The sequence below is a fragment of the Marinobacterium halophilum genome (genome assembly GCF_003014615.1).
In the GTDB taxonomy this organism is placed as follows: Bacteria; Pseudomonadota; Gammaproteobacteria; order Pseudomonadales; family Balneatricaceae; genus Marinobacterium; species Marinobacterium halophilum.
Map to the genome: position 1 here is coordinate 172,477 of NZ_PYGI01000002.1, position 93,041 is coordinate 265,517.

Genomic DNA, 93,041 nt, shown 5'->3' on the forward strand with positions numbered 1-93,041 from the left:
CCGCCGTCATGGAGAGTACCGGCACCGCAACCCTGATTGCTGAGTTCATGATGCAGCATGTGGCTCAAGGCAGTGGCCTGATCGCGATCGGTCTGATTCTGACGCTGACCATGCTGATTTCAAGCGTGGTCAACAATGCCGCGACCGCCGCCGCCATGTGCCCGATCGCGCTGGGGACCGCCGCAGCGCTGGGCGCTCAGCCCGATGCCTTCCTGATGGCGGTTGCCATCGGCTCATCCTGCGCTTTCCTGACCCCGATCGGGCATCAGAACAATACGCTGATACTGGGGCCTGGCGGCTTCAACTTCGGCGATTACTGGCGTTTGGGATTGCCGATTTCGGTGCTCGTGGTCGTCATCAGCATTCCGCTGCTGCTGCTGGTATGGCCACTCTAAATTAACGATTTGCCGTTTGCAGCCCTGACATTGAGCGTCTATGTTTCCATACATTGTAAATAAAATGGGGAGAGTGCCATGTCCTCCCAGCTTGTGGACCGATTCGGCCGTCATGTCAGTTATCTGCGCCTCTCTGTCACCGACCGGTGTGACTTCCGTTGCGTGTACTGCATGGCAGAAAAAATGCAGTTCCTCCCCCACGACCAAGTGCTTTCACTCGAAGAACTCTACGATGTTGCCCATGCCTTCAACCAACTGGGCGTCAACCGGATTCGTTTGACCGGCGGCGAACCACTGGTGCGCCGAGGGGTCATGAGCCTGATCGAGCGTCTGGGCCAGCTGCCGGTCGAGCTGGTGCTCACCACCAACGGTTCGCAACTGCACAAAATGGCCATGGATCTGGCCCGCTGCGGCGTCGAGCGTCTCAATATCAGTCTGGACTCGCTACAGCCGGAGCGCTTCAAAACCCTGACCCGCAACGGCCGTCTCGATCAGGTGCTCACCGGCATTGAAGCGGCCCGCTCGGCCGGATTCAAACGCATCAAGCTCAATACCGTCATGCTCAAGGGGCGCAATGATGACGAGGTGCTGGACCTGGTCGACTTTGCCCGCCGTGCGGGCCTCGATATCAGCTTTATCGAAGAGATGCCGTTGGGCCAGATCACCGAACATGAACGCGCAGAGTGTTTCTGCTCCAGTGATGAGCTGCGTGAGCGTATCAGCAGCCGCTATGCACTCACCCCATCCACCGAACGCACCGGTGGCCCGTCGCGTTATTTCCGCATGGCAGATAGCGATATCCGCGTCGGCTTCATCTCGCCACACAGTCACAACTTTTGCGGCGACTGTAACCGCGTCCGCGTCACTGTTGAAGGCCGTTTGCTGTTGTGCCTGGGCAATGAGCATTCCGTCGATCTGCGTGAGGTGCTGCGCAGCTATCCCGATGACGCAGAACGATTGCAACAAACGCTGATAAACGCCATGGCGATCAAGCCGGAGAAACATGAATTCAACCTGGAAGAACAGCCGCAGATTTTGCGTTTCATGAACATGACCGGCGGCTGATCCTGCCACTTGGTACCGGAGTCGATATGTCCAAAACCCCAGCTGCTCAGTTCGTTCCGCTCAGTATTGCGGTACTGACCGTTTCCGATACCCGCACCACGGCCAACGACACCTCCGGTGACCTGCTGGCCGATCGCCTGATCAGCGCAGGACATGCCTTGGCGGCTCGCGGTATCGTCCGCGATGATATCTACCAAATGCGTGCCCGTGTATCCGCATTGATCGCCGACACCGAGACTCAGGTGATCTTGATCACCGGCGGTACCGGCTTCTCGCACCGGCCCTGCAACTTTGTCGGCACGTTGCAACGCGCGCTGGACACCCGCCGGGCGGAATCGCACGATGAACCGGCCTGAACCGTTTTTGTCTTATCGCCCCCACCTGTAAAACGTCTTTAGACTGGCGAATTACGGGAAAATGATCTAGATCAATAGAACGATTGTTTGAATCTGAAGATCTGCTGAATTTCGGCCCCCTCGCAAACGGACTGCTACTGTTTGATTAAAAAGTGACCAACCGACCGACCCATTAAGGGGACAGGGCCGGTCGCCGAAGAGGGCACGAACATGCATATGTGGAAACTCAAGCGCCGTAACTTTCTCCAAGGGCTGAGCCTTACCACGGCCGGAGTGATGATCAGCGGCAAGGGCTGGGCGCTCAACCGCCTGGAACCGATCCAGAACACACTGGCCAGCGAATATCCTTACCGCGGCTGGGAAGATCTGTACCGCAACGAATGGGACTGGGATCATGTTGGTCACGCCGCCCACTGTATCAACTGTATGGGCAACTGCGCCTGGAACGTCTATGTCAAAGACGGCCTGGTGATCCGCGAAGAGCAGATTGCCAAATATCCCCAGGTCAATCCGAACGTTCCTGATGCCAACCCGCGTGGTTGCCAGAAAGGCGCCATCCATTCCACCGCCATGTACGAAGCCGACCGCCTGCGTTACCCGCTAAAGCGCGCCGGTGAGCGCGGCGAAGGCAAGTGGCAGCGCATCTCCTGGGATCAGGCCACCGAAGAGATCGCCGACAAGGTGATCGATATCTTCGTCAAATACGGCCCCGGCAAACTTAAAACTCACCAGGGCTCCGGCAACCAGACCATGGTGCGCCATTCCGGCCCCAGCCGTTTTGCCTCACTGGTGGGCGGCATCCAGCTGGATGGTTTTACCGTGGTCGGCGACCTCAATACCGGTGCCCATCTGGCCTACGGCAACCCGCTGGAGAGCTTTACCTCCGATGCCTGGTTCGATGCCGATTACATTATGCTCGGCATGATCAATCCCAATGCCACCCGTATCCCTGATGCGCACTACATCTGGGAAGCCAAGTACAACGGTGCCCGCATCACCAGCACCGCGCCGGACTACAACCCAAGCTCCATCCATACCGATCTGTGGATGCCGATTGAGCAGGGTTCGGACCCTTTCCTGGCGATGTCGTTCGTCAACGTCATCATCGAGGAAAAACTGTACCAGCCCGCGTTCATGAAGGAACAAACCGACCTGCCGATGCTGGTCCGCACCGACAACGGCAAGCTGCTGCGTGAGAGCGACCTGGTCGACGGCGGCTCCGATGAGGTGTTCTACCACTGGGACCTGAACACCAACCAGGCGGTCATGGCCAAGGGCTCCATGGGCAGTGACAACAAGGACTTGAAACTCGGCAACGTGGACCCGGCGCTGGAAGGCGAATTCGAGGTCAACGGTATCGATGTCACTACCGTGTTCGAGCAGGTGAAGAAAGAAGCCGCCAAATATCCGCCGGAAAAAACCCGCAAGCAGACCGGCCTGCATGCCGACGTGGTGCGCAATGAAGCCCGCCATCTGGCCAAAGCAAAAAAAGCGATCATCATGCTGGGCTATATCACTTCCAGCTACTCCAACTGCCTTTATATCGGCTGGGGTTATGCGCTGGCCCTGGCGCTGACCGGCCACGGCGGCCGTACCGGCGGTCTGGACACCTCCTGGGTGGTGTGGAATCACCCGAAATGGACCGAGCTGTCCACCTTCGACGGCAAGAAGTCGGCCCGCTACGAGCCCGGTGGGCTGGGCGAAGTACTGCGTGGCGACATGATGAGTGGCATCCGCCGCCACTTCGACAACAAGAAGCTCAAGGAGCGTGTCGGCTTTGACGTCGACGAGATGGAAGCGATGATGCAGGAGTCCATCGACAAGGGCTGGATGCCCTACTACGGCGAGATCAAGGGCATGATCTCCATTGCCGACAACACTTTCCGCCGTAACAAACTGGCAGAACATTACCGCGACGAGCATCTGCGCCAGGCCAGTGAACTGTACGTCAACGTCAACGTGCGCATGGACTCCACCGCCGAATGGGCCGACTACATATTGCCTGCGGCCAGCCACTACGAAGCCTGGGATCTGCGTACCCAGGGCTATCACCGTTTCTGTAATGTGTTCACCGAATCGGTGCCGCCGGTGGGCGAATCCAAGCCCGACTGGGACATCATGGCACTGCTCACCAAGAAGATTCAGGAACGTGCCATCGCGCGAGGTATCGGCCCGATTCCGGATGGCGAGGTCACCCGAGACCTGCACACCATCCATGACGACTACACCATGAACGGCAAGCTCAATACCGCATTGGATGCGACCCGTTACATTGTGGATAACTCACCGGAGTTCGGCGGCGTCACCCTGGAAGAAGCGGCGGAAAAAGGCTTTATCGTCATGAACGAGCATGCCGGCCTGAACCAGCCGTTACAGAAAGACCAGCCCTATAACCCGTTCACCGCCCAGACCGATGGTAAAAAGCCCTATGAAACCCTGACCGGACGCATCACCTTCTACTGCGACCACCCGCGTTTCGTACAGCTTAAATCCACCGTGCCCACGGCGCGTCTGTACGCCGGCCCGGAAGCCTCGAACTACCCGCTGCACTTCTACTCGCCGCACGCCCGCTGGGGCATTCACTCCAACTGGCGCAGCAACAAGTACCTGCTGCGACTGCAGCGCGGTGAGCCCAACATCTACATCAATCCCCAGCTGGCTGAACAACGCGGCATCAAGGATGGTGACCGGGTGAAACTGTTCAACAGCAACGGCGAGTTCTTCGCTCAGGCCAAGTTCTACCCCAGCATCCCGGTCAACTCGATCATGATGGAACACGGGTGGGAGCCACACCAGTACATCCACCGCAAGCCGATGAACAACTCCCATGTCACCCTGCTGCAGCCTCTGGAGCTGGTCGGTGGTTGGGGCCACCTCCAGTTCATCTATGCCAAATGGAACGCCAATCAGGTCATCCATGAAAGCAGCTACGACATCGCGCTGGCCACGGCGGATGAAATCAGCGACCCACGGGCCGTATAAGAGGAGACTGTCATGGCTGTCAAACGTCAACTGAGCATGGTCCTGGACCTGAACAAATGTATCGGCTGCCAGACCTGCACCGCGGCCTGCAAACTGATGTGGACCAACCGTAACGGCCGAGAGTTCATGTACTGGAACAACGTGGAAACCCAGCCTGGCAAGGGCTACCCGCGTGACTACCAGAACATGGGCGGCGGCTTCGATGAAAACGGCGGCTTGCGTCTGGGCCGCCAGCCTAGCCAGGAAGACTACGGTATTCCCTGGGAGTACAACTACGAAGAAGCGCTGATGACCGGTACCGACCCCTGGCTGAGGCCCAACGTCAAACCCACCTGGGGCGCGAACTGGGACGAGGATGAAGGGCTGGGCGAATACCCCAACAGCTACTACTTCTACCTGCCACGGCTGTGTAATCACTGCGCCAACCCCGCGTGCCTTGCGGCCTGTACCCGCAACGCCATTTACAAGCGTCAGGAAGACGGCATCGTACTGGTAGACCAGGAACGCTGCCGCGGCTACCGCTATTGCGTCAACGCCTGCCCGTACAAAAAGATCTACTTCAACGAACAGATCTCCAAGTCCGAGAAGTGCATCTTCTGTTACCCGCGTATCGAGAAAGGCCTGCCAACCGCCTGCGCCCAGCAGTGTGTCGGCCGTATCCGCTGGATCGGCTACCGCGATGACGAGGAAGGCCCCATTCACCTGCTGGTGGAAAAATACAAGGTGGCACTGCCACTGCACCCGGAATGGGGCACCCAGCCCAACGTCTTCTACGTGCCGCCGCTGTCACCGCCCAAGTATGGCCCTGATGGCCAGGCGCTGGATGAGTCGAGGATTCCGCTGGAGTACCTGGAAAGCCTGTTCGGTAATCGGGTCGGAGAGGTCATGGCCACCCTGCAAACCGAGCGTCAGGCCAAGGCCGAAGGGCGCGACAGCGAATTGATGGACACGCTGATCGGTTACAAGCATGCCGAAATGTTCAAACTCAGCTAAGCGGGAGACAAACGGATGAACGGACTGCCGAGCACGCCATACGGACCCGAATACGTCCACGCACGTGGCGTGGTGTTTCGCCTCGCGGCGGCACTGCTGGATTACCCGCTGGCGGAAACCCAGCAGGCGATTGAGGAAGGCCAGGCGGGACAGATTCTGGATACCGCAATGCAGCAGCTGGGGGCTGCGCCCTGGCCCCTGCTGCCCCCCAGCCGGGATCTGATTCAGCTTGAAGTCGGCTACATGGCCACCTTCGTGCATGGCCGCCGCGGCAAGCCTCGGGTGCCACTGGTCGCCAGTGCTTACGAGCGCCTGCTGGCCGGTGACACCCAGGGCAGCTTCCTGCTCAATGTGCAGGCGTTCTATACCCACTTCGGGCTCAAGGCCGCCACCGAAGACGAAGGCCATATCGACGAACCGGACCACTTGGTCGCCATGCTCGAATTTTGCGCCCTGCTCTGCCATCTGGAAGAACAGGCGCTGACCCAAAGGCGGGATGCCAGCCCCTACCAGCGTGCCCTGCGCGATTTCATGGCCCGCTACCTGATACCGCTGACGAACACGATCCGCAGTCGCTACGCCCATGAAAACGACTATGGTTTGGACCCCACACTGGCGCATCTGTTACAGGTACTGCCGGACTGGGCTGACAGCCAGCAAGCGGTACTGGAACACCAGGCCGGTCCTTACCCCGCGCCGGGCAGCCGTCGGATTCCCACGACATCGCTGCCTCAAGGGCTTTGGGACTAGGCACGACTCAAGCGAGGAACCTGTCATGATATTCAACGCCTCCTTTCACCACGCCGTCCTGCTGGGGCTGGCGATTGCCGTGAGCAACACGGCTCACGCGGACCATAGCGAACTCAACCCCAACGCCACCGACATCAAACCGGGGGATACGGTAAAGGTTTCGACCGTCCCCGGCACCATCTACCTGCGCACGCAGAATGATCCGGATGACCTGCTCTGGGACCGCCTGCCCCTGTACCGCATCGAATTGATGCCCGCACCGCCGGTACACACCTCGGTGATCCTGCGCATGGACCCGACTGCGACCACACCCAAGCATCTGTACTTTCAGGTCGCCCGCTCCGATGAACGCTTTTATATGCGCTTGCGCTGGAAAGATGCCACCGAAAACCGTGCCACTACCGTGGACCAGTTCCGTGATGGTGCCGCTGTGCAGTACGCCCTCAAGGGAGCCGAGACTTCGTTCATGATGGGCACCGGGCCGGATAACCCGGTCAATATCTGGTATTGGCGTGCGGACCGGGACGATGCGGAAAGCCTCGCTGCCGGTGGTTTCGGCAGTACCACCCACCTGCCCGAGCAGACCGTATCCGGGGCCAGTGCCTACATTCGCGAAGAGATCGCACAAGACAGCGAATGGCATGTCGTCATGTCCCGTCCACTTAAGGTCGAGGGCGAACATCAGGTTGATCTCAACCGTGCCGCCGTTCCCGTGATCTTTGCCCTGTGGCAGGGCGCGGATGAGCAGCGCGATGGCGACAAGCGGATCAGCCAAAACTGGATTATGCTGGATAACAGCAGCGGCCAATGAACCGGCCTCGGGAGGCGCAATCGATGTCAGTATCCCACTTTTCACCTGATCAGCAGGACCCACTTGCACTGCGACCGGAAGACTGTAACCGAGGACATGCCTGTCAGTTCTGTCCCCAGGAAGACAGCTGCCTGCTGGACAAATCACACCACGAAAAACGCCTGCTGGAGCAACGGCTGGACGGGATTGGCCAGATCATTCTGGTGATGGCCAACAAGGGCGGCGTCGGCAAAAGTACCGTTACCGCCAACCTTGCGGCCGGACTGGCCCAACGCGGCTACCGCGTGGGCGTGGCCGATGCCGATATTCACGGCCCCAACCAGAGCCGCTTTTTCAACCTGGTGGGGCAACGCGTCCACCTGACACCGGCCGGACTGGGCACCCGAACCTGCGCCCACCCGGCATTGGCCCATCCGATCAGGGTCGGATCGCTTGCCTTCCTCATGGACCGTGACGACACCCCGATCGTCTGGCGTGATGCCTACAAGCACGATTTCATGCACCACCTGATCGGCAGTTTTGACTGGGGAGAGCTGGATGTTCTGCTGATCGACATGCCACCCGGTACCGGCAATGAACTGATCACCCTCGCTGACCTGCTGGAACATCAGGCGGTCGCGGCACTGATCGCCACGACGCCACAGGAGGTTGCACTGATGGACAGCCTCAAGGCGATCCGCTTCTGCCAGGAACGCGGACTGCCGCTGATCGGGGTGGTCGAAAACATGGCCGGCGTCACCTGTCCCAATTGTGGTGAAGAGTTCCACCTCTTCCCCCGCGCCCACCTGGCCGACGCGCTGGCCCAACTGGAGGTCAACTCCATCGCCCAGATCCCGCTGTCGCCACAACTGGCGCTCGCCTCGGATACTGGGCACCCGATGCTGCTGGAACACCCTGACAGCACTGAGGCCCGCGCCTTTGCACCCGCCATCGACGCCTGCATCCAGCATGCCCATGCTGCCAGCATGGAAGCCGCCGCACAGGCACTGGAAGGAGTGATGGATGCGGCCGGAGCCGAATTCATGGCCGCAATGGGCACCCTGCCCGACACCACCCGTGACGAGTTGACCGAACTGCTCGCCCGCGAACATGACCGTTTACACAAGACACCCGGACAACCCTGACCCGTGCGCACCCTCGCCACTGAATGCCATTGGACACAAGGAGCCGCCCATGAACGCCCCGACCAATCCCTCGCGCCGGAATTTTTTCCGTCAGATGGCCAGTCGTTTCGACCCCAATGCCCCTGCCGTTGCACCCTGGAGCCTTGTCCCCGAGGTTAATGCCGGTGACGGCGATGTGCTCTGGTCAGGGTGGACCGGCCAGGGCCAGGTATTTGTCGTCGGCGATGAAGGCCGAGTACTGCATTTCGACAGCCACCCGGAGACACAGCGCCTCGGCTGGCAGCTGATGGATGTCCCCATTCGCCAACCCCTGCACGGTATCTGGGGCCGGTCCCCCAACGACTTGCATGCAGTGGGCTGGATGGGCTGTATCCTTCACTTTGACGGTAAGCAGTGGCAATCGGTACAGGGCGGCGTGGTCGATAATGACCAGGGCCGCTTCACCGCCTGCACCGAGAATACACCGCTGTTTGCCATCGACGGCAATGCTGCCGGTGAAGCCTGGGCCGTAGGCGATAATGGTTGCGTATTGCACTTCGACGGCACGCACTGGCAACCGGAAACATCCGGTATCACCACCAACCTGCGCGCGGTTACCTGCACACCCGGCGGCCATGTCTACGCTGCGGGCAATGATGGCAGCGTCATTCGCCGCGATGAGCACGGCCAATGGCAGGTGCTCGACTGTCCACACAGCTCCGGCTTGCACGCATTGCTGGTATTGGGAGAAGACGAACTATTGCTGGCCGGAGGTCGCTATTTTGTCGACCAGGGCGGGTTTCGGGGCGAACTGCTGCGGTATGCCGACGGCTGCTTTACCCCGCTCACCTTCGACACGCCTCTACCTCGGCTCAGAGCCTTGAGGGCCTATAAAGACGGCGTGCTCATTGTGGGCGATCAGGGCCGCTTGTTTTACCTCAAGGACAACCAGCTGAAACAGCTTGAGTGCAATACGCACCACGACCTGATGGATATCATCCCCCTGGCCTCAGGCGAAGCGCTGGTTGTCGGCGATTTCGGGACGGTCATGACCGCTGCGCCCGAGTTTGTACACGCACTGGCTCCGGCCGCTACGGACGAGACTACCTCCCACTGGCAGATCATGCCCTCGGCCACCGAGCGCCAGCTGTGGGGCATTACCCAAACACACGACGGTACCTGTTATGCCTGCGGAGATGCCGGCACGGTCTTACGTCTGCACCATGACGTTTGGGAGCCGCTGCCCGCCCCCAGCGAACTGCCCGTGCACTGCCTGTGGAGCTGCCCCGGCAGCGGCCTGTTTGCGGCGGGTCAGGAAGGGCGGATCTTCCGCTTCGACGGCCAACATTGGCAGCTCCATTTCGACCTGCATCTGGATCTGACCATTCTCGCTCTGTGGGGTACAGCCCCCGATTCCATCTACGCGGTAGGGGATGAAGGCCTGATTCTGCATTTCGACGGCTTGCGCTGGCAGCGCATGCCCAGCGGCACCACCTCTGCCCTGTATAGCCTGTGGGGACTCGATGACGCCCATCTGCTGGCGGTAGGAGATTTCGGTCTCGTCATGCGCTACAACGGTGACAACTGGAAGGATTTCAATGCCGGAACCGAACAGTTCATCTACGGCATCTGGGGTGCGGCTCTGGACGACATCCATGCCGTGGGTCTCTCCGGCACCCTGACCCACTTCGATGGCCAACGCTGGCACGCCGTCCCGGCCCGAGTGCAGGATGACCTGCTCGCCATCTCCGGTTCAACATCTGGCGTATTTGCCGTTGGCACTCGCGGCTGTGCCCTGCATCTGGAGCACGGCAGCTGGCAACGGGAAACTACGCCCACCTCAGAAGGCCTGAGGGCGGTGTGTGCAACGGCTGAAGGAACGGTATATGCGGTGGGTGATCGTGGCGTGATCCTGCGACGCAGGGCACCATAATAAGGATGCAGGCCTCGGGGGCATGCTCAAGGGCGTACCCTGAGGCCTGCATGATAGCGTTACGCCTGCGCCAGCAGTGCTCTTAATGCCTGCATATCGGCGTTGTCGTACATTTCAGCCGCAAGCTCGCGCTGCTCCTCAATGACTTCACGCAGCACCTCATCCGTCGTCAACGGGTTGGCCAGTACCACCCGGAAGACCGTAATCGCCTGCTGGTCATAGCACTCCGGCGTCAGCCGAGTACGCGAGACAAAGGCCTTGCCACGTTCACGCTGCTCTTTCTGCAGGGTCTGAGTAATGCGGCTCAATACCTCATTGATCTGATGACGCAGTCCTGCATCGGCCTCACGCAGCCGTGCCTGCACCTCGGCGGGTACCCAGCGGTAGGTGAAGATATTGAGCTCCGGCTCAGACACCAGCTCAAAATCGTCCAGCGTGGCGATGCGGTCGGCAAAGCGCCGCGCCAGCTCGATGCCATTTTCGATCAACATGGCATAGCCACGACGGCTGATGATTTTCAGACCGGCATGTACCAACATTGCCATGCCGGGGCGCGAGCCTTCCAGCGTTGTGCTGCCAAGATCCTTGGAGCCCTGACGGATAATGTACTGGGCATGATGCTCGATACTTTCCAGCATCGACGGATCACGGAACAGCACCAACCCCACGCCCATGGGCACATACAACTGCTTGTGCGCGTCGATGGTGACCGAGTCGGCACGCTCGATCCCCTTCAGCAGCGGCCGATAGCGATTGGAAAACAGAGTTGGTCCGCCCCAGGCTGCATCCACATGAAAATGCAGGCCATGAGCTTCGGCAATGTCGGCCATTTTGTCCAACGGGTCGATATTGCCGGTTTCAGTGGTGCCCGCGATACCGACCAGTGCAAAGGGACGTATCCGCTGCTGCTTCAGCTCTTCGATTTTCCGTTCCAGCGCATCCAGACAAATACGGTTGCAGCTGTCCGTTTCAATAGCGATCAGGTTTTCACGCCCGATGCCCAGCACATCCGCCGACTTCGACAACGAGTAGTGGCCACGGTCCGATACCAGCACGGCCGCACCTTCACAGCCGTAATGACGCATGGCACCGAAGATGCCGCTGTGATTAATGCCGGGGAAGTCCCCATCCGGCCCAAACGCCCGGTTGCGCGCGGTCCATAGTGCGGTGATATTGGCAACGGTACCGCCGGAACAGAACGCGCCCAGGCGCTTGCGCCCATGGTGCAGCCAGGTGTCGTAAAACTCGGTGGATTCCCCGTAAGTCAGACGGTGCAGCATGCCCAGAACCTGACGTTCAAGCGGCGTAAACGCCTTCGACGTTTCGGTCTTCACCAGATTCTGATTCAAGGCGATCATGATTTTCGACAGCGGAATCATGAAATAGGGCAAGGCCGAAGTCATATGACCGACAAAGCTCGGCGACGAGGTATGCACCGATTGCGCCACCACCTTGTCGAGCAGGAACTCGGTATGCTCGGAGACAAAAACAGGGTCTTCAGGTACCCGGGTATCGTTGAAGTCCTGCTCAATCTTGACCAGATCCGCCTCTTCCGCAACGATATGCTCCTGCAGGAAACCGGCAAGGTTGGCTGATATATCAGTATCCAGGCGGTTCAGCGTAGAGCCGGGCGCTTCCGGAACGGTGAAAATCCTCAGTAGGTTTTCCATGCTGATTTCAGCCATGCTGTTTTTTTTATGCACTTCTACCATGAACCTGTAGTCAGTCTGGACAACCGCAAAGGCACTGTCGCCGCCTCGCCTCTGTCAGACTCAACATCCTCTCTCGTTACTTCACAAAGCGGCTGTCGATGTAAACAAAACCGCTGCCGAAGTCGGCACTTAGCCTGCCAACCTGATCATTCTACGTTAAGCCACCCAAGCCTCGCATCATGTATTAGTGCTTGATTTTTTGATCAGTGGTCGAGATGAGGGCCTGTTTGCCCCGCGAAAACATCTGACACATATAAAGTTGCCGTACAATTGCCCCATGAATATTACTGCCCTCGCCTCAGCCCCACTGGATGATCCACTGTATTACCTGCGTAATGCCCGGCAGGTGATTCAGCTCTGCCTGAGCCAATACGCCGACCTGCTGCTGTCTGAAGAGGCCGCTTTATTGGAGCAACTGCTGTCACTCGACGTTTCCGCACAGGCGCTGCTGCTGCGTATGGTCATGCGTAAGGGTACGCGGTTTCGCAGCGACAACGTGAGCTACAACGAAGTGCCGGATCAGGCCCATGCACTTCGGCAGTTGGTGGAGGCCCGGCTGGTGGATGACCAGCCTGAGGTCTCCATCGCCGCGCTCGGTGACCTGTGCCGCCGCGAGGAGTGCCGAGTACTGGCTCAACACCTGCTGCCCGAGGTGCATTTCACCGCGTCCGCACGCAAGTCGGACCTCGTTGCCCGCCTGACGGCAGATTTCCCCAGTGAGCAGACCCGGCCGGTTGATGACTGGTGGCCCGAAATACCCTTTCAGCTGATTGAGTTACGCTGCAACGCCCTTTTTGACCGCTTGCGGCTGATGTTCTTTGGCAACCTGTATCAGAATTGGTCCGAGTTTGTACTCACTGAATTGGGCCTGCAGCAGTTTGAACCTGTTCAGCTGACGGCAGAGTCGCGTCCATTTCAAAGCCGGGCGGAGGTAGACCTGTACCTACAGTTGCACCGGTTGCAGGAGCGGGTGGCCGCTGGCGAGTCGATAGAGTCCGTATGCGCGGAGTTGCCGTCACCGGTAGCCTGTGACTGGATCGATTATCGTCGCCAGAAGGTGCTGTTCCAGCTGGGGCGTGAAGCCGAGCGCCAGCAGCAAATTGAGCTGGCATTAGCCCTGTATCAACAGAGCCAACACCGTGAAGCCCAGTTACGATCCCTGCGGCTGCTGGAGAAACGCGAATCACCTGAGCAGGTATTCAACTGGGCCTATGCCGCTCATGCCCGTATTGTGCAACCCGAGACTCGGTTAGGACTTCGCCGGATACAGCAGCGCTGCGCCCGCAAGGCGGGCCTGGATTACGTCGCTCCCAAAAACAGGCCCGTGCCGGTTGAATCGACAGTTTTGCCCAAACCCGAACAGGGGCGTGTCGAACAAGCTGTAATCGAGTCGCTGTCGGACACAGACACGCAGTTGTTTCATGTCGAGAACCGACTCTTCACCGGTCTTTTTGCGCTGCTGTTTTGGCCGGCGTTATATGCACCGATACGCGGCGCATTCTTCAACCCTTTCCAGTCCGGGCCCGCCGATCTGTATCGGCCGGGTTTCAGTGATGCGCGCGCCGAGTGGCTGGACGAAGGCTTTGCTCAGCTCGCATCGGGAGCTTACCGCACGACCATTGTGCAGCGGCTGGCACAGAAACAGGGGATCAGTTGTTCACTGATCCATTGGCCAAGCCTGTCAGCACCGCTGGTCGAAGCCGCATTAGCACTGATCCCCGCCTCTCACCTGGAAGCGATATTCCGCCACCTCCTGCTGGACGTGCGCCACCATCGCCGGGGCCTGATGACCCTGGCCTTTCCCTTTGCAGATTTTCGTCAGCACCAGCGCTTGCTCAGTGAAACCGTCTATAAGGGTATCAGCACTGAGCATACGCTGTTGCTGGAAGCACCCACCGGGATCGGCAAGACACTCGGGGTCACCTACCCCGCCCTGATGGCCATGCCCCGACGCCAGCTGGACCGTCTGTTTGTATTGACCGCACGCACCACCGGGCGCCAACTGGTTCTGGATAGCTTGAGCATGCTCAGACCTGTTGCCGCAACCGATGCCTCCCTGCCGATCAGGGTGCTGGAGCTCACCGCACGCGATAAGGTCTGACCCGACAGAATGACTGGCGAGTGGTGCCCTTGATCGATGAAGCCCACAACCTGATCGATCGCGCCCGAGGCATGCACTCGGCTCAACTGAGTCAGGCACAGTTTCAACAGGTGGCCCGCAACGCACCTGAAACACTGACCAACACCTTTCGCACCGTGCAACGGGCCTGGCGTACACTGATCGCCAGCCACATCGAAACACACGCGCTACCGGATCAGCATGACGTTAACCAGCACCTGAGTGACGTCCCCACTGAATTGAACCATGCTCTGCAACGTCTGGTGGGTGATCTGACCGAATACATGACCGAGCACCCCGTCATACCGGAACTGCAATCCATCCTGTTCGACACGCTCAGCTTCATGAAACTGGCCGAGCGCTTTGGCGACCACTCCCTGTGTACCCTGACTATCAGCAGGGCCACCGGCAAGGCAAAACGGGCGCACTTCAAAGCCAAGCTGTCGTTCCGCCCCCGGCAACTATCTGGTCTACCTCAGCAGCTTCGCCTATCTCGCACAACTGCAACAGCGCTTTGAGCAACACTGCCCGGAGATACCCGTGATCGCTCAAACCGCAGGCATGACTGAACAGGCTCGGCATGAGTTTATTGAACAGTTCCGTAACCAGCGCGGTGTTATCGGTTTTGCCGTGCTCGGTGGCGTGTTTTCAGAACGGATCGACCTGCCCGGACAGGCGCTGGTCGGTGTCTTTATTGCCACCCCAGGGCTGCCCCCGTTTGACCAGTATCACGCGCAACTGGCTCAGCGGCTACAAGGCGTAGTGGAGCTGATTGATGATCGCTTTGCGCAACCCGCAATACAGCAGCTGTTGCCGCCGTGGTGGTTTAGGCCAGACGGGTAAAGGGTTCTGAACAAACCAGCGCCGAATGCTATGTTAAAAAAGAAGCCAGGCAAGACCGCTCAACTGCATCGTGGAGATCCAACATGAACCGATGATCCCGTTGGGGGTTTTCTTGCCAAGCCCCGTGCAGAACCGGATACTTCACGTTTTTGCAATTGGCGCACGAGGTGCTCGCGTTGACACAGATTACCGACAATACCGTGGTTCAGTTCTTCTACACGCTGACCGATACCGACGATACCCAGATCGAAACCAATCAGGGCACCGACCCTGTCGCTTATCTTCACGGCCATGGCGGTATGATTCCGGCCATAGCGGCAGCATTGGAAGGTAAAACCACCGGAGATACGCTGCACCTGACGTTGACGCCGGAACAGGCTTACGGTGAGCGTCAGGAAGGCCAGGAGCAGCGCGTGCCGATCAAACACCTGCAGGGTTTGCCTAAAGGCGTACGCAACTGGAAACCAGGCATGGTTGCAGTGGTCCAAACCGATCAGGGCATGCGTCAGGTGACCGTGATCAAACCGGGCCTGAAAATGGTGCTGGTCGATACCAACCATCCGCTGGCCGGTAAAACGCTGACCTACGATATTGAAGTAGCCGATGTTCGCGCCGCCACGGATGAAGAGATCGCCCACGGCCACGCCCATGGTGTTGGCGGTCATCACCACTGATGTGGCACTGATGCTAATCGCTTAATCAATAGTACGACTATGTTCAAATTGATATCCCAACTGTTACGGAGAAAACCTATGGCACGCGCAAGCGCACGTCACATCCTTGTCAGCACTGAAGCCGAATGTCAGGCCCTGAAAGATCAAATCGCAGGCGGTGCCGATTTCGCCGCACTGGCCAAAGAGCACTCCCAGTGCCCGTCAGGCCAGCAAGGCGGTGAACTGGGCAGCTTCGGCCCCGGCCAGATGGTTAAAGCGTTCGATACTGTCGTCTTCAGCGCACCGATCAAGGAAGTCCAGGGCCCGGTCAAAACCGACTTTGGTTTCCACCTACTGGAAGTCACCAGCCGCGAAGACTGATCTTTGCACACCGCGGCCCGGGTTTGGCTTGGCACCCTGCTGAGCCAGGGCCGTATTTGTATACAGCTGAAATACGACAACCGTTAAAACTCGCAGGAAACTCCATGGCTGATTTTGAACAACTGGTGATTGAAGACCTGGTCGAAGGCACCGGCACTGAGGTGAAAAAAGGCGGCGCGTTAGTCACCGCCCACTATCGCGGCTTTCTGGAAGATGGCACTGAATTTGATTCCTCCTACGACAAGGGCCAGCCGTTTCAGACCGTACTGAGCCGTAAAAAGATCATCGCCGCCTGGGTCGAAGGACTTAAAGGCATGAAGGTGGGTGGCACGCGCAAACTGCGAGTGCCTGCAGAGATGGGATACGGCGAACGCGGCTTTGGTGAAACGATTCCGCCCAACGCGAACCTGATTTTTGAAATTGAACTGCTGGAAGTACTGAATCGGGAGTAGTTTCCCGCTCATCCTGATTGAGCTCGGGTGCTCTGGTCGAGTTCATATCTAGAGGGTTCTTCACTCTGAACTGGGCATTAGTTTCCGAGCCTGAGTCGAAATTTGCCATCGGTGAATGAGCCCGGTTCGGGCCACAAATCCCAGAAACGAAAAAATCGCCAGAAGGCGATTAATGTAACTCTTTGAGTTAAATGGTCGGGACGGAGTGATTCGAACACTCGACCCCTTGCACCCCATGCAAGTGCGCTACCAGGCTGCGCTACGCCCCGACTAGGCGGGAACCAAAAGATCAGTTCCGAAGAGGCTGCGAATATTACCCTAAGGTTTTGAAAAATGGAAGCTTAGGGTATGCAGTTTTTTATTTTCATCCCTTAAGACTTCTTTAAGTTTTCAAGACCAGACTGTGTGGCTATGAAGAGGAGCCACGCCATGAGTCTTAATCCTCCACGGATCAGCCACCCGACCCACCTGAGTCTGCATCAGCAGGATTGTAGCGCACGCGCCGATATCGAAACCTTTATCCGCGCACGCTTCCAGGCCGTGCATGATGCCGATATACATGATTTTCTGCAGACACTGGTCAGTTACCGCAACACTCGCGGGGAGTTGCTCGCGGCGGCCGGCTTTCAGTTGGCCAGTGCAACCTCTCTGTTTCTGGAGGCCTATCTGGATGCACCGGTAGAACATTACCTTCCACAAGAGGCAACGCTTACACCGGCACGCAGCCAAATTGTTGAAGTCGGCAATCTGGCAACCCTGCGGCCGGGCCATGCCCGCCTTTTGATCATGACGCTGGCAGCCTGGTTCGACCGTCGTCAGCTGCAGTGGGCCGTACTGACCTTGACGCCCACGCTGATCAACAGTTTTCGTCGCCTGGGGCTGGCGTTACACCCCTTGGCACCGGCGCAACGTGAGCGGCTCCAGCACAGCGGCAGCGACTGGGGACACTACTACGATCAGAAGCCTCAGGTCGTTGCCGTCTCCATTGCGGCCAGCGCCGCCTGTCTGCGCCGTCAGGCGATGGTACGACCGCTGTTAACGGCCTGCGATGACATTCCCTTCACCCCAGCCGAGAATGCCCATGCCCTGCCACCTGTTTGCTGAACTGACACGCTTGGCACAGTGCCAGCCGGATGCGCCCGCACTGCGCGATGCTTATGGAACCCTGCACTGGGGCGAACTGCCCGCCGCCATCGACGCAATAGCACTGCGTTTGCGTGAGCATGGCGGTGAACGGTTTGCTCTGCTTGCCGACAACAGTCGCCATTGGGTACTGACCGATCTGGCGGCGCTGAAGCTGGGTCGAGTACTGGTGCCGATGCCCCTGTTCTTCTCTGACACTCAACGTGCCCACCTGCTTGAACGAGCCGGTATCGATACGTTGATCACCGGTGAACAGGACGAACTGCGCTTTCATCCGTTGAACAATCCGACTACCTGTCTGCAGGCGGGCACCGCCAAAATCACCTTCACCTCGGGTACCACCGGTGCGCCCAAAGGCGTTTGCCTGAGTGCCGAGCAGCAGCTGAACGTTGCATACACGCTGGCGGCACAATTGGCCCCGTTGGCCATCCGTCGACACCTGTGTCTGTTGCCGTTGGCCACGCTGCTGGAGAACATCGCCGGTGTCTACACCGCCCTGCTGATGGGTGCCTGCGTCGACGTGCCGTCGCTGCAGAGTCTGGGCTGGCAAGGCTCAAGCGGGCTCGACACCTCAAGCCTGCTCGATGCCCTGAACCGGCACCAGCCCGACTCGCTGATCACCCTGCCACAGGTGTTGTCCGCCCTGACCGGTGCGATTGAGCAAGGCGCTGCGCTACCCACGCTCAGGTTTATCGCCGTCGGTGGTGCCCGCGTAGGGGCCGATTTGATCCGCCGCGCACGGGCTGCAGGGTTACCTGCCTACGAAGGCTATGGTCTGTCTGAGTGCGCATCGGTGGTCAGCCTGAACACACCGGCACAGGACTGTATCGGCAGTGCCGGTATGCCACTGGCCCACAACACCCTGACCGTAAGTCCTTGCGGCGAGTTGCTGATTGCAGGCAACCGGATGTTGGGCTATCTCGGCGAGCCGCCGCTTGATGGCCCCTACCCAACCGGTGACCGTGTGCGTCTGAATGAACAAGGCTTTGTACATATCGAAGGCCGTGCGCGCAACGTCATCATCAACAGTTTCGGGCGCAATATCAGCCCTGAATGGGTGGAATCTGAGCTGCTGTCGCAGCCGGGCATCGAACAGGCCGTGCTGTTTGGTGAAGCCCGTGCGTTCAACATGGCCTTGATCCATGCGCCCACGCTGGATGATGCCGTCGTGCAGCACAGTATCAATCAAGTAAACGAGCGCCTGCCCGATTACGCCCGCGCCCTGCGCTGGGTGCGGATACCGCATGGCATGAGCAGTACCGAAGGGCTGTACACCTTGAATGGACGCCCGCGCCGTGACGCCATCAGTACTCGCTTTACCGACCTTATCGAATCCGTCTATCAACCCGACCATTAACAAGGATGCCGCCATGCCCTTCTACGACCGACTGCAACATGAAACCGCCGATGCACGCCAGTACCTGCTGGAGGCCCCCATTCTGGTAGCCTGCCAACGCGGCGAGATCAGCCATCAGCAGTACACCGCCTTTTTGACCCAAGCGTACCATCACGTCAAACACACCCTGCCCCTGCTGATGACCTGCGGCAGCCGCCTGCCAGAACGCCATGAATGGCTGCGCGAAGCGGTGGCAGAATATATCGAGGAAGAAACCGGGCATCAGGAGTGGATCCTCAACGATCTGGCAGCCTGCGATGTAGACAAGGAAGCCGTGCGCCGAGGACAACCGGCAGTCGCAACCGAGCTGATGGTGGCATACGCCTACGACCTGATCCAGCGCGTTAATCCGGTTGGCTTCTTTGGCATGGTTCAGGTCCTTGAAGGCACCAGTGTTGCGCTGGCCACACCGCTGGCACAGATCATTCAGAACCGGCTGGAACTGCCCGACAGCGCGTTCAGTTATCTGCGCTCCCATGGCTCGCTGGATCAGGATCACATCAAGTTCTTCGAGGGTTTGATGAACCGTATCAACAACCCCGACGAGCAGGCACTAATTATCCACAGCGCCCAGGTGTTCTACCGTCTTTACGCCGAGATCTTCCGCAGCCTGCCCGCGGCCTGAGAGGTGCTCATGCAATTTGACCGTCGACACATTCTTATCACCGGTGCCAGTGGCGGTATCGGCTCGGCACTGGCCCACGCACTCGCCGCCGAAAAAGCATCTTTGCTGCTGCATGGCCGAAATGCACAGGCGCTGACGGCACTGGCCGATGAATGCCGCCAACTTGGCGCAGGCAATGTCCAGACCTGCATCGCCGATCTGACCACAGCCGAGGGCCGGGGCGCACTGGTCAGCCACGTTCAGCGCGACTTTCTCCGTCTGGACACGCTGATCAATAACGCCGGGATCAGCCGCTTCCAGCTGTTTAATCAACAAACACCCGGGCAGATCGAACAACTGCTGGCCAGCAACATCAACGCGCCTGTTCTATTGACCCATGCACTGATCACATCATTACTGGAAACCCAAGGCGAGCCGCCGGTGATCCTCAATATCGGCTCTGCTTTCGGGGCCATCGGCTTCCCCGGCTACAGCACCTACTGCGCCAGCAAAGGAGCCTTGCGTCTGTTCACCGAGGCGCTGGCGCGCGAATACAGCGATACCGCGCTACGCGTGCAATATCTGGCGCCACGCGCCACCCGCACGAGAATCAACAGCGACCGCGCCAACGCCATGACTGCCGCCACCGGCAGCAGCATCGACAGCCCTGAGTGCGTGGCCCAAGCCGCGCTACAACTGCTGCGCTCGGGCCATGCCCAGGCCGCGATCGGCTGGCCCGAAAAATTGCTGGTCCGTCTCAATGGTCTGCGGCCCGAATTGATCAGCCGTGTGTTGCGCAAGCAGCTGGCCAAGATCAAGACCTTTGCCAACCAACCAGACACCGGAGCCTGACCATGAAAACTACCGTATTAGTACGTGCTGGCCTGCTGACCCTGACACTGGGTTGTGCCACTATTGGACACGCCGCCGCGCCGATGCCGGTCGCCGCGAAGAGATCCAGGCGCTGCTGCAACAACTGAAACAAGGATAGGTGAATGCGCATATTGATCGTCGAAGATGATCGTCTGCTCGGTGACGGCATCACCCGTGCCCTGACCAAGATGGGTGATAGTGCCGATTGGTTGACCACGGGCGAAGAAGCTTGGCATGCACTGCAGCTTGAGCATTTCGACTGCCTGGTTCTTGATCTGGGCCTGCCCGGCATGGACGGCCTCAGTTTGCTGCGTCAGCTGCGCAAGACTGGCAGCGCGCTGCCGGTGCTGATCCTGACCGCCCGTGATGCCATCGAAGACCGCATCGCTGGACTGGATGCCGGGGCTGACGACTACCTGCTCAAGCCCTTTGACTTGGCCGAACTACGGGCGCGCCTGCGTGCCGTCACCCGTCGCTACAAGGGCTACAGTGACACGCTGCTGGAATTGGGTGACATCAGCATCGACACCCAGTCACAGGGCGTCAGTTATCAGGGGCAACCGGTCAGCCTGTCACGACGTGAATACGGCCTGTTGCTGGCTTTGGCCGAAAACGCCGGCAAAGTGCTCAGCCGCAGTCGGCTGGAAGAATCTCTGTACGGCTGGGGTAACGAAGTCGAGAGCAATTCACTTGAGGTCCACGTTCATCACCTGCGCAAAAAGCTGAACAACTCGCTCATCCGCACCGTCCGTGGCGTTGGCTACATGATGGACAAACCCACACTATGACCTCCATCCGTCGCGCCCTCAGCATCAGCCTGCTCAGCATTGGCCTCGGCACGGGTTTGCTGACCGCTTCACTGGCATTCTTCGCCGCCACCGACGAAGCGGAAGAGCTGTTCGATGCACAAATGGCACAGATGGCTCGGCTGACCGGGCAGCTCGCCCCCGCAGGCAAGATTGATCACACTCAACTGTCCAACGACACCACTTGGGCACCGGCTCACCCCTATGAAAAGCAGTTGTCTTACCGAATCATCGATGCCGCAGGCAATGTGCTGATCGCCTCTCCGAGCTTCCCCGAACACATCGATGCCACGCCCGTCAGCGGCTACCGCAATCTTGACATGGACGGTATCCGCTGGCGTTTATTTACCCTGCCCGGGCCTGCAAACCAACGCTATATTCAGGTGGCACAGGACGATCATATCCGGCGTGAACTGGCGCTCAAAATCGCCCTGACCAACACCCTGCCCATTCTTGTCTTTCTGCCGTTGTTCGGGTTTACCATCTGGTGGCTGATCGGACGTAACTTGCTACCCCTGGTCACCATCAGCCGTGAAGTCACGACCCGCAGCTCAGATCATCTGGAACCGCTGGCGCTGCAGCAGATACCGGATGAGATTGATGGATTGGTCAGAGCACTCAACGCACTGCTCGCCCGCCTGCAACAGAGTTTCGAGCGCGAGCGCCGCTTTACTGCCGATGCGGCACATGAGTTGCGCACGCCGCTGGCAGCCTTGCAGATTCATTGCGAAAACCTGTATCAGGATCTCAACACTGGTGATAGCCGTACCAGTTGTGCACAGATGCTGACAGGGATCGCATGGATGAATCGGATGGTCGAACAGCTGCTGCAACTGAGCCGTCTTGACCCGCAAGCCAGCCTGCCCGAAACCGCACCGGTCAACCTCAACGAACTGTGCCGGGAACTGATCAGCGACCAGATCGGCTTTGCCATCGCCCGCCACATTGACTTGGGGCTCGATGCCCCCGAACAGTCTCTGTATGTACGGGGTAACGCTTTCTACCTGCGGTTGATGCTGCGCAATCTGATCGATAATGCCCTGCGTTATACACCGCCGAGCGGGGAAGTCACGCTGTTGCTGGAGTCGAGTGAGGAGGACGTTGCACTGAGCGTGGTTGACTCTGGCCCCGGCCTTGATGCCGAGCAGAAACAACGGGTATTTGAACGCTTCTATCGCCAGGGCGAGAACGGTACCGGCAGTGGATTGGGGCTTTCAATTGTCCGCCTGATTGCCGACTTGCACCAGGCCAGTATCACTCTGCTGGAACGCGACGATGACCAATCCGGGCTGGTAGCACGAGTTACATTTGGCAAGGATAATACAGCGCATAAACCGGTCATATGAACGATCACACTGATTTCAGCAACGTCCTTATCTCTTCCAGTTCGGTAATGGTCTGACGCAACAGCTGACGATAACGGGCGGCATCGTCACCGGCACTGTCACCGGCCAACCACTGACGCGCACCGGCAATGGTATAACCCTGTTCATGCAGCAGGCTACGAACCTGGCGTAACAGCAACAGGTCGTTATGTTGATAGTAGCGGCGATTGTTGCGTTTGACGGGCTTGATCTGCGCAAACTCCTGCTCCCAGTACCGCAGTACATGGGGTTTGAGCTGACACAGCTCGGCGGCTTCGCCGATGGTGAAATAGCGCTTGGAGGGAATGGGGCCCAGTTCAGACGCTGTCTGGCTGGTTTCCGGCATGAATCTCCACACGCTCCTTGAGTTTCTGCCCGGGCCGGAAGGTCACGACGCGGCGGGCGGAGATAGGGACCTCCTCCCCGGTTTTGGGATTTCGACCCGGACGCTCACGCTTGTCACGCAGGTCGAAATTGCCGAAACCGGAGAGTTTCACTTGCTCGTTGTGGGCCAGACTGGTGCGGATTTCATCAAAGAAGGAATCCACCATATCCTTGGCTTCACGCTTGTTCAGGCCCAGCTCTTCATAAAGGCGTTCAGCCATGTCAGCTTTGGTCAACGAGCTCATGTCGGTCACCCTGTCTGTGTTTACTCTCGTAACGTTGCACCACAACGCTCGCGGAGTGCAGATACAACGGCACTCACGGCACTGTTGATCTCATCTTCATTAAGAGTGCGCGATGGGTGCTGCCAGGTCAAGCCCAGCGCCAGACTTTTTCGTCCCGGTTCAATGCCTTGGCCCTGGTAAACGTCAAACAGAGTAACCTGTTTGAGGAATTCGCCAGCGGTCTCGGCAACAACCGAACGGATATCATCGAATGCAGTTGCCTGGTCAGCAACCACCGCCAGATCCCGACGTGACTCAGGGAACTTGGACAGTGAACTGAAGCGCGGCAGCTTGCCACCGGTCACGGCATCCAGTGTCACCTCGAACAGGTAAACCGGGCCGTTCAGGTCCAGCTGTTTCACCAGCGACGGGTGCAGTGCGCCGATGTACCCGACGGTTTCACCATTACGCTCGATGCGAGCGGTCTGGCCCGGATGCAGCGCTACATGACGACCAACCGCGAAGCTGAACTGCGCACCACAGCCGCCCAGTGCCAGCAGGGATTCCAGATCGCCCTTGGCATCAAAGAAATCGACCTTGTCATTGCCGGCAGACCAGCCTTCAGCATCACGACCACCGGCGATGATACCCGCGATGACATTTTCCTGAATCAGTTCGTCAGCGGTCGGCACAAAGCGCTGACCGGTTTCGAACAGACGTACACGGCTCTGCTGACGGTGCTGGTTGTACTGCAGCGCCTTGGCCAGGCCAGGCCACAGTGTTGTCCGCATCACCGCCATCTCGGCCGAGATCGGATTGGCCAGTGCAATTGCGTCATGCTGGTCATCAAACGACTTCTGCAGCTCGGCTTCGATGAAGCTGTAGGTGATCGCTTCCTGATAGCCACGGGCTACCAGATGACGGCGCAGTGACTGCAGGGTCAAACGCGCTTCAGCAATCGGCGGGATCGGCAGCTTGGCGGTCGGGGTGTGGACCGGCAGGTTGTTGTAGCCATATACGCGGGCGATCTCTTCGATCAGATCCACTTCGATGCTGATGTCGAAACGGTAGCTCGGTACTGTTACCTGCCAACCCGCCTCAACTGCATCCAGCTGCATACCCAAACGGGTCAGAATCTCTTCGATCTCGGCTGCCGGAATCTCCAGCGCCAGTACCGCGGTAACCTTGGCGTGACGCAGCAGAACCTGCTGTACGGCAGGTAGCTCGGCTGCGTTGACGGCCTCGATCACCGGACCGGCTTCACCGCCGACAATATCCAACAGCAACGCTGTGGCGCGCTCGATCGCCTTGCGCTGCAACTGCCAGTCGACACCACGCTCGAAGCGGTGTGACGAATCGGTGTGCAACCCGTAGTTACGTGCACGACCAGCAATCGCCAGCGGATTAAAGAAGGCACTTTCAAGGAAGATATCACGGGTTGCAGTGGTCACCGACGTCGGCTCGCCACCCATGATACCGGCCATGGCCACCGCGCCTTTGGCGTCGGCAATCACCAGCGTATCGGCATTGAGCTCGACCTCTTGACCGTCAAGCAACACCAGCTTTTCGCCCTGCTCGGCCAGACGTACACGAATGCCGCTGTCGAGTTTGCTCAAGTCGAAGGCATGCATCGGCTGACCCAGTTCGAGCAGCACGTAGTTGGTGACATCAACCACCGGATCAATGCTGCGCACACCCGAGCGGCGCAGTTTTTCCTGCATCCACTGCGGCGTCGCCACTCCCGGATTGATGTTGCGAATCACACGGCCCAGGTAACGCGGGCAGGCGTGGGCATCGACCAGTTCAACATCGAAACGATCATCAATGACCGGCGCTATCGCCGGTGCGTCGACCTCGGCCACGGCCGCCTTGTTCAGCACGCCCACTTCACGAGCCATACCGGCAATGCTCAAGCAGTCGCCACGGTTCGGCGTCAGGTCGACATCAATGATCTTGTCGTCCAGGTTGAGGAAGTCACGGATATCCGTGCCCACCGGCGCACCGGCCGCCAGCTCCATAATGCCGCCATGATCTTCAGACAGACCCAGCTCATCTTCGGCGCACAGCATGCCGAAGGACTCGACCTGACGCAGCTTGGCTTTCTTGATCTTGAAGTTGCCCGGCAATACGGCACCCACACGGGCAAACGCGGTTTTCAGACCGGCACGGGCGTTGGGCGCACCGCACACGACCTGAATCGTCTGTTCACCGTCATTGACCTGACAGACCTGCAACTTGTCGGCATTGGGATGCTGCTCGGCACTCAGAATCTCGCCGATTACGACACCGGTAAAGTCGCCGGCAACGCCTTCCACATCATCTACTTCGAGGCCGGACAGGCTCAACTGGTCAGCCAGCGCCTGCGTTCCGATCTGCGGCTGAACCAGCTCGCGTAACCACTGTTCACTGAATTTCATGCTGCTTTCCTGAAAAATCTGTTTGTTTGCGTTAACGACTTACTTGAACTGGCCAAGGAAGCGCAGGTCGTTTTCGAAGAACAGACGCAGGTCGTCTACGCCGTAGCGGAGCATCGCCAGACGCTCAACGCCCATGCCGAACGCAAAACCGGTATATTCTTCCGGGTCAATGCCGGAGCATTCGAAGACTTTCGGGTGCACCATGCCGCAACCCAGCACTTCAAGCCACTTGCCATCGCCACGGTCGATATCGACCTCGATGGAGGGCTCGGTAAACGGGAAGTAAGACGGGCGGAAACGAACCTTCACGTCCTCTTCAAAGAACTCACGCAGGAACTGCTCCAGCGTGCCCTTGAGGTCGGCAAAGGTAATGTTGCGGTCAACCAGCAGACCTTCCACCTGGTGGAACATCGGCGAGTGCGTCTGGTCGTAATCGCAGCGGTAAACACGACCCGGGCAGATAATGCGGATCGGCGGTTCTTGAGACTCCATGGTACGCACCTGCACCGGTGAGGTGTGGGTACGCAGCAGGCGGTGGGCATCGAAGTAGAAGGTATCATGCATCGCCCGCGCCGGATGGTGAGCCGGAATGTTCAGCGCTTCAAAATTATGATAATCGTCTTCAATCTCGGGACCCTCGGCAACACTGTAGCCGATGCTGCCAAAGAACGCTTCGATGCGCTCCAGAGTACGGGTAACCGGGTGCAGACCGCCCACCGGCTGGCCACGACCGGGCAAGCTGACGTCAACGGTTTCGGCCGCCAGCTTGGCTTCCAGTGCCGCCGATTCCAGCGCGTCACGACGGGTATTGATATCCGTCTGCAGTGCAGCCTTGGCTTCGTTAATGAGCGCACCCGCTGCCGGACGTTCGTCGGCAGACAGCTTGCCCAGGCCTTTCAGCAGCTGGGTCAATTCACCTTTTTTACCCAGATACTGCACTCGGATTTCGTCCAGTGCAGGCAGCGTATCAGTATCAGCAACAGCCTGTTTGCCTTGTGCCAACAGGGTCTCAAGATTTTCCATTTCCGGCTCCAGACAAAAACAGGGGAAGAGTTTGCACCCTTCCCCTGTTTGATTCGATCATGTGTGGATGCCATCACGATTCGCCTTAGCAAAGCCCTGACGCCATCCATCCCTCACCAATCGGCGGGGTTACGCCAGTGCAGCTTTAGCTTTCTCGACAACCGCAGTAAAGGCAGCCTGCTCGTATACAGCCAGGTCAGCCAGGACTTTACGGTCGATTTCGATTTCGGCTTTCTTCAGACCAGCGATAAAGCGGCTGTAGGACAGACCGTTGATACGTGCAGCAGCGTTGATACGTGCAATCCACAGTGCGCGGAACTGACGCTTACGCTGACGACGGTCACGGTACGCATACTGACCAGCTTTGATAACAGCCTGTTTGGCTACACGGAATACACGGCTACGAGCACCGTAGTAACCTTTGGCCAGTTTCAGGATTTTCTTGTGACGGGCGCGAGCCTGAACACCACGTTTTACGCGAGGCATAGCATTTCCTTCTTAATAAAAACGAATAATGACCGAAAAAACTCAGAGATAAGGCAGCATACGCTTGACCAGAGCCTGGTCAGCAGCGTGAACCTGCAGCATCGGGCGCAGCTGACGCTTACGCTTGGTTGTTTTCTTGGTCAGAATGTGGCTTTTGAAGGCTTGCTTGTGCTTCACGCCATTAGCAGTTTTCTTGAAACGCTTTGCCGCACCGCGGACAGTTTTAATCTTAGGCATTAACTTTCTCCACGCATTCGTTTGTTAATCAGCCACTCCTGACAAACAACAAAACCCGGCGCCTGACTCACAGGGAGTGGCGTCGGGCCGTGCAGTCGGGTGACTATTTCTTTTTCGGAGCGATGACCATGATCATCTGACGGCCTTCCATTTTCGGACGCTGTTCTACAGTGCCCAGCTCAACGAGATCTTTCTCGATGCGCTGCATCAACTGCATGCCCAGCTCCTGGTGAGCCATCTCACGACCGCGGAACCTCAGGGTTACCTTGGCCTTGTCTCCACTTTCAAGGAAACGTATCAGGTTGCGTAGTTTTACCTGATAATCCCCTTCTTCCGTACCCGGACGGAATTTCACTTCCTTGACCTGCATTTGAGACTGCTTTTTCTTCGCCTCATTTGCTTTTTTCTTCAGCTCGTACTGATGCTTACCATAGTCCATGATCTTGCAGACAATGGGATCAGAATCAGAAATCTGAACCAGGTCAAGTTCGGCTGCCTGAGCATGCTCAAGAGCCTCTGCAATCTGAACAACGCCAACCTGACTACCATCCGCGGCGATAAGACGACATTCGGTCGCACGGATGTTTTCATTGATCGGCGGTAGTGGCGCACGGCCACCACGTCTGTTATCACGCCTGATAGCTATATCTCCTGACGATTTTATTATGCCTGACGGCCCTTGCGCTCAGTTTCCTGAACAAGCAGTTCCAGCAGCGCATCGACGGTCATCGTACCCAAGTCTTCACCGGAGCGCGTACGCACTGCAACGGTTCCAGACTCGACTTCTTTATCACCGACTACCAATAGGTAAGGTACTTTCTGTAGAGTACGCTCACGAATTTTAAAGCCGATCTTCTCGTTTCTCAAGTCCGCAAACGCTCTAAGACCTGTTTTTTCCAACTTTTCTGCCAGATCCGTGCAATACGCGGCCTGATTATCGGTGATATTCATCACGACAGCCTGCACCGGTGCCAGCCAAACCGGCAATGCACCTGCATAGTGCTCGATCAGTATACCGATAAAACGCTCAAAAGATCCCAAAATCGCACGATGTAGCATAACCGGTGTTTCACGGTCGCCCTGTTCGTTAACGAACTGGGCACCCAAACGGCCCGGCATGGAGAAATCTACCTGGATCGTACCGCACTGCCAGACACGGCCCAGGCAGTCACGCAGGGAGAATTCGATCTTGGGTCCGTAGAACGCACCTTCGCCCGGCAGCTCATCCCAATCCAGTTCGGCCGTGTTCAATGCATCAGCCAATGCCTTCTCGGCCTTGTCCCAGCTTTCGTCGGAACCGACACGCTCTTCCGGACGGGTCGACAGCTTGTAGATGATGTCGCTGAAACCGAAGTCGGCATAGACTTCATGCAGGAAGTCGATGAAGGACGCCACTTCGGTCTGGATCGAATTTTCGGCACAGAAGATGTGTGCATCATCCTGTACAAACCCACGTACACGCATGATGCCATGCAGTGCGCCGGACGGCTCGTTACGGTGGCAGGAACCGAACTCGGCCAAGCGTAGCGGCAAGTCACGATAAGAGCGCAAACCCTGATTGAACACCTGCACGTGACACGGGCAGTTCATCGGCTTGATGGCGAAGTCGCGGCTTTCGGAGTGGGTGGTGAACATCTGCTCCTGGAACTTGCCCCAGTGGCCGGATTTTTCCCACAGCGTACGTTCGACGACCTGCGGAGTCTTGATCTCCTGATAGCCGTGGCGGCGCTGCTTGGTGCGCATGTACTGTTCGATCTGCTGATACAGGGTCCAGCCATGCGGATGCCAGAACACCATGCCCGGCGCTTCTTCCTGCATATGGAACAGGTTCAGCTGCTTGCCCAGCTTGCGGTGGTCACGCTTCTCGGCTTCTTCCAGACGGTGCAGATACGCCTTGAGCGCCTTCTTGTCACTCCAGGCCGTGCCATAGACACGCTGCAGCATTTCGTTCTTGGCATCACCCCGCCAGAATGCACCGGCCACCTTCATCAGTTTGAAGGCTTTGATGTGTCCTGTAGACGGCACGTGCGGGCCACGGCACAGATCGATGAATTCACCCTGTTTGTAGAACGACAGCGGCTCGTCACCCGGAATGGATTCGATGATCTCGACTTTGTACTTCTCGCCCATCTGCTCGAACATCTTGACCGCATCGCTGCGTTCCATGATGGAGCGGGACACCGGCAGGTTCTCTTTCACCAGCTGGTTCATGCGCGCTTCGATTTTTTCCAGATCATCCGGGGTAAACGGACGCTCATAGGCGAAATCGTAATAGAAGCCATCGGTAATGGTCGGGCCAATCGTGACCTGAGCGCCTGGAAACAGCTCCTGCACGGCCATCGCCATCATGTGGGCACAGGAGTGACGAATCACTTCCAGACCGTCATCGTCACGCGCGGTTACGATGGCAAGATCCACATCTTCTTCGATCAGGTAGCTGGTATCGACCAGTTCACCATTGACCTTGCCGGCCAGTGCGGCCTTGGCCAGGCCAGTACCGATATCGGCAGCGACATCGTGAACGGTGACGGGATGATTAAAGGTGCGAGTACTCGCATCCGGCAGGGTAATAACGGGCATATTCAGGTCCTTGGCTGGCAAGTGTCACCCCTACGACAGGTCACACCGCTCTACGGTTGATTCTGAAGCTTATGGCTGCGACCGGTACGATGGGTCGGCCTCGCTCAGAGCTGCGATTATAACGACACATACCGCAAAGCGCGATGGGCGCAACTGCCCTTATTAGCGACACTGCTTGAGCAGGTCATAGGTGTACAGGATATGCGCGCGAGCCCGTTCACGGGCCGCATCGGCGTCGCGTGCCTGCAACGCACGGTGAATGCCGTCATGCTGTCGAGCGATACCATCCGGGTAACGGCCAAAACGACCCAACGTTCGCGACAGCACGCTGTAGATAGCATTGAAGTAACGGTTGTAGAACAGCTGGCTGAATGAACAGAGTAGCAGGTGATGGCTGGATTCAGCGATCAGCATATGAAATTGCAGGTCTGCCTTGGCTTTCTCCAGAGTGTTATCGCCATGGGATGCCGAGGATCGGTTGCGCGCGCACATCTGCTCATACTCCTGTGCCAGCCGTGCCAATTCGGCATCACTGGCACGCTGAGCGGCAAACCAGGCCGCCTCGCCTTCCAGTACGGCCCGTGCTTCAAGAATCTGCAGCTGAAAATCGATATCATCGCCGCGCCCTTCCAGCGGCAACTGCAGATGCTGTTCCAGCAGATTGCTGCAGCGGCTGCGCCCACCCTGGCGGGTATCGATCATGCCGGTGGCGCGCAGCCCTGCCAAGGCCTCACGCACACTGCCACGCGAGGCATGATAACGCTGCATGAGCGTACGCTCCGAAGGTACTGGCTGACCGGGTACCCAGTCGCCATCGAGCAGTAACCGCTCCAATTCTGCTTGCAGATTCACGACACGACCTGCCTATTGTCATCAATTTGGTAAGACCAGTTGGCAGTATAGCATTCACGCCCTCGGTCTCATCGCCTATCTTGAAGGGACAATTGCCACGATACACGCACCGATAATAAGCAGAGGCTGCAGACACCATGCCCGATACCCACACTCCGCCGATCAAGGTCGGCCTGTTCGTGACCTGCCTGGCTGACATGTTCAGACCTGAGGTCGCTTTCGCCACCGTCAAACTGCTGGAACAGGCGGGCTGTGAAGTTGACGTACCCAGCGCCCAAACCTGCTGCGGCCAGCCGGCGTTCAACTCCGGCGACAATCACAACAGCCGCATGATCGCCCGCCAAACCATCGCAGCCTTCGACGGCTATCGGTATGTGGTCGGCCCCTCCGGCTCCTGTATCGGCATGCTGCATCATTATCCCGAACTGTTCGATGACGGTGATCCCTGGAAAGCCCGCGCCGAAGAACTCAAGGCCCGCGCATTCGAGATCACCTCATTCCTGGTGGACGAGCTGAACTTCAGCGGCATCCACAGCACCTTTACCGGCAAGATTACCTATCACGACTCCTGTTCCGGACTGCGCGAGCTGGGCATCAAGCAGCAGCCTCGCCAACTGCTCAGTGAAGTCGAGGGTGTCACCCTCAGCGAGATGCAGGAAGCGGAAACCTGCTGCGGCTTCGGTGGTACCTTCTGCGTCAAGTATCCGGAAATCTCCAACCGCATGGTCAGCAACAAGACCGGCTTTGCGGCCGACAGCGGTGCCGAAATGCTGGTCGGTGGCGACCTTGGCTGTCTGCTCAATATGGCAGGCAAACTCAAGCGTGAAGGCCGCGAGATGCAGGTCCGTCATGTGGTCGAGTTGCTGGCCGACATGACCCAATCCCCCGCGATCGGCGATGCCGATTACGACCTTGGCCAAGAACTCTGAGCGGAGCACGACATGCAGATCAAAAGCCCCGAATTCAAACAAAGTGCCCGTATCGCACTGCAGGATGTCAATCTGCAGAAAGCTCTGGGCAACCTCAAGGCCGGTTTCCCCGGCAAACGCGCTTCCGCCGTTGCCCGCATGCCGGAGTTCGATCAGCTGCGTGACCAGGCCCGCGACCTGAAGAATCATATTCTGGAACATCTGGATCTGTATCTGGACGAGTTCGAGGCGCGCGTGGTCGAGAATGGCGGCCAGGTGCATTGGTGCCGTACCGCCGACGATGCACGCCAGACCATCCTCCAGCTCTGCCGCGAACAGGACGCCAAAACCGTCACCAAAGGCAAATCGATGGTGACCGAGGAGATCAACCTCAACGAGTATCTGGAGGAAAACGGCATTCGCCCGGTGGAAACCGATTTGGGTGAATACATCCTGCAGCTGCGCGGCGACCATCCAAGCCACATTATCGCACCGGCCATTCACCTCAACCTGGAAGATGTGTCCGAGACTTTCCACCAGCATCACCACCGACCCAAATCGGATGATCCGGCCGTGTTGATGGCCGAAGCCCGCGAAATGCTGCGCAAGGAGTTCGTGGCCGCCGATGTCGGCATCACCGGTGCCAACTTCCTGATTGCTGAAACCGGCTCCACCATGATCGTAACCAATGAGGGTAACGGCGACCTGACCCAGACACTGCCGAAAACTCACATTGTGGTGTCATCGATCGAGAAGGTCGTCCCTACACTGGAAGACGCGAGTCTGTTCCTGCGCCTGCTGGCCCGCTCCGCCACGGGACAGGAGTTCACTGTCTATAACACCCTCTCCTCCGGCAACCGCCGCCCTGATGATCAGGACGGCCCGGAAAATTTCCACGTCGTGCTGGTGGATAACGGCCGTAGCGACATGGTCGGCACCCAGTTGCAGGATATGCTGCGCTGTATCCGCTGTTCCGCCTGCATGAACCACTGTCCCGTCTACGGGGCCGTAGGCGGCCACAGTTACGGCTGGGTCTACCCCGGTCCGATGGGCTCGGTACTGACACCGCAAATGATCGGTATCGAAAAGGCGGGACTGCTGCCCAACGCCTCCACGTTCTGTGGCAAGTGCGAAGAGGTTTGTCCGGTCCGCATCCCGCTACCCAAACTGATGCGTCACTGGCGTGAAAAGGAGTTCGAGAAACACCTGAGCCCGAAAGCGGTGCGCTGGGGACTGGGCAGCTGGGCCTTTTTCGCCACCCGCCCCACGCTCTACCGCATGTTCACTGCCGGCGCGTCCCGGTTCATGCGTATCCTCGGGGGCAAGAAAGGCACCATCAAGAAACTGCCGCTGGCCGCAGGCTGGACCGACCACCGCGATATGCCGACGCCGACCGGCAAGACCTTCATGCAGCAGTGGCAAGCGCGCCAGCAACAGGAGAAACGCTAATGAACAGCCGTGCCGACATTTTTGCCAATATCCGCCGTGGCCTGCGCCGCAGCCAGCCGACCGAAGCGCAACAGGAAGCGGTTCGCCAGCGCCTGCAGCAACATCCGCGCAACCTGATCCCGTCGCGCAGCCAGCACGAGCACGAAGCCCTGGTAGAACTGTTCGTGCGCATGGCGCAGGAGGCATCTGCGGAGGTGGTTGAACTGGACGCCCTGGAGCTGCTGCCGGAGGCCGTTGCCAAAAACCTGGAAGAGAAAGGTCAGAACGAGCTGATCATGGCATCCGATGCAGCACTCACCAGCCTCGGCTGGGCCGCAGTGCATGAACGCATCGAATGCCATCAACGCGCAGGACAGGTCGGTGATGAGGCCAGCCTGACAATGGCGCTCGCCGGTATCGCCGAAACCGGAACCCTGATGCTGTATTCGCGCCCGGACAGCCCGACCACACTGAACTTCCTGCCCGACACTCACCTGGTCGTCCTGCGCAAGCAGGATATTGTCGGCCCCTACGAAGATGCCTGGGACCGCCTGAGAACGCTGTCACCCGGCCGTTTGCCGCGCACCGTGAACCTGATCACCGGGCCTTCACGCAGTGCCGATATCGAGCAGAAGCTGCAGATGGGAGCCCATGGGCCGCGGCAGCTGGTAATTTTTCTGCTCCCCTGAGAACAGAAACCCCAAACAAAAACAGACGCTCTCGGGCGTCTGTTTCGTATCGACAGGCGGTACATCAGCACTGAAAGGGATACACCGAACCCAGCTGCAGAATACGGCTCAGCTCATCCAGTGCGGTAAAGGACTCATCCATCAACTGAGGGTCGGCGAGATCCGCCGGCAGCAGTCGATCACGGTAGTGACACCGAACCCAGTCCACCAGCCGTGGATACAGGGTATCGCTCATCCGTGTGCCCTGATTGAAGGCCACCTGCTCATCCGCATTCATCACCACCCGTAAACGCAGGCAGGCAGGACCGCCCCCGTTATGCATGCTCTGGCGCAGATCAAATACCTGCACCGCATCAATGATCGGTGAATGCGACACCAGCGACTGCAGATACTGCCATACCGGTGCCACCTGCTCGCATTCGGCTGGCACAACCAGCAGAGTACGCCCATCCGGCACACGCAGCAGCTGGCTGTTAAACAGATAGCTGCGCACCGCATCGGCCAGGGCCACCTCGTTTTCCGCCACCTGAATCAGCTGCAGACGACCATCAAGACGGGCATCCAGGTCAGCCAATACCTGTGACTGGTTGAAGAAGGCACGCTCGTGGCAGAACAGCGTATCCAGATTGCCGACTGCAATCACATCATTGTGGAACACGCCCTGATCAATCGCATCAGGATGCTGTTGAGCAAACACCACCCGGTCCGGATCCAGCCGGTGCTGACGCGCAACGGCTCGGGAGGCTTCCAGCGCCTGCCGACCCGGATAGCGGCTCGGCTCAGGCCCAGGGCCACCACTGCCATAAGCAAAGAGCGCCACACCGGGCTCTCCGTAGCTGTGTCCCAGGCGAGTGTGGTTGGCGGCCCCCTCATCGCCCAGTGTCGCTACCGCAGGTAACGCCGGATGATGCACGAAGTGGCGGCTGTCATTGAACGTTGCCTGCAGAATACGAGCGGTATGCTCGGTTTCCAGTGCGCGATGCAGCTGGCTTGCCAGGTTGGCCGGGGTGAAGTGGATGCGCCGGTCGGCCGCATCGGCGCTGGGTGTAACCGTCGCCGCATTGGCCACCCACATGCTGGAGGCCGAACAGCAGGCGGCCAGCAGGCGTGGTGACGCCTTGGCCGCTGCCGTAACCACCTCGGCATCGCTACCGACAAATCCCAGGCACCGCAGGGTTTTCAGATCCGGTCGCGCCAAGGGCGCCAAGACCCCCTGCACCAGACCCAGATCATGCAGGGCCTTCATTTTGGCCAGTCCCTGCAAGGCTGCTTCGCGTGGGTTGGAGGCCTGAGCCTGGTGGCTTTGCGAGGCCAGATTGCCCACCGCCAGACCCGCATAATTGTGGGTCGGACCGACCAGACCATCAAAGTTCGCTTCGGTTGCCAGCATCAGAACCTCCTGCAGTGGTTATTTCAATGTCAGGCCCGGTGACAGGGCCTGCGGCAGCGCCAGCCGATCCGCTTCGATACCCGCTACCGGGTAAGAGCAGTAATCTGCCGCGTAATAGGCACTTGCGCGGTGATTGCCACTGGCACCGATGCCACCGAAAGGTGCGGCGCTGGATGCACCGGTCAGCTGCTTGTTCCAGTTTACAATACCGGCACGAATGCGATCGTAGAAATAGTTGAACTGCGTCTCGGAGTCGCTGAACAAGCCGGCCGACAGACCGAATTGGGTATTGTTGGCCTCGGCGATGGCAGCATCAAAATCGGCCACACGGATCACCTGCAGCAACGGGCCGAAGATCTCTTCGTCCTCACGATCCGCAACCGCAGTCACGTCGATCAGTCCCGGAGAGATCAGGCCGGTACCCGGCTTGAGCTTCTCGCTGCGTACCAGCGAGGTTGCACCCTGCGCCAGCAGTGCATCCTGAGCGTTCAGCACGCCATCAGCGGCAGCCTCGGAAATCAGACTGCCCATGAACGGTGCCGGTTCGGCGAAGGCATCCCCGACCTGAATGGCACGCACGGCCTCCGCCAGAGCCTCCAGGAAGCGGTCGCCCCACTCACCCTGGGGCACAATCAGGCGACGGGCACAGGTGCAACGCTGACCGGCCGTGATGTAGGAAGACTGGAGGGTTTCATGCACGGCAGCACGCAGATCACTCACTTCATCGACGATCAGCGGGTTGTTGCCGCCCATCTCCAGCGCCAGGATCTTGCCCGGATGACCGGCGAACTGCTGATGCAGGATGTGGCCGGTGTTGGAACTGCCGGTAAAGAACAGACCGTCGATATCCGCATGGGAAGCCAGCGCGATGCCGGTCTCTTTTTCACCCTGCACCAGGTTGAGCACACCGGCGGGCAAACCTGCTTCCAGCCAGAGTTTCACCATCTCGCCGGCCACGGCGGGGGTCAGTTCGCTGGGCTTGAGGACCACGGTGTTACCGGCAATCAGAGCCGGCACGATGTGGCCGTTGGGCAGGTGACCCGGGAAATTGTACGGACCAAAGACCGCCACCACGCCGTGAGGCTTGTGACGCAGCACCGCCCGAGCACCGGCCATGTCGCTTTCACGCTCACCGGTACGCTCGTTGTACGCCTTGACCGAAATTTCGACCTTGCCGATCATCGCGCCCACTTCGGTACGCGCTTCCCACAACGGCTTGCCGGTTTCGCTGGCGATGGCTACCGCCAGCGCTTCCTTGTTCTCGCCCAGCAGCTCGGCAAAACGACGCGCGATGGCCACGCGCGCCTCAAAACCGGTCAGCGCCCAGTCAGTTGCAGCCGCACGTGCTGCCTTGACCGCCGCGTCCACCTGCTCTGTCGAGGCCGCCAAACCCTGCCAATACACGTCGCCATTGGCCGGGTTCAACGAGGTAAAGTCACGCCCCTGTCCGTCCAGCCAAGCGCCATTGATCATTACGGATGCAGTCATGTCAGATTCTCCTGCCAGATGAGAGAGGCACCACACGCACGGTGCTGCCTTCGGTGATTTTGAGCGCATCGGCCACGTCCTGCGGCAGACCGACAACGTGCTTGCCGACTCCGTTAAGCGGCGTCATGCAGCAGCGGAACTCGTCGAAGCTGGTCGAACTGACCAGATACAGCTCGCCTTCCGGCTGCTCCGTGGTGATGTGTGCCCGCGAATAGCAGCTTTCATTGATGGCGCGGATATCTTCCATCCGCGCCACCAGCGTAGGACCACCATCAAAAATATCGATGTAACCGGTAAAGCGCAGACCTTCGGCTTCCAGCAGCTTGCGCGCCGGGGTCGTTGCCGGGTGCGTCTTGCCAATCGCAGCCTGGGCATCTTCCGGCAGCAGATTGATGTAGATCGGATTCTTCGGCATCAGCTCGGCGATGAACACCTTATCCATTGAGGACAGCTTGTCCGCCTCGCCAAAGTCGAGCGAGAAGAAGTGACGACCCACGCCTTCCCAGAATGGCGGTATCCCCTTGTCATCAGAATAGCCGCGCATCTCGGCCAGCATGTATTCATTGAAACGCTGCGGAAACTCCGCCATGAACATGAAGCGCGACTTGGACAATAGCGAGCCATGCTTGCTGTGGCGGGCATCCGGAGCCAGGAACAGCGTACAGAGTTCAGAATAGCCGGTGTGGTCGTTGCTCAGCGTCAGCGTATTAATCAGGTTACGCACGCCCAGTTCACGCGATGCATGCAACAGTGTCCCCATATGGTAGTTGTACCAGGGTTCACTCAGACCCACCGCGGACTCGATACCGCTGATACCGACAACTTCACCCGTGGTGGTATCTTCCATCACGAACAGGTACAGGGCTTCTTCCGGAATGCCGTCGTCACCCCAGGCTGCCAGCGCCGTTTCCAGCTTGCGCGCCACCTGCTCGTCATTGTCCTGCAGGGAGGTAAACCCCTGACCCGTTTTGCGGGCCAGTTCCCGCAATGCTTCATGGTCTGCTGCCGTAATCGGGCGAACTACCATCATGATCGATACCCCAGTCGTGATCGTCGCTGAATCACCCGGTGCCTGCTTGCGCACCGGGGTTCATCTTGAGAGTTTGATAAATGAGCCACTTATCAGTGGCGAAATACGGCTTGTGCCCGAGACGCAACCCGGTTGCTAGAGCCAGACCAGCTGGACGCAGTCGCCATTGCTCACATTGAGCACCTCGGCCTGCGCCGGCGTCAGCTCAGGCTGTTGCGCATCCACTTCGGCCAGCAGACAGCGGAAGTTTTCCAGCTGACCGTGGGCCACCAGCGCCAGCGCCTTGTCGCCTTCTTCATCGTCCGCATTCACCGTGATGGTGACCGAGCGTGATTCAACCAGACTCCGCAGGCGGTCGGTTTGGGCTTCAAGGGTCGGGCCTGCGTCAAAAATGTCCACATACCCGCGATAGCCAAAGCCTTCATCTTCCAGCAGCGCCTTGACCCTGGCCGCATCGGTGCGTGGCTGGCCAAGGGACTCGCGCGCAGCCTCGCTGAGCAGCGGCAAATACACAGGATGATGTGGCAGCAACTCGGCAATGAAGCCCTTGGAGTCGATGCCGGTGAGATAGTTGGCCTTGGCAAAATCCATGTTGAAGAAATGCTGCCCCAGGCTTTCCCAGAACGGTGATTGGCCGTTCGCGTCTACCACGCCCTGCAGCTCTGCGATAATGCGGCTGTCAAAACGCTCGCGGTGGGCCGCAATAAACAGCAGACGCGCGCGCGACAGCAGGTGCAGGTTGCTGCGCTGACGGTGCTCGCTATCCAGAAACAGCGTGCAGAGCCGTGAGGCACCGGTAAAGTCCTGACACAGGTGCAGCGCCGGAATGCGGTTATGGATCTGCAGCTCACTGGAGGCGTGGACCACCTCATTGATGCGATAACTGTAGAACGGCGATGCGATTCCCACCGCCGCTTCGATGCCGGATACCCCTACGATTTCACCACTGTGGCTGTCTTCCAACACGAAGTGGTAGCTCTCCTGCTCGGGACGGTTTACCGCCTTGCGCAGAGACTTCAGGGTACGGTCGATCAGCTCGTTCAGGTGATCCCGGTTGGCCGGCAGGGTGGTCAGGCTGCCGCCGGAATCTACCGCCAGCCGCTCCAGCCCCTGAAGGTCACGAAATTCAACCGGTCGCAATAACAGCATCAGTTCACTCCCAGCCAGCGACGGTCGTCACTGGTCGCCAGCTTCATCAGTATCAGCGCGCTCAGTTTGGCCCTTTCGGTCAGGCTGCTGACATACATGTATTCTTCGGCCGAATGGATCTTGCCACCGCGCACGCCCAGCGTGTCAATATTGGGAATTCCGGCGGCCGCCAGATTGTTGCCGTCACAGCAGCCACCGGTTGGCAGCCAACCAATGCTCATGCCCAGTTCGCTGCCGCAGTCACGTGCCAGTTCGAACAGTTTCTGATTGGCACCGCTGAGTTTTTTCGGTTTGCGCCCAAAACCGCCGTGCAGTTCGATCTGGATGCCATCGCGGGCATTGATATCGGCCAGCAGGCGGTCCAGCTGCTGCTGGCACCAGGCTTCATCATCTACCTGTTCCAGGCGAATATTGAAGCGTGAGACGCACAGGTCAGGCACGATATTGACTGCGCCGCCGCCCTCAATGAAGCCGGGGTTGATGGTGACGCCCTCGCGCTGACCGTTAAGATCATCCAGCGCCGTAATGAAGTCAGCCATGGCCCGGATCGCATTGCGTCCCAGGTGGTGCTCACGACCGGCGTGGGCCGCCTTGCCGCGGACAACAACGCTGAAATTGCCACTGCCCTTGCGCTCTCCGGCCAGATTGCCGTCCGGAAAGCTGGGCTCGTAGATCAGCCCCAGATGCACGCGTTCGGCGGCATCGGCAATCAGCGTCGCCGATGAGGGTGAGCCGATCTCTTCATCCGGGTTAAACAGAATTTCCCAGCCGATCTGATCGGCCCAGGGCGTGCGCTCCAGTGCCATCAAGGCATTGATCATCACCATCAACCCGCCCTTGAGGTCGGCGACGCCGGGACCGTTCAGGGTGTCTTCATCAAGCCAGCGCAGTTCCTGGAACGGATGGTCGACGGCAAACACCGTATCCATATGTCCACACAGGAACACCTGCAGCGGCGCGTCCGGGCGCTTGCGGATACGCACGGCATCCCCCAACGGAAAGGCTTCAAGCTCGCCCTGTGCATTGAGGTGTTGATAAGGTGCGACCGGGATGACTTCGACGTCGCCGCCCAGCGGTTGGCATAGCCGGATCAACATTTCACCCACTCGATTAACGCCGGCATGGTTCATCGTGCCGGAGTTGATTTCGGCCAGCGCTCGGGTGTTATCAAGCATCGGTTGGTGTTGTTCGTCCAGCCATGTCAGCCAGGAGGTAAAATCGTGGGTCATGCCTGCGTCCTGATAGTGGATGTCTTACGATTATGTCGCCTGAACGCAAGCAGGTCTGTCGAAAATGCGACCCCTTTTTTAACTTAAGGGGTCGCTACGGCCAGAACGGCCAGTCAGGAGAACGGAGGGATTAGCTGGCTTCAGCCGTGTTCAGCAGTTGAGCAACGGCCTGTTCCAGCTTGGCCATACCCGCATGAATGTCTTCATCAGGGATGATCAGTGACGGTGCAAAACGCAGCACGTTCGGGCCCGCCATCAGGATCATCAGCCCCTGTTCCCGCGCCGCTGCCAGGAACTGACCCGCCTGACCAGCCCACTCGTCGACCAGTTCAGCACCGATCAACAGACCCTTGCCACGAATCTCCTTGAAGATGTTGTGACGGGCATTGATCGCTTCCAGCGCTTCAACAAACAGCGCATTTTTCTGCTGCACACCGGCAAGCACTTCGGGACGATTCACCTGACGCAACACCTCGCCGGCAACAGCACAGGCCAGCGGGTTGCCACCATAAGTGGTGCCATGAGTACCCACGGAGAAGCTCGGCGCGACCTTGTCGGTCACCAGCATGGCACCCACCGGGAAGCCACCGCCCAGCCCCTTGGCAGAGGTCAGGATATCAGGGGTAACGCCGGTATCCATATAGGCGTACAGCGCGCCGGTACGGCCCATGCCGGTCTGAACTTCATCCAAAATCAGCAGTGCATTGAACTGGTCACACAGCTCGCGCGCACCACGGATAAACTCCGGATCAGCCGGGATGATACCGCCTTCGCCCTGAATCGGTTCCATGACGATGGCGCAGGTCTTGTCGGAAACCAGCTGTTTCAGTGCTTCAAGATCATTGAACGGCGTATGGTGGATACCGCCCGGCACCGGCTCGAAACCCTGGCAGTACTTGGGCTGGCCACCGACAGTCACGGTAAACAGGGTACGACCATGGAAAGACTGAACAAAGGAGATGATCTCGTTCTTGTCTGCGCCAAAGTGATCGCTGGCGTATTTACGCGCCAGCTTGAAAGCGGCCTCATTGGCTTCAGCACCGGAGTTGCAGAAGAACACCTTGTCGGCAAAGGTCTCGCGCGTCAGGTCCTGCGCCAGACGCAGCGCCGGTTCATTCGTGTAGACGTTGCTCAGGTGCCAAACCTTGTCGGCCTGCTCCTTGAGTACCTTGACCAGCGCCGGGTGACAATGTCCCAGACTGGTCACTGCAATACCGCTGGTCAGATCGATATATTCGTTGTCGTCCTGATCCCAGACACGACTGCCCTGGCCCCGCACCGGCACCATCTGCTGGGGGTTATAGTTGGGTACCATGACCTCGTTAAAAAGCGCGCGGGTAACCTGTGAAGTGCTCATATTGCTGCCTTACCTCGTGTGATCGCTCGACCTTGGCCCAGCGAACGGCTGTTTCTATCCAGCACTGCTCGACCACCTTGTCTGTGACCTCTGTGCCGAAACCAAATAACCATTATCAGCAAAAGTACGGAGAGATAACAGTCGGCAAATTTACATGGCGCGACATCCAGTTGCGCTATATTGACATTATTTACAATCAGGACTGAACAGATGCCAGCAAAACGATTACTCTCTGCCAACTGTCATGTTTCACGATCAACCGAGCGATAAGTGTGCTGTCCGAACCCCATACCACCTCTCCCGTCCGCATCGGCTTTTTGTTAATGCCCAACTTTTCCTTGATTGCATTTTCATCTGCAATCGAGCCGCTACGCATGGCCAACTGGGTATCCGGACAGACACATTACGAAACGCTGCTGGTCAGCCATGACGGCTTGGCCGTGCCCAGCAGTGCGGGCGTGCAAACCCTGGTCGATTACAGCCTCGAACAGATTCCAACCCTGGATGCGCTGTTTGTCTGCGGCGCCAGCCCCATTGCCCGCACCGGCAATGAGGAGGTCATTGCCTGGTTGCGCCGCCCCCGCAGCGGCCGGATGGCAATGGGCGGCATCGGCACGGGGTCGTATCTGCTGGCCTGCGCCGGACTGCTCAATGACTGCCGCGCCACCATCCACTGGTGGGATCTGGATAGCCTGCGCGAGGAGTTCCCGCAGACGCGCATGACCAACAATCTGTTCGAACTCGACAACAAGCGCTATACCTGCAGCGGCGGCACCGCCGCCATGGACATGATGCTGTCGCTGATTGGCCAGTTTCACGGCATGGAACTGGCCGCCGCAATCTCCGAACAGTTTGTCCATGAGCGCATCCGCTCCAGCGAGGATCCCCAGCGGGTTCCTCTGCGCACTCGACTGGGCATCAGCCAACCCAAGCTGGTAGAAGCGGTGCAGCTGATTGAAGCCAACATCGAAGAGCCACTGAGCACCGACGATCTGGCCCACCATGTCGGCATCTCGCGCCGCCATCTGGAACGGCTGTTCAAGCGCCACCTGAATACCATGCCATCCAAGTACTATCTCGAAATTCGTCTGGAAAAGGCACGACAACTCTTGCGCCGCAGCGACAAGCCGATTCTGCAGGTGGGCCTCGATTGCGGCTTTGCCAGCGCGTCCTATTTCAGTACGGCCTACCGCAATCACTACGGCCTTACCCCGCGTGAAGAACGCAAGCAGTTGGCAGAACAGGAGCCGGAACTGCCCGCCAACAGCGGCCTGAGCCGGTCAGTGCTCATGCCCGGCGGCTGATTGCCCCATCACTCTCAGGCGCGGGTCTTGGCCACGTAGGGTGATGTCATCGCCTGCAACAGCACCGGATAACTGACCCGAAACGCAACAATATCCCCGACCCGAACCGCATCAGAACCCACGTCCAGAATCATATGATCACTGCTGCCGCCCAGGATTCTGACATTGTCATCCAACGGCACCAGCTCCTCGATGGGAACATCCTGTTTGCCAATGGCCAGTATCGCACGGGTGTGATCGCCAATATCCTCGAATTCGGGCGTTTTACCGAACGCATCCATGCCGCGCTCACCCTCGGGCACAGATCCTTTGACCTGCACCTCAATCACTTCCGCTTCCAGCGTGAATATGTCGCCGTGCATGCCGGCAATCTGACCTCCCTGTGCGGTTTCACGCCCCAGCAACAGCGCTTCACCCAAGCGCAGATGACTGATACCCGCCGGCATATTGCCGTCCAGCAGCAACGACAACGAACTGGAGTTCCCACCTGATACAACGTCCACGACATGGCCCAGCTCGCGCGCGATACTGGCCTTGAGGTCGAGCAGCTGAGTCATCTTCTCTCGGGTCGGCAGAATGCCACCGTAGCAAGTGAGGTTGGTGCCAATACCGCACCAATCGATATTTTCCTGCTGCAGAATAAAGCGCCCACGCTCAAGCACATGCTGCGGCAACACGCCTTCGCGCAAATCACCCAGCTCCACCATCAGAATGATGCGGTGACGAACCCCGGCGGCCTTGGCCGCGTCTGACAACCTTGCGATGGTCGTCTGTTCGGACACCAGACTGGTATCCGCGTACTGAATAACGTCGGTGATTTCGTGCAATCCGGGAAGGCGCAGCAACAGTGTGCGACAGGCACTCGACAGGGATTTGACCTGTTTCAGATTCTCAATGCGGGAATCTGCAATTTCCGCGACCCCTTCACTGAGCAGAACCTTGACAATATCCGGGTGCGCACAGGTCGCCTTGGTGACCGGCGTCCAGGCGATCGGCCAGGCGCAGGAGCTAAAGAGGTTGTTCAGATAGCGCATATTGTCCCTGAGTTTCGATTCACTCCAGAGCAATCGGGGGAACTTGGCCACAGTCAGCTTCCTAATGGTTCACGAATAGTAGCAAATGAATATAAAAAAACCCGCTCAGGGCGCGAACCCTGAACAGGCTTGTAAGGTCGATCAGGGATCAGAACGGCGAGTGGGGTTTCAGATCACGCTCTTCGTCAATCACCGGCACGTCATCATCTTCACCCGGCTTGAGTTTCACAATCGAAAAGCCCGTGATCGCGTACATGATCGAGATGATCGGCACCGCAAAGTTCAGAATGGCGTAGGGCGCGTACTCCCAGGCGCTAACCCCCAGCGTTGCCAGAATAAAGACACCGCAGGTATTCCATGGAATGAACACGGAGGTAAGCGTACCGCCATCTTCCAGTGCGCGTGACAGGTTTTTGGAATGCAGACCCCGCTCACGGTACAGGCCGGAGAACATGCGTGCTGGCACTACGACAGAGATGTATTGCTCGGAGCACGTTGCATTGGTCAGGAAGCAGGAACCGATCGTGGTCGGTATCAGGGCTCGGGCCGACTTGGTCATGCCTTTCATCTTGTTTACGATCGCCTGCAACATGCCGGTATTCTCCAGCACACCACCGAAGGTCATCGCCACAATGGTCATCGACACCGTATACATCATCGAATCAATGCCACCGCGGTTGAACAGGGAGTCAATGACTTCGTTGCCTGATTCAATCACATACCCGTTCTGCAGGGCACTCATGGCGGTAGCGAGGCTGTCGCCCTGAATGAATATCTGGCACAGGAAACCGAGCACGACACCTACAACCAGCGCGGGCAAGGCCGGTACCTTCTTGGCCACCAGCAGGATAACTGTCAGCGGCACCAACAGCAGCCACGGGGAGATGAGAAAGCTTGCATCCAGCACGGTCAGCGTGGTGTTGATACGTGCCAGCTCGGCATCACCGGCGGTGAATCCGGTGCTGATATACCAGTACACGCCCAGCGCAATCAGCAGGCCGGGAATGGTGGTGTAGAGCATGTGCTGAATATGCACAAAGAGGTCAGTACCCGTCAGGCCTGATGCCAGGTTGGTCGTATCGGACAGCGGCGACATCTTGTCACCGAAGTAGGCACCGGTAATGACGGCACCGGCCACCATCGGCGCAGGAATACCCATGCTGATGCCAATACCCATACCCGCAATACCAATGGTCCCCATAGTGGACCAGGAACTGCCGATGGCGATGGACACCACAGCACACATCAGTGCGATTGAAACCAGAAACATCTCCGGACTCATCAACTGAAGACCGTAATAGATCATGGTGGCAACAACACCACCGCCCATCCATGAGCCGATCGCTAACCCTACAAGAATAATGATGACAACGGCCGGCAACGCCAGACGGATGCCCTTGTAGATGCTTTCTTCAATCTCCTCCCAGCTGTATCCCTGTTTTACAGCAACCAGTGCAGCAACGACGGTACCAAAGGCCAACGGAATATGGGGGGCGCCTTCAAGCACAACAATGGTGATCAGCATCACGATCACCATTAGAACAATCGGTGTGATTGCCAATAAAAATGGCATGGATCGGTTGTTTTGTGTCATGGATGTTCAACCTGTTTATTGTGATAATTTTCTGAAAATTCGCACATACATGTGCATTACATAAGCTTGACAGACCCGTTTTGTCGCAAGTGCGAAAAAGCATGTCGCATAGGAAAAACAAATTCGGCGGCGAATTCTATATCAGACACACATGAAGTGCTTGTCCGGAAGCAAGACAACTGATCGTAAAACCCCCGTCAGCGGATTCAAATCGTGATCAGCCCCTGCTGACCGCCACTGCACGCCCCCCTCGATAGCCCTTTCCGCAACTGACCTGCCAATCGGTGTTTTTTCAAAATATTGCGTCGTATCCAGACAATATTTTTTTGCCATCCTCCCCTACAGTAAGCCTGTGCCCAGAATCGTTCGGGGCTTTCCATATCGTTGCCTAACGGGAGTCGCGCATCATCATGAACGCCGGTCTGAAAACAGATATACACCAGGCTTTGTCACCCTTGGCCGAACATATAGCCAGCACCTTCTCTGCTGCTGAAGCCGAGGCGATCGAGCATTTCGCCCAGTATTTCTTCCAAGTCGCATCTGCCGATGACTTGAGCCAGAAAAGTACCGAGCGCCTGCTCGGGCCGCTGCTCTCCAGCTGGGAATTTGTGCAGCAGTATGATCGTAGTGCTCCCAAGGTACGGCTGTTCAATCCGGATCTGGAACAGCACGGCTGGCACAGCAGCCATACAGTCATCCAGCTGCTGTTCCCCGACATGCCCTTTCTGGTCGACTCGGTGCGCATGGCGCTTAACCACGAACAGATCGGTATCCACAGCATTTTCAACAGCGTGCTGCCCAGCCGCCGCAGCGGGCAGCAACTGGAACAGTTGTCGGCCGGTGGCGAAAGCGAGTCCTTCATCTATCTGGAAGTAGACCGCCAGACCGACACCGAGCGCCTGCGCCAGTTGCGCCACACTCTCAGCGAACTGCATACCCAAGTCGCTGCAGCCGTGCATGATTATGATGCCATGCGTAACCGCGCCGCAGAACTGGCCACCCAACTGCGCACCCGTGATGATGCAGACGCCCGTGAAGCGGCCGACTTTATCGACTGGCTCCAGGCCGACAACTTTACCTTTATCGCCTGCGACCAGCTTGATTTCGGCACCGAGGACGGCCGCTTTGTCGCCCAGCGCCAGCCCGGACAGGAACTGGGCACCTTACGTCTGGAGTCCGATGCAGAACGCACACGACGGTTCAACAGCCTGAGCGACGACGAGCAGCGCGCCATGCAGGACAGTGCTCCGCTGCAACTGGCCCGTTACAGCCGCCGCTCTCGCATCCACCGCCCCGCCTATCTGGACCTGGTGGTGGTCAAGCGCTTTGATGTTGACGGCCAGGTCTGCGGCGAACACCGTTTCTATGGTCTGTACACCTTGCCGGTCTACCGTGAGCGCCTTGAGCGCATTCCGCTGCTGCGCTGCAAGCTGTCGCGTCTGCTCGCGAACAGCGGCTTCAGCCCCAACGGGCACAGCGGCAAGGCACTGGTACAGATTCTGCACGAACTGCCCCGCGATGAAGTGCTGCTGGCCTCGGATGCAGAATTGCTGCAACTGTCGCGGGGCGTGTTTGACCTGCAGGAGCGCCGCCGTACCCGCCTGCTGATGCGCCGCGATACCTGTGGCAAATTCGCGACCTTCCTCTACTTCGTCCCACGGGACAGCTTCAACACGGAACTGCGCAGCCAGGTGCAGGACCTGCTGGCACGCGCCCTGAACACCACTGAAATCGATTTCACCACCTACTACAGCGAATCGATTCTGGCCCGCGTTCACTTTGTCGCCCGCATCCAGCCGGAAGCCCTGAACGAGCTAGACTTTGCCGCCATCGAGGCCGAAGTGGTCGCCATCTCCCGTTCCTGGAGTGATGACCTGCATCAGGCGCTGATCGATGAATACGGCGAAGCCCGCGGCAACCGCCTGTCCAACCAGTTCAGATCAGCCTGCCCGCCCGCCTACCGTCAGCACTTCAGCCCCGCCAAGGCCGTGTTCGACCTGGGGCACCTGGAAAGCCTGAGCAACGAGCGCACGATCGCCATGAGCTTCTACCGCCAGCTGGAGCAGAGCCGTGATGAGCTGCGCTTCAAGCTGTTTCTGCGCGACACGCCGCTGGTGCTCTCCGACGCCATTCCGGTGCTGGAAAATCTGGGCATGCGGGTACTGGGTGAACACCCGTACCGGTTGGATGCCGCCGACGGCAGCCGCTTCTGGATCCATGACTTTACCCTCAGTTGCCCTCAGGCCAACGCTATCGACCTGGATGAGGTACGCGACATCTTCCAGGAGGCCTTTGCTGCTATCTGGTCAGGCCTGGCCGAAAATGACGCCTTTAACCAGCTGGTCATCAGCGCAGGTTTGAACTGGCGTGAAGTCGCCATGCTGCGTGCCTATGCACGTTACAATCAGCAGACCCGTTTCGGTTTCAGTCAGAGCTACATGGCGGCCACACTCGTACGTCACTCACACCTGACCCGCCTGCTGGTTGCCTTCTTCCGTGCCCGCTTCGAGCCGCAACGTCAGACTCACGAGCGCAGCAGCGCCCTGACCGAGCGCATCCACCATAGCCTCTTGGACGCTCTGGAACAGATCGAAAACCTGAGTGACGACCAGATCCTGCGCCGCTACCTGGAGCTGATGCAGGCCACCCTGCGCACCAACTATTTCCAGCTGGACAACGCCGGTATGCCGCGCGAGTACCTGGCATTCAAGCTCAGCCCTGCTGAAATCAGCAACATGCCCAAACCCCGACCGGTGTTTGAAGTGTTCGTCTACTCCCCTCGCATTGAAGGCGTACATCTGCGCGGCGGCAAGGTTGCCCGTGGTGGCCTGCGCTGGTCAGACCGACTGGAAGACTACCGCACCGAAGTGCTGGGACTGGTCAAGGCGCAACAGGTTAAAAACGCCGTGATCGTCCCGATGGGTGCCAAAGGCGGCTTCGTGGCCAAACAGCTGCCCACCGGTGGCAGCCGCGAAGAGATGCAGGCCGAGGGCATCGCCTGCTACCGCATATTCATCAGTGCGCTGCTGGATATCACGGATAATCTGGAATCCGGCAGCCTGGTACCACCCGTGGACGTTGTACGTCATGACGACGATGACCCCTATCTGGTGGTTGCCGCCGACAAGGGTACCGCCACCTTCTCCGACATCGCCAACGCCATCGCCGCCGAGCGCAGCTTCTGGCTGGGCGACGCCTTCGCATCCGGCGGTTCTCAGGGCTACGATCACAAAGGCATGGGCATCACCGCCCGTGGTGCCTGGGAATCGGTCAAGCTGCATTTCAGCGAACAGGGGCTGGATACTCAGCGGGATGACTTTACCGTGATCGGCATCGGTGACATGGCAGGTGACGTCTTTGGTAATGGCATGCTGCTGTCGGAGCATATCCGTCTGGTGGCGGCGTTCAACCACATGCATATCTTCCTTGATCCCAACCCGGATGCGGCGACCAGTTACACCGAGCGTCAACGCCTGTTCAACCTGCCCCGCTCCAGCTGGGAGGATTACGACACGGCATTGATCTCCAATGGTGGCGGCGTTTTCTCGCGCAGCGCCAAATGGATTCCGCTCAGCCCCGAACTGCGTGAACGCCTGCAGATCGATGCCGAACGCCTGTCACCCAACGATCTGATTCGCGCCCTGCTCAAGGCACCAGTGGACCTGATCTGGAACGGCGGTATCGGCACCTACATCAAGGCCAGCCATGAAAGCCACGCCGATGCCGGCGACAAGGCCAGTGATCCCCTGCGTGTAGACGGGTGCGAACTGCGCTGCAAGGTACTCGGTGAAGGCGGCAACCTCGGAGCCACCCAGCTGGGGCGGATCGAATTCTGCCGTCACGGCGGCCGCGCCAATACCGACTTTATCGATAACGCCGGGGGCGTGGACTGCTCCGACCACGAGGTCAACATCAAGATCCTGCTGAACGAGCAGGTCGCCGCCGGTGATCTGACGCTGAAGCAGCGCAACAGCCTGCTGCGGGAAATGACCGATGAAGTGGCAACGCTGGTACTGCAGAACAACCGCGACCAGGCGCTGGCGATCAGCAATGCCGAACACCATGCCCGCCAGGCACCTGATGCCTACATACGCCTGATCCGTACACTGGAGCAGAGCGGCCGCCTGGACCGCGCGCTGGAGTTTCTGCCCGACGACGCGGAACTGGAAGCACGCAAGGCGCAGGGCGAACTGCTGACCCGGCCCGAGCTGTCTGTGCTGATTTCCTACAGCAAGTCCAGACTGAAAGAGGCCCTGATCGATTCGACGTTGATCGAGGATGCTCATATTCGCGCCACCCTGCTGACAGCCTTCCCGCCGAAGCTGCGCACAGCCTACCCGGAAGCCCTGTATAGCCACCGCCTGTGTCGTGAGATTTTGGCGACTCAGTTGGCCAATGCGCTGGTCAACCAGATGGGCATCACCTTTATTGACGAGCTGCAGCAGAGTACCGGCGCTGCCGCCGCCGATATCGTGCGCGCCTGGATCTGTGCACGCGACAGCCTGGGCGTCCCAGCCATCTGGCTGCAGATCCACGCGCTGGATAACCGGATTTCACCCGAGCTGCAGCAACAGCTGCGCACCAGCACCGTACAACTGTTGCGACGCACCACGCGCGGGTTCCTGCGCCAGAGCAGCACCGGCCTCAACACCGCCGAGCTGGTAGAGGAATATGGCACGGGCATGAACACCCTGCGGGACTTGCTGCCGCAACTGCGCGACCAGCTGCCCGGCCTTGAGGACAGCGCTCGACTCGAGCAGCTACTACAGGCAGGGGTTGATGAACAGTTATCTATCCAGCTGACCGCCATCGACCTGCTGGACCAGCTGTTGGGGGTTGTGATCGTGGCCAGCAGTAATCGCCAGAATCTTGAACTGGCTGCACGGATCTACTTTGACCTGACGCAACGGCTGGAACTGCCGGGCTTTGCCGCCACTCTGGCGCGGTTCAAGGCCGGCACACATTGGCAGACGCTGGCCATTGAAGGTCTGGAAGACCTGCTGACCAGCAGCCCGTTGAACATTTGCCGCCACCTGCTGACCCGCAGCGAAACGGTTGATGCTGACGCCCTGGCCGACTGGCAAAACCGCAATACCGCAGCACTGGAGCGCTGGCAGCAACTCTGCCGTGAAGCCCGCGGGCACGATGACGACATCGCCCTGCTCAGTGTCGCCGCGGGTGAACTCAAGGAACTCTCCACCTGCATGTAACGTTCAGGCCGCAGCCACCGTGCTGCGGCCCTTATCTGCCCTGACGACAACACCCGCACGAGATAATGCGATGACTTTATATCAGGACCTTGTTCACGCCGACCATCAACTGACCTTAAAACAGCTGGGCGAGCGCAGCTGGTGGGTTTTACGTACCGATCTGATCGCCGGTACACGACGCAGCAGCCAGCCACGAATCGTTTTTTTTGCGGACAGCGAATCCCGAGCCAGAGACTGGCTGGCGTCACGCAAACAACCTTTTTTCATGCACACCGAGTACCTTGCTGCACGGTGAGATGATAATTCACTGCACCGACCGAGCCGATATGAATTACGCACCATAATAGTGCATGATTTATATCGGCTGATCGGTGAACGTTTAACTGTCGCTAACTTCAAGGTTAATACCGGAAAATTCGGAAAAATAACCAAAAGATCATCTGTAAGCATTTGGTATAAATGCACCAGAAAAGCGCATTGGACTATTGCAGATTTAAGCCTTTGGCTATAAATTAGCCACCTGAATTCAGACCTCCCATTGAGCACACGAGATCCCATGACCGCTTACCATAACCTCGCCCAAGCCGATCACTGTTTTACCGTCAAACACGTCGCCGCTGACAGCTGGTGGATTCTGCGCACCGACCTGCCGACTCACGGCCGTCGCAGCAGCATCCCGCGCGTCGTGTTCTTCGGCACCAGCGAGGAACAGGTCAAGGCATGGCTCAGTACCCGTACCGAGCCGCACTTCCTGCAGCACTGAGTCTGAGATCTCCTGCGCTCAACGCCGAGCGCAGGAGATCTGATCAGCGTCCTGGCACACTGAGAGTCAGCTGTCCGTCTCGCTGCACCAGCTCCAGGTGCTGCATGAAGCTCATGCCCAACAATACAGTGTCATCCGGCATGAACGGACTGATGCTGGCCGGAACATCGCGCAACTCAATCCCTCCCAGCTGCACACTGTCCAACCGTGTCGCATACACACTGATGACGCCGTTGGCGGTCATTGTTTTCTGCTCAACACCCCGCGCCAAACCCAAGCGGGATGCCAGATGCTCAGGTACACTGACCCGTGTGGCACCGGTATCCAGCAGGAATGTCACCGGCTGACCGTTGATCCGGCCGGGAGCCACATAATGACCGGCACGGTTACGGTTCAGTACAACCTCACCACTGCCGCCTTCGACCAGGCTCAGGTGCTGATTGGGGTTACGCCGTTCACCGACAAAGCCGTTGAAATAGGTCGTCAACAATACCAGCAGCACCACCCACGTCATGTAGTGCATGCCTTTTGCCAGCGTGCGGCGTGTCTTGTCAGGGTCTTGATAATCCGACATCTCTGTATTCCTGTCCTCTGTATCCTTGAGACCGCACAATCTGCCGCTTTGCTCCCGCCGATCAGAAAAGATCGATCTGCGGTGCAACCAGCTGGGCAAAGGATTCACCGATAAAGGGTAAGATGGTATCGGCGACCGGCAGCAGCTGCTTATCCATATAGTGCTGGTAGTCGATGGGTGAACGCAACAACTCCACCGGCTCAGGCCCGCTCACCGTCATCACGTAAGCGACACTGTCGCCCACCGCATAGTACGCGGGCAAGCCCTGTGCGCTGCGCTGCAACTCCAGTTGCATGGCGGCGCGCACATGGGGCGGACGGTTGCGGATATAATCGGTCAGCGGCTGGCGAATACGGCGACGATAGACCAGCGCGGTATCGCATTCGCCGGATCGTAGCTGGTGAACCTGCTGCTGCAGCATTTGCTGCCACGGCTTTTCGTGGAAGATACAGGCATACAAGGCCTGCTGAAATTCACGCGCCAGCGGCGTCCAGTCGGTGCGTACCGACTCCAGACCACGGAACACCATGCTCTCGTGACCATCCGCCTGCCGCTTGAGCCCGGCATAGCGTTTCTTGCTGCCCTTTTCCGAATGCCGCATGCGCGGCATCAGAAAGCGACTGTAATGTGCTTCATATTGCAGTTCCAGCGCGCTGTCGATATCGAAGCGCATACGCAGCTGGTCGCACCACCAGCGGTTGAGTTCAGTGGCCAGACGCTCGCCGTGGGCATCGGTATCCACATCCGCCCAGTCATCTCCAAGCCAGACAAACACCGAGTCGGTATCGCCGTAGATCACGGTATGGCCGTAGGTGGCTTCGATATGTTCGGCGGTTTGCTGCAGAATCTGGTGGCCGCGCAGGGTAATCGAGCCGGACAGGCGCTGGTCGAAGAAACGGCACACCTTCGACCCCAACACGCCGTAGCAGGCATTCATCTGGATCTTGATCGCCTGCGACAGCGCCGAGTTGCCGTCACGCTTGGCGGCATCACGTGCCCGCCAAAGGCGCTCGATGATGGCGGGCAGCAGTGTGTGACGGCGGTCAAAGATGGCGTGGTGAAACCCCGGTACCAGCGCCTCCGGCGGTGCGCCTTCACGCGTGCCCATGGCCAGCCCCAGCGGGTCGATCTGGAAGCTGCGGATGATGCTCGGATACAGGCTTTTGAAATCCAGCACCAGCACGTGACGGTAGAGGCCGGGGCGGGAATCCATGACAAAACCGCCCGGCACTTCCAGATCACCCTGCCCCGAAGCGTACTCCGGCGCGACAAAACCGGCACGGTGCAGACGTGGCAGGTAGAGATTGTCGAACGCCTGTGATGAACCACCCACCTTGTCCAGCGCCAGCCCGGTCAATCGTGCCCGTTCCAGCAGATAAGGCACCAGCTCGGCCTTGGCAAAGATATCGGTCACCAGCCGACAGTCTTCCAGGTTGTAGCGCACCAGGGCAGCAGGGTCTTCCGCGTAGAGTCGCTGGATCTCCTGCCCACGGTCATCCGGCGTATCGATCAGCTTGCCACGGCCCAGCAGTTCTCGGGCCACATACTCAAGGCCGTAACGTTCAAAGTGCCAGGTCGCCCCCTTGAGCGTATCGATGCCATCCAGCACCACACGACCATTGAGACGGGCAAACCAGCGTCCGGTCTGCGACTGCTCCACCCGCAGCGGCTGCTCGTCCCGTCCAAGACACAGGCGCACGCCCAACGCCTTGGCGCGCTGATCCAGCACCCTCAGATCAAAGCCGATGACGTTCCAGCCGATCAGCAGATCCGGGTCCAGTCGACGTATCTGTTCCATCAATGCGACCAACAGCGCACGCTCGCCACAGCACGGGACCAGACCTGGGGCCGGCGCAATATCACCGTTGAACAGGACAACTTCCTGATCGCCACACTGCAACGCGATCGACAGGATGCGGTCGGCCCGCAGGGTCGTTTCTATATCCAGTGACAGTTGGGTCAGGCTGGGAATAAAGGAGTCCCGGACCAGCGCTGGACGCTGGCGCTTTGGGGCCATATTGATATCGGGGTCGGTTTTATCAACCACTCGGGCACCGGCAAAAATGCCACGCTCGATCAGGTAACGGTCAACCGGACGGACATCCTCTTCCATCAGCCCGATAGCGGCCTGCTGCAGACGCTTCAGCGCTTCATGCCAATCCGCCAGGTTGTCGGCATAGAGGCCGCAGACCGACTCATGAGCCAAGGAGTGCAGTGCCAGTGGTCGCAAGCTACAGCCGCGCAAGCCGGACAATAAAGCGGTCGCTTTCGCCTGGTCAGATGCCCGCATGAAGGCAACAGCCGACTCGCCCTCGATCACCACCTCTTCAGCGCCGGTCGCCGTGCGCAGCCAGTAGCTCAGTTGCAGACGTCCACGGTGGTCCCGCTGGCGACGGGTCAGCGGAAACCCGACCTTTGCGTCCATCAGCAGCCGAAAGGTTCCACCGTTTCCAGGTTGGGGAAGTGTTGCAGCAGGGTTGCACGGTCTGCGCGCTGGAACAGCAGCTTGAGGTTGGGACCGGCATCCATGGTGAAGTAGACCTGTAGCCCTTGGCTACGCAGCTGCCAGACCTTCTGCATTGCCGCCACCGACTCCGGTTGCCAATACAGTAGCGGCGGCCAGGAAGCGATCATAGTCGCGTGCATCGACAGTGCGTTCTGCTCGGCCGTCTGGCCCAACAGTTCGAAGTCTCGCTCGGCGATGGCCTGTTGCAGTTTGCCCAGATCAACCGCCGCCTGCAGCGGCCAGCTTTGGTACAGATGTGCGGTTTCAACCGTGCGCTGCATGCCGGAGCGGGAATCGGTGGCCTTTTCACCGGCATCAATTTCGACCAGACCGATACAGAAACCCGGCCACTGCTGCTCCAACTGAACACCATGGCTGTCCAGCCCGTCTTTACGCTGCCCCATGCGCCACTCGACAAAACCGGTGAACAGCGAACGGCAGGCGCTGCCGCTGCCCATGCGCGCCATGATGGACAGGTGTTCCGGCGGCAAGTCCAGTGCCAGCGCATCGTTCAGCGCCAGCGTGAGCGCGGCAAAGCCCGATGCCGAAGACGCCAGCCCTGCGGCGGTGGGAATGTTATTACGGGTTTCTACCTTGAAGTACAGGTTCTGATCGCGGCGGAACAGGTCGATGAATTCACTCACTTTCTGACTGAAACGCGCGCCTGGCTGCAACTGCTGGCCATTGAGCCACACGTCATCCACCTGCCCTTCGGTCGGAATCAGCCGGGTATGGCTGCCCAGATAATCCAGCGACACCGACAGCGATGCATTGATCGGCAAGTTGAGTTCACGGTCACGTTTACCCCAATATTTGCACAGGGCAATATTGCTGGGGGCAAACTGCTCGACCGATGCCGAGGCCTTGACCACTTTCGGCAACAGCCGATCAACCACGTCAGTTCGTTTCATAGCGGATCTCCACGCCCGTGGCTGCCACGGAGACCGGTATCGACTCCCAGGGCAGTTCGGATTCAACATGGCCCAGGGCCAATACACAGTCGCCCAGCCCGGAACCGGATATTTTCGCGCCCAGTACGCCGGGTTCGGCGCGCAAACGGTAAATCATTTCGGCCAGAGTTGTATCGCAGACGCCCAGAGCGTCCATCAGTCCCTGGTAAAGATTCATCAACTCGCCCAGCGCCGTCCAGTCCTGCTCGCATACGGCTCGCTCGGCCGCCTGGGTTGTCTGCCCCATCAGACGATACACACCGCTGTATAGCGCGGGCTGACGTGCGGCTTTCTGCTCCACCAACGCCAGTACATCCGGCGTTTTCATTTTATAGCCACAATAATAGAGCACGATCGGCGGCAACCCCGACAGCGGACGTATTTCACAGGGCGCAAGGCTGTAACCGATTACGCCGCCGTACAGACTGGCAGCCAGATCGGTGCCCGAGCCGCGACCGTTCTGTACCTGATGAACCGCCGCCAGCGCGATGCTGAACAGGTCTTCAGGAGCAGTGCTGTGACCGGCATGAGCGGCCAAGGCCGCCGTGGTTGCCGCCGTCACCGCCGCTGATGATCCCAGACCGACGGTATGGGAAAATCCGGCGCGGATACTCAGTTCGAAGCCCTGCTCCAGCTGCGCGGCATACTGTTCGATAACCGCCAGCACAAATGCCAATGCGGGCATCGGCACCAAATTATCCAGCGAGCCCTGGTACTGGCCCAGTGCACTGTCAATCAGCACTTGGCGGTCCGGGCGTGGCCGCAACGTCACCACCAGCCGCACATCCACGGCACAGGCCAGCGCCGGTTCGCCGAACAGCACGGCATGTTCGCCCATGAGCATGATGCTGCCGGGGGCGCTGACCTCAATCTTCGAGTATGCGGACACCTTCGCGATCCTCCTTCAACACGCCCCAGTGCCATTCCGGCTGCAGGGGCAGCTGCGCCGGGGTCATGCCCGTCGGCAACAGCAGCAACATGAGTCCACCCTGATCACCGGATACGGCACCGGCACCGCAGACCTTGGCGGCACCTCCGGCCTGCTCTACCTGTTCGGCCAACCGCTGCAGCGGTGCCGGCACGACCCCGATACGGGTCAGCAGGCGGTGATTACGGCGGATCGGTTCAAGCAGGCTGTCACCGGCGGCCAGGGCGCGTTCAAACTGGACAGTGGTTTCCGTGAATTCATCCCAGATGGCCGCGCCGGCAAAGTTGCGCCGCACCTGATCGACACAGGCACCGGTACTGCACGCAGGCGTACCGGTAAACAGCCAGAAAAAGCCTTCGCCCAGCCCCTGTGGCGGCAACGGCAGGCGCTCAACCTGATCACCCTGCACCCGTACCAGCCCACCGGAGCACACGGCGGCGGCATCAATGATACTGCCCCGACCATGCTGTAAACGTTCACAATGACGCACCTGCCGGATCAACTCATCAAGGTCGTCAACATGGCCAAAGAGCTTGAGCAGAGCCGCAATCAGTGCCGCCGAGGAGCCCATACCCGCACCGATGGGGATGTCGGAGTCGATACTCAGGCTTCCCTGGGGACGGATATCCAGACCGGATAGCACGCGCGCCATGTCGACGGCATAAAACGCCAGCTCGGCCGGTTTCTGCAGAATACGGGTAATGGGGAGTTCGCCGCGCAGGTAGCGCTCGAAGTGGCTATCCAGACGGCGGCGCAGGCTGGCCAGTTTGTCCAGACCGAGCACATGGGTCCGCTCCTGCGCATGCCAACTCAGCCGTGGCAGCTGATCAGGACGGTAATGGATGCGCATGTGCCGGTCCACCGCCAGCGCCAGTGCCGGTGCACCGTAGACAACGGCGTGTTCACCGCTGAGGATGATTTTCCCCGGCGCGCAGGCGGTGGGCATTAGCGAGGAATATATTCGCGTTTGTGGTGGCTGATACCGGCCAGACGGAAATGGCCAGTGGTGCCTTCCTCAAAACGATGCTCACCGCCATCGGTCGGCACCGGATGGCGGTACAGCTGCAGATATTCGTCATGGCTGATTTCACGGCGTGCAGCCAGCAGGTCGCGGTGACGCTGCAAATGCAGTGCCTCACGGTAACCGGCCACCACGGTGCCAGAGAAGAATTCGCCCACGCAACCGGAACCATAGCTGAAGAAGCCGATACGCTGACCGGACAGGTCTTCAATGGTATTTTCCAGCAGCGAGGTCAGACCGATGTACATCGAGGCGGTGTAACTGTTACCGATGATGCGGTTATACAACAAGGTGTCGCTGATCTGGGCCTCCTGCTCATCGGCAGAGAGTCCGGCCTTGGTGTGGCGCACCAGCTGCTGATGGGCTTTCTGCGCCATGCGGCTGAACGGCAGGTGATAACAGAAACGGCTGAAATCGCCAAAACCATAACCACTGACTGTGCTGAAGTTATCCCAGGCCTTTTTCAGTGCCTTGAGATAGATCTTGGTGGAATACTTGCCATCAACCAATGCCGTCGAGCGGTAGTTGGGACGCCAGAAGTCCATCACGTCTTCAGTGTAGTTGCCGACTTCAGGATCGATGCTGACCAGACGCGGATTGGCACTGACCAGCATGGCGACGGCACCGCACCCCTGCGTCGCTTCACCCGGTGTATCCAGATCATAACGGGCGATGTCGGAGGCGATCACCAGTACCTTGGTATCCGGCTTGCGAGCCACCAGCGCACAGGCCATCTGCAAGGCAGCGGTGGCGCTGTAGCACGCCTGCTTCAGCTCGACCACGCGACAATTGGCGTTAAGCCCGAGCAGCCGGTGGACATAGATACCGGCCGCCTTGGACTGGTCGATACCGGTCTCGGTGGCGAACATCAAGGTGCTGACCGCATCGGGACCTGCCCGTTCGATCAACGGTAATGCTGCACTGGCCGCCATGGTGACGATATCCTCGTCAGGCGCTGCCATGCCCATCTTCTCCTGACCGATGCCGGTGTAATACTTCTCGGGATCCGTGCCCTGAACCTCTGCCAGCGTCTTCAGATCGAGAAAGTAGTTGGAGGTGTAAAAGCTGATTTCGTCAATACCAACAGACATACTTGACCAGGGTCCTCAACGCTCGTGGACAATAAGCGCCCTGTTTCGGAACAGCGCCGCCATATCCGGCGTACCGAGCAGAAACATCGCAGTGATAAATTCCCGTCGCAGCCGTTCAATAACGGTTACAACGGCTTCGGCAGACTCCATCGCCGGCTGCAGCAAGGGGGCTGCCATACCGCACAACGAGGCGCCGAGTATAACAGATTTGGCCATATCAATCCCATCTCTGAGACCACCGCTGGCGATCAGCGTTGCACGGTCAAGGAATGGCTCCGCCTGTTGCAGTGCCAGAGGCGTCGGTAGCCCCCAGTCCTGAAAGCGCAGGCCGATCTCGTCACCGTCGTGACGGCGATGATGTTCGATCCGGCTCCATGAAGTGCCGCCACTGCCGGCCACATCAAAATGGCTGATACCCTGCGCCAGCCCCAATGCGATATCGGCCGCCGACAACCCGGCCCCCACTTCCTTGAGCATGACCGGGACGCTGAGGTGCCGGCTGATAGCGCCCATTTTTTCGGCCACGCCACGGAAATCGGTATCCCCTTCCGGCTGTACCGCTTCCTGGAGTGGATTGAGATGGAAATAGAGTGCATCCGCTGCCAGCACATCCACGGCACGCTGACACTTGTCCAGATCAAAGCCGTAGTTGAGCTGCACACCGCCCACGTTACCGATCAGTACTGTGGTGGGCGCATGTTCACGCAGGGCAAAACTGGCCTCGGCAGACGGGTGGGTAAACATCACACGCTGCGAACCAACTGCCATCGCTACGCCGCATCGCTCGGCCGCAATGGCAAGATTGGTGTTGATGGTCCGCACCAGCTCATGGTCGCCACCGGTCATCGACGAGATCAGCAACGGAAAGCTGAGGCGCTTACCGAGGAACTCGGTACTCGGATCGATCTGGTCCAGCGCCACTTCGGGCAGGGCCCGGTGGGTCAGCAGGATCCGATCGAACCAGCGGCCATCACGATCCGTCGCCGGATCATGTTCGATGGCACGTATGTGTTCGATCTTGCGCTCGTTGGTCGGGTCGGTCATGACCGCTCCATTTTGATATGGGCTTCCATCAATTCACCCGGGTTGGTCTGCGCCGCCAACAGCGACAGCTCACCACAAAGCACGGTTGCCGCACAGATTGCGGCCAGACGGCGGGCATTGGCCCCCGGTTCGCGCTCTTCACGGCACCCCAGCTGACGCAGATTGTCTTCAACAAAATCGATGCCCTTGCCGTTACCTACCGAACCGACAATCAGGTTGGGCAGAGTGCAGGAGAAATAGAGGTCGCCATTGCGCACTTCGGCATGAACAACCCCCTGAGACCCCTCAATGATATTGGCGGCATCCTGGCCGGTGGCCAGATAGAACGCCAGCAACATGTTGGCATAGTGCGCGTTGGCGCTGCGCAGGCCTCCGGCGATCAAAGTACCTATAAGGTTTTTCTTGATGTTCAGATCAACTACTTTTTCCGGCGTGGTTTTTAAGCGGCGCTCGCAGACATCACGCGGGATCAGAATTTCACTTACCACGTACTTGCCACGTCCCAGAATACCGTTGACCGCAGTGGCTTTTTTATCGGAGCAGTAGTTGGCCGAGATGGAGCTGTAACGCAGTTGCGGATATTCGGCAAGAATCCAGGGAATCAGTTTGTCGGCAGCGTTGGTCACCATGTTGTGTCCGGACGCGTCACCGGTGGTGAACTCAAGGCGCAGGTAGATCAGGTTACCAACTACCTGGCTGTGCATATCGATCAGTTTGGCAAAGCGACTGCTGGTTGCGACCACTGTGTTGAGGTCGTCCTTGCGCGCCTGTAGTGACTGTATCGCTTGATGTGCCGCAAAGGCATCATCCGCTTCCAGCAGGATTGAACGGGTCATGCGTTCATCGATCACACTGGTGACGATGCCCTTTTCGGTCAGATTGGACACCCGTGCACCACGGCCCACCGATGGCCAGAGCGGTGTCTCGTAGGTGGCCAGGGGCACGCTGAGTTTTTCGTCAACCACATGTCCGCTGATCTTGATCGGCCCGACCCAACGCATCGGGATCGGGGCTTCCAGTATTTTGTGTGACTTCATGCTCGGCGCATCCTTTGAATAAAAAAGGGCTGCCATACGGGCAACCCTTCAAAAAGACCTCAGGCTGCGCGGGATTTTAAGCCACCCGCGCCGAGGGATGCAATTATTGCCCGTTCTGGGCAACCTCGACCTGCTGCTCAGGTGCCTGTTCTGCCACCGGCGGCAGTGTCACCCCCAGCGCTTCAAGCAGCTCACCGGTGCCGGTCAGGATACGCAGCTTGGCCACCTGACTATCGACACGGGCTTCAGCCAGCTGATTTTTCGCAGAGAACACCTCGTTTTCGGTATCCAGCAAGTCAAGCAACGAGCGCTGGCCGATGTCGAACTGCTTCTTGTAGGAGTTACGGGTATCTTCACTGGAGCGTACATGTTTTTCCAGATGCTGGAGCTGACGCTGCAGGATCTCATGCGCATTCCAGGACAGCTCGACGCTCTCGCGAATCTGACGCTGGGCATCACGCTGAATCGCCTGAGCTTCACCGATCTGGTGTTCGGTCTGACGGATACGGGCCTTGTCCGCGCCACCGTTGAACAGGTTATAGCGCATGCGCAGCATGGCGGTCAGGTCTTCATCATCACCTTCGACACCGTCGATATTTTCATCCCAGCGCCGTTCCACTTCGAAATCCAGACGCGGGTACATGCGACTCTTGGCAGCGTCTCGCTGGGCCATGGCCGCTTCCACATCTGCCTGCGCCAGACTCGCGACCGGCTGGTTGGCCAGCCCCTTGGCCACGGCTTCATCCAGAGACGTCGGTAGGGTCAGCGTCTCGCTGTCGAATGTATCCATGCTGTCCGGCACCGGCTGACCGACGATGCGCCGGTAGTTGGCCTGGGCATCACGCAGGTTATTCTCGGCCGCCAACATGTTGACTTCGGACAACGCCAAACGCCCCTCGGCCTGCTGCAGCGAGGCCAGAGTGCCCATACCGGACTCGGAACGACGGCGGATCTGGTCATACAGAGTGACATGGTTGTACAGGCTTTCCTTGGCCAAGGTCAGCAACTGCTGACGGCGCATCACTTCCAGGTAGGCACGACTGGACGACAGCACATAGCGCTGAGCCGTGTCCTTGTAATTGCTTGCACGGGAAGCAGCACGGGCCTGCTGGCGTTTAACTTCACTGCTGGTAGCAAAACCGTCGAAGATCATCTGGTTCAAATTGAGTCGCGCTTCACGGCGGTTCAGCTCTACATCGTCATTACTGCCTTTCTCCGTCCACTCATAGCCGTAACCCAAGGTAGCATCCAGAGTCGGATAGTAACCGGCCTGAGCCTGGCGAATTTCCTGAATGACCGCAGCGTAGTTCTGTAACGCCTGCTGTACCTCGGGGCTTTGCCCGATATTGTCCACGACAACATCCTGTAATGTGGCGGCGGACGCCAAATTTGAAATGCCCACGCTCAAGGCCAGAGCCAGCACCGAGTGTTTAAATTTCATATCCCTGCTCCTGCGTTGTGATCGTTGAGGGCGCTTGGCCGCTCAACGTTAAAATTAGCTCAATCCGGTCACGCACGCCGGATTTTTCCAGAATGGAGCTGACATGAGCCTTGACCGTGCGTTCGGTAATATCCAGCTGTCGTGCAATCTTCTTGTTGCTGTCGCCCCGTACCAACTCACCCAGCACCTGCTGCTCACGGGCACTCAGGTTCCACTCCGCCGCGTGGCTGATCACCGGCGACTGCCGAGCCAGCAGGCGTTTGAGCAGCCCCTGCATCAATTCAGGGCCGGTCCAGATGTCACCTCGTGCAACGGTTTCAACAACCTGCGGCAACAGTTCCGGCTGGATATAGGTATTGGCATACCCACCGACACCTCGGCTCAGCAATGCTTCGCCCTCTTCCGCCGTGGGATGATCCACAAGCGCAATCAACGCCGCATCGTTTTGCAACAGCCGGTCACGCTGCTCCGGCTGCAAGGCGCTCCAATGCACAACCAATAAGGCTCCAGGATCATGCGTTTTGGCGCTGATAGCAGCAAAGCTGTCACAGCTTCGAACCGTTATTGATAACGCCGTTTGCCAACGCTTGATCAGCTCTGCATTCGGTGCATACAGGTATACATGCATGTCTAACGCTCCGTCAGTGCGCGTTCCGTCGCACGATTGATCGGTTTTAAAATGTACTGCATGACGGTTTTCTTACCGGTGAGGATATCCACCCCTACCGTCATACCCGCCATCAGTGGCAACGGTGCCGCTGCAGTGCCCAGATAAGGAGCCGCAGTTTCCAGACGCACGAGGTAATAGGGTAGCTTGGCTTCGGGATCCATAATGGTACCCGGCGAAATAAACACCACCTTGGCATCCAGGCCGCCATAGATGGCAAAGTCATAGGCACTGACTTTGACCACAGCAGCCTGACCCAAACGGATATTGGCAATATCAGACGGTTTAAGTCGTGCCTCAACCAGCAGCTTGTCCTCGAACGGCACAATACTGAGCAGCGGGTCACCCGGTTTGACCACCCCGTCAATGGTATTGATCATCAACTGCTTGACTGTTCCCTTAATCGGCGCACGCACCTCGGTACGGCTGATCCGGTCCTGCATTCCCGACAGCGCCTGTTCCAGACGGACCTGCTCGGCCACAATCTCATTCAGCTCTCCACGCGCCACATTGCGGAACTGCAACTCCATTTCCTCCTGGCGCTGACCGATCTCGCTGATCGTGGACTGGATGCGTGGAATGCTCAGTTCAATACTGGATATTTCACCGCGCAGGTCATTGACCTGACGCCGCAAGCGCAGATATTCCACTTCAGAGATCACGCCCTCTTTCATCAGCGGTTCACTGATGCGTAATTCACGCAGTAATAGACCGTAACTGCGACGCAGTTGATCGATGCGAGATTGCGCTTCAATCAACTCCTGTTCACGCTGCTGACGCTGCTGATCCAGCACCGACAAGTTGCTTTTCAGCTCGTTCTGCCGCGAACGGTGCAGGCTTAGCTCCTGGTCCAACAGATTGCGGTACTCGGGACTGAAATCGGCCGGTATCTGAAAATCCTCGCCATTGGCTTCGGCTGACAACCGGGCTGCACGTGCCTGTAGTTCCACCGCCCGCACCTGATTTTCGCGGAATGAGCTGGTGAAACGCTTGTCCTTGATCTTCAGCAACACCTCATCGCGTTCGACCAGCTGGCCTTCACGCACCAGAATCTCGGCCACTATTCCGCCTTCCAGATTTTGCACGACCTGCAACTGGTGAGAAGGAATAATCTCGCCATCACCACGGGCAATTTCATCCAGTTCAGCCCAATTGGCCCAGACCAGTGCCAAGATGATGAACACGGCTCCCGTCCATAGCAGCAAGCTGGCCCCTCGGGGAGCTTGCTCCAACATCGCTTCACTGATGCTGCTGGTATAACGGATATCGCCCGCCAGGGGCCTGACCTTACGTCCCATTAGCGTTTCACCTGCAATCGACCCTGCTTCAGTGCTTCAAGCACGCTCTCCTTGGGCCCGTCCGCGACCACCTTGCCCCCATCAATTACGATCAGACGGTCCACCAGATCCAGTAACGACATCTTGTGAGTCACCATCACCAGCGTTTTATCCTGTGCATAAGTCTTGAGCTGGCGGCGCAGATATTCCTCGGACGCGTTGTCCATCGAATTGCTGGGCTCATCCATAATCATGATCGACGGTTCATGTAGCAACGCCCGCGCCAGTGCCACTGCCTGACGCTGACCACCGGACAGCGCGCTGCCGCGCTCGCCTACCGGCATGTCAAACCCTAACGGGTGCTGATTCACGAAGGTCTCCACACCGCTCAGACGCGCCGCCTGCAGAATTTGGACATCACTGGCTTGAGGCAAACCGATGGTGATGTTGTCCCGCACAGTTCCGGCAAACAGCATCACGTCCTGGGGTACATACCCCACACAACGGCGCAGATCCGAAGGCTCGATCTGATTGAGGTCGATGCCATCAATGGCGATCGCCCCCTGGGTCGGGGAATACAACCCCAGCAGCAGTTTCTGGATACTGCTCTTGCCTGAACCGATCCGTCCGATCAACGCCACCTTTTCCCCCGGCTTGATACGGAAACTGATCGCCTTGAGGGCACCGTATTCGGTACCGGGGTAGGTAAAATCGACCTCCTGAAACTCAATGCCGCCACTCAGTTCAGGTCGGTGCAGATAACGGCGTTCGGCCTCATGCTCATCCGGCAGTGCCATGATTTCATCCAGCGTCTTCAACGCCTTGAGCGACTGTTCATAATTGGCAACCAGGCTCGCCACCTGCGACAGCGGTGCGATGGCACGCCCACTCAGAATAACGCAGGCAATCAGTCCCCCCATGGACAGGCTCTGTTCCATGATCATGTACACACCGCCCACCACGATCAGGACCGATGCCAACTGCTGGATAAAGGCTGCAAAGTTGACCACCGAGGCTGACAGCATTCTGGATTTCAGCCCCCAACGTGCGATGTAGCCAACCGCTTCTTCCCAGCGTGCCTGCATCGGACTGGCGGCACGCTGGGTTTTCAGTGTTTCCATCGCCGTCAGCGCTTCAACCAGCGTACCGTTCTTTTGTGCCGTGGAGCTGAAAGTACGCTCAATGGATTGACGCAGGCGCGGACGCACCGACAGGGTGTAAATCAATATCAGCGGTACCGCCAATGCCGGTACGATAACCAGTGGCCCACCAATCAAACCGATCACCACCAGAAACAGCAGCATAAAAGGGATATCGATCAGAACGGTATTGGTGGTTGAGCTAAGGAAGTTACGGATACTCTCGAATTCGCGCAAATTACTGGCAAACGCCCCAACGGAAGCGGGCATCGCGTCGTACCGCACTCCCATGACCTTCTCAAACAGCCGGGCCGAGAGCAGCACGTCCGACTTTTTGCCTGCCACCTCAATGAAATAGGCACGCAACATTTTCAGACCGAAGTCGAACAGATAAACCACCAGGACACCGATCGCCAGCACCCATAGTGTTTCTACCGCATGGTTGGGCACGACCCGGTCATAGACATTCATCACGAACAGGGGGTTGGCCAATACAAACAGATTGATCAGCACCGATGCTACCAGCACATCACGGTAGATACGCGCCGAACGCCAGAGGGTACTCCAGAACCAGTGCCCTTCACGGTCGTCGAGTGCACGACTGCTGCGCTCTCCAAACTGATACTCGGGGCGCATGAAAATGACGTATCCGGTATAGGCCTGATCCAGCTCTTCCAGTACGAGCCGACTGACCCCGCCACTTTCCGGCTGAAGAATTTCGGCTTCGCCCTGCTCAAGATCCAGTGACTGCAGAATACAGGCACCTTCATTCTCCAGCAGCAGTACCGCCGGCAGCAACAGGCTGGATAATTGATTCAGCGGCCGCTGAACCAGTTTCGCCGCAAAGCCTCCCCGTGCCGCGGCGCGAAGAAACAATTTAGGGGTCAATCGACCATCAACCAATGGCAAGCCCGAGGTCAATACCTGAGCGGAGCACGGCCGACGGTTATGTTCTGTCAGTAATACCAGACATTGTAAAAGAGGATCCCGCTCAACATCCATGCATATGGCGTCCCAAAAGAATTCTGAACTACTCTAACAAGTGTTTTAATACAGTAAAAGCATTGATTTGAAGTTACAGCCAACCCAAGTGCGCTACACTGGCAATTACTAAACAGCATAGCTCAGGATCTGCTAAATGCTTTATGCCCTGCGAGATGATGCCGGCAAAATCACGGCACTGACTGACCGCCCACTACCCGATGCACAGACGGTACAGGCGTCCGACCCCGACGTAATGGCATTTCTGTCACTGGATGGGGCAGATTTTACGGCATCCGACTTTCTGGATGGCTCCGACCTTTCCACCATTCGAATCCTGGAAGATTTGATCAACACCCTGATCGATCGCCAGATCATTCGCTTTACCGACCTGCCGGTGGCTGCTCAGCACAAGCTGTTGAGTCGAAAAGTGGCGCGTACGCTGGCCAATCCGGATACTGCTGAAAGTGATAGCGAAAACGTACACCAGAATAGCTGGTTTCTACGTGAAGATGATCAGTTGTTCTGATCCGGTAAGGGCGGCATAAGCCGGGTTCGGACCTGCAATGCAAGCCGCTCGGCCAACGTCTGATAGCGTTGCTGCTGACGTTGCGTCAACGCAGCATATTGCAGCCCATGCAAAATATCGTCACACCGCCGAATCCCTTCAACCGGTTGCCCTGCCGATGATTGCCGGAGCAGCTCCAACTCCGTCTGCACCAGATTAAGCCCGACACTCGGGTTTCCAGGCTGAGCCTGGTAGGCCGCTATGAAATTATCTCGTGCCGGCGTCAATGCTGCCTTACGAAACTGTTTCATGCCACGGATATTGGCACTGGCCCAATCGATGCCCGCCATTTTCGGCGTCAACGCATGACGTACCGCCAATGCGTGCGACGCAGATTCACTCTGCTCAAGGCCATCAGTCAGTTGATCCAGCCACTGCGCCCGACGCTCCAGCGGCAGCTCTTCAAACAGACCCAACGCCGCACGTCCGGCCTGCTCGGCTCGCACCCGATCACCGCACTGACGCAGCAGATCAGCCAACAGCAGGCGTGACCTGAACTGCGCTACCGGATCATGATCAAAATCTTCAACGACCTGTTCCAGTACCTGTATGGCTTCACGCTCGGCCTCTTCCGCCGGTGGCCCCTGCAAATTGTCCATGCGTGCCTTCAGTGCCTGCGCCAGAGCGAAGTAGTTCTCGGGGCTCTGGAAAGCGGAATAACGCCCGAACCGTACTGCCGCACGGAACGAATCCACGGCCAGACGCCAATCCTTCACCTGCGCAGCCGCATGGCCCTGTGCAGACTGCAGAAAAGCCACCGATGGCTGTAACAGAACCGACTTGCGCAACAGGATGACCGACTGCTGCAGATCGCCTTTCAACCGATGCAGACGCGCCAGCCAGTTGAAGGCATCCACACACACCTGCTGCTGCCTAATCACCCAGGCCAGAGAATCTTCCGCCTGAACCAGGTCGCCCTGATGATAGGCAGCCACGCCGACCCCCACGCGCATCCAGTGCTGATCACGCTCGCTCAGCAACCTGTCGAATAAGGTCCGCGCCTGTACGTAACGCCCAAGCTTCAACAGAATAATGCCCTGAAGGCGTTGCAGGAAAATTCTCAGTGCCGGAAATTGCTCAAGCTTTTGCTCACACAGGGACAACGCTTCCACCCAGTGCGCCTTGTCCATGCATACGTCCAAAGGGCTGAGCGCCAGCTTGAGGCGTAACAGCCGTTCCAGCGACAGGCGTACTTGTGCTTCATTGTAAGGTTTATCAATGCAAAGATCGGGCGAGGATTCGAGTGAGCCGAACATCAGTGCAGCAGCATCCGTGTCTGCAACCAGAATGTAACTGGTTCCATACCGGTATAACCCTTCTGCCTGCGCTTCATACATCAGCTGCAGCCCGCTCTTTTCTCCCTTGCCCAGGTCATAGACCATAAAGCACAGGTCTACGGACTCTTCTCTCAGGATAGACAGCGCCATGTTGACTGAAGAGGCAACCATTACCTGGCCGACACCCAGACGCAACAGCAGCTCACGTAATGTGCGCAGGTCGTCGTGGCGCTTATCCAGTATGAGCGCTTTCTTGGCAGAGAAAATAGTATCCATAGACCTACACTATCAGGGGCTTATGGAAAAATAGCATGCAGTTACACATGGAGCAAAGTTTCATATCCGCCTATAACTTAGCGCATCCATGCATGAAAAAGGCCATGCCGGTACTACCGACATGGCCTCGAAGGATCAATCAACCGCGTGATTAATCGTCAAGCAGGTTACGACCCTTGCTCGCAGCAATACGCATGCGCAGGGCGTTCAGCTTGATGAAGCCTTCAGCATCTTTCTGATCGTAAGAACCTGCATCGTCTTCAAATGTCGCAATGCTTTCATCGAACAGGCTATCTTCAGAACGACGACCGACCGCACTGACGCTGCCCTTGTACAGTTTCACACGCACATCGCCATTCACATTGCGCTGGCTGAAGTCGATCATCTGCTGCAGCATCTTGCGTTCTTCAGACCACCAGAAGCCGTTATAGATGACCTTGGCGTAACGCGGCATCAGCTCGTCTTTCAGGTGCGCAGCTTCACGGTCCAGTGTCAGCGACTCGATGGCACGGTGCGCCTTGAGCATGATGGTGCCCCCCGGCGTTTCATAGCAGCCGCGGGATTTCATGCCAACAAAGCGGTTTTCAACGATATCCAGACGACCTACACCGTTGGCACCGCCAACCTTGTTCAGGTATTCCAGAACCGTCGCCGGAGACATCTCCTGACCGTCGATGGCCACGATATCGCCCTTGCTGTAGGTCAGCGTCAGGTAAGTCGCTTCATCCGGAGCCTGCTCAGGGCTGACACTCCAGCGCCACATGTCGTCTTCCGCTTCCGCCCACGGATCTTCCAGAATGCCGCCTTCGTAGGAGATGTGCAGCAGGTTGGCATCCATGGAGTACGGGGACTTCTTCTTGCTGGAACTGAAGTCGACCGGAATGTTGCGCTCTTCGCAGTACTTCATCAGCGTTTCACGGGACGTCAGATCCCATTCACGCCAGGGCGCAATCACTTTTACGCCCGGCTTCAGCGCATACGCACCCAGCTCAAAGCGGACCTGGTCATTACCCTTGCCGGTCGCGCCGTGAGAGATGGCGTCAGCACCGGTCTCGTTGGCAATTTCGATCAGACGCTTGGCGATCAGCGGACGAGCGATAGAGGTACCGAGCAGGTATTCACCTTCGTAGATGGTGTTGGCGCGGAACATCGGGAAGACGAAGTCACGGACGAACTCTTCACGCAAATCTTCGATGTAGATCTCTTTCACGCCCAGGGCTTCAGCCTTGGCGCGTGCAGGTTCAACTTCTTCACCCTGACCCAGATCGGCAGTAAACGTCACTACTTCACAGTTGTAGGTGTCCTGCAACCAGCGCACGATTACAGAGGTATCCAGACCGCCTGAATACGCCAGGACGACCTTTTTAATGTCGGACATGTTGCTGCTCCAGAAACAATTGCCGAATGCCCACCATGGACATCCGGCCGCTAAAATTCACTCGGTACTATGTCACTAATATATCAGAAAGCGTCTGACCTCTGAACCGTCGTAAACACTACTCACGCTCAAGGCGTACGGCAACACGGCGGTTGCGCGCACGGTTATCCGCCGAAGTGTTGGCCACCACCGGATAACGTTCACCGTGATAGCGTGTCGTGATCATATCGTCCGGCACGCCCTGGCTGATCAGATAACGGGTGACTTCTTCGGCCCGCTTTTTAGACAGGTCTCGGTTAAGCAGTCGGCGACCGTAATTGTCCGAATGCCCATCAACATAGATCGACTTCACGCTGTCGTCCGTTTTCACATACAGAACGATCAAGTCCAGTCGTTCACGGGTCGCATCCGACAAGCGCCAGGTCGCCGACGGAAACAACACCGCCGTACGCGCCACCTGGCGATAGTTCACCGGCAGCAATGTCGTCAGACAATTCAGATAGTCGTCATAGGCAGACTGGAAATTGGCTGCAGATATACCGATCTCAACCGGCTCGCCACTTTGAAACCACTGATCGCTGGAAAAGGTCGGCGTCATGCCCCGGTGCAGCGCCACCAGCATCTTGTTGGCCGCATCGCTTTCCAACTGCACGCCTCCGTGCCGTTCATCAACAGCCACGCGGGCAATGCGGAACGGTGCCATGCCGGGCTGCCAGGGCGATGCCCGCGCCACCAGCAACGCGTCCCCGTCCAACTGATCAATCTGCGTCGGCCGCAGTTGAAAGCGCAAGGATTCGCCAGCTTCATGCTCGAACAGGGCACGACCGAACGAAGGCACTACCTGACTCAGGCGGCAAAAGAAACGCGACGTTTCCATCTCCCATACCGACTCATCAATCGAGGCCCGAAACACAACCGCCTGCGCCAACCCCGGCAACAACAGCATCAGCAGTAAGGCAAAACCACGGACTTTCAACTTGGCCGTCTCCACATGATCATATCCTTGCACTATAGCGGCAGCAAAGTCCGCGGGTTAAGCCTATTTTGACGCTGCAAGCCAGGCTGTTAGAATGCCTGCGGCCTCTCCCAACTTGCAAGTAAGGATTTTCGTGACCCATCGCAACGCCACACCTCATCCGATGGCAGACCGCTTTCGCGGCTTTTTGCCTGTTGTTGTCGACGTCGAAACGGCCGGCTTCAACCCACGTACCGATGCTCTACTTGAAATTGCCGCTGTTACGCTCACCATGGATGAAAATGGCTACCTGATGATCGATCAGAGTTACGCTGCCAATGTCATCCCGTTTCCGGGTGCCAATCTTGAGCCCTCGGCACTGGAATTCACTGGCATCAACCCTGACGACCCGGCACGCAACGCCATTGCCGAACAGGATGCACTGGAAAAGATTTTCAAGCCGATCCGCAAATCAATCAAGTCCCACGGCTGCACACGGGCCGTACTGGTTGGCCATAATGCCTCGTTCGACCACAGTTTTGTCACCAACGCGTCCGAACGTTGCGACATCAAGCGCAACCCGTTCCATCCCTTCTCGACCTTTGACACCGTATCGCTGGCAGGACTGGCCTATGGTCAGACCGTACTGGCCAAAGCCTGCGACATGGCCGGCATCGACTTTGATGGCAAACAGGCCCATTCAGCGCTGTACGATACCGTCAAAACAGCCGAGCTGTTCTGCACCATCATCAATCACTGGAAGGATCTGGGTGGCTGGGACATGGTACTGGACACCCGGGACTGAATTACAGAGCCATCCACAGATGTGAGACACAAAAAATCCGGAGCCCGATAACAGGGACTCCGGATTTTTTTATCCGTGCTCAGGGCGCAACCGGCACCGAGAGCACGTCATGAAGCGACTGGATCAGACTTCGAACGGGTGGCGCAGTACGATGGTTTCGTTACGCTCAGGACCGGTAGAAACAATATCGATCGGCGCTTCAACCAGCTCTTCCAAGCGGCTGATGTACGCACGCGCGCTCGCCGGCAGCTCGTCCAGGCTTTTCACACCAACGGTGGACTCGCTCCAGCCTGCAACCTGCTCGTAGATCGGCTCAACACGATCGTAGTCTTCACTGCCACTCAGCGAGCTGACCGCGTTGCCATCCGCATCCTTGTAACCGACACAGATGTTGATATGCTCCAGACCATCCAGTACATCCAGCTTGGTCAGACAGATGCCGGACACGGAGTTGATCTGGATTGCATGACGCAGCGCAACCGCATCGAACCAGCCACAACGACGTGCGCGGCCCGTGGTCGCACCAAACTCGTGACCCCGTTCAGCCAGACGCTGACCCACACCGCAATGCAGTTCGGTCGGGAAAGGACCGCCGCCAACGCGGGTGGTGTACGCCTTGGTGATACCGAGAATGTAATCCAGATACAGCGGACCGAAACCACTGCCAGTCGAGGTGCCGCCAGCAGTCGTGTTGGAAGAGGTCACATACGGGTAGGTACCGTGATCGATATCCAGCAGCGAACCCTGAGCACCTTCAAACATGATGCTCGCGCCCTGCTTGCGCAGCTCGTGCAGCTTGGCGGTCACGTCAGTGATCATCGGCAGCAGTGTTTTCGCCATTTCCATGCAAGTGTCGAACGTCTGCTGGAAATCAACCGGCTCTACCTTGTAGTAGTGCTGCAATGAGAAGTTGTGGTACTCCAGCACTTCCTTCAGCTTCTCGGCAAAACGCTCCGGATGCGCCATATCGCCCAGACGCAGGCCACGACGTGCCACCTTGTCTTCATATGCAGGACCAATACCGCGACCGGTCGTGCCGATTTTGGCATTGCCACGCGCCAGTTCACGCGCCTGATCAAGAGCGACATGATACGGCAGAATCAGCGGACAGGCCGGACTCAGCTGCAGGCGCTCACGCACAGGCACACCGCGACCTTCCAGTTCAGCGATCTCTTTCAGCAGTGCTTCCGGCGACAGGACAACGCCGTTGCCGATCAGGCAGAGCACATTCTGACGCAGAATACCGGAGGGGATCAGGTGGAGAACGGTTTTCTCACCATCGATGACCAGCGTATGCCCCGCATTATGTCCGCCTTGAAAGCGTACAACGGCAGCTACCTGCTCGGTCAACAGATCAACGATCTTACCTTTGCCTTCATCACCCCACTGGGTGCCCAGAACAACGACGTTTTTACCCATTGCTGTCTCGAATACTCGTTAATTATCAAAAAATTTTGCGATCAAAGACCAATCAGGACCCAGTCGCTACCTTCACGCACCAACTGCTGACGGTAACGGTCATCACAATCGACCTCGCCTTCCAGTCGCTGCACGACGCGCTTTCCAGACTGACGCAGCTGAGCAATAGCGGCCTGTAGACCTTCTTCAGCTTCTCCTGCGGGAGCCAGAATCACGTCTTCCGCCTGATCAGCCAGTTGGCCTGACAGGTCCATCAAAGTCTTCAGATCGGCACTAAAGCCGGTCGCCGGGCGCGCACGCCCGAAATCACGTCCAATATTGTCGTAACGCCCACCTTTCGCCAAAGCCTGGCCAAAGCGTGGGGTGTACGCGGCAAATACGATACCGGTGTGGTAGTGATAGCCGCGCAGTTCACTGAGGTCGAAATAGGTATCCACATCGGCACAGCGTGCGCCGATACGCGCCGCCAGGTCCGCCAGATAGTCAACCGCCGCCAACAGCTCGGTGTCTGCCGCAAACAGCGCACGCGCACGATCCAGCACTGCAGCACCGCCGTTAAGGCGCGGCAAGGCACTCAACCACTCGCATGCCTGGGCATCCAGAGTGGACAGTCCAGCGACAAAACGATCGATTTCCGGCAATGCCTTACGCTGCAGCATGTCCTGATAGTCAGCCTGCTGCTGCGGCTCAAGGCCACACAGCTCCATCAAGCGACTGAACACGCCTACATGACCCAGGTCGAGACTGATACGGTCTTGTACACCCACTTCAGTCAGGGTGGCCAGCATCAGCGCGATCACCTCGACATCACTGTCGGGGCCCGCGTGGCCGTAGAGTTCCGCACCCAACTGCAACGGGTTGCGTGATGCCAACATGTTGGCGGGGTGGGTATGCAGCACGGAGCCACAGTAGCACAAGCGACTGGCTCCCTCGGTACGCAGACGGTGTGCATCGATGCGTGCAACCTGAGGCGTCATATCTGCACGTACGCCCAGAGTGTGGCCACTGATACGGTCGGTGACCTTGAAGGTGTTGAGGTCAAGGTCATGACCAACACCGGTAAGCAAGGATTCAAGGTGTTCCGCGATCGGCGGCATCACCAACTCGTATCCCCAGCGGTGATAGAGGTCCAGCACCTTGCGGCGCATCAGTTCAACTTGCCGCGCCTGCGGCGGCAGCAGCTCCATTATTCCGTCGGGCAGCAACCAGCGATCTGCCAAGGCCATGCGTTACTCCGCTGTCATCAGGTGGTCTGAGTCACAAAAAAACCGGGCACAGACCCGGTTTGATTAACTATATCATGAAACCGGGCACCAAAGGCACCCGGTTTTCACTGTACTATTGCGCCGCGGACGCCCCGGTTGAGCTGTTCAGATAACGGAAGAACTCGCTCTTCGGATCCAGCACAAACAGGTCGCCATCACCGGAGAAAGACTCCTTGTATGCCGTCAAGCTGCGGTAGAACGCGTAGAACTCGGGATCACGCTGAAAGGCTTCGGCATAAATACCGGCCGCCAGAGCATCACCCTCACCACGCAGAGTCTCCGCTTCACGGAACGCATCAGCCAGGATGACGGTGCGCTGACGATCGGCATCGGCACGAATACCTTCAGCCAATTCACGACCACGGGCACGCAGTTCACGCGCCAGACGCAAACGCTCGGTACGCATACGCTCGTACACCGAAGATGAAACTTCCTGCGGCAGATCAATACGCTTGACGCGCACATCAATGACCTCAACCCCCAGCTCGGACTGCGCCAGATCGCTCAGGGCACGAATGACGTCGCCCATCACCTCTTCACGCTTACCGGATACCAGCTCAGTCAGCGTACGCTCACCGAACTGGTTACGCAGACTCGTTTCGATACGGCTCGACAACAGGTCAGCAGCTCGGAACTCATCACCCGACGTGGCGGTATAGTACTTTTCGACATTGTCGATCCGCCACTTGATGAAGGAGTCCACGATCAGACGCTTCTTTTCCAAAGTCAGGAACGCCTGCGGACGCGCATCCAGGGTCATGATCCGACCTTCGAACTTGCGAATGGTGTTCACAAACGGAATCTTGAAATGCAGACCCGGCTGAATGTTGGCTTCGACAACTTCACCAAAGCGCAGCTTGATGGCACGCTCGGTTTCTTTGACGATATAGACGGATTTTGAACCGACCATCACGACCAGCAGCAGGGCAATCAAGCCAAACATGGATGTAGGTTTCATTAACGTCCCTCCCTCAGGCCTGAAGTGGTCTGCGAACGCTGGCGCGTTTCTTCGATGACCTGATCGGCAATCTGACGCATGGTGTCTTCATCCAGACGCATACCCCGTGCAGATCCATCACTCACCGGCTGCTTTGCAGTCAGACGATCCAGCGGCAGATACATCATATTGTTGCCACCGTCGACATCAACAATCACCTTGCCTGTACGTCCCAGCACGTCCTGCAGAGTGTCGATGTACAGACGCTCACGCGTGACGACAGGTGCCTTCTGGTACTCGGTCAGCAGTGCCTTGAAACGGCTTGCTTCACCGGTTGCCTTGGCCACAACCTCTTCACGATAGGCGTTGGATTCTTCCTGCAAACGCTGCGCACGACCACGCGCTTCCGGCACGATGCCATTGGCATAGGCTTCCGCTTCATTCTTGGCACGCTGCTCATCTTCACGCGCCTTGATCACATCATCAAACGCATCCTGCACCTGACGTGGTGCCTGGGCGTTCTTGATGTTGACCTTGGAGATACTGATACCGGTGGTGTAGCTCTCCATGTAGCGCTGCAGACGCGCCTGCACTTCCAGTGCCAGCGTGTCACGCCCTTCAGTCAGGATACTATGCATTTCGGACGTGCCGACCACGTGACGCAGTGCCGACTCGGACGACTGGGCCAGACTGTCACTGGGGTCACGTACCTTGAGTGCAAACATCATCGGATCCGACACCACGTACTGCACCGTCATATCCACATCGACAATATTTTCGTCGGCGGTCAGCATCAGTGAGCGGTGATCATACGAACGAATCCGTGTGGTGTTGACCTTGGTGACATCATCAACCAACGGCGGATTCCACTGCAGACCCGGCTGTACGGTGTCATGATATTTACCCAAACGCAGTACGATGCCACGCTCCTGCTGGTCGATGGTATAGAAACCCATACCTGCCCAGAAGAGTGCTGCCAGCACAATCAGTACGACAATAAAGCCACTGCCGCCACCTGCACTGCTGCCACCGCCACCCGATCCGCCACGCTTCTTGCCGCCGCCAAAGATACCGCCAAGGCGGTCTTGCAGCTTGCGCATTGCTTCATCAAGATCCGGTGGTCCCTGGTCGTTACCGCCACCGCGTTTACCGCGGTTATCGCCGCCGCCACTCCAGGGGTCATGGTTGTTACCATTACCGCCAGGCTCATTCCAGGCCATAGTGCTCTCCGTTATAAACCGCTTAATTAACTGGATTGTAAATTCTGCACGTTTTGTTACGCCAGTCCCGCTTCATCGACAAGCTCCGGCAGGTATTGTTCCTGCGCGATACCCAGACGACTCAGAATACGCTTGAAATCCTTCATCTGCAGACGCACGTCCAACAGCATATGCCCATTCTCATCGACCGTTTCGTTAATGACCGCGCCCTGCGCATACAATTGTGCCCGCAGGTTACCATCCGCCGGGGTCAGTTTCAGCTGATCATGAAAGATCTCTTCGCCCAGACGCTCACTGATCGCTGCCAACAACAGCTCGATGCCTTCACCACTGACGGCAGATACCCAAACACGCCAAGGCACACCGTTTTCATCACGATCGACACGTGGCTCGGTACCCGGCATACAGTCAATCTTGTTATATACCTGTAGTACGGGCACTTCCGCAGCGCCGATCTCTTCCAGCACATGCTCGACCTGCTCAATGTGACCGAGACGTTCCTCGTCATAACTGTCGATCACATGCAACAGCAGACCCGCATCCGTCGTTTCCTGCAGCGTAGCACGAAAGGCTTCAACGAGCTTGTGCGGCAGATGACGGATAAAACCGACCGTGTCCGCCAGAATTGCGGCCCCCACATCGGCCAGTTCAATTTTGCGCAGTGTCGGATCAAGTGTTGCAAACAACTGGTCGGCCGCATACACATTGGCCGTGGTCAACCGGTTGAACAGGGTTGATTTGCCCGCGTTGGTGTAACCGACCAGCGATACCGTTGGCACCTCGGCACGCTGACGCGCACGTCGTCCCTGGTCGCGCTGTTTACGCACTCTCTCAAGCCGTTTGAGAATGGATTTGATGCGCACGCGCAGCAGACGTCGATCGGTCTCCAACTGGGTTTCACCCGGACCGCGCAAGCCAATCCCGCCTTTCTGACGCTCAAGGTGGGTCCAGCCGCGTACCAGCCGCGTTGACATGTGCTCCAGCTGTGCCAGCTCAACCTGCAGCTTACCTTCATGTGTACGGGCACGCTGGGCAAAGATATCCAGGATCAGACCGGTACGGTCCAGCACACGGCACTGCAGTTCGCGTTCGAGATTGCGCTCCTGCGCCGGTCTCAGTGAATGGTTGAAGATCACCAACTCGGCCTCATGCTCATGCACCAAGTCACGCAGCTCTTCAATTTTGCCCTTGCCCAGGAAAAACTTTGGGCTGGGCTCCGCGCGAGACCCGGTCAAAAACGCGACCGGATCGGCACCGGCTGAAAGTGCCAGCTCTTCAAGCTCACGTGGATTTTCGCGATCGGCCTCTCGGGCCAGTTCTACATGGACGAGGATCGCGCGCTCGCCGGATTCGGGACGTTCGAAAAACAATTAATACCTCAATCCGCAGGATTATCGTCGGCCACAGGCAGCTTGACCGGACGGGCAGGCACTACTGTAGAGATCGCATGCTTGTACACCATCTGGCTGACAGTGTTTTTCAGCAGGATCACGAACTGATCGAAGGATTCGATCTGGCCCTGCAATTTGATACCGTTAACAAGGAAGATCGATACCGGAACTCGCTCCTTGCGCAGCACGTTAAGGTAAGGGTCTTGTAGTGATTGCCCTTTTGACATTGCAAACTCCTTCCAGAATTGGAAATCAATTTATAGTGTAGTTATAAGATTCGGATTAAACAGACTCGGAGCATACACCTGCATGAACAGAGTTTGCGCGCGATGATACCGGATTTCATTATATAACGGCAGCATCCGACAGTTTCAATACGTCGGCAACTAAATTCGATGACTCGCTTTCCAGCCAATGTACGCCGTCCCAGCCCCGCAGCCAGGTCAGCTGTCGCTTGGCCAGCTGTCGCGTCGCCACGATCGCCTTATATCGCATCATCTCGCGATCATATTCGTCATTGAAATAGGACCACATCTGCCGATAGCCGACACAACGGATCGACGGCATGTTCGCCTGCAGGTCGCCACGCTCCCAGAGTGCGCGGACCTCATCTTCAAAACCGGCCTGCAACATGATATCGAAACGCTGCTCGATGCGTTGATGCAGACGCGAACGCTCCCCCGGCGACAAGGCAATGGGAATGATATCGAACGGTAAGGCGGCATCGCCCTGCTCGCGCCAATGTTCGCTGATCGGCTTACCGGTCAATTCAACCACTTCCAGTGCTCGCTGCAGCCGCTGGGCATCATTGGGCTTGAGCCGCCGAGCGCCTTCCGGGTCCAGCTCAGCCAGGCGGGCATGAATCGCGGGCCAACCGCGCTCGGCGGCCTCTGCCTCGATACGGGCACGAATAATCGGATCAGCCTCAGGCAGATCAGCCAGCCCCTGCTGCAACGCATTGAAATAGAGCATGGTGCCGCCCACCAGCACCGGCACTCGGCCGGCCTGCTGGATCTCCGTAATCGCCTGCAGTGCATCTGCCCGAAACTGTGCCGCCGAGTAGGCCTCAACCGGATCCAGAATATCGACCAACCGGTGCGGATAGGCGCGCAGCACCTCCCGTTCGGGTTTCGCGGTGCCAATATCCATGCCCCGATAGATCATCGCGGAGTCGACACTGATCAGTTCGCAGGGTAACCGGTCACACAGCTGCATCGCCAGATCGGTTTTGCCGGAGGCAGTTGGCCCCATTACACATATGACACTGGGCTTTTTAGCCGCCGAATGCTGCATTACTGTCCCCGCAAAAAGAGTTTATCCAACTGGGCCAGTGACAACTGGGTCCAGGTCGGGCGTCCATGGTTACATTGCCCACTGCGCTCAGTCTGTTCCATATCCCGCAACAGTGCATTCATCTCCGGCACGGTCAGCTGACGATTGGCGCGCACGGCGCCATGGCACGCCATGGTTGCCAACAGCTCGTTCAGGTGTGCCTGGATACGATCACTGGTACCCACTTGCAACATGTCCGCCAACACATCGCGCACCAGCTGTTCCACATTCGCCCGCGCCAGTGCCACCGGTACCTCACGGATAACCAGCGACTCCTCAGCCATCCGCTCAAGACGGAAGCCGAGTCGATGAAACTCATCCGGGCACTCTTCGGCAATATCCCCCTCACGGGCGCTGACCGCCAAATTGACCGGCACCAGCAGCGGCTGGCTGCGGATGCGATCCTGCTCAAATGCCACTTTCATGCGCTCATAGACAATGCGCTCATGGGCGGCATGCATATCCACCAGCACCATACCCTCGGCATTCTGCGCCAGAATGTAGATACCGTGGAGCTGTGCCAGCGCATATCCAAGCGGAGGCATCTCCTGCTGTTCATACGACGTCCCTGTTACCTGTGGTGCCACACCGGCGGGCTGATGGAGAGCGGCATAGCCCTGGATCTGCTCCTGCACTTGCCGTGGCGAACCCGCACTGCCGGCATAACCCAGCCCCATCGGCCGCTGACGCAAACTGGACAGATCCGCCGACGGCGCACTCATCGGCGCTTGCGCTCCGCCCAATGAAGGTTGCGACGACATCGGCTCCTCTGGTGCGCCATGTACCGGGGCAACATCCTGTGGCCGCAGGTCAGCGATCACTCGATAGAGCGTCCGGAAAACAAAGTCATGCACCAGCCGGCTCTCACGAAAGCGGACTTCATGCTTGGTCGGATGTACGTTGACATCGACCAGCGCCGGGTCCAGCTCGAGATACAGCACATATGCCGGATGCCGACCATGAAACAGTACATCCTGGTAGGCTTGGCGCACGGCATGAGTCACCACACGGTCACGAATGACGCGGCCATTAACGAAAAAATACTGCTGATCGGCATGCGCGCGCGAGAAGGTTGGCAAGCCCATCCACCCCCACAGCCGAAGCCCTGACGCCTCCGCCGCGATGTCCAGCGCCACTGACTCGCCCACAAACGCCTTGCCCAACAACTGTGCCAGCCGCTGCTCACGTGCCTGCTCCGTGTCAGCAGGGCGTAACTGGTGCACCACCTTACCATTGTGGCGCAGTGTAAAGCCGACGTCATAACAGCTGAGCGCCAGACGCTTGACCACCTCTTCCAGATGGCGGAATTCGGTTTTCTCGGTTTTGAGAAACTTGCGCCGCGCCGGGGTATTGAAGAATAGATCCCGAACTTCAACGGTCGTACCCGGCGGGTGCGCCGCCGGTACAACATCAGCCGTCATGTCTCGCCCCTGTGCCGACACCGCCCAGGCATTGGCCTGCTCAAGCGGTCGAGAAGTCAGCGTCAGCCGCGAAACCGAGCTGATACTGGCCAACGCCTCGCCACGAAAACCAAGACTGCCCACGGCCTCCAGGTCCTCCAGCGCCGTAATCTTGGAGGTGGCATGACGGCTCAGTGCTAACGGCAAATCATGGGTATCGATACCACGGCCATTGTCACGCAGCCGGATCAGTTTGATGCCGCCCTGCTCGACATCCAACTCAATCCGGTCGGCACCCGAGTCCAGACTGTTTTCCAACAGTTCCTTGACCACCGACGCGGGCCGTTCGACAACCTCGCCAGCCGCAATCTGGTTCGCCAGTTGCGGTGATAACAAATGAATACGTGACATAAAACCCTAATGATTAACCGGCAGGAATACGCAGCATCTGGCCGACACGGATACGATCACCGTTGAGCTTATTGGCACGGCGCAGCACCTGCAGCGAAACACCATTGCGCTGAGCAATGACGGACAAGGTATCACCGGAGACAACCCGGTACATTTTTTCGCCACCGGCAACCATATTGCCGGATTGTTTGGCCCAGGCGATATAGGTCGCTGCAGGCGGCTTTTCCTGAAAGTGATCGATTATGCCACGGTAAACCGCTTCCGCCATCTGCCGCTGATAGCTTGAGGTACGCAGCTTGCGCGCCTCACCCGGGTTGGAAATAAAACCGGTCTCAACCAGGATAGACGGAATATCCGGCGACTTGAGGACCACAAACCCGGCTTGCTCCACATGTTTTTTATGCATGTGCGCAAAGCTGTCCATATTACCGTGAATCCGTGAAGCCACCTGATGACTGTCTTTGCGGCTGGCATTCATTGACATGTCCAGCAATACACTGGCCAGAACATCATCCTTGTCATCCAGACTGAGGCTTCCGACCCCGCCGATAAGGTCAGCACTGTTCTCACGCCGCGCCAGCCAGCGCCCCATCTCGGAACTGGCCCCGCGCCCGGACAGCACCCACACCGAAGCCCCACGCGCACGCGCATCCTTGAAGGCGTCCGCATGAATGGAAACAAACAGGTCAGCATTGCCTTGACGCGCCTTGGTGGTCCGCCCCCGCAGGCTGATGTAGTAGTCACCGGTACGGGTCAGCACGGCTCGATAGCCCGTGCGCGCATCAATCAACTGCTTGATCTTCTTGGCAATCGCCAGTACCACGTCCTTTTCACGCACGCCGCCCGGGCCGATGGCCCCCGGATCTTCGCCCCCGTGACCCGCATCGATCATGACAACAATATCGCGCTTTCCGCTTACGCCCGGCACCGGCACCACCGTTTTGGTGACCATCGCCTGCTCACCCATATCCAGATCGACGACAAGGCGATGCCCGTACTGCTCATTCGGCTTGAGATCAAAACTCTTGGGCCGCACTTTCTGTTTCAGGTCGAGCACGATGCGCAAGCCATCGCCACGCGTGCTGTGACGGATCTCACCGACCGGGCTTTTATCCAGCCCAAGATTGGTCAGCGAAGCCTTCAATTGCGCCTGTTCGACGTCAATCACCACACGGTCCGGGTTCGACAATGTAAACAGCTTGTGTTCAACCGGTCCGGACAGGTCAAACACCAGACGAGTGTTGTCCGGTGCCAACCAGGCCCGCACATTGCGAATTTCTTCTGCTGCCTGCAGCGTCATGGCCGTCAGGCACAACAATGCAGCACCCAGTAGTTGTCCGAATGTTTTCATTGGCCCCCACATGCTTGATCAGTCCGCTTGGTCAGGTTATCGACCAGCTGCTGCCCTTTTTGAGTGTTGGTCAGCAGTGCCAGCTGACGCCCTTCCCCGGACAGGCTCAGCCGGATTTCAAGATCAGGCACGGGCAACATGCCCTGACCCTTTTCCGGCCACTCCACCAGACAGAGCGCATCATCAGTAAAATAATCACGAATGCCGAGGTATTCCAGCTCTTCAGGGTCTGCCAGCCGATATAAATCAAAGTGGTACACCGTACCGGCCGGCGTCTCGTATGGCTCAACCAGTGTATAGGTCGGGCTTTTCACCGAACCGGTATGGCCGCAGCCGCGCAGTACACCACGGCTCAGGGTTGTCTTCCCCATCCCCAGATCACCCAGCAGAAAAATCACGGCACCGGCGTCAATCGCCTGTGCCAATTGGCCACCGAAATCGGTCATCGCCTGCTCATCGGGGAGATAGAGTTTCATCGCCTGTTTCCTTTATTCAATACCACTGAGTACCCGGCGCACTCGGCCAATCAAGTCGGTCGCCAACAAACCACGCTCACCCTGGTCGGCCACACAAAGATCAGCCGCTCGAGCATGAGCATACACACCGGCTCGTGCCGCATCCACGGCACTCAGCCGCTGCGCGCGCAGCGCACCGATGATACCGGAGAGCACATCCCCCATGCCACCACAGGCCATGCCGGGATTACCCGCATTGCACAAATGCATGGCATCGCCATCAAAACTGAGACTGCCCGCGCCTTTGAGCACGACGGTTCCACCCAGTTGAGCCTGCAGCTCACGCACCGCACGGAAACGGTCCTGCTGCACATCTGCCGCTTCCCAACCCAACAGCCGTGCAGCCTCCCCTGGATGTGGCGTCAACACCCAGTCATGTCGACCGGTATCATTCTGCAATTTACGCGGCAACAAATTCAATGCATCGGCATCCAGCACCAGCGGACGGCCGGAATTCAGCGCCTGCTGCAACAGCTGATCAGCCCAGGCGGACTGGCCCAGCCCCGGCCCTACCACCAGTACATCGGGGCGTTCCAATAACGGCTGCAGATCCTGTCCCGAGTTGACCCCGGTCACCATCACCTCCGGTGCTCGGGTCAGTGCCGCCGTCACATGCTCAGGGCGGGTCGCCAACGATACCAGCCCGGCACCGCTACGAGCGGCAGCCTCGGCCGCCATTAAAGCTGCACCGCCCATGCCGTGATCCCCGCCGATCACCATGACATGACCGAACAGCCCCTTGTGCGACGAACGCCGACGCGGCGGCAACAGATTGGCCAGATCATCGCGATCGGTACGAAAGGCACTGAGCGGCACTTCTTCATACACTTCATCCGGCAACATCAGGCCGTCAAACAGAACCTGACCACAATGGTCTACCCCTTCGTGGGTCAACAGCCCCTGCTTGAGCGCAATAAAACTCAAGGTCAGGTCGGCCCGGACCGCAACCCCGAGCACACGCCCCGTGTCGCTGCACAGGCCCGAAGGAATATCTACCGCCATGACCGGTCGAGGTGAACGATTGAACTGACGAATCAGTTCGGCCACTTCACCCCGGACCGGGCCATCAAGCCCAGTGCCCAACAAGGCATCGACCAACACTTCACCCTGCAGTTCCGTACCCGACTGCCAAGGCGTCAACTCGACACCCACAGCCTGCGCCCATTGCCAGGCCGCCAGTGCTTCTCCCTGCAACCGCTCGGCAAACGCAGAATTGAGCACCAGCACCTGCACGTCGATACCATGCTGCTGAGCCAGCCCCGCCATGATCAGGCCATCGCCGCCATTATTACCGCTACCACAGGCGACCGTGAGCCGCCGTACCGAAGGCCAGTGCGCCAACAACTCCACAAATGCGGCGTGACCGGCACGCTGCATCAACCGAAAACCGGGAATACCGAACTGTTCGATGGCGCTACGATCCAGGGCACGGCTCTGTTCAGCCGTGTATAATGCCCCTGGCAGCTCTGCTCTGCTCGTCATGGCTTTCTCCTTTCGTATCAGTTCATTATAGAGGATGGACTGAGCAGGACACACCCGGTTCCGTTTATGTCCCAATTCAGCACCGAACAGCTCGACGCCCTGGCCCGGGCACTCAAACTACAGGCTCGCACCCTGGGCTTTCAGGACTGTGCCATTACCCTGCCGGATGCCCACCAAGAGGCTGAAGCCATACAGCACTGGCTGGACAAGGGCTATCAGGGCAGCATGGACTACCTGACCCAGAACGTCGAGAAGCGGCTGGACCCGACCCTGCTGGTGCCCGGCACCCAGCGCATCATCATGCTGCGCATGGATTACCTGCCCGCCGGGGCTCCGATCACTGGCATCCTGCGCAACCCGGACAAGGCCTACGTTGCCCGCTACACCCTGGGGCGCGATTATCACAAACTGATTCGCAAGCGCCTCAAACAGTTAGGACAGTGGTTGGATGCACAAGTGGAGGGAGCTGAGGTACGTTTTCGCCCGTTCGTCGACAGCGCACCGGTATTGGAACGACCACTGGCACGCAATGCGGGTCTTGGCTGGATCGGCAAACATACGCTACTGCTCAATCGTCAGGCAGGATCATGGTTTCTGCTGGGCGAACTGTTCATCGACCTGCCGCTGCCGATTGACCCACCGGAAACCGAATCACACTGCGGCCGCTGCAGCGCCTGCATCGACATCTGTCCCACCCAGGCCTTCCCGGAACCGGGCGTACTCGATGCGCGCCGCTGCATTTCCTACCTGACCATCGAACACCGAGGCAGCATTCCGCCGGAACTGCGGCCGTTGATGGGCAATCGCATTTTCGGCTGTGACGACTGTCAGCTGATCTGCCCCTGGAACCGCTTTGCCAAACGCAGTGACGAGCCTGATTTCCAGCCCCGACACGGCATTGATCAGGCGGGCCTGCTGGAATTGTTCGCATGGGATGAAGAGACGTTCCTGAAGCGTACGGAAGGATCCGCCATCCGGCGTACCGGCTACGAAGGCTGGCAACGTAATCTGGCGGTCGCGCTGGGTAACAGCCGCGGCGGCGACGCGGTAACCAAAGCACTGCAGGGACGCCGCGAACAGAGCAGCGCACTGGTACAGGAACATATCGACTGGGCGCTGCAGCAGCTCAGAAACGCTGCAGGCCCGTCGCCGCTGCCGATTCTTGATCATCCGGGCGCGCGGCGTCTGCCTGAATGATTTACAGGCGGAAGAAATGGCGTCGGTAGTGACGCAGCTCCTCGATCGATTCACGGATGTCATCCAGTGCCAGATGCGTGCCCTGCTTCTTGAAGCCTTCCAACGCCGACGGCTTCCAGCGCTTTGCCAACTCTTTGATGGTACTCACATCCAGATTGCGATAGTGGAAGAAGGCTTCCATCTCCGGCATGTAACGCCACAGGAAGCGACGGTCCTGGCCAATGCTGTTGCCGCACATCGGTGACGCACCCTGTTCGCTGTGCTCACGCAGGAAAGCCAGCATCGCCTGTTCCGCCTCGGCTTCGCTGACAGTACTGGCACGTACCCGGTCGGTCAGGCCTGACTGGCCATGCGTGCGTGTACACCACTCATCCATACGCGACAGCACCGTGTCCGGCTGGTGCACAGCAATGACCGGCCCCTCGGCAATAAAGTTCAAGTCGGCATCAGTAATGATGGCGGCCATTTCAATAATACGGTCGGTATCCGGGTTCAACCCGGTCATTTCAAGATCAATCCAAATCAGATTATCCTTGCGCGCCATGCACCTTTCTCCCCTGGCAAACTGTCAATTTCACTCGGATTGGAATACCTTAGCACGTCAACTACAGTAGCAGTGAGCGAGTGATACCGGCTGGTATGGGAAAACGTAAAGTAAACCGGCGTCAGGCCTGGCGCATCAGCAAGATCCAGGAAGAGCGTACTGCCCGTGCGCAGCGACGTGACACCCTGGTCGAGGATCAGCTGGAAGGGGGCGATCTCGGCCCTGAACAGCAGGGTCTCATCATTTCCCACTTTGGTCGTCAGGTCGATGTCGAGGTACTCGAAGGCGAGCACAAAGGGGATATTCAGCGCTGTCACATGCGTACCCACCTGGGTCAACTGGTCACCGGCGATCGGGTTGTGTGGCGCCGCTCTGCCGATAGCGGTGTGGTAGTAGCCACACTGGACCGACACAGCGAACTGATGCGCCCCAATAACCACGGCGAACTTAAACCCGTGGCAGCTAATATCGATTACATTGTCATCGTCATTGCAGTTGAGCCCCATGCCCACGCCAACCTGATCGACCGCTACCTGGTCGCAGCCGAAGCCAGCGATATCGAACCGGTTCTGCTGCTGAACAAGGCCGACCTGCTCACCGCTGAAAATCGCGAGCGCCTGGAGCCACTGCTGGAACAGTACCGCGAACTCGGTTACCGCACCCTGCAGGCATCGACTGCCAGCAGCCACGGTCTGGATGAACTCAAGGCGCTGCTGGCCGACCATATCAGTGTGTTTGTAGGCCAATCCGGGGTCGGCAAATCATCCCTGATCAACAGCCTGCTGCCAGGTTCCGACCTTAAAGTGGGTGCGCTTTCCGAGCAGAGCCGCAAGGGCAAACACACCACAACGACAGCGCGTCTCTTTCACTTCCCCGACGGCGGCGACCTGATCGACTCCCCGGGGATACGTGAATTTGCCCTCTGGCACATGACAGAAGAACAGGTTCTGGACGGATTCCGCGAACTGGCCGCCCTGCGTGGCTATTGCCGTTTCCGCGACTGCCGCCATGAGCAGGAGCCCGGCTGTGCGTTTCTGCAGGCACTTGAAAACGGTGACATCAGCATCCCGCGTTTCAACAGTTACCTACAGATTCTGAACTCGATGCAGGACAACCGCTGACCGATGGAACAGAGCCAGCCAACCGCGACCGGTACGCCCTACGGCCTCGATGCCTGGGCCGACTATCTCGAACATAAGCCATTGCCGGTCAGGGTCAGCATTCTCGCCCGCTTCCGGCGTCTACTGGCCAGCGACCGTACCACCTTGCAACAATTGACCCAGCTGGTCAGTTCAGACCCTGTACTCAGCCTGCACGTCACCCGGGTCGCACAGCAATTGCATCAACGCAAAGGCACCACCGTCACCGGCATTCAACATGCGGTTGGGTCGGTCGGACTGGAACAACTGGGACAGTTGACCCGCGAACTAACCAGCCTCAAGGTCAACCCCAACAGCATGCAGCAGAAGATGTACTTCCGCGCGATTGCCGACAGCCTGCATGCCGCTTTCCAAAGTGCCGAACTGTGCCGCCAGCGTGGTCTGCCCTTTGTTGAGGAGGTCCGGCTGGCGGCTCTGCTGTACGGTTCCGTGCACTGGCTACTATGGCTGCACGCGCCCCTGCACAAGCAGCATTACCAACAGCGCGTATTGCTGCAGGGTGTCGATGTTGCCCTCGCCGAGCAGGATATTTTCGGCTGCACCGCTCAGGCACTGGGTGCCGAGCTGGGCCGTCGCTGGGGGCTGCCGCCTCTGACCCTTGAGGCATTGAGCCACACCACTTCACCCAATCGTGACACCTTGCAACATCTGCATCGCCGTGCGGTGAAAGACCCGGCGCTGGGCAAGCTGGAGCTGCGTGAAATCAACCAGCTGACTCAACAGCGCTTTTTCCCGGTCAAGCTGGGCAACTGGCTGGCCCTGACCACTACCCGCGGCTGGCAAAGTGACAAGGCCTTGCGGCTACTCGATATTCTGGCCGACTATCTCAGCACCGATCGCAGCCGTCTTGCCGCACAGCTGCACCAGTATTGCGCCGAGGCCGCACGTTGCTATCACGTTGCCGGTACACTCAGCCCGGCAGCCGAAATGATCATGCTGCCAAGCGTTACCGAGCAGCCGCTGACCGGGTTGATCCCGGCCACGGAGCTTAAACGCCTGACACGCGATGGTGCGTTTCCGCCACTGATGCCCAAACCCAAAGCTGCGCCACCCTCCCCGGCAACAGCACCGACCACGCCTCCGGTCACACAGCCCCAGAACCCGGCACTCTATCAGCAGCTGCTGGCACGCCTGAACAGCAATGAGCCCACCTTCAACAAACCGGCACAGGTGCTGCAGGTGCTGTTACAGGGAATACATCTTGGGCTCGGGCTACCGCGCTATGCGCTGCTGCTGGTCAATACCCAAAAGCAACAACTGCAATGCGCGCACAGCAAAGGGTTGCCGGACACACACCCGCTGAAAGCACTTGCCCTGAGCCTGGACGTTCCCAGCCTGTTCAAGCGCCTGAGTGAAAAACCTGCCGGTATCTGGCTGCACAGTAAAAACCGCAACGCCTTGCAGGCGATGCTGCCCGAAGCCTTCACGGATTGCCTGGATGACGGTGATTATGCACTGATGTCGGTGTTCAATCGCGACACCCCAGTTGCCGTGATCTATGTCGACAGCTTGCCGGAACATGCGAGCCTATCCGACTTTCAGTTCGATCAGTTCCGTCTAGTCTGTGCTGCAGCCACTCAAGCACTGCGTCGTCTCGCCTGACCGCTTTGCGTATGCGGCCGGCTTCGCTATGATCCTCACAATACCGAACACCTAATGGATACTGCCATGTTGTCTTTACCACTGGTCATCGCCCCCGAGGCACTTGCTCCCCATTTGCAGGCTCCCAACCTGTTGATAGTGGACCTGTCCACACCCGACAACTACTACGCAGGCCACATCCCCGGTGCTGTCCATCTGGACCCGGCGCGACTGATGTGTGGCGAAGAGCCGGTCCCCAACAAGATCCCCAATGCCCAGCAGTTGCAGGCACTGTTTTCCGAGTTGGGCCTGACACCGCACACTCAAGTGGTCGTCTATGATGACCAGAAAGGACTGCTGGCCGGGCGCATGATCTGGACACTGAACAGCATCGGTCATGAGGCGGCCAGTGTCCTGGATGGCCATCTTCAAGCATGGAAAGCAGCAGGCTTGCCACTGGAGCAGCAGGCAAACACGCCACAGCCCGGTGACGTTAAACTGCAGGATGTGCCAACTCTGCGCATGAGCGCCGAACAGATCCTCGCGCAACTGGATAGCGGCACTCTGTGCATCTGGGATGCCCGCTCCGATGCGGAATACCGTGGTGAAAAAGTGGTCAATGCCCAGCGCGGCGGCCATATTCCGGGAGCACTCAATCTTGAATGGACCGAACTGCTGCAACCCGGCCTGATCCCGCGGCTCAAGCCCCGTGACCAGCTAATCACCCTGCTCGCCGAAAAAGGTATCGACACCCGCAAGCAGGTAGTAACCCATTGCCAAACCCACCGCCGCTCGGGCTTAACCTACCTGGTTGGAAAGTGGCTACAGATCCCGCAACTGGCCTGTTATGACGGTTCCTGGTTTGAATGGGGCAACCGCCCCGATCTGCCGGTAGAGACCGATCAATGTCCGACTGAATAAAGTGAGAACATCTTGAACGATTCGCTGTTTATCCTGCTGCAGAAAATCCTGCCCCAGCACTTGCTGTCACGTGCTGTCGGCAAATTGGCCGAATGCCGCATCCCCTGGGTCAAAAACCTGTTCATCAACTGGTTTCGCAAACGCTACCAGGTCGATATGAGCCAGGCCCTGCAGCCCGACCCCGAGGCATATGAGCACTTCAACGCCTTTTTCACCCGCGCGCTGACCGCTGAAGCACGACCGTTGGACAACACCGCCGGCGCCATTCTGTCGCCCGCCGATGGTGCCATCAGCCAACTCGGTGCCATCGACCATGGCCGCATCTTTCAAGCCAAGGGGCACAGCTATGCGCTGAGTACACTGCTGGGAGGTGATCTGGAACGTGCCAAGCCGTTCATCAACGGCCGGTTCGCTACCGTCTACCTGTCACCCCGCGACTATCACCGCGTCCACATGCCGATCAGCGGCACACTGCGTGAAAGTGTCTATATTCCGGGAGACCTGTACTCGGTGAACCAGGTGACTGCAGCCGGTGTGGATAACCTGTTTGCACGTAATGAACGCCTGGTCGCCATCTTCGATACCGAACTGGGTCCCATGGCGATGGTACTGGTCGGGGCCATGATCGTGGCTGGTATCGAAACCGTCTGGAACGGTCAGGTTGCACCGCTGCCGCGCCAACCGCTGACATTGACCCCGCCTCCGGGCCAGGCACCGATTGAACTGGCTGCCGGTGAGGAAATGGGACGTTTTAAGTTGGGTTCAACCGTTATTCTTCTGTTCGGCCCCGATGTCATGGACTGGACCGAGCAACTGTCAGCCGGTGACAGCGTGACGATGGGCCGTGCGATCGGCCAGCGCCATACCGCACAATAACCCTGAACATCACGGGCTGATAACGGCCCGTTTATTGTTTAGACTGAATGCCATCTGGTTTTCAATGGAGATCAACACGTTATGCACGCACACTGGCTTACATTGCTGCAACAGCCGGGTATTCAGCTGGCCGATGACCGGGTCATCAGCACCCCTGCACACGCACAGCCCACCACCCTGGTTCCGCTGACCAATGCCTGCGTTATTTCGGTCTCCGGTCCGGAGGCACATAAATTCCTGCAGGGACAGCTGAGCTGTGACCTGAACACGGTTAACAGCACCGGCTCCCTGCCCGGTGCCCATTGCAACATCAAGGGGCACATACACAGTTTGTATCAGGTCATCCATGCCAGCGACGCCTGCTACTGGCTGCGTACACAGTCCACGATGGCAGCAGATGCCCTGGCTCTGCTGAAGAAATACATCATGTTCTCCAAGGCTGAAGCCGCGCTGGAAGACGACCTCCTGGGCATTGGCCTGCTCGGCAGCGGTGCCGCCGCGTTGGCTGAACGCCTCACCGAAGCGTTCCCGGGGACTGCCCTCGTACGTCACAGCGAGACCCTGATCGAACTCTGGTGTGCCGCCGATCAACTGGCCGACCTGATGGCCATGGCCGAAGCAGCAGCCGGCATCGGTTGCAGCAACGATTGGGAACTGGCGGCAGTTGATGCCGGTATTCCCGAGCTGTTTCCTGCCACCCGCGAAGCCTTCATCCCGCAGATGATCAATCTGCAGGTTTTCGAGGGCGTCAGCTTCACCAAGGGCTGCTACACCGGTCAGGAGATCGTCACCCGTCTGCAGCACCGTGGCCAGCTCAAGCGTCCTATGTATCTGGCCGAGGTGGAAACGGAACAGGCACCGGAAGCAGGCACCCGACTGGCCAGCGCCAGCAAGGAAAATGTTGGCCAGATCGTCCGCGTCGCGCAATGCGGTGATCACCGTTACCGGGTATTGGCCGTGATCGTCAAGGACCAGGCCGAGCAGCAGTCGATCCATCTGGAAAGCAGCGCAGGTCCGGTGCTGAGCATGAAAGCTCTGCCGTATACTCTTGACCCACGCCTGTTTGAAAGCAAACGCTGAGATACCTGTACAACTGGTGCGTTTATTGACTTCAATCGGCAGAATGCTGTTCACATTCTGGTAGACTTGTGCCAGAAAATTACAGCAAACTCGGGCTTAATACCGGGGCAGGTTTTACGCTATGCTCTGTTCTGGACCCAATTACATAAAGGAATACACCATGCTTCGGAAGGTATGCCTCCTGGCCATCGGTAGCGCAGTGCTTGCGGGTTGCTCCACCCACACATCACAAGCGCCCATCGCTTCCACCTACCCCATTTCTGAGCAGCAGAAGATGCAAGCCGCTCATCACTGGGATGTACTGGCGCAGCATCAGGCTGAGCTGCTGATCCAGAGCGACCTGCTGAAAAGCCAGCCGCTGTTCATCAAGGGTGCCGACAAGGCAACGCCGTTCAGCACTGCATTTGATACCCTGCTGACCAGCCAGCTGGTTGCGAACGGTGCCTACGTTAAAACGACACCGAACCAGGCCGCCGAAGTCAGCTACAAGGTTCAGGTCGTCAAGCACAAGGACCGCGGTTACATCCGCGCACCGGAAGGTGCCATGACCACTCTGGCCGCCGGCATCGCTGTTGCCACCATCCCGTTCAACAACTGGGCCGAGCCTGCACTGGCGCTGATCCCGGCGGCAGCTGCAACTGACCTGTTCAGCGGCAGCTGGACCAGCGAGACCAGCCAGGAAGTCGTGATCACCACGCAGGTGACCATGGCCGAACAGGTCGTGTATTCCGACTCCAGCATCTACTACATCAACCCGGGTGACAACGCTCACTACATCACACCGAGCACTCGCTCTGTGCCGGTCAGCAGTGAATGGTAATCAGGGGAGATATGGTCATGTTGAAACGCTACAAACAGTTACTGGCAGCGGGTGTAATCGCCACCGCCATGCTGGGTACCGCGGGCTGCAGCAGCACGCAGAAAACCAGCTCACCGATGAGCGCGGAAGTGGATCTGATCCAGGAAGTCAAAACCGCCGCCAGCCAGCTGATGGCGGGCACCAAAGGTCTTGACGCTGATGCACCGGTACTGGTCGCCACCTTTGCCAATATCGATGATCTGCAGCAGTCGTCCACTTTCGGACGCACACTGTCCGAACAGTTCACCAGTGCCCTGTCCAATCAGGAACTGATGGTCACTGAAGTCAAAATGCGCGATAGCCTGTTCGTCAAGGAACGTACCGGCGAGCTGATCCTGTCCCGCAAACTGCAGTCACTGATGCTGGCCCATGATGCTCAGGCCGTACTGCTGGGTACCTATGCCATTGGCGGCAGCAACATCTATGTTAATGCCCGCATCGTACGTACCAACGACAATATCATCCTCGGCTCTCACGACTTCAGCCTGCCGCTGAACCGTGATATCAAGGCGATGTTGCCGCGCCAGCGTTAAGCCTGGCTGCACCCTGAAAAAACCGGCTGAACAGCCGGTTTTTTTATGGCTATGTCTGAGTTAGTTGTTGTGGATATCGCTCAATAGCTTCTAACAAACATAGCTCAGCTGTTATTCCAGTAGAATAACGTTCCAGCATCCG

At 58.2% G+C, this 93,041-nt stretch carries 83 protein-coding genes, 1 tRNA gene and 1 pseudogene (1 of these 85 running past the window's edge); 39 read left to right on the forward strand and 46 right to left on the reverse strand.

Annotation, left to right across the window (positions count from 1 at the left end):
* The 9 genes and pseudogenes from CLV44_RS02160 to CLV44_RS02200 all read left to right on the forward strand — a co-directional run.
* Window positions 1–395 carry the 3' portion of an SLC13 family permease gene (locus CLV44_RS02160; protein WP_245912567.1) on the forward strand. 1,432 nt of this gene lie to the left of the window's left edge, so only the last 395 of its 1,827 coding nucleotides appear in the window; its start codon lies beyond the left edge, outside the window; its stop codon occupies window positions 393–395.
* A gap of 78 nt (window positions 396–473) precedes the next feature.
* Window positions 474–1,460, forward strand: a complete 987-nt coding sequence (moaA, locus tag CLV44_RS02165; RefSeq protein ID WP_106590463.1) for a GTP 3',8-cyclase MoaA — start codon at window positions 474–476, stop codon at window positions 1,458–1,460.
* A 26-nt stretch (window positions 1,461–1,486) separates the two neighbouring features.
* A pseudogene (locus CLV44_RS02170) lies at window positions 1,487–1,741 on the forward strand (MogA/MoaB family molybdenum cofactor biosynthesis protein); the annotation flags it as partial.
* A 285-nt stretch (window positions 1,742–2,026) separates the two neighbouring features.
* On the forward strand, window positions 2,027–4,798 hold the full coding sequence (clrA, locus tag CLV44_RS02175; protein ID WP_245912568.1) for a chlorate reductase subunit alpha: 2,772 nt from the start codon (window positions 2,027–2,029) through the stop codon (window positions 4,796–4,798).
* A 12-nt stretch (window positions 4,799–4,810) separates the two neighbouring features.
* The gene (gene clrB, locus CLV44_RS02180; protein ID WP_106590465.1) at window positions 4,811–5,791 is read left to right on the forward strand and encodes a chlorate reductase subunit beta; all 981 of its coding nucleotides are present in this window, start codon (window positions 4,811–4,813) and stop codon (window positions 5,789–5,791) included.
* A 15-nt stretch (window positions 5,792–5,806) separates the two neighbouring features.
* A complete protein-coding gene (locus tag CLV44_RS02185; protein WP_106590466.1) occupies window positions 5,807–6,541 on the forward strand; it encodes a molecular chaperone TorD family protein in 735 nt (244 codons plus the stop codon).
* Window positions 6,542–6,566: 25 nt separating this feature from the next.
* Entirely contained in the window at window positions 6,567–7,352 is a 786-nt protein-coding gene (locus CLV44_RS02190; protein WP_106590467.1) for an ethylbenzene dehydrogenase-related protein, read from the forward strand.
* Window positions 7,353–7,375: 23 nt separating this feature from the next.
* Window positions 7,376–8,476: an Mrp/NBP35 family ATP-binding protein gene (locus CLV44_RS02195; protein ID WP_170069238.1), complete on the forward strand. Its 1,101-nt coding sequence runs from the start codon at window positions 7,376–7,378 to the stop codon at window positions 8,474–8,476.
* A 49-nt stretch (window positions 8,477–8,525) separates the two neighbouring features.
* The gene (locus CLV44_RS02200; RefSeq protein ID WP_106590469.1) at window positions 8,526–10,388 is read left to right on the forward strand and encodes a WD40/YVTN/BNR-like repeat-containing protein; all 1,863 of its coding nucleotides are present in this window, start codon (window positions 8,526–8,528) and stop codon (window positions 10,386–10,388) included.
* A gap of 59 nt (window positions 10,389–10,447) precedes the next feature.
* Here CLV44_RS02200 and panP read toward each other — a convergent pair whose 3' ends face one another.
* Window positions 10,448–12,100 carry a pyridoxal-dependent aspartate 1-decarboxylase PanP gene (panP, locus tag CLV44_RS02205; protein ID WP_106590470.1) on the reverse strand — a complete coding sequence of 551 codons (1,653 nt, stop codon included), beginning with the start codon at window positions 12,098–12,100 and terminating at the stop codon, window positions 10,448–10,450.
* A 277-nt stretch (window positions 12,101–12,377) separates the two neighbouring features.
* Here panP and CLV44_RS02210 point away from each other — a divergent pair, with 277 nt between their 5' ends.
* The 6 genes from CLV44_RS02210 (at window position 12,378) to CLV44_RS02235 (ending at window position 16,548) form a co-directional block, all read left to right on the forward strand.
* On the forward strand, window positions 12,378–14,201 hold the full coding sequence (locus CLV44_RS02210) for a VRR-NUC domain-containing protein (RefSeq protein WP_170069239.1): 1,824 nt from the start codon (window positions 12,378–12,380) through the stop codon (window positions 14,199–14,201).
* A 23-nt stretch (window positions 14,202–14,224) separates the two neighbouring features.
* Complete coding sequence (locus CLV44_RS02215; protein ID WP_146139973.1) at window positions 14,225–14,737, forward strand: hypothetical protein; 513 nt, start codon at window positions 14,225–14,227, stop codon at window positions 14,735–14,737.
* On the forward strand, window positions 14,721–15,062 hold the full coding sequence (locus CLV44_RS02220; RefSeq protein ID WP_245912579.1) for a helicase C-terminal domain-containing protein: 342 nt from the start codon (window positions 14,721–14,723) through the stop codon (window positions 15,060–15,062). The genes CLV44_RS02215 and CLV44_RS02220 overlap by 17 nt, the downstream gene beginning before the upstream one ends.
* A 176-nt stretch (window positions 15,063–15,238) precedes the next feature.
* On the forward strand, window positions 15,239–15,736 hold the full coding sequence (locus CLV44_RS02225) for an FKBP-type peptidyl-prolyl cis-trans isomerase (protein WP_245912570.1): 498 nt from the start codon (window positions 15,239–15,241) through the stop codon (window positions 15,734–15,736).
* A 39-nt stretch (window positions 15,737–15,775) separates the two neighbouring features.
* On the forward strand, window positions 15,776–16,096 hold the full coding sequence (locus CLV44_RS02230; RefSeq protein WP_483869513.1) for a peptidylprolyl isomerase: 321 nt from the start codon (window positions 15,776–15,778) through the stop codon (window positions 16,094–16,096).
* 104 nt (window positions 16,097–16,200) lie between these two features.
* Window positions 16,201–16,548 carry an FKBP-type peptidyl-prolyl cis-trans isomerase gene (locus CLV44_RS02235; protein ID WP_106590474.1) on the forward strand — a complete coding sequence of 116 codons (348 nt, stop codon included), beginning with the start codon at window positions 16,201–16,203 and terminating at the stop codon, window positions 16,546–16,548.
* 192 nt (window positions 16,549–16,740) lie between these two features.
* Here CLV44_RS02235 and CLV44_RS02240 read toward each other — a convergent pair.
* Window positions 16,741–16,817: transfer RNA gene (locus CLV44_RS02240), tRNA-Pro, on the reverse strand.
* A 160-nt stretch (window positions 16,818–16,977) separates the two neighbouring features.
* Here CLV44_RS02240 and CLV44_RS02245 point away from each other — a divergent pair.
* Genes CLV44_RS02245 through CLV44_RS02270 form a run of 7 tightly spaced genes read left to right on the forward strand, consistent with a single transcriptional unit; the run spans window position 16,978 to window position 22,716 of the window.
* On the forward strand, window positions 16,978–17,652 hold the full coding sequence (locus CLV44_RS02245; protein ID WP_170069240.1) for a thermostable hemolysin: 675 nt from the start codon (window positions 16,978–16,980) through the stop codon (window positions 17,650–17,652).
* Window positions 17,630–19,048: an AMP-binding protein gene (locus tag CLV44_RS02250; protein WP_170069241.1), complete on the forward strand. Its 1,419-nt coding sequence runs from the start codon at window positions 17,630–17,632 to the stop codon at window positions 19,046–19,048. The genes CLV44_RS02245 and CLV44_RS02250 overlap by 23 nt, the downstream gene beginning before the upstream one ends.
* 13 nt (window positions 19,049–19,061) lie before the next feature.
* The gene (locus CLV44_RS02255; RefSeq protein ID WP_106590477.1) at window positions 19,062–19,712 is read left to right on the forward strand and encodes an iron-containing redox enzyme family protein; all 651 of its coding nucleotides are present in this window, start codon (window positions 19,062–19,064) and stop codon (window positions 19,710–19,712) included.
* A 9-nt stretch (window positions 19,713–19,721) separates the two neighbouring features.
* On the forward strand, window positions 19,722–20,543 hold the full coding sequence (locus CLV44_RS02260; RefSeq protein ID WP_106590478.1) for an SDR family oxidoreductase: 822 nt from the start codon (window positions 19,722–19,724) through the stop codon (window positions 20,541–20,543).
* A 2-nt stretch (window positions 20,544–20,545) separates the two neighbouring features.
* On the forward strand, window positions 20,546–20,671 hold the full coding sequence (locus tag CLV44_RS17605; protein WP_281257803.1) for a hypothetical protein: 126 nt from the start codon (window positions 20,546–20,548) through the stop codon (window positions 20,669–20,671).
* Between the two features lie 15 nt (window positions 20,672–20,686).
* On the forward strand, window positions 20,687–21,352 hold the full coding sequence (locus CLV44_RS02265; RefSeq protein ID WP_106590479.1) for a response regulator: 666 nt from the start codon (window positions 20,687–20,689) through the stop codon (window positions 21,350–21,352).
* Entirely contained in the window at window positions 21,349–22,716 is a 1,368-nt protein-coding gene (locus CLV44_RS02270) for an ATP-binding protein (RefSeq protein WP_106590480.1), read from the forward strand. Before CLV44_RS02265 ends, CLV44_RS02270 begins: the two co-directional genes overlap by 4 nt.
* 4 nt (window positions 22,717–22,720) lie before the next feature.
* Here CLV44_RS02270 and CLV44_RS02275 read toward each other — a convergent pair whose 3' ends face one another.
* From CLV44_RS02275 to CLV44_RS02315, 9 genes are all read right to left on the reverse strand, one after another.
* Window positions 22,721–23,080, reverse strand: a complete 360-nt coding sequence (locus CLV44_RS02275) for a MerR family transcriptional regulator (RefSeq protein WP_106590481.1) — start codon at window positions 23,078–23,080, stop codon at window positions 22,721–22,723.
* Window positions 23,052–23,363 carry an integration host factor subunit alpha gene (gene ihfA, locus CLV44_RS02280; protein WP_091821389.1) on the reverse strand — a complete coding sequence of 104 codons (312 nt, stop codon included), beginning with the start codon at window positions 23,361–23,363 and terminating at the stop codon, window positions 23,052–23,054. The genes CLV44_RS02275 and ihfA overlap by 29 nt, the downstream gene beginning before the upstream one ends.
* A gap of 20 nt (window positions 23,364–23,383) precedes the next feature.
* Entirely contained in the window at window positions 23,384–25,759 is a 2,376-nt protein-coding gene (pheT, locus tag CLV44_RS02285; RefSeq protein WP_106590482.1) for a phenylalanine--tRNA ligase subunit beta, read from the reverse strand.
* A 39-nt stretch (window positions 25,760–25,798) separates the two neighbouring features.
* Complete coding sequence (gene pheS / locus CLV44_RS02290) at window positions 25,799–26,782, reverse strand: phenylalanine--tRNA ligase subunit alpha (RefSeq protein ID WP_106590483.1); 984 nt, start codon at window positions 26,780–26,782, stop codon at window positions 25,799–25,801.
* A gap of 129 nt (window positions 26,783–26,911) precedes the next feature.
* Window positions 26,912–27,268, reverse strand: coding sequence for a 50S ribosomal protein L20 (gene rplT / locus CLV44_RS02295; RefSeq protein WP_106590484.1), 357 nt, complete (start codon window positions 27,266–27,268; stop codon window positions 26,912–26,914).
* 42 nt (window positions 27,269–27,310) lie between these two features.
* Window positions 27,311–27,505 (reverse strand): 50S ribosomal protein L35, encoded by a 195-nt coding sequence (gene rpmI, locus CLV44_RS02300; protein ID WP_010324607.1) that lies wholly within the window; start codon window positions 27,503–27,505, stop codon window positions 27,311–27,313.
* Between the two features lie 103 nt (window positions 27,506–27,608).
* On the reverse strand, window positions 27,609–28,172 hold the full coding sequence (gene infC, locus CLV44_RS02305; protein ID WP_425436390.1) for a translation initiation factor IF-3: 564 nt from the start codon (window positions 28,170–28,172) through the stop codon (window positions 27,609–27,611).
* Window positions 28,169–30,085: a threonine--tRNA ligase gene (gene thrS, locus CLV44_RS02310; RefSeq protein ID WP_106590486.1), complete on the reverse strand. Its 1,917-nt coding sequence runs from the start codon at window positions 30,083–30,085 to the stop codon at window positions 28,169–28,171. Before thrS ends, infC begins: the two co-directional genes overlap by 4 nt.
* Before the next feature lie 162 nt (window positions 30,086–30,247).
* The gene (locus CLV44_RS02315) at window positions 30,248–30,937 is read right to left on the reverse strand and encodes a FadR/GntR family transcriptional regulator (protein WP_106590487.1); all 690 of its coding nucleotides are present in this window, start codon (window positions 30,935–30,937) and stop codon (window positions 30,248–30,250) included.
* Window positions 30,938–31,074: 137 nt separating this feature from the next.
* On the opposite strand from CLV44_RS02315, the gene CLV44_RS02320 reads away from it, so the two are divergent.
* The 3 genes from CLV44_RS02320 to CLV44_RS02330 are packed head-to-tail and all read left to right on the forward strand — an operon-like array spanning window position 31,075 to window position 33,962.
* Window positions 31,075–31,866, forward strand: a complete 792-nt coding sequence (locus tag CLV44_RS02320; RefSeq protein ID WP_106590488.1) for a (Fe-S)-binding protein — start codon at window positions 31,075–31,077, stop codon at window positions 31,864–31,866.
* A gap of 12 nt (window positions 31,867–31,878) precedes the next feature.
* Complete coding sequence (locus CLV44_RS02325) at window positions 31,879–33,294, forward strand: LutB/LldF family L-lactate oxidation iron-sulfur protein (RefSeq protein ID WP_106590489.1); 1,416 nt, start codon at window positions 31,879–31,881, stop codon at window positions 33,292–33,294.
* Window positions 33,294–33,962, forward strand: coding sequence for a LutC/YkgG family protein (locus CLV44_RS02330; protein WP_106590490.1), 669 nt, complete (start codon window positions 33,294–33,296; stop codon window positions 33,960–33,962). Before CLV44_RS02325 ends, CLV44_RS02330 begins: the two co-directional genes overlap by 1 nt.
* A 64-nt stretch (window positions 33,963–34,026) precedes the next feature.
* Here CLV44_RS02330 and astB read toward each other — a convergent pair whose 3' ends face one another.
* From astB to CLV44_RS02360, 6 genes are all read right to left on the reverse strand, one after another.
* The gene (gene astB / locus CLV44_RS02335) at window positions 34,027–35,352 is read right to left on the reverse strand and encodes an N-succinylarginine dihydrolase (RefSeq protein ID WP_106590491.1); all 1,326 of its coding nucleotides are present in this window, start codon (window positions 35,350–35,352) and stop codon (window positions 34,027–34,029) included.
* Window positions 35,353–35,370: 18 nt separating this feature from the next.
* On the reverse strand, window positions 35,371–36,840 hold the full coding sequence (gene astD, locus CLV44_RS02340; protein WP_106590492.1) for a succinylglutamate-semialdehyde dehydrogenase: 1,470 nt from the start codon (window positions 36,838–36,840) through the stop codon (window positions 35,371–35,373).
* A gap of 1 nt (window position 36,841) precedes the next feature.
* On the reverse strand, window positions 36,842–37,870 hold the full coding sequence (astA, locus tag CLV44_RS02345; RefSeq protein WP_106590550.1) for an arginine N-succinyltransferase: 1,029 nt from the start codon (window positions 37,868–37,870) through the stop codon (window positions 36,842–36,844).
* Between the two features lie 135 nt (window positions 37,871–38,005).
* A complete protein-coding gene (astA, locus tag CLV44_RS02350; RefSeq protein ID WP_106590493.1) occupies window positions 38,006–39,019 on the reverse strand; it encodes an arginine N-succinyltransferase in 1,014 nt (337 codons plus the stop codon).
* Window positions 39,019–40,248 carry a hydrolase gene (locus tag CLV44_RS02355; RefSeq protein ID WP_106590494.1) on the reverse strand — a complete coding sequence of 410 codons (1,230 nt, stop codon included), beginning with the start codon at window positions 40,246–40,248 and terminating at the stop codon, window positions 39,019–39,021. Before CLV44_RS02355 ends, astA (CLV44_RS02350) begins: the two co-directional genes overlap by 1 nt.
* 130 nt (window positions 40,249–40,378) lie before the next feature.
* Window positions 40,379–41,605 carry an aspartate aminotransferase family protein gene (locus CLV44_RS02360; protein ID WP_106590495.1) on the reverse strand — a complete coding sequence of 409 codons (1,227 nt, stop codon included), beginning with the start codon at window positions 41,603–41,605 and terminating at the stop codon, window positions 40,379–40,381.
* Between the two features lie 272 nt (window positions 41,606–41,877).
* Here CLV44_RS02360 and CLV44_RS02365 point away from each other — a divergent pair, with 272 nt between their 5' ends.
* Window positions 41,878–42,909 carry a GlxA family transcriptional regulator gene (locus CLV44_RS02365; protein ID WP_281257804.1) on the forward strand — a complete coding sequence of 344 codons (1,032 nt, stop codon included), beginning with the start codon at window positions 41,878–41,880 and terminating at the stop codon, window positions 42,907–42,909.
* Window positions 42,910–42,923: 14 nt separating this feature from the next.
* On the opposite strand, the gene CLV44_RS02370 is transcribed toward CLV44_RS02365, so the two are convergent.
* Entirely contained in the window at window positions 42,924–43,994 is a 1,071-nt protein-coding gene (locus CLV44_RS02370) for an alanine/ornithine racemase family PLP-dependent enzyme (RefSeq protein WP_106590497.1), read from the reverse strand.
* A gap of 97 nt (window positions 43,995–44,091) precedes the next feature.
* Window positions 44,092–45,537 (reverse strand): Na+/H+ antiporter NhaC, encoded by a 1,446-nt coding sequence (gene nhaC / locus CLV44_RS02375; RefSeq protein WP_106590498.1) that lies wholly within the window; start codon window positions 45,535–45,537, stop codon window positions 44,092–44,094.
* 410 nt (window positions 45,538–45,947) lie between these two features.
* On the opposite strand from nhaC, the gene CLV44_RS02380 reads away from it, so the two are divergent.
* The 3 genes from CLV44_RS02380 (at window position 45,948) to CLV44_RS02385 (ending at window position 51,510) form a co-directional block, all read left to right on the forward strand.
* On the forward strand, window positions 45,948–50,747 hold the full coding sequence (locus CLV44_RS02380) for an NAD-glutamate dehydrogenase (RefSeq protein ID WP_106590499.1): 4,800 nt from the start codon (window positions 45,948–45,950) through the stop codon (window positions 50,745–50,747).
* A 70-nt stretch (window positions 50,748–50,817) separates the two neighbouring features.
* Window positions 50,818–51,042, forward strand: a complete 225-nt coding sequence (locus CLV44_RS17200) for a hypothetical protein (protein WP_146139974.1) — start codon at window positions 50,818–50,820, stop codon at window positions 51,040–51,042.
* Between the two features lie 261 nt (window positions 51,043–51,303).
* Window positions 51,304–51,510 (forward strand): hypothetical protein, encoded by a 207-nt coding sequence (locus tag CLV44_RS02385; RefSeq protein ID WP_106590500.1) that lies wholly within the window; start codon window positions 51,304–51,306, stop codon window positions 51,508–51,510.
* A gap of 43 nt (window positions 51,511–51,553) precedes the next feature.
* Here CLV44_RS02385 and CLV44_RS02390 read toward each other — a convergent pair whose 3' ends face one another.
* The 12 genes from CLV44_RS02390 to CLV44_RS02445 form a co-directional block, all read right to left on the reverse strand.
* Window positions 51,554–52,084: a retropepsin-like aspartic protease family protein gene (locus tag CLV44_RS02390; protein WP_106590501.1), complete on the reverse strand. Its 531-nt coding sequence runs from the start codon at window positions 52,082–52,084 to the stop codon at window positions 51,554–51,556.
* A 61-nt stretch (window positions 52,085–52,145) separates the two neighbouring features.
* Window positions 52,146–54,509, reverse strand: a complete 2,364-nt coding sequence (locus CLV44_RS02395; protein WP_106590502.1) for a DNA polymerase II — start codon at window positions 54,507–54,509, stop codon at window positions 52,146–52,148.
* Entirely contained in the window at window positions 54,509–55,501 is a 993-nt protein-coding gene (mvaD, locus tag CLV44_RS02400) for a diphosphomevalonate decarboxylase (RefSeq protein WP_106590503.1), read from the reverse strand. The genes CLV44_RS02395 and mvaD overlap by 1 nt, the downstream gene beginning before the upstream one ends.
* On the reverse strand, window positions 55,488–56,429 hold the full coding sequence (mvk, locus tag CLV44_RS02405; protein ID WP_106590504.1) for a mevalonate kinase: 942 nt from the start codon (window positions 56,427–56,429) through the stop codon (window positions 55,488–55,490). Before mvk ends, mvaD begins: the two co-directional genes overlap by 14 nt.
* The gene (locus CLV44_RS02410) at window positions 56,407–57,414 is read right to left on the reverse strand and encodes a mevalonate kinase family protein (protein ID WP_106590505.1); all 1,008 of its coding nucleotides are present in this window, start codon (window positions 57,412–57,414) and stop codon (window positions 56,407–56,409) included. The genes mvk and CLV44_RS02410 overlap by 23 nt, the downstream gene beginning before the upstream one ends.
* Complete coding sequence (locus CLV44_RS02415) at window positions 57,414–58,580, reverse strand: hydroxymethylglutaryl-CoA synthase (protein WP_106590506.1); 1,167 nt, start codon at window positions 58,578–58,580, stop codon at window positions 57,414–57,416. The genes CLV44_RS02410 and CLV44_RS02415 overlap by 1 nt, the downstream gene beginning before the upstream one ends.
* 15 nt (window positions 58,581–58,595) lie before the next feature.
* Complete coding sequence (fni, locus tag CLV44_RS02420; protein WP_106590507.1) at window positions 58,596–59,624, reverse strand: type 2 isopentenyl-diphosphate Delta-isomerase; 1,029 nt, start codon at window positions 59,622–59,624, stop codon at window positions 58,596–58,598.
* The gene (locus tag CLV44_RS02425; RefSeq protein WP_106590508.1) at window positions 59,621–60,661 is read right to left on the reverse strand and encodes a hydroxymethylglutaryl-CoA reductase; all 1,041 of its coding nucleotides are present in this window, start codon (window positions 60,659–60,661) and stop codon (window positions 59,621–59,623) included. Before CLV44_RS02425 ends, fni begins: the two co-directional genes overlap by 4 nt.
* A gap of 103 nt (window positions 60,662–60,764) precedes the next feature.
* Complete coding sequence (locus tag CLV44_RS02430) at window positions 60,765–62,102, reverse strand: TolC family outer membrane protein (RefSeq protein ID WP_106590509.1); 1,338 nt, start codon at window positions 62,100–62,102, stop codon at window positions 60,765–60,767.
* Window positions 62,092–62,730, reverse strand: a complete 639-nt coding sequence (locus tag CLV44_RS02435; RefSeq protein WP_106590510.1) for a response regulator transcription factor — start codon at window positions 62,728–62,730, stop codon at window positions 62,092–62,094. Before CLV44_RS02435 ends, CLV44_RS02430 begins: the two co-directional genes overlap by 11 nt.
* Window positions 62,731–62,732: 2 nt before the next feature.
* Window positions 62,733–64,067 (reverse strand): HlyD family type I secretion periplasmic adaptor subunit, encoded by a 1,335-nt coding sequence (locus CLV44_RS02440; RefSeq protein ID WP_106590511.1) that lies wholly within the window; start codon window positions 64,065–64,067, stop codon window positions 62,733–62,735.
* The gene (locus CLV44_RS02445) at window positions 64,067–66,187 is read right to left on the reverse strand and encodes a type I secretion system permease/ATPase (RefSeq protein ID WP_106590512.1); all 2,121 of its coding nucleotides are present in this window, start codon (window positions 66,185–66,187) and stop codon (window positions 64,067–64,069) included. The genes CLV44_RS02440 and CLV44_RS02445 overlap by 1 nt, the downstream gene beginning before the upstream one ends.
* A gap of 136 nt (window positions 66,188–66,323) precedes the next feature.
* Between CLV44_RS02445 and CLV44_RS02450 the strand changes: the two genes are divergently transcribed.
* Window positions 66,324–66,695 carry a hypothetical protein gene (locus CLV44_RS02450; RefSeq protein WP_106590513.1) on the forward strand — a complete coding sequence of 124 codons (372 nt, stop codon included), beginning with the start codon at window positions 66,324–66,326 and terminating at the stop codon, window positions 66,693–66,695.
* Here CLV44_RS02450 and CLV44_RS02455 read toward each other — a convergent pair.
* From CLV44_RS02455 to CLV44_RS02465, 3 genes are all read right to left on the reverse strand, one after another.
* Window positions 66,683–68,287, reverse strand: coding sequence for a tetratricopeptide repeat protein (locus CLV44_RS02455; protein ID WP_106590514.1), 1,605 nt, complete (start codon window positions 68,285–68,287; stop codon window positions 66,683–66,685). The genes CLV44_RS02450 and CLV44_RS02455 overlap by 13 nt on opposite strands.
* A 151-nt stretch (window positions 68,288–68,438) precedes the next feature.
* Complete coding sequence (locus tag CLV44_RS02460) at window positions 68,439–69,665, reverse strand: argininosuccinate synthase (protein ID WP_106590515.1); 1,227 nt, start codon at window positions 69,663–69,665, stop codon at window positions 68,439–68,441.
* Between the two features lie 118 nt (window positions 69,666–69,783).
* Entirely contained in the window at window positions 69,784–70,656 is an 873-nt protein-coding gene (locus CLV44_RS02465) for a flagellar protein MotY (RefSeq protein ID WP_245912571.1), read from the reverse strand.
* A 148-nt stretch (window positions 70,657–70,804) separates the two neighbouring features.
* Here CLV44_RS02465 and rnt point away from each other — a divergent pair, with 148 nt between their 5' ends.
* On the forward strand, window positions 70,805–71,425 hold the full coding sequence (gene rnt / locus CLV44_RS02470) for a ribonuclease T (RefSeq protein ID WP_245912580.1): 621 nt from the start codon (window positions 70,805–70,807) through the stop codon (window positions 71,423–71,425).
* Window positions 71,426–71,548: 123 nt separating this feature from the next.
* Here rnt and CLV44_RS02475 read toward each other — a convergent pair whose 3' ends face one another.
* From CLV44_RS02475 to CLV44_RS02525, 11 genes are all read right to left on the reverse strand, one after another.
* Window positions 71,549–72,844, reverse strand: coding sequence for an adenylosuccinate synthase (locus CLV44_RS02475; RefSeq protein WP_106590517.1), 1,296 nt, complete (start codon window positions 72,842–72,844; stop codon window positions 71,549–71,551).
* Between the two features lie 41 nt (window positions 72,845–72,885).
* Window positions 72,886–74,070 carry an ATP phosphoribosyltransferase regulatory subunit gene (locus CLV44_RS02480; protein WP_106590518.1) on the reverse strand — a complete coding sequence of 395 codons (1,185 nt, stop codon included), beginning with the start codon at window positions 74,068–74,070 and terminating at the stop codon, window positions 72,886–72,888.
* Between the two features lie 112 nt (window positions 74,071–74,182).
* A complete protein-coding gene (gene hflC, locus CLV44_RS02485; RefSeq protein WP_106590519.1) occupies window positions 74,183–75,067 on the reverse strand; it encodes a protease modulator HflC in 885 nt (294 codons plus the stop codon).
* Complete coding sequence (hflK, locus tag CLV44_RS02490) at window positions 75,067–76,266, reverse strand: FtsH protease activity modulator HflK (protein WP_106590520.1); 1,200 nt, start codon at window positions 76,264–76,266, stop codon at window positions 75,067–75,069. The genes hflC and hflK overlap by 1 nt, the downstream gene beginning before the upstream one ends.
* A 56-nt stretch (window positions 76,267–76,322) precedes the next feature.
* Window positions 76,323–77,636, reverse strand: coding sequence for a ribosome rescue GTPase HflX (gene hflX, locus CLV44_RS02495; RefSeq protein WP_106590521.1), 1,314 nt, complete (start codon window positions 77,634–77,636; stop codon window positions 76,323–76,325).
* Between the two features lie 8 nt (window positions 77,637–77,644).
* A complete protein-coding gene (gene hfq, locus CLV44_RS02500; protein ID WP_106590522.1) occupies window positions 77,645–77,884 on the reverse strand; it encodes an RNA chaperone Hfq in 240 nt (79 codons plus the stop codon).
* 118 nt (window positions 77,885–78,002) lie between these two features.
* Window positions 78,003–78,908, reverse strand: a complete 906-nt coding sequence (gene miaA, locus CLV44_RS02505) for a tRNA (adenosine(37)-N6)-dimethylallyltransferase MiaA (RefSeq protein WP_245912572.1) — start codon at window positions 78,906–78,908, stop codon at window positions 78,003–78,005.
* 41 nt (window positions 78,909–78,949) lie between these two features.
* Entirely contained in the window at window positions 78,950–80,800 is a 1,851-nt protein-coding gene (mutL, locus tag CLV44_RS02510) for a DNA mismatch repair endonuclease MutL (protein ID WP_106590524.1), read from the reverse strand.
* A gap of 13 nt (window positions 80,801–80,813) precedes the next feature.
* The gene (locus tag CLV44_RS02515; protein ID WP_106590525.1) at window positions 80,814–82,151 is read right to left on the reverse strand and encodes an N-acetylmuramoyl-L-alanine amidase; all 1,338 of its coding nucleotides are present in this window, start codon (window positions 82,149–82,151) and stop codon (window positions 80,814–80,816) included.
* Complete coding sequence (tsaE, locus tag CLV44_RS02520; RefSeq protein ID WP_106590526.1) at window positions 82,148–82,627, reverse strand: tRNA (adenosine(37)-N6)-threonylcarbamoyltransferase complex ATPase subunit type 1 TsaE; 480 nt, start codon at window positions 82,625–82,627, stop codon at window positions 82,148–82,150. The genes CLV44_RS02515 and tsaE overlap by 4 nt, the downstream gene beginning before the upstream one ends.
* A gap of 12 nt (window positions 82,628–82,639) precedes the next feature.
* On the reverse strand, window positions 82,640–84,148 hold the full coding sequence (locus tag CLV44_RS02525; RefSeq protein WP_106590527.1) for an NAD(P)H-hydrate dehydratase: 1,509 nt from the start codon (window positions 84,146–84,148) through the stop codon (window positions 82,640–82,642).
* Between the two features lie 66 nt (window positions 84,149–84,214).
* Here CLV44_RS02525 and queG point away from each other — a divergent pair, with 66 nt between their 5' ends.
* A complete protein-coding gene (gene queG, locus CLV44_RS02530) occupies window positions 84,215–85,345 on the forward strand; it encodes a tRNA epoxyqueuosine(34) reductase QueG (RefSeq protein WP_106590528.1) in 1,131 nt (376 codons plus the stop codon).
* A 1-nt stretch (window position 85,346) separates the two neighbouring features.
* Here queG and orn read toward each other — a convergent pair whose 3' ends face one another.
* A complete protein-coding gene (orn, locus tag CLV44_RS02535; protein WP_106590529.1) occupies window positions 85,347–85,889 on the reverse strand; it encodes an oligoribonuclease in 543 nt (180 codons plus the stop codon).
* Between the two features lie 95 nt (window positions 85,890–85,984).
* On the opposite strand from orn, the gene rsgA reads away from it, so the two are divergent.
* From rsgA to CLV44_RS02570, 7 genes are all read left to right on the forward strand, one after another.
* Entirely contained in the window at window positions 85,985–87,010 is a 1,026-nt protein-coding gene (gene rsgA, locus CLV44_RS02540) for a small ribosomal subunit biogenesis GTPase RsgA (RefSeq protein ID WP_106590530.1), read from the forward strand.
* Between the two features lie 3 nt (window positions 87,011–87,013).
* Window positions 87,014–88,651 carry an HDOD domain-containing protein gene (locus CLV44_RS02545; protein WP_106590531.1) on the forward strand — a complete coding sequence of 546 codons (1,638 nt, stop codon included), beginning with the start codon at window positions 87,014–87,016 and terminating at the stop codon, window positions 88,649–88,651.
* Between the two features lie 66 nt (window positions 88,652–88,717).
* On the forward strand, window positions 88,718–89,551 hold the full coding sequence (locus CLV44_RS02550) for a sulfurtransferase (protein ID WP_106590532.1): 834 nt from the start codon (window positions 88,718–88,720) through the stop codon (window positions 89,549–89,551).
* Between the two features lie 12 nt (window positions 89,552–89,563).
* Window positions 89,564–90,427: an archaetidylserine decarboxylase gene (gene asd / locus CLV44_RS02555; RefSeq protein WP_106590533.1), complete on the forward strand. Its 864-nt coding sequence runs from the start codon at window positions 89,564–89,566 to the stop codon at window positions 90,425–90,427.
* 81 nt (window positions 90,428–90,508) lie between these two features.
* Window positions 90,509–91,507: a CAF17-like 4Fe-4S cluster assembly/insertion protein YgfZ gene (ygfZ, locus tag CLV44_RS02560; RefSeq protein WP_106590534.1), complete on the forward strand. Its 999-nt coding sequence runs from the start codon at window positions 90,509–90,511 to the stop codon at window positions 91,505–91,507.
* Between the two features lie 160 nt (window positions 91,508–91,667).
* Window positions 91,668–92,327: a hypothetical protein gene (locus CLV44_RS02565; RefSeq protein ID WP_106590535.1), complete on the forward strand. Its 660-nt coding sequence runs from the start codon at window positions 91,668–91,670 to the stop codon at window positions 92,325–92,327.
* 17 nt (window positions 92,328–92,344) lie between these two features.
* Window positions 92,345–92,899 (forward strand): FlgO family outer membrane protein, encoded by a 555-nt coding sequence (locus tag CLV44_RS02570; protein WP_106590552.1) that lies wholly within the window; start codon window positions 92,345–92,347, stop codon window positions 92,897–92,899.
* Window positions 92,900–93,041: the final 142 nt, after the last annotated feature.

Excerpts from the sequence above, each read along its gene's own strand:
- CLV44_RS02230 (WP_483869513.1), top strand. The coding sequence starts at position 15,776 with ATGTTCAAATTGATATCCCAACTGTTACGGAGAAAACCTATGGCACGC.
- CLV44_RS02385 (WP_106590500.1), top strand. The coding sequence starts at position 51,304 with ATGACCGCTTACCATAACCTCGCCCAAGCCGATCACTGTTTTACCGTC.
- CLV44_RS02430 (WP_106590509.1), bottom strand. The coding sequence starts at position 62,102 with ATGAAATTTAAACACTCGGTGCTGGCTCTGGCCTTGAGCGTGGGCATT.
- CLV44_RS02550 (WP_106590532.1), top strand. The coding sequence starts at position 88,718 with ATGTTGTCTTTACCACTGGTCATCGCCCCCGAGGCACTTGCTCCCCAT.
- rplT (WP_106590484.1), bottom strand. The coding sequence starts at position 27,268 with ATGCCTCGCGTAAAACGTGGTGTTCAGGCTCGCGCCCGTCACAAGAAA.
- clrB (WP_106590465.1), top strand. The coding sequence starts at position 4,811 with ATGGCTGTCAAACGTCAACTGAGCATGGTCCTGGACCTGAACAAATGT.
- CLV44_RS02245 (WP_170069240.1), top strand. The coding sequence starts at position 16,978 with ATGAGTCTTAATCCTCCACGGATCAGCCACCCGACCCACCTGAGTCTG.
- CLV44_RS02195 (WP_170069238.1), top strand. The coding sequence starts at position 7,376 with ATGTCAGTATCCCACTTTTCACCTGATCAGCAGGACCCACTTGCACTG.
- CLV44_RS02475 (WP_106590517.1), bottom strand. The coding sequence starts at position 72,844 with ATGGGTAAAAACGTCGTTGTTCTGGGCACCCAGTGGGGTGATGAAGGC.
- CLV44_RS02255 (WP_106590477.1), top strand. The coding sequence starts at position 19,062 with ATGCCCTTCTACGACCGACTGCAACATGAAACCGCCGATGCACGCCAG.
- CLV44_RS02235 (WP_106590474.1), top strand. The coding sequence starts at position 16,201 with ATGGCTGATTTTGAACAACTGGTGATTGAAGACCTGGTCGAAGGCACC.
- ihfA (WP_091821389.1), bottom strand. The coding sequence starts at position 23,363 with ATGAGCTCGTTGACCAAAGCTGACATGGCTGAACGCCTTTATGAAGAG.
- astD (WP_106590492.1), bottom strand. The coding sequence starts at position 36,840 with ATGACTGCATCCGTAATGATCAATGGCGCTTGGCTGGACGGACAGGGG.
- CLV44_RS02455 (WP_106590514.1), bottom strand. The coding sequence starts at position 68,287 with ATGGATACTATTTTCTCTGCCAAGAAAGCGCTCATACTGGATAAGCGC.
- hfq (WP_106590522.1), bottom strand. The coding sequence starts at position 77,884 with ATGTCAAAAGGGCAATCACTACAAGACCCTTACCTTAACGTGCTGCGC.
- tsaE (WP_106590526.1), bottom strand. The coding sequence starts at position 82,627 with ATGAAACTCTATCTCCCCGATGAGCAGGCGATGACCGATTTCGGTGGC.
- ygfZ (WP_106590534.1), top strand. The coding sequence starts at position 90,509 with ATGCACGCACACTGGCTTACATTGCTGCAACAGCCGGGTATTCAGCTG.
- CLV44_RS02435 (WP_106590510.1), bottom strand. The coding sequence starts at position 62,730 with ATGCATGTATACCTGTATGCACCGAATGCAGAGCTGATCAAGCGTTGG.
- CLV44_RS02570 (WP_106590552.1), top strand. The coding sequence starts at position 92,345 with ATGTTGAAACGCTACAAACAGTTACTGGCAGCGGGTGTAATCGCCACC.
- CLV44_RS02270 (WP_106590480.1), top strand. The coding sequence starts at position 21,349 with ATGACCTCCATCCGTCGCGCCCTCAGCATCAGCCTGCTCAGCATTGGC.
- CLV44_RS02480 (WP_106590518.1), bottom strand. The coding sequence starts at position 74,070 with ATGGCCTTGGCAGATCGCTGGTTGCTGCCCGACGGAATAATGGAGCTG.
- CLV44_RS02325 (WP_106590489.1), top strand. The coding sequence starts at position 31,879 with ATGCAGATCAAAAGCCCCGAATTCAAACAAAGTGCCCGTATCGCACTG.
- astA (WP_106590550.1), bottom strand. The coding sequence starts at position 37,870 with ATGATGGTAGTTCGCCCGATTACGGCAGCAGACCATGAAGCATTGCGG.
- orn (WP_106590529.1), bottom strand. The coding sequence starts at position 85,889 with ATGGCGCGCAAGGATAATCTGATTTGGATTGATCTTGAAATGACCGGG.
- fni (WP_106590507.1), bottom strand. The coding sequence starts at position 59,624 with ATGACCGACCCGACCAACGAGCGCAAGATCGAACACATACGTGCCATC.
- queG (WP_106590528.1), top strand. The coding sequence starts at position 84,215 with ATGTCCCAATTCAGCACCGAACAGCTCGACGCCCTGGCCCGGGCACTC.
- CLV44_RS02525 (WP_106590527.1), bottom strand. The coding sequence starts at position 84,148 with ATGACGAGCAGAGCAGAGCTGCCAGGGGCATTATACACGGCTGAACAG.
- CLV44_RS02395 (WP_106590502.1), bottom strand. The coding sequence starts at position 54,509 with ATGGACGCAAAGGTCGGGTTTCCGCTGACCCGTCGCCAGCGGGACCAC.
- CLV44_RS02265 (WP_106590479.1), top strand. The coding sequence starts at position 20,687 with ATGCGCATATTGATCGTCGAAGATGATCGTCTGCTCGGTGACGGCATC.
- CLV44_RS02320 (WP_106590488.1), top strand. The coding sequence starts at position 31,075 with ATGCCCGATACCCACACTCCGCCGATCAAGGTCGGCCTGTTCGTGACC.
- astA (WP_106590493.1), bottom strand. The coding sequence starts at position 39,019 with ATGCTGTTATTGCGACCGGTTGAATTTCGTGACCTTCAGGGGCTGGAG.
- clrA (WP_245912568.1), top strand. The coding sequence starts at position 2,027 with ATGCATATGTGGAAACTCAAGCGCCGTAACTTTCTCCAAGGGCTGAGC.
- CLV44_RS02460 (WP_106590515.1), bottom strand. The coding sequence starts at position 69,665 with ATGTCCGACATTAAAAAGGTCGTCCTGGCGTATTCAGGCGGTCTGGAT.
- rpmI (WP_010324607.1), bottom strand. The coding sequence starts at position 27,505 with ATGCCTAAGATTAAAACTGTCCGCGGTGCGGCAAAGCGTTTCAAGAAA.
- panP (WP_106590470.1), bottom strand. The coding sequence starts at position 12,100 with ATGGTAGAAGTGCATAAAAAAAACAGCATGGCTGAAATCAGCATGGAA.
- CLV44_RS17200 (WP_146139974.1), top strand. The coding sequence starts at position 50,818 with ATGACTTTATATCAGGACCTTGTTCACGCCGACCATCAACTGACCTTA.
- CLV44_RS02200 (WP_106590469.1), top strand. The coding sequence starts at position 8,526 with ATGAACGCCCCGACCAATCCCTCGCGCCGGAATTTTTTCCGTCAGATG.
- hflC (WP_106590519.1), bottom strand. The coding sequence starts at position 75,067 with ATGAAACCTACATCCATGTTTGGCTTGATTGCCCTGCTGCTGGTCGTG.
- miaA (WP_245912572.1), bottom strand. The coding sequence starts at position 78,908 with ATGGGGCCAACTGCCTCCGGCAAAACCGATCTGGCGATGCAGCTGTGT.
- CLV44_RS02380 (WP_106590499.1), top strand. The coding sequence starts at position 45,948 with ATGAACGCCGGTCTGAAAACAGATATACACCAGGCTTTGTCACCCTTG.
- nhaC (WP_106590498.1), bottom strand. The coding sequence starts at position 45,537 with ATGACACAAAACAACCGATCCATGCCATTTTTATTGGCAATCACACCG.
- CLV44_RS02360 (WP_106590495.1), bottom strand. The coding sequence starts at position 41,605 with ATGAGCACTTCACAGGTTACCCGCGCGCTTTTTAACGAGGTCATGGTA.
- CLV44_RS02565 (WP_106590535.1), top strand. The coding sequence starts at position 91,668 with ATGCTTCGGAAGGTATGCCTCCTGGCCATCGGTAGCGCAGTGCTTGCG.
- mvaD (WP_106590503.1), bottom strand. The coding sequence starts at position 55,501 with ATGAAACGAACTGACGTGGTTGATCGGCTGTTGCCGAAAGTGGTCAAG.
- pheT (WP_106590482.1), bottom strand. The coding sequence starts at position 25,759 with ATGAAATTCAGTGAACAGTGGTTACGCGAGCTGGTTCAGCCGCAGATC.
- rnt (WP_245912580.1), top strand. The coding sequence starts at position 70,805 with ATGGCAGACCGCTTTCGCGGCTTTTTGCCTGTTGTTGTCGACGTCGAA.
- CLV44_RS02275 (WP_106590481.1), bottom strand. The coding sequence starts at position 23,080 with ATGCCGGAAACCAGCCAGACAGCGTCTGAACTGGGCCCCATTCCCTCC.
- CLV44_RS02440 (WP_106590511.1), bottom strand. The coding sequence starts at position 64,067 with ATGGGACGTAAGGTCAGGCCCCTGGCGGGCGATATCCGTTATACCAGC.
- CLV44_RS02545 (WP_106590531.1), top strand. The coding sequence starts at position 87,014 with ATGGAACAGAGCCAGCCAACCGCGACCGGTACGCCCTACGGCCTCGAT.
- CLV44_RS02410 (WP_106590505.1), bottom strand. The coding sequence starts at position 57,414 with ATGCCCACCGCCTGCGCGCCGGGGAAAATCATCCTCAGCGGTGAACAC.
- CLV44_RS02185 (WP_106590466.1), top strand. The coding sequence starts at position 5,807 with ATGAACGGACTGCCGAGCACGCCATACGGACCCGAATACGTCCACGCA.
- rsgA (WP_106590530.1), top strand. The coding sequence starts at position 85,985 with ATGGGAAAACGTAAAGTAAACCGGCGTCAGGCCTGGCGCATCAGCAAG.
- hflK (WP_106590520.1), bottom strand. The coding sequence starts at position 76,266 with ATGGCCTGGAATGAGCCTGGCGGTAATGGTAACAACCATGACCCCTGG.
- CLV44_RS02515 (WP_106590525.1), bottom strand. The coding sequence starts at position 82,151 with ATGAAAACATTCGGACAACTACTGGGTGCTGCATTGTTGTGCCTGACG.
- CLV44_RS02190 (WP_106590467.1), top strand. The coding sequence starts at position 6,567 with ATGATATTCAACGCCTCCTTTCACCACGCCGTCCTGCTGGGGCTGGCG.
- mutL (WP_106590524.1), bottom strand. The coding sequence starts at position 80,800 with ATGTCACGTATTCATTTGTTATCACCGCAACTGGCGAACCAGATTGCG.
- CLV44_RS17605 (WP_281257803.1), top strand. The coding sequence starts at position 20,546 with ATGAAAACTACCGTATTAGTACGTGCTGGCCTGCTGACCCTGACACTG.
- thrS (WP_106590486.1), bottom strand. The coding sequence starts at position 30,085 with ATGCCCGTTATTACCCTGCCGGATGCGAGTACTCGCACCTTTAATCAT.
- CLV44_RS02355 (WP_106590494.1), bottom strand. The coding sequence starts at position 40,248 with ATGACCCACGATTTTACCTCCTGGCTGACATGGCTGGACGAACAACAC.
- moaA (WP_106590463.1), top strand. The coding sequence starts at position 474 with ATGTCCTCCCAGCTTGTGGACCGATTCGGCCGTCATGTCAGTTATCTG.
- astB (WP_106590491.1), bottom strand. The coding sequence starts at position 35,352 with ATGCTGGCAACCGAAGCGAACTTTGATGGTCTGGTCGGTCCGACCCAC.
- CLV44_RS02425 (WP_106590508.1), bottom strand. The coding sequence starts at position 60,661 with ATGAAGTCACACAAAATACTGGAAGCCCCGATCCCGATGCGTTGGGTC.
- CLV44_RS02210 (WP_170069239.1), top strand. The coding sequence starts at position 12,378 with ATGAATATTACTGCCCTCGCCTCAGCCCCACTGGATGATCCACTGTAT.
- pheS (WP_106590483.1), bottom strand. The coding sequence starts at position 26,782 with ATGGAAAATCTTGAGACCCTGTTGGCACAAGGCAAACAGGCTGTTGCT.
- CLV44_RS02330 (WP_106590490.1), top strand. The coding sequence starts at position 33,294 with ATGAACAGCCGTGCCGACATTTTTGCCAATATCCGCCGTGGCCTGCGC.
- CLV44_RS02250 (WP_170069241.1), top strand. The coding sequence starts at position 17,630 with ATGCCCTGCCACCTGTTTGCTGAACTGACACGCTTGGCACAGTGCCAG.
- CLV44_RS02415 (WP_106590506.1), bottom strand. The coding sequence starts at position 58,580 with ATGTCTGTTGGTATTGACGAAATCAGCTTTTACACCTCCAACTACTTT.
- CLV44_RS02445 (WP_106590512.1), bottom strand. The coding sequence starts at position 66,187 with ATGGATGTTGAGCGGGATCCTCTTTTACAATGTCTGGTATTACTGACA.
- CLV44_RS02260 (WP_106590478.1), top strand. The coding sequence starts at position 19,722 with ATGCAATTTGACCGTCGACACATTCTTATCACCGGTGCCAGTGGCGGT.
- CLV44_RS02450 (WP_106590513.1), top strand. The coding sequence starts at position 66,324 with ATGCTTTATGCCCTGCGAGATGATGCCGGCAAAATCACGGCACTGACT.
- CLV44_RS02390 (WP_106590501.1), bottom strand. The coding sequence starts at position 52,084 with ATGTCGGATTATCAAGACCCTGACAAGACACGCCGCACGCTGGCAAAA.